Raw genomic sequence first — 115,343 nt, 5'->3', positions numbered from 1 at the left:
ACTGCCGTTGGAGCTGCACGAATAATCATGGGAATTGTTCTCTCCAATCTATAGCAGATTCTCTGGACTTAAATCCAATCAAAATAAGAAAACTGCTCATCACGACAGGTGTGTACTTCCCAAGTACAGCAGCCAAATTATTCTGCTGTTCAAGCAAAGGTAAACGAACTTTTACATTAGTAACCTGATAGAAACAAAAGAGTGACAAACACATCAGAAAGCCTTACAATATAGGAAACACAGTTATCTTGGAACTATCAAAACAGTAATTTGGATTATAAATTACAGTATAATTAAAGATTATGGAGAATAATAAACAGCTATGTCGATTAAAGAACGAGAAGAGTTTTTATTTCAAAAATTAAGAGAAAAAGATGCCAGTATTGTAGCCGATGGAGTGATCTGCGAGCAGGAATTTTTAAATGCCAGATATAAGATCGTATATATCTTAAAAGAAGTAAATGGCGGAAAAAGCTGGGATCTGCGGGATTTTGTTTATGAGGGTGGAAGACCACAGACATGGGATAATATTGCACGCTGGACGGAAGGAATTCTGTCCTGGGAAAAAGAATTTCCGTGGTCTGAGATGGAGATAGACAATGAACAGAGACGCTTGAGGGAGTTGAAGAAAATAGCAGCGGTCAATTTGAAGAAAACTTCTGGTGGACATACTTCAAATAATGGTGAAATTTACAGGGCAGCAGTTGATCATCATGACATTATCAAGGAGCAGATTGATTTGTATAAAGCAGACTTTATTATTTGCTGTGGCACGGAGTATGCTTTTATGGATGCATGTTATAAGGACAGAGAGGTTGACTGGAAAATGACTTCAAGGGGAATCTGGTATTTCAGAGATGGCAAATCTGTTGTCATCTCATTTTCGCATCCGGAAGCAAGAGTGAAAGATGCATATTTGTTTTATGCACTGACGGATGCGGTGAAGGAAATCATGCGCTGTGAAGAGTTTGTAGAACAACTATAGGGAGTATAAGAAAAAAGAAAAAGCCTTTTGTGGCGGTTTGGTGTGATAAAAGTGCCGGAAAATACAGCGAAGAAAATGGAGATCAGATGAGAACAGCAAAATGGATTATTTTCGGAATGTTAGTAGCTTTGCTTGCAGGATGTTCTGGAAAGAAAACAGCAGAAACTTCTGCGGATGCAAAAAATGCGGAAAGTACAGATGAGAAAAATACGCTTGATTTTGTAGATGCACACGGAGAGCGTTATACGGTGGAAATCAATGAAGCAGTTGCGAAGAATCCGTATGATAAAGCATTTTTTGTAAAAAATGAAAATAAGATCAGCTATGAGGATAAGAAATATACTTCAAGGCTGGGCGTAGATGTATCTGTTTTTCAGGGAGATATTGACTGGGAGCAGGTGAAAGCAGCAGGCTATGAGTTCGCAATTTTGCGGATCGGATATCGTGGCTATGGTGAAGAAGGTACGTTAAATGCAGACGAGAAGTTTGAACAGAATATGGAAAATGCCCGAAAAGCTGGAATAGATGTGGGCGTTTATTTTTTCTCGCAGGCGGTAAATGAAGAAGAGGCAAAGGAAGAGGCTGATTTTGTTCTGGAACATTTGAAAGGGCAGGAGCTTCAGATGCCGGTTGTGTATGATCCAGAGCATATTCTGGAAGACGAAGCACGGACGGATGGTGTAACGGGAGAACAATTTACCCAAAATGCGAAGGTATTTTGTAAAGAAATAGAAAAAGCCGGTTATGATGCCATGATTTACAGCAATATGCTGTGGGAAGCGTATGAACTGGATCTGGAAAAGCTGTTGGATTATCCGGTCTGGTATGCAGATTATGAAGAACTTCCGCAGACGCCGTATAGGTTCAGTATGTGGCAGTATTCCAGTACAGGAAGCGTGGCGGGGATTGAAGGAAATGTGGATCTGAATATCCAATTGCTTAAAAAATAAAAAATCTATAGTTGTAATCTTGTGGTCGGCGAAAAAATATAGTATAATTGAAAAAAAGAACATATGTTCTCTTGAAAAATGTAAGGAGGTGCCGCGAATGCCGGAGCAGACACGCAGTTATGTAGCAATTGATCTGAAATCTTTTTATGCTTCGGTGGAGTGCAAGGAACGGAATTTGGATCCGCTTACGACGAATCTGGTTGTAGCCGATCCGGAGAGGACAACGAAGACGATCTGTCTTGCTGTTTCTCCTGCGCTGAAAGCATATGGGATTCCGGGAAGGGCAAGACTTTTTGAGGTTGTCCGGAAGGTGAAGGAGATCAACGGCGAGCGAAAGCGGAAAAATGGAGGACATGAATTTACCGGGCAATCCTGTGACACCGGGGAATTAAAGGCAGACCGAAGCTTTGCACTGGATTATATCACGGCGGTTCCGAGGATGGCACTCTATATGAAGTACAGCACCCGGATTTATGACATTTACCTGAAGTATGTTGCACCGGAAGACATACATGTCTATTCAATCGATGAGGTTTTTATGGATGTTACCGATTATCTGCATACTTACCGGCTGACACCGGAAGAACTTGCAGGAAAGATAATGCGGGAAATCTATGAGCAGACCGGGATTACGGCGACAGCTGGAATTGGTACGAATTTGTATCTGGCGAAGATTGCGATGGATATTATGGCAAAGCATAGCGAACCGGATGAGAATGGTTTCCGGTTTGCAAGTCTGGATGAGATGAGTTATCGCAGATCTTTGTGGAATCACAGACCGCTTACGGATTTTTGGCGTGTGGGAAGAGGCTATGCGAAAAAGCTGGAACAATGTGGACTGTATACCATGGGAGATATTGCCAGATGTTCGGTTGGAAAAGAGAATGAATTTTATAACGAAGAGCTTTTGTATAAAATGTTCGGTGTGAATGCAGAACTTCTGATCGATCATGCATGGGGGTGGGAACCGTGTACGATTGTGGATGTAAAAGCGTATCAGCCGGAGCATAACAGTGTTGGCGCAGGCCAGGTACTACATTGCCCGTATGATGCCCAAAAGGCGAAAATTGTGGTTAAAGAGATGCTGGACCTTTTGACACTTGATCTTGTAGAAAAGCATCTGGTTACGGATCAGATCGTGCTGACTGTCGGATATGATATCGAGAATCTGACAAGTGGAAAAGGTTATACAGGGGAGGTGACAGTGGACCGGTATGGAAGAAAGATTCCAAAGCATGCACATGGAACAGCGAATCTACGAGAGTATACAGCTTCTGCGAGAATGATAACGGATGCAGTGATGGAACTGTATGACCGGATTGTGAATCCGCATTTGATGGTGCGGCGGATTTCGATGGCAGCGAATCACGTATTGGATGAAAAGAAAGCGGCAGATAAGACAGAATTCCGGCAACTGGATCTGTTTACTGATTTTACCGAAGACAATGAAAAGAAGCAGCAGGATGAGAAGCTTGAACGGGAGAAGAAGATGCAGGAGGCAGTGCTTTCGATTAAGAAGAAGTATGGGAAGAATGCAATTCTGAAGGGACTTAATTTTCAGGAAGGAGCCACTACCAAAGCGCGGAATGAGCAGATCGGAGGACATAAGGCATGACAGGATATGAGGATATCATTCATTTAGCGCATCATGTATCGGTCAGACATCCGCAGATGTCAAGGGAGGACAGAGCGGCGCAGTTTGCCCCGTTTGCAGCGCTGACCGGACATAAAGATGCAATCAGGGAGACCGAAAGACTGACCGAGCGGAAACGCAGACTCAGTGAGGATTGCAGACAGATACTGGATCTGTATTTACGGGAAGTATGCCAGAGTCAGGCACCACGGGAAGTGGATTTTGAATATTTTGTACCGGATCAGAAAAAAGAAGGTGGCTCTTACAAGAAGAAGTCCGGATGTATCCGGAGGATTGACACCTATCTGAATGAAATCGTATTACAGAGTGGAGACCGGATTCCGCTTGATGAAATCGTAGACATTGATGGAGTGATTGCCGCGGCTGATGAAGTGTGATAGAATAAATTTTATAATTTCATGGACAAATGCCCATAAATTCAGAAAAGATACAGAAAACCAGGCAGGGAGAATGGAAAGAATGAAACCAGTTTACGAAAGATTCATCGAAAATCCGGATTTTACGAAACCGGATTTTGTCGAATTGATAAAATGCGCAGAAGATCCGGAGGCAGTCCGGAGACTGAAAGAGGAAGCAGTCCGTATCCGGGAGATTTATTATGGGAAAAAGGTATTTACCAGAGGGCTGATCGAATATACCAATTATTGTAAGAATGACTGCTATTACTGCGGAATCCGTAAGAGTAATACGAATGCAAAGCGCTACCGTCTGACAGAGGATGAGATCATGGCATGCTGTGAGAATGGGTATGAGCTTGGATTCCGGACGTTTGTGCTACAGGGCGGAGAAGATGCTTATTATACGGATGACCGGATGGTGGCGATTATTAAAAAAATCAAGGAAGCATATCCGGAATGTGCACTGACTTTGTCTATCGGAGAGAAGTCTTATGAGAGTTACAAGAGATTCCGGGAAGCCGGAGCGGATCGTTACCTGCTTCGTCATGAGACGGCGAATGAAGAGCATTACCGGAAGCTACATCCGGAGAAAATGAGTCTCGCAGTCCGGAAGAATTGTCTGTATGATCTGAAGAAGCTTGGTTATCAGGTGGGGGCTGGCATGATGGTTGGTTCACCTTATCAGACGACAGAAGATCTGGCAGAAGACCTGGTATTCTTGAAAGAATTGCAGCCGGAGATGGTGGGAATCGGACCGTTTATCCCACATCATGATACGCAGTTTGCAAAAGAACCGGCAGGAAGTGTGGAGATGACACTGTTTTTGCTCGCTGTGATCCGAATCCTGCTGCCGAAGGTACTTCTTCCGGCAACGACAGCACTTGGGACGATGGATCCGCTTGGAAGAGAGAAAGGGCTGCAGGCAGGAGCCAATGTCGTGATGCCGAACCTTTCTCCGGTGAAGAACCGGAAGCAGTATGAGCTGTATGACAACAAGATCTGTACCGGTGAAGAGGCAGCAGAATGTCGCGGATGTATGGGGAGACGAGTAGCAAGTGTTGGATATGAGCTGGTGACAGAGCGTGGGGATGCAGTGTAGAATCGAACGGATTTTCTGTAAAAAATCACTAAAATCCTGTTTCTGATTTTGAACAGATATTACAAAGAAGAAAATTTATTTTGAATAATTAAAAGGAATTCGGAGAAAGAAAACATTTTTCGATACATTTCGGTGGATTTCGCAAGCTGTCAAACCGGTATTTTCAGTAGCAAAAGAATCTCCCTTTTTACCACTAGGAAAGTACACCGCAGATATGCTACTATATAGAAGTCGACAATACTTATACGCGTAAGAACAGGAGGAACTTGATTTAGCCGTTTCTAATAAAAGACCGCAAGCCTTTCTTGTAACATGCGGTATCAGAAATAGAATATTTTATTTTGAAGCATATGGAAATTGTATATAGATAACCATATATACAAAACGGACATCGGGGAATGGAACTGTAAAAGGTTTCGTTCCCCGGTGTTTTGTTGGAGAATGAAAAGTATCGTTTGAATTTATGGGTGAATTTTTGTTTCAGGCTTCTGTTTCAGGCTTCTGAATTTTATCCCTACCGAAATTTACAGTTTTATGGTATGATGAAAAAGTATGTAATCATTGCAGAAAAAGTCGTTTATGATAAAAATATGAGGATTACATGAAAGAGGAAGCTAGCCTGGAAAAGATCTTGTTTCCGATTCCAGATTTTGGGAGGAATATAATTTGAGTAAGAAAAATGAGTATCAGGGACATTTGATCCGTGAGGTTTACCCGGATTCAATTGCCGAGGCGATGGAGATCGAGCCGGGAGATGTCCTTCTACGAATAAACAACCAGAAAATAGAGGACGTTTTTGATTATCGTTACATGATCAAGGATGAGTATGTAGAAGTGCTGATCCGCAAGCCGGACGGGGAAGAATGGCTTCTGGAGATCGAGAAAGAGTATGATGATGACCTTGGCGTAGAATTTGAAAATGGTCTGATGAGCGACTACCGTTCCTGCAGCAACAAGTGTATTTTCTGTTTTATCGACCAGATGCCGCCGGGAATGCGTGAGACCTTGTATTTTAAAGATGATGATTCCCGTCTGTCTTTCCTGCAGGGCAATTATATTACCCTGACGAATATGAAGCAGAAAGATGTGGATCGTATTATCGAGATGCAGCTTGCGCCGATCAATATTTCTGTGCAGACAACGAACCCGGAGCTGCGCTGCAAGATGCTCCACAATCGTTTCGCCGGAGAAAAGCTGAAATTCCTGGATGATCTGTATGCCGGACATGTGGAGATGAATGGGCAGATCGTACTGTGCAAGGGAGTTAATGATAAGGATGAGCTGAAGCGTTCTATCGAAGATCTGATGAAGTATCTGCCGTTTATGCGGAGTGTGTCAGTGGTTCCGGCAGGACTTTCCAAATACAGGGAGGGACTTTATCCACTGGAGCTTTTTGATAAAGAAGAAGCGGAAGAGGTCATTGATCTGATCGAGAGCTATCAGAAGAAGGCGTATGACGAGTTTGGACTTCATTTTATCCATGCAAGTGACGAGTGGTATATCCTTGCAGAGCGGGATTTCCCAGAGGAAGGACGCTATGACGGATATATCCAGCTGGAAAATGGTGTTGGTATGATGCGGCTTCTACGGGATGAATTTTACCATGCCTTTGAAGAGCTTCAGGAAAGTGAAGAATATCCAAAGTTAAAAGAAGGGATCGCACGGACATTTACCATTGCGACTGCAAAGCTTGCGTATCCGACAATTCAGGAATTTGCAGACAGGATCACGGAAGCATTTCCAAAAGTAAAGATCACGGTTGTCTGCATCCGTAATGATTTCTTTGGTGAGACGATCACCGTATCCGGTCTGATTACCGGACAGGATCTGGTGGCACAGTTAAAAGAGAGAAAAGAAGCAGGAGAGGATCTGGGAGATACTCTGCAGATTCCGATCAATATGCTGCGAAGCGGAGAAGAGGTCTTTCTGGATGATCTGACGGTGCAGGACGTGGAAGCGGCACTTGGCATGACGGTGAAGGCAGTGGAGTCCGGTGGTAAGGATTTTCTTGACGCGGCACTGAATTTGGATTATCATACAGAACGAAACAATGAGAATTTTGTATACATCAAAGCATACGACAGAGAGGATGAGTAACTTGAAATTTTCAAAACAGATGTCAGAATCAATTAAACTTGGTGTGATCCTTGCGATTGCCGGTGGATTTATGGATGCCTATTCCTATATGTGCAGAGGAAAAGTATTTGCCAATGCACAAACCGGAAATATTCTGCTTCTTGGAATCAATATTTCAGAGAGAAACTGGCATATGGCACTCCACTATCTGGTTCCGGTGCTGGCATTTGCCATTGGAATCGCCCTTGCGGATCTGGTGAAAATACGGACGAAAGATCTGACACTTCTGCACTGGAGACAGATTTCGGTATTCTGTGAGGCAGTGATCCTACTGAGTGTCAGCTTTATCCCACAGGATTTTAATCTGGTGGCGAATGCACTCACATCCCTTGCGTGTGGGATTCAGGTGGAAAGCTTCCGCAAAATCCATGGAAACGGAATTGCAACCACCATGTGCATCGGAAACTTACGAAGTGCGACCCAGCATATGTGCAGTTATGCGAACACGAAGGATAAAGAGTATATCAAGAAAGGACTTTTGTACTATGGAATCATCTTCTTCTTTGTGATCGGTGCAGTTATCGGAAATGCCTGTGTGGAAATGTTTGCTGAAAAGGCACTTCTGATCGCTTCTGCAATTCTGGCAGTTGCTTTTGTGATGATGTTTGTTGATGGAGAAAAAGAACAATGCAAATAAAGCAGATCGCGTATATAAGATCTGATTTTGTGGAGAAATTCGGGATTCCGCGACAGAGTAATCTTGCGGATACCCGGGCAGAAATCCATTTTCTGCCGGAATATCAGAATGCGGATGCACTGCGGGAAATCGAGGCGTATGATTATCTGTGGCTGATCTGGGAATTTTCGGAATCTATCCGGGATACCTGGAGCCCGACGGTACGTCCACCGCGGCTTGGTGGTAACAGACGGGTGGGAGTTTTTGCCACCCGTTCTCCATTTCGCCCGAATCCGATCGGACTTTCTTCAGTAAAGCTTATTGGGGTGGAATTCCGGGAAAAAGAAGGCCCGGTGCTGATCGTGGAAGGTGCGGATCTTCTGGATATGACGCCGATCTACGATATCAAGCCCTACCTTCCATACGTGGATAGCCACCCGGAGGCAAAAGGCGGTTTCGCGGAAGAAAAGAAAGATTATAAATTGGATGTGAATTTCCCGGAAATGTATTTGGAACAGATTCCGGCTGAAAAAAGAGCAGCACTGATTCAGATCCTGGAGCAGGATCCGAGACCTTCTTATCAAAAGGATCCAGTCCGGATTTACGGCATGTCTTACGCGGGAATGGAAATTCATTTCCGAGTAGACAAAGAAACACTTTATGTGACGGAGGTAGAAAGGTCATGAAAATCTATCTGGCGCCAATGGAGGGCATTACAGGTGAGGTATACCGCAGGGCGTATCACACCTTTTTTGAACCAATGGATAAATATTTTACACCATTTTTAAATCCAAACCCGAAAGGCAAATTCAGCAGACAGGAATGGAATGAGATCCTTCCGGAAAATAATGAGGGCATGTATACCGTTCCGCAGATCCTGACCAACCGCGCCGAGGATTTCATCCGCCTGGCCCGGCAGTTGAAAGAATTCGGATATGAAGAAGTCAATCTGAATCTCGGCTGCCCCTCCAAAACAGTTGTCAACCGGAAAAGGGGATCCGGTTTTTTGTTTTATCCCGATGAACTGAATCATTTCCTTGCCGAAGTTTTCGATCAACTCGATATGAAAATCTCTATCAAAACAAGAAGCGGTAAATATGATCAGGAAGAGTTCGAAGAGCTTCTGGATATCTATAACCAATATCCTCTGGAAGAACTGATCCTTCACCCAAGAGTCCAGCAGGATTACTACAAAAACAAACCCGACTGGACCACTTTTGCCTACGCCTGCCGGAACAGCAAAAATCCTCTGGTCTATAATGGAGACATTTTTTGTGCGGAAGACTACAAAATTTTCCAGGAGAAATTTCCCGAAGCAGAATGCATCATGCTCGGAAGAGGAATTCTGATGAACCCATTTCTTCCGGCAGTTATAAAAGGGAAATCTACATTTGACACCAAGAAGATTGCTACATTCTGCGATCATCTTCTTGATGCCTATATCGAAAAATCTCCGGAAGAAAAAAACGCAGTAGTCAAAATGAAAGAACTCTGGTGGTATCTTGGCAAAAACTTTAAAAACAACGAAGAATATCTGACGCAAATCCGCAAAAGCCAGACCATCCGGGAATACCGGATGGCGGTTGAATGTTTATTGAAAGAGTGCCCATATGAATAAAGCGTATCTTCAAGAAACACCTTCCACCTGGAACAACGGTCAAGCGCCCCTTCCCCAGTTTTATCAATTTCTCGTACTGTGGAAAAAGAGTAAATTTTAGTCGAGTGTCTAAGTCCCAAAAAGAATGGGACAGGACTCTTTTTGGGACGCATCTTGCGACAAAACCCCCCTATTTTCTAGTAAAATTGCATAAAACCACAGGCGTTAGCTTTGACTAAGATTCACAAAAATCTGAAAAACATTAGAATTTAAACTAATTTTCTGATAAAATAAAGAAGTAGAGATTCGGCAAGTTTAAGAAAGAAGGAAGAAAATGTACGAAGTAGGAGATTTGATTGTTTATGGCCGGACAGGAATTTGTGAAGTGACTGAAATTACGACGCTGAAAATGGATGGAGTGCCGAAGGACAAACTGTATTATATTCTGAGACCGGTACGTGAAAAGCGTGGAAAAGTATTTACACCGGTAGACAATGAAAAAATTGTCATGCGAAGAGTCATTTCCAAAGAAGAAGCAGAAGAATTGATCCGTGAGATTCCACAGATCGAAGGACTCTGGATTGGAAGCGAGAAGCAGAGAGAGGAAAAGTACAAGGAATGCATGAAAAGCTGCAAATGTGCAGAATGGGTGCGGATCATCAAGACCCTTTATCAGCGGAAGATGTCCCGCCTGAAGCAGGGAAAGAAGATCACGGCGACTGACGAGCGCTATCTGAGGATGGCAGAAGGCAACCTGTATTCGGAGCTTTCCATAGCACTTGGGATTCCGGAGAGCGGAATGGAAGCCTATATCACGAATCAAATAAATGAGACAGAGGAAACAGAGGAACCGGTACTTTGCTGATGCAAGGAACCGGTTCTTCCGGGTATAATGGATGTGAAAAAAATGGTGGTAGCAGCGAAAAAGGGTGATTTTACAGAACATTTGCCACTTCCTGTTTTTTGTGAAAAATGGGTTCTTCAAATAGAGAGCATTCTATGCTATACTGTTTTAGATAAGACAAAAAATGAGGTGTAATCATGGATAAAGAATTAGAACTTGTGGAGCATAAAGCTTCAATCCTGATAGATGCGTTACCATATATCAGAGACTTTAATCAGAAGACAGTAGTTATCGAGTACGGATGTGCCGAGTGGCTCAGCGGAGTGGAAGAGCAGAGACTGATGCAGGATATCGTTCTTTTAAAGAGCGTTGGTATGCGTCCGATCGTGGTACATGATACCCGTATGGGACTGGACAAATTCCGTGAAAATAAGCGGATTGCCAAGCTTCTTGAACTCTGTGGAGTTAAGGCAATCGGTATCTGCGGCGTGGATACAGAGACGATTGGTCTGATGCTGGACAATGATTATATTCCGGTCATCGTGCCAAATGATATCGACAACGAAAGCGAATATATTGATCCAAGAGAGACTGCACTTGAGATTGCAGAGAAGATGCAGGCGGACAAGCTGGTTTATCTGTCAAAATATCCTGGAATCTACAAAGACGAAGAGAGAAAAGATATTTATTATAAGATTACCGTCCCGGAAGTAGAAAAACTGCGCAAAGAACGTAATTTCCCGAAAGAATTTGACGAGATCATCGGCTATGGTCTTCAGGCATCAAAAAATGGTGTCAACCGTGTACATATTCTGGACGGAAGAATCCGTCACGTTCTTCTGATCGAATTCTTCAGTGTAAACGGAGCCGGAACGATCTTCATTGAAACAGAAGCAAAATTATATCTTCACGAACTTGGCAAATAGGAGACGGCTCGATGAAGAAAATGACAGGAAAGAATACACTGATGCTCTTTTTGACCGCATTTATCTGGGGAACAGCTTTTGTAGCACAGAGCGTGGGGATGGATTATATCGGGCCCTTTACATTTACCTGTGTACGCTCTTTGATCGGTGGGATTTTTCTGATTCCATGTATCTGTTTCCTGGACAAATGGCGTGCGAAAAATGACGGAGCAGAAAGACAGAAAAAAACAGATAGGAAAGAAGAAAAAAAGAATGTCATCCTGGGTGGAATCTGTTGTGGACTGGCACTTTGTGTGGCAAGTAACCTGCAGCAGATCGGAATACAGTACACAACGGTAGGAAAAGCCGGATTTATTACAGCACTTTATATCGTGCTTGTGCCGATCTTTGGAATTTTTCTGAAAAAGAAAGCCGGAGTGAGAATCTGGATAAGCGTGGCAATTTCTGTCGCAGGCTTGTATTTGCTGTGTATTACCGATAAGCTGGTACTTGCAAAAGGAGACATTCTGGTACTGCTATGTGCGGTTGTATTTACCATCCACATTCTGGTGATCGATTATTTTTCACCAAAAGCAGACGGTGTGCGGATCGCCTGCACCCAGTTCTTTATAACCGGAGTTTTGTCGGCAATTCCAATGTTTTTATTTGAAACACCACGGCTGTCAGATATTTTCGCAGCAGCAGTACCGGTACTTTATGCCGGAGTTCTCTCAAGTGGTGTAGCCTATACCCTCCAGATCGTGGCACAAAAAGATGCCGATCCAACCGTGGCATCCCTGATCCTCAGTCTGGAGTCCGTATTCTCTGTCCTCGGAGGCTGGGTGATATTAGGTCAGAAACTAAGTATCCGAGAAATAGCAGGATGCATTCTGATGTTCAGCGCCATCATCCTCGCCCAGTTGCCAGAAAATAAAGAAGCATAGCTCTTCAATTGTTGAAATTGCGGAAAGCATACAACATTGTGGTGTCAAAGCAAAACCGCTCAGTGAGTCAAAGCTACCGCTTTCCGTTTGTTACATTGAACAAATGCCAAAACATATAAATCAGGGAAAAACCAGCAGAATGTACAAATGATCTTGTTTCAATTCCAATTGTTGTGCAATGGAGAGAAGACTCAAAAATCATTGAAGCCATTGCTGAAAATGATTTTTGCTTTCAGAGGCTTCACGGAATGGTTTGCACAACGGAAGTGAAACAAGATTATTTGTACATTCTGCGTCAATTCCTCCAATTCTACAAAATTTTGCGCTGCCCACCCTCAATGTAATAAACTTAGAACTTCCATTTTAAACCTAGGTATGCTATACTAAATCCAGGTATGCGAAAGTATCTTAAAAACCAAGAGACAGGAGCAAAGACAGATGAAAAGAGTTCTTTTAAAATTAAGCGGAGAAGCACTTGCAGGAGACAAAAAGACAGGTTTTGATGAGGCAACATGCATTGGCGTTGCAAAGCAGGTAAAGCAGATCGTAGATCAGGGAATCCAGGTTGCAATCGTAACCGGAGGTGGTAATTTCTGGAGAGGAAGAACCAGTGAGACAATCGACCGTACCAAAGCTGACCAGATTGGAATGCTTGCAACGGTGATGAACTGCATCTATGTATCCGATATTTTCAGACATGTAGGCATGAAGACAGAGGTTTTCACTCCATTTGTCTGTGGAGCATTCACTTCCCTGTTTTCAAAAGATGCAGCAGTGGAAGCACTGAACGAAGGAAAAGTAATCTTTTTCGCAGGTGGCACAGGACATCCGTATTTTTCAACAGATACAGGAGCTGTTCTCCGTGCAATTGAGATTGAAGCAGATGCAATGCTTCTTGCAAAAGCAATTGACGGAATCTATGACAGCGATCCGAAGGTGAATCCGGAAGCGAAGAAGTATGATGAGATTTCTATTCAGGAAATCATCGATAAGAAGCTTATGGCAGTAGATCTGACCGCATCGATCATGTGCCTTGAGAATAAGATGCCGATGCTGGTATTCGGACTGAACGAAGAGAACAGTATCGTAGAAACAATGAGCGGTAATTTCAACGGAACAAAGGTGACTGTATAAGCAGCACCCATTAAGGGAGGATAACATATGAACGAAAAATTAAAAATATACGATGAAAAGATGCAGAAAACCATCCATGCACTGGATACAGAGCTTGCTTCTATCCGTGCAGGACGTGCAAACCCGAATATTCTGAACAAATTAACGGTAGAATATTATGGAACACCGACACCGATCCAGCAGGTAGCGAACATTTCTGTTCCGGAAGCACGTATGATTCAGATCCAGCCATGGGAAAAGAAGATCATCAAAGATATTGAGAAAGCAATCCTGATGTCTGATATCGGAATCAATCCAACAAACGATGGTACTGTTATCCGTCTGGTATTCCCGGAACTGACAGAGGAACGAAGAAAAGAACTGGTGAAAGATGTTAAGAAAAAAGGAGAAGCATCCAAGGTTGCAGTCCGTAACATCCGCCGTGATGGAAATGATGCATTCAAGAAGCTGAAAGGCACAGACGTTTCAGAGGATGAAATTCAGGATCTTGAAGATCAGATCCAGAAGCTGACTGACAAATACATCAAGGAAGTTGATGCAGCAGTCGATGCAAAGTCAAAAGAAGTTATGACAGTATAAGAAGGAAAGATAAGGGGCGGCGAGATGTTTGGCGCCTCTTTTCCTTTTTTATATCAGCAAATTTAGTATCAATCAAGAGAGGATTAAAAGATGAATGTACCGCAGCATATAGCCATTATCCTTGACGGTAACGGACGATGGGCGAAAGCAAAAGGGATGCCGAGAAACTACGGGCATGTGCAGGGCAGCAAGAATGTGGAAAAGATCTGTGAGGCTGCTTATAAGATGGGTGTCAAATATCTGACGGTCTATGCGTTTTCCACAGAGAACTGGAGTCGACCGAAGAGTGAAGTGGATGCACTGATGAAGCTTCTTCGTAACTATATGAAAACCTGTCTGAAGACGGCGGAAAAGAACCGGATGCGTGTCCGTGTGATCGGAGATAAGACAGGTCTGGATGAAGATATCCGTACCAGAATTAAGGAACTGGAAGAGGCATCAAAAAATAATGACGGACTGAATTTCCAGATTGCGATCAATTATGGAAGCAGAGATGAGATGATCCGTGCCATGCGAAAAATGACAAAAGACTGTGCAGATGGCAGATTTGCACCGGAAGAGATTACAGAAGAACTGTTTGAAGGATATCTGGATACACATGGGATTCCGGATCCGGATCTTCTGATCCGTACCAGCGGAGAACTCAGACTTTCCAATTATTTGTTATGGCAGCTTGCTTATGCAGAATTTTATTTTACAGATGTTCCGTGGCCGGATTTTTCAAAAGAAGAATTAGAAAAAGCAATTGAGCAATATAATAGCAGAGACAGAAGATACGGCGGAATCAAGGAGGACGAAGAAAATGTTTAAGACAAGATTACTCAGCGGAATTGTACTGGTTATCATTGCATTTGCAACGATCTTCCTTGGTGGGGATGTATTGTTTGCAACACTTCTGATCATCAGTCTGATCGGAGTTTCCGAGCTTTACAAGGTTGTAAAGATTGAGAAAGCACCACTCGGAATCGTAGGCTATATAGGTGTAGTTGCATATTATTTTCTGATCCGTGCACAGAAAAAAGAAGATTTGATGATGTTTGCAATCATTTTGCTGATCCTTGTAATGGCAGTTTATGTATTTGCCTTTCCGAAATATGTGTCTGAACAGGTAATGACTGCGTACTTTGGCGTATTTTATGTGGCGATTATGTTATCCTATATTTATCAGACACGTCTGTTGAAAGACGGACTTTTCCTCGTGGGACTTGTATTTTTATGTTCCTGGGGATGTGATACCTGTGCGTACTGTGTGGGTGTACTGATCGGAAAGCATAAGATGGCACCGAAGCTCAGCCCGAAGAAATCCATAGAGGGCGGAATCGGTGGACTTGCAGGCGCAGCACTTCTCGGCGCGCTTTACGCTCTTGCAATCAATAAATGGGGTGGTGCTTTGGCAGGAGTCGGCGAATATGCGCTGATCTGTTTTGTTGGTGGAATCATTTCCATGATCGGGGATCTTGCAGCATCTGCGATCAAGAGAAATCATGAGATCAAGGATTACGGAAAACTGATTCCGGGACACGGTGGAATCCTGGACCGTTTCGACAGTGTGATCTTCACGGCTCCGGTGATTTATTATCTGGCAGTTGCACTGATGTAATCTGACAGGAGGTTTCAAATGAAAAAAATAGCAATATTAGGTTCAACAGGTTCGATCGGAACCCAGACACTTGAGGTGATCCGTGAGAACAAAGATATCGAAGTGACAGGGCTTGCGGCAGGGACAAATGTGGATCTTCTGGAAAAACAGATCCGGGAATTCCAGCCAAAACTTGTGGCAATGTGGACAGAAGAGAAGGCAAAGGAACTGAAAAGCCGGATCCGGGATCTGGATGTAAAGGTTGTTTCCGGAATGGATGGACTTCTGGAGATTGCCACGATGGAGGAAAGTGAGATCCTTGTAACGGCGATCGTGGGTATGATCGGCATCCGTCCGACAATTGCAGCGATCAAAGCCGGAAAGGATATTGCCCTTGCAAATAAAGAGACACTGGTTACGGCAGGGCATATCATTATGCCGCTTGCAAAGGAATGTGGTGTGAAGATCCTTCCGGTGGACAGTGAACACAGTGCCATTTTCCAGTCTCTGCAGGGAAGCCATGGAAAGAATGAACTGAAGAAGATCCTGCTTACGGCATCCGGTGGTCCGTTCCGTGGAAAGAAGCAGGAGGATCTTCTGAATATCCGTGTGGAAGATGCTTTAAAGCATCCGAACTGGGCGATGGGACGTAAGATTACGATCGATTCTTCGACCATGGTCAATAAAGGACTGGAAGTGATGGAAGCCAGATGGCTTTTTAATGTGGATATTGATGATGTGCAGGTGGTTGTACAGCCGCAGAGTGTGATCCATTCTATGGTAGAGTATGTGGACGGAGCCGTGATCGCACAGCTTGGTACTCCGGATATGAAGCTGCCGATCCAGTATGCACTTTATTATCCGGAAAGAAGATTTCTTCCGGGAGAACGTGTGGATTTCTGGAGTATCGGACACCTTGATTTTGAAAAGCCGGATATGGATACCTTCTACGGGCTTGCACTTGCTTACGAGGCAGGGCGATGCGGTGGAACACTTCCAACGGTATTTAACGCAGCAAATGAACTTGCAGTCAGCCAGTTCCTGAACCGGGAGATTAAATATCTGGAAATTACAGAGATTATCGAAGACTGCATGAAAGCACATAAGACAATTGCGAATCCGACTGTGGAACAGATTCTGGACACAGAGCAGGAAACGTATGACAGAATCAGAAGCAGGAGGTAGCAAATGGGAATCGTACTGGCGATTTTACTTTTTGGATTCATCGTTTTTTTTCATGAACTGGGACATTTTCTTCTGGCGAGGATTAATGGAATCAATGTGTATGAATTCTGGATCGGAATGGGGCCGACACTGGCACACAAAAAGATCGGAAATACAGACTACTGTCTGAAAATACTGCCGATCGGCGGTGCGTGTGTGATGGGGGAAGATGAGAAAGAGGATCTATCAGAGGGAAGCTTCAACAGCAAATCGCCGTGGCGCAGGATCTCGGTCATTGCCGCAGGTCCGGTATTTAACTTTATTCTTGCCTTTATTGGTGCATTCATTATTATCTGCTTTGTCGGTGTAGACAAACCGGTCATAGGAACGGTAAATGCAGGAACGCCTGCAGCTGAGGCAGGGCTTCAGGCAGGGGATGAGATTGTAAAGATCAATGATAAGAACATCCATATTTTCAAGGATATTTCTACTTACAATCAGTTTCATCAGGGACAGACGATGAAGATTGTATACAAAAGAAATGGCGAAAAGAATACGGTTTCCGTTACCCCGGAGAAGAATGACAGTGGATATTATCTGATTGGAATTACGAGCAGCAATTATGTTAAGACCAATGTATTTGAGACTGCCGCATACAGTGCGTATAATGTTAAATACTGGATCAATCTGACGATTGACAGTTTGAAACAGCTTGTGACAGGACGGATCGGAGTGGATCAGTTATCTGGACCGGTGGGCGTTGTGAGCGCGGTGGATACCACGTATAAGGAAAGCAAATCTGGTGGAGCACTGTTGATTTTCCTGAATCTTCTGCAGATGACGATCCTGCTTTCTGCGAACCTTGGAGTGATGAATTTACTTCCGCTTCCGGCATTGGATGGAGGCCGTCTAGTATTTCTGATCGTGGAAGTGATCCGCGGAAAGCGGGTGCCTCCGGAAAAAGAAGGGTATGTACATCTGGCAGGAATGGCACTTCTTCTTTGCCTGATGGTATTTGTGATGTATAATGATATCCGGAGAATCTTCTTTTAGTGATATTGGAAAATTTTACGAAGCACTTCGATTGGCTGCAATTGAGGTGCTTTGTGTTAGGTGCATCAGTGGATGCATATTTTGATGGAAATTATTTTACAGAAAGAAGGATGGAAAGATATGCGTGAGCAGCTTACAGAAAGTGATGTAAAGAAAATTGAAGAGGAAATCCAGCATCGCAAGCATGTGATCCGTAAGGAAGCCATTGAAGCGGTCAAGGAAGCGCGTGCGCAGGGAGACTTAAGTGAGAACTTTGAATACCATGCAGCAAAAAAATATAAGAACCAGAATGAAAGCCGGATCCGGTATCTGGAAAGAATGCTGAAAAATGCGGAGATTGTATCCGATACTTCCGAAGAAGGTGTTGCCGGAATCAATAACCGTGTGACCGTATATTTTCCGGAGGATGACGAGGAAGAAACCTATAAGCTGGTTACTTCGATTCGTGGGAATTCAATTCATAATTATATCAGTACCGAATCTCCGATCGGAAAGGCAATCTTCGGGCATAAAGCAGGAGAGACTGTGAAGGTGAAGGTTAGCGATGATTATTCGTATGAGCTTGTGATACGGAAGATTGAAGATACGACGGATGATGAGGAGGATAAGATCCGGGCGTTTTAGTTTGAAGGTGGGAGCAGAGTATGTGAGCAAGGGAGCAGAAATTTCCCAAAAGCAATGTCAATGAGAAGAATAAAAACGGATCATGAGATTCCAGGCTCCATACAAAATCCCAGCCCCTGATATAGTCGCAAGGATATAGACCAGAATTGCAGAATTATTTCCGTAGAGTTCACCGATTTTCACAAAGAAAATCTGTTCCATCCGGTAATCTGGATTAATGTAGAAAAGATTAATTTCACCAAAGGGATCCAGAATGTGGTTCAGATATTCTGCGATGAGAGCAAACAGAATATAGAGCAAAGTGATGCGGGAAAAAGAAGGCAGCAGACGGCGTGAAGAAGCGTCAGTCGGCTGTCTTTTAATATTTTTTGAACAGGAAAGAGGAGTCATTGGTACAGATTTCTGTACCAGAAATATACCGGACAGGATTCCTGTGACAATTAGTAAAATATGCCAGAGATAGGAGTGAACTGTCAGGATCAGAAGCGGATAATGCATTCCACTGGTATCGAAAAAAACGGCAATTCCACCGAGAAGATTATAGGTGGAAAGGAAGCCGAGGATGGTATTTCTGGCAGGTTCTGTGTGAAAAAATGGGTAGAGAACCAGCAGATACATCGGGAGGCTGCAGAGCTGGAATGGGAAGTACCACAGGTTGTAGTGCCCATTATTCATGACGAAGGTCAGGAGTAATTGTTTCAGGATTTCGCTGGTAAGCAGAAAAATGCCGATGAAGAATAAAACTTTTTCTATACAGTGTAGTGAAAATTTTTTTATCATATGGGCTCCTCAAAATTTTGTTTTATAGGTGTAGTATACGCTGCAATAAAGTTTGTTACAAGATTTTATGGGGAATTTGACCAGTTATTCATAGAAAAGTCCTGAAAAAATATAGAAAAATACCATGATAAAACATAGTTAGAATTGACTGACCTATAGGCGTGGAGATATAATTAAAAATAATGATGCAGACGGAGTGGAAGATTCCTATCTGAATGCTGAATGGAGATAATTTTATACAAGAGACTTTGACGGCAAGGTAGATCCGAGCGGGAAACAGTTGGTGATATACGAAGATGTATAGTGGGACTCGTCTACCGTTTTGGGAGGCGGGTTTTTTGTGTATACGATAAATTGCCTGCTTGGTTATAGAAAGGAAAAAGGATTATGTTAAAGGTTGCAATTTATGGAAAGGGCGGTATTGGAAAGTCTACGATTACGTCCAACCTGGCGGCAGCATTTGCGGCGATGGGAAAGAAAGTAATCCAGATTGGATGTGATCCGAAGGCAGATTCTACGATCAATCTGCTTGGCGGCGAGCCGCTCAGACCAGTGATGAATTATATGAGAGAAGAGGATGAAGAACCGGAGGAGCTTTCAGATATTGCAAAAGAAGGCTATGGTGGTGTGCTCTGCATTGAAACAGGTGGACCGACACCGGGACTTGGATGCGCGGGGCGCGGGATTATTGCCACATTCCAGCTGTTAGAAGATTTGCAGTTATTTGAAACATATAAGCCGGATGTTGTACTTTATGACGTTCTTGGTGACGTGGTATGCGGTGGCTTTGCAGCACCGATCCGGGAAGGGTACGCCGAAAAGGTTCTGATCGTAACTTCCGGAGAAAAGATGGCACTTTATGCAGCAAATAATATTTCAAGTGCGGTGAGGAATTTTGAGGACAGAAGCTATGCCAGAGTTTTCGGTATTGTACTGAACCACAGGAATGTGGAAAATGAGACGGAAAAAGTACAGGCATTTTCCGAAAAAAGCGGGATCCCGATCGTCGGGGAAATCCCGAGAAGTGATGAGATCATCCGCTATGAGGATCAGGGAATGACGGTGATCGAAGGGGACAAAGATTCCGCGATCAGTAAGAGATTTTTTGATCTGGCAGAGTTATTACTGAAGAGTGAGGAATAGAAGGTATGGCAAAAGAAGCATATTATTGTACCGTAAAAGAATTAAATAAACTGGGAAGAGATGCGATTCCGGCACAGCTCCGGTCGAATACACACCTGATCTACAGCTCACCGGCAACGCTTGCATTTAACTCACCGGGAGCAGAAGGATTCGGAGTAAAAAGAGCGGGACTTGCTGTGCCGGATTCGATCATGCTGATCGTGGCACCGGGCTGCTGTGGACGAAATACTTCGCTTATCAGTTCCATGAGGGAATATGATAACCGTTTTTTCTATCTGATGATGGACGAGACCGATATCGTAACGGGACGTCATTTGAAAAAGATTCCGAAGGCAGTAGAAGAAATCTGCAATTGCTGTGAAAAGAGACCGTCCGTTGTGATGATCTGTATTACCTGTGTAGATGCTCTTCTTGGGACGGACATGGAGCGTGTGTGCAGAAAAGCGGAGGAAAGAGCCGGACTTCCGGTTCGACCATGCTACATGTACGCGCTGACAAGAGAAGGAAGAAAGCCGCCGATGGTGCATGTACGTCAGTCTTTATATTCCCTTCTGGAGCCAAAGAAGAAAAAAGGAAATGTGGTGAACCTGCTTGGATTTTTCTCGCCGCTGATCGATGAGTGTGAGCTGTATGATCTTTTGCACAGCGCAGGAGTTAAGACCATCCATGAAATCTCCAGATGCAAGGACTATGAGGAATATCAGACCATGTCTGAGGCAAATTTTAATCTGGTACTTCACCCGGAAGCCAGATTTGCGGCAGAGGATTTTCATAACCGTCTGCAGATTCCGTTTATTGAACTCAGGAGACTCTACCAGACAGACAAGATCGCCAGCCAGTATCAGGCATTTGGGAAAGTGCTTGGGGTGACATTTTCTGATGAAGTTTATCGTGAAAAAGCGGAAGAAACCGTGGCGAAATTCAAAGAGAAACGGCCGGATGCAAGCTTTGCGATCGGGGAATGCATGAACGGAGATCCATTTGAAATGGCACTTGCGATGATCAAATATGGATTTAAGGTGCCGGAAATCTATGGAACACTGACAGCAGAGAACTTTATTTACCTGAACCAGTTATCCCAGCTCAGCCCGGAGACGAAGGTATTTTCCAATATGGAACCGACCATGCTGTACTACGATCCGGAAAAGAGCGGCGTGAATATGACCATTGGAAAGGATGCGGGATACTATCATCCGGATCAGCCGAATGTGATCTGGAATCAGGACAGACAGCCTTATGGTTATGCAGGTGTGACACGGTTGTTTGAAACCCTTTTGGAGGTGTAGTATGAGAGGACTTAGAAAATATCTGACACCATTTGCACCGGATCAGTCGGGCGCAGTGTCTGTGTTATATGAACTTGGCGGAATCATCGTCATCTGCGACGCGGGAGGATGCACAGGAAATGTCTGCGGTTTTGATGAGCCGAGATGGTTTGAACGGAAAAGTGCAGTATTCAGCGCAGGACTTCGTGATATGGATGCAATCCTTGGAAGAGATGACCGTCTGGTCGCAAAGCTGGTCGATGCAGCTGATAAGATTGATGCGAATTTTGCGGCGATTGTCGGCACTCCGGTTCCGGCTGTGATCGGAACGGATTACCAGGCACTGAAAAGAATGTGTGAAAAAAAGACCGACCTTCCGATTCTTGCCATTGATACCGACGGAATGGAGCTTTACGATAAAGGGGAAGAAAAAGCGTATCTTGCATTATTTACTGCATTTGCAAAGGAAAAATATGAGGTATGCAAAGAAAAAGTCGGTATCCTTGGAATGACGCCACAGGATGTAAGCGATCTGAAAGCAGCAGATAAAGTAAGAGAGGAACTGAAAAAAGAAGGAAAAGAAGCCATTTGCTATGGAATGGGCGATGGGCTTGAGGCAGTAGAAAGGGCATCGGAAGTTGGCAAAAATATTGTTGTATCTGCGGCAGCACTGGAAGTAGCCAAATATTTGGAAAAGACCTTTGGTACGCCGTATGAGATCGGTTATCCGGCAGCAGATGAGTTGGTTCCGAATCTGGACTATCAGGGAAAGAAGATCCTTGTGGTACACCAGCAGGTGATGGCGGAAGCAATCCGGCAGGAAATTCTTAAAAGAGAGAATTCGGCAGAGGTGCAGACAGCAACCTGGTTTATGAGGAAAAAAGAGCTTGCCTGTCCGCAGGATGTGTCGTTGCGTGAGGAAGATGATTATATCGATCTTGTGAAAAATGGTGGATTTGATATCATTTTCGCAGATGCATGTATGGAAAAAATGGTTCCGGATTTTCAGGGAATCTTCGTAAATACAAGACATTTTGCAGTGTCAGGGAGACTGTGTGAATAGATGAAAAATGAAGTGACAAAACAGATCCGCGTCTATGGGATCGTGCAAGGCGTAGGATTTCGTCCGACTGTGAGCAGGCATGCGGCTACGCATCAGATCCGGGGCAGCGTGTCCAATAAAGGTCCGTATGTGGAAATCTTTGCGCAGGGACCGGAAGAGGCAGTGGATGGATTTATCTCGGATATTGAGAATAAGCCGCCGAAGCGGGCAGCAATTTTGAAAATGAATATTGAGCCGGTAGCAGAAGCAGAAGACTTTCCGGAGTTTGCGATCATTGAAAGTGAAAAGACGAAAGGTGAGATTTTTGTCTCACCGGATATTGCAATTTGTGATGAATGCAAGGAAGAAATGTTTGATCCGAAGAACCGTAGATATCTGCATCCATTTATCAACTGTACCTGCTGTGGACCAAGACTTACGATCCTGGATGCCCTTCCGTATGACCGGGAGCGCACCAGCATGAAAGAATTTCCGATGTGTCCGGATTGCGCAAAAGAATATTATGATCCGGCAACCCGGAGATACGATGCACAGCCAGTCTGTTGTAACGAGTGTGGTCCGGAGGTCTACCTGATCGGCAGAGAAGAACGCGGAAGAGACGCAATCATTTACACCAGACGGACCATTGCAGAAGGCGGAATTGTGGCGATTAAGGGGATTGGAGGTTTCCACCTGTGCTGCGATGCGACTAATGAAGAGGCGGTGAAGCGCCTCAGAGAACTGAAAAAACGTCCGGCGAAACCATTTGCAGTTATGGCAAAAGATCTGGAATCTGTGAAAAGAGAATGCCTGGTCAGTGAAGAACAGGAAAAAATTCTGACCGGACATCAAAAACCAATCCTGCTTCTGGACAAAAAAGAAGATGGTGAAGAAACACTTTGCGAAAGTATTGCGCCTGGTAATCCAAAGGTTGGAGTAATGTTGCCGTATGCACCGGTACAGCTTCTGCTCTTTACCTATGATGATGGAATCCGGATGCCGTCTTTTTTGGTTATGACCAGTGGAAATACATCCGGTGCACCGATCTGCAGGGAGGACAAAGAAGCGATTCAGGAGCTTTCCCGTCTGTGCGACTGTATGCTTTCCCACAACCGGAAAATCCGGATCCGTGCCGATGATTCAGTGATGGATTTTTATAAAAATGAGCCATATATGATCCGCAGATCCAGAGGCTATGCGCCACTTCCGACCATGGTTCAGATGTCGTGGAAAGGGCAGGTACTTGCCACTGGAGGAGAACTGAAAAATACATTCTGTATCGGTGTGGACGGCAGATTTTACCCATCCCCTTATGTGGGAGATCTGGAAGATCTGCGCACCGTGGAAGCTTTAAAAGAAACAATCGGTAGAATGGAAACACTTCTGGAGATAGAACCAAAGGTTGTGGCATGCGATCTGCATCCGAAATACAATGCGACAGTTGTTGCGGAAGAACTTGGACTCCCGGTTCTGAAGATACAGCACCATTTTGCACATATTCTGTCCTGTATGGCAGAAAATGACTGCGAAGATCCGGTGATCGGCGTTTCCTTTGACGGAACCGGCTATGGAACGGATGGGACCATCTGGGGTGGAGAAATTCTTCGTTGTGATTACAATGGATTTGAAAGACTTGGCAGCATTAAGCCATTCTGGCAGGTAGGTGGAGATCTTTCTGCAAAAGAAGGCTGGCGAATTGCCGGTTCTCTTCTCTATGAAGAATTGCAGGATAAAGAAAAAACGGTCGAATGGATGAAGAAACTGGAGCTTTGCACCGAACCGGAGGCAAAAGTACTGGTGACAATGACCGGACGACACCTGAATGCTGTTCGATCTACCAGTGCCGGCCGTCTCTTTGATGGAGTCAGTGCTATCCTCGGAATCCGGAAAAAATCCACTTTCGAGGGAGAAGCATCTACGGCATTAGAGTTCGCAGCAGAAGCTTACGAAAAAACAATGCAGCATCCATACGAACCCCTCATGCTTAAGCCATTTACAGAAACGGCAGAAGACCGCCTGATTCTAAATACCGGCGAATTAGTCAAAAACCTCGCAAAAAAACGTCTCGCTGGGGAAGGCACCGGACAACTTGCATACGAGTTCCACCAGGAACTTGCAAGACAGATCATATCCGCAGCCCTTACAGCAAGTCATCAGACCGGAATCCGGAAAGTTGCTCTAAGCGGCGGAGTTTTCCAGAACCGCTTACTACTACGGCTGGTAGAAGAAGGTCTGGTTAAGCAAGGTCTCATCACCCTGCACCATCACCTCATTCCACCAAATGACGGAGGATTGTCACTTGGTCAGGCAGCCTACGCAATGGCATATTTACAGAAGCATGAGATAAAATAAAACCAGACTTTATGGATTTAGAAAATTAAAATCAGACATAAAAAATTTTAAACAAAGTTAATCTAAAGCTATTAGAACTTACAAATAAAAGAGGAAAAGGAGGAATTACCCACATGTGTGTTGGATTATCAGCAAAAGTTGTAAAAATCAGTAACGGAACCGCCGTCGTTGACGCAGGCGGTGCAAAAAGAGAGGTTTCATCCAAGCTCCTGGAGAATCTGGAACCAGGTGATTACGTCATGGTCCACGCCGGAGTTGCGATCGCAAAGATCACCGATGAAGATGAAAGCGAGACCGATCAGCTTATGGAGGAACTGCTGTAATGGAAAAACAAAAGAAACGAACAGCCAGAGAGATCATAGAAAATTATGACGAACCGGCAGTGCGGATCATGGAAGTATGCGGAACCCATACCCATGAAATTTTCCGTCTGGGGATCCGAAAACTTTTGCCAAAGCAGGTAGAACTGATCTCAGGACCGGGATGCCCGGTCTGCGTAACACCGGTCAGCTTTATTGATGAAGCAATTTATCTGGCGTTGGAGAAGCAGGTGACGATCTGCACATTTGGTGATCTGGTCCGCGTACCGGGAAGTCAGATGAGCCTTGCCGGAGCAAGAGAAAAAGGAGCAAAGATCCATATCGTTTATTCACCGGCAGATGCGGAAAAATATGCGAAAGATCATCCGGAAGAACAGGTGACATTTTTATCCGTTGGGTTTGAGACAACGACACCTGCAGGATGCCTTTCGGTTAAACAGGCAAAGGAAGATGGAATTTCCAATTATTCTCTTCTGGTTGCCAATAAGACGATGCCGGGAGCCTACGAGGCACTCAAAGGCAGTGCGGATGTATTTTTATATCCGGGACACGTCAATGCAATCACGGGGACCGAACTTTGTGAGGAACTGGTAAAAGAAGGAGTCAGCGGTGTGGTAGCAGGATTTACGGCAAAAGAACTGCTTACAGCACTTGCGGTCGCACTGGTACGCTTCCAGGAAGGAAAGCCGTTCTTCGTAAACTGCTATCCGAGAGTTGTCACCAGAGAAGGAAGCCGTGAGGCACAGAGGCTGGTGAATGAACTGATGGAAGGATGCGACAGCGAGTGGAGAGGTCTTGGAATCATTCCGGGATCCGGTATGCAGCTGAGAGAAGAATGGGAAGCATACGATGCCAGAAAGAAATACAATATGCCAAAGATCGAAGGAAAAGCAAATCCGGCATGCCGCTGCGGAGATGTACTGCAGGGAAAATGCAAACCGTCCGACTGCAAGGTGTTTGGCAAGGTATGTACACCGCAGCACCCGGTAGGAGCCTGCATGGTATCCGGCGAGGGCGCATGCTCGGCTTACTATATGTATGATACCAGGGGATAAAAGTCAGAAGTCTGACGCAAGCTTGCTTGCAGGAAGACTTCTGACCTTTATCCCCGCCAAAACATGAGTAAGTAGCCATTTTGCGAAGAAAAATGAGCGGATTACGAATGTATTGAGGATTGTGAGAGCACGTAAGTGCGGAACAATCCGGTATCAGGGAAACGAAGGAACGGAACACCGGAACAATCCGGTATCATATATACGGAAACGATTAGGAGAGAAGGAAGTTAAAAATGGAAAATAAAATGGACAACCAGACAGTAACTATGGCACACGGAGCCGGCGGAAAGCAGACTTCAGAGCTGATCGATAAAGTATTTGCAGCACATTTTGCCAATCCGGATCTGACTGCGAATGATGCGGCAGTTCTTACACCACCAGTCGGAAAGATGGCAGTATCTACGGATGGATTTATTGTATCTCCGGCATTCTTCCCAGGAGGAAATATCGGAAAGCTTTCCATCTGCGGAACAGTTAATGACCTTGCATGTATGGGAGCAAAACCACTTTATCTGACTTGTGCATTTGTAATTGAAGAAGGATTTCCGATGGAAAAACTGGAAGAGATTGCAGCAGCAATGGAGAAAACGGCAAAAGAAGCCGGTGTCCGTATTGTATCCGGAGATACCAAGGTAGCAGGAAAGGGACAGGTAGACGGTGTATTTATCACAACAACCGGAATGGGACAGATCGAGGACGGCGTAAAAGTCGGAGGAGAACTGGCACAGCCGGGAGACGCGATCATTGTGACCGGAGATGTGGGACGCCATGGTTGTACGATCCTTCTTGCAAGAGAAGACTTCGGAATCGAAGCGGATGTGACCAGTGACTGTGCACCACTATGGCATACTGTGGAAGAAGTGATAAATGCAACACATGATCTGCATGTCATCCGTGATGCGACAAGAGGTGGAGTTGGAACAGTACTTTATGAGATTGCGGGACAGAGTAATGTTGGAATCCGTCTGAATGCTGAAAAAGTTCCGGTTGCACCGGAAGTGAAGGGAGTCTGCGGAATGCTTGGACTGGAGCCACTTTACCTTGCATGTGAAGGAAGAATGGTCATTATGGCACCAAAAACAGAGGCAGAAAAGATTGTAGAAGTACTGCACAAATGTCCGTATTCACAGAATGCGGCAATTATCGGAGAAGTAACTGCAGAGCAGCCGGGGAAAGTAGTCATGACTACAGAAATCGGAACGCAGGCACTTCTTCCACAGCCGGGCGGAGAATTGCTGCCACGTATCTGCTAAACAATCTGAAATGCGGAATCGGTGACATTTCAAAAAAGGAAGGAGACTTTTCATGGACACCAGAGTAGCAGTCATTTCAATTATTGTGGAGAATCCTGCCGCGATTGAGGAACTGAACCATTACCTGCATGAAGCAGGAGAGTATATCATTGGAAGAATGGGAATTCCGTACCGGGAGAAGGGAATTAATATCATCAGCATCGCCATTGATGCACCGCAAGATATGATCAGTGCTTTGTCAGGGAAGATCGGGCGTCTGAATGGGGTATCCACAAAAACGGCGTACTCGAACGTCATTACGAAAGCGGAGGAGAAAGCGGAATGAAAAAGATAGCAGTGTACGGAAAAGGCGGGATCGGAAAATCCACAACTGTATCCAATCTTGCGGTGGCACTTGCCGAAAAAGGATACAAGGTCATGCAGATCGGCTGTGATCCGAAGGCGGATTCGACCATCCAGCTCCGACACGGAAAGGAGATTCCAACCGTACTGGAAATGTTCCAACAGAAGAAACAGAATCTAAAACTGGAAGATATGGTTACGGTTGGCTATGCAGGTGTGGTCTGTGTAGAAGCAGGTGGACCGACACCGGGACTTGGATGTGCAGGACGCGGGATTATCACCGCCCTTGAGAAGCTGGAAGAAACCGGTGCTTATGAGACCTACCAGCCGGATATCGTGTTATACGATGTACTTGGTGATGTAGTCTGCGGTGGCTTTTCCATGCCAATGCGAAAAGGCTATGCGGATCAGGTATTCATCATCACATCTGGTGAAAATATGGCGATCCATGCCGGGGCCAATATTGCAATGGCAGTAGAGAATTTCAGGAACCGGGGATATGCTTCCCTTGGCGGTATTATTTTAAATAAAAGAGAGGTTCCGAGAGAGGAAGAAAAGGTGCGGGAGCTTGCAGAGGATTTTCACACGCAGATCATTGGACGGCTTGATCGGAGCGAACTTGTGATGGAAGCAGAAGAAGCCGGCAAGGTTCTGCTGGAATACGCACCGGATTCGCAGATGGCAGAGGAATACCGGAAGCTGGCAGATCAGATCCTTGCAGTGTGCGGAGAGGAGAGACCATGTTAAAACGGGTAGGACATCCGGTGGATGAAAAAGGCGCGGCAGTAGCCATCAAGGATGCCACATTTCCGGTTCCATTTGCACCGGGGCTTGAATTTAACTCGCCGGTCCACGGCAACTGGAACATCGTACATACCGGAATGCTGATGCCGGAGGCAAGACAGATCTATGTCTGTGCAGATAACTGCATGCGAGGTGTGGTGCTGACAGCGGCGGAAATGAATGCGGCTGACCGGTTTTCCTTTGTGATCGTAAAAGAAGAGAATCTGTTAAATGGAAATCTGGAGGACATCACCATCGAAGGCGTGACGGATGTGCTGAATAAGTTGGAAGAAAAACCGAAAGCAGTTCTTTTATTTACCGTCTGTCTGCATCATTTTCTGGGATGCGATCTGGAACGGGTGTATCAGGAACTGGAAGAGAGGTTCCCAAAGATTACATTTATCCGCTGTTATATGGATCCGATCATGCAGAAGCATGGACCGACACCAGATCAGAAGCTGAGAAAAGCGATTTATGAACCACTTCCAAAGCGAAAAGCAGATGAAAAAGCCGTGAGTTTTCTCGGCAGTGATTTCGTACTGGAAAAAAATGCAGATCTGAAACGAATCGTCCGGGCACATCAGGGAATCTTCCGAGAACTGCCGGGATGTAAAAGCTGGGAAGACTATCTGGCACTTTCCGAAGGGAAACTTTTTATATCTTCTTATCCACCATCTAAGTATGGTGCGGAAGCGCTTTCAGAGCGTCTGAAACGACCATACCTGTATCTGCCGGGCAGCTTTGATTATGAAGAAATCACAGCACAGCTGGAAAATTTTTGCCAGACAATGGGCTATGGAAAGCTGGAGGAAACGATTTCGGTAGAAGAGGAAATTGCTGCCTGTGAAAAGGCACTGGAAAAGGCGCATGAGGTGATCGGAGACACTGCGGTTGCCATTGATTATCTGTACCATCCGCGTCCACTCGGACTTGCAAAGCTTCTGCTTACTCATGGCTTCCGGGTAATACGGATCTATCTGGATTCCATCAGTCCGGAAGAAAAAGCAGAATTTGAGTGGCTGAAGGAGCATGCACCGGATCTGCAGTTGATTGCAACGATCCAGGTGAAAATGCGTGTGCTTCCGAGAACATCGGATGAAAAAATACTGGCGATCGGACAGAAGGCGGCATGGTTTACAGGAAGTCCGTATTTTGTCAATATGGTACAGGGCGGCGGCCTTTACGGATTTGACGGGATCCGCAGGACGGCAGAGCTTATGGTCGAAGCATTTACCGAAGAAAAAGACACGGAAGATCTGGTTGTGCGAAAAGGATGGGGGTGTGAAAGCTGTATATGAGACAATCTTATCGAATCATACCAATTTACACATCGGATGTATCCGGTGTGTGTTCTGCACTTTATGAGCTTGGCGGCATGACAGTCATGCACGACCCGTCCGGATGCAATTCGACCTATAACACTCACGATGAGATCCGCTGGTACGATCAGGACAGTCTGATCTATATTTCCGGTCTGACAGAAATTGATGCGATCATGGGAAATGATGAAAAATTTCTGGATGATATCAAAGAGGCAGCAAGGGAGCTGCATCCGAAATTTATTGCCCTTGCAGGATCCCCAATTCCGTATATGAATGGAACCGATTTTCCGGCACTGGCACAGGTACTGGAAGAAGAAACCGGGATTCCTGCATTTGCAGTACCGACGAACGGAATGCATGATTATGTGTATGGGGCAGGAATTGCATTAGAGGAGATCGCGAAAAGATTTACCGGGGAAAAGACAGGACGGATTCAGACACGCACCGTCAATCTGCTTGGTGTGACACCACTGGACTTTGGACCGGTATCTCATGTAGAGGTGCTGAAAGAGAACCTGAAAGCCTGTGGATGGAAGGTGCTGTCTACCTGGGCAATGGGAGATGAACTGGATGCATTTTTGCAGGCAGGAGAAGCAGAGGTGAATCTGGTGGTATCTTCGGTCGGGCTTCGTGCGGCGAAAGTACTGGAAGAAAAGTTCGGAACCCCGTATGTGGTTGGAACGCCGATTGGCTCTTATACAGAGCGGATTGCGAAAGCACTGGAAGAAAAAGAGCAGATGCCATATCTGAAGAATCGGATGCAGGGTGAAATTGAAGAAATCATGGAGCAGAAGGGAAACAGAAATCCGGCATCGGGAGAAGAAATAAAGAAGCCTGAAGCGGCAGGCAGACAAAAGAAAGTGACTCTGATCGGAGAACCGGTGACCATGGAATCTCTGGCAGCAGGGATCGAACAGAAATATGGCTGTCCGGTGGAAGTTCTCTGCCCGCTGGAAAAAACAGAAGGTCTGCTTTGCAGACAGGACAGATGGATCTGTGGGGAAGAAGAGATGGAAGAAGCATTGAAAGATGCAGAAATCATTGTAGCGGATTCATTGTATCAGCCAATCTGTCCGAAGCATTGTATGTTTTATGAATTGCCGCATATTGCATTTTCCGGAAGAATTTATCTGAAAAGGCTTCCGGTGCTGGGACAACTGATTTAGATGCGGTAAAAATGGATCAAATTCTCACAAAAGAGATTGATCCATTTTTTGTTTCCGTTTTTTCTATAACAGGAAATTGCATTTCCTGTTATTAAAAGGTCTCCGGCAGGTTTCAAAATATTGTCATGATCAATTTTGTGACAGAAAAATTAAATAAAGCATTAAAAACAGTATCTTTTTTGCGAAAGAACTGATATAATTTATAACAAATCATTTAATTATGAGAGGATGTTTGTGGTTTTAGAAATCATATTATGGATAATAAGGTTCTTTTTCGGAGCTGGCATCTTCAGCTTCTTACATATTGTCATCGATAAATTAACATACGGGAAAAGCGCAATATGTGCAAAGAGCAAGAGGATTGCAAGATATTTCTTAGTGGAATTAACAGGTGGAGTATCCATGACCGGTTGTGCGATTGTATATGGTTGCGGGAAAATGGGTGTGATTTCACTAAGAGGCGCAGTTTTTTTTATATATTTGGGAATACTGTTTGTGATTGCCTTGGTTGACTGGCATATACAGATGATTTATGATCGATTTCATATTATGATCTTGATACTTGCGGTTTTGGACTTTATGCTTTATCCGGAGATGGGAATTGCTACAAGACTGACCGGTATGGGAATCATATCAGTGCCGATGCTGGTGCTGGCACTTGCAATTCCAGGGGCTTTCGGAGGCGGAGATATCAAGCTGATGTCGGTAAGCGGATTGCTTATTGGTGGCGCGTCAATGATATGTGCAATGTGTATTGGGATTATAACAGGAGGTGCTTATGTGACACTGATGCTGGTACGAAAGAGGCTGAATAAAACAGATCAGTTTGCGTTTGGACCATTTCTTGTGTTTGGACTTGCAACTGCAATTTTTCTGGGAGATAAGATGGCAGTGTGGTATCTGCAGTTTGGGGCGGTATAGGCAGAAAATGATTTGCGTGTGGAATTGTGCAGATCAAGTATGGACGGATAAGGGCTGGTATGATAGTATAAATGCGGAAAATTTGTATATTTCGAAAAATATATCATAGGAGTAGACAATTATCGTGGGAGCTTTAAATATAAAAAAAGGTACAAAAATGAACCGACCCCCAGAAGTTAGACCCAAAAATCTAACTATTGGAGGTCGGTTTTCTTATGGCAAAATATAACTTTGAGCTTAAGAAAAAAATTGTTCTAGAGCATCTAAGTTTAGGTGTTGGTTCAAAAGCACTAGCAAAAAAATATAATGTTAAAAGTGCTAGACAGATTCGACAATGGATTCATAATTATAATGAGTTTGGTGAGGAAGGCTTAAAAAGAAGTAGACAGAAGGGCGTGTGAAAAAAATAAACTCAAAAATGAGAATCTATGGTATAATAAAAAATTGTTCGGCAGTTATGCTGACGCGATTATATCTGCCGGAATGGCAAAAAATATTATAAGAGAGAATGATTATGAAAAAGATACATACTGCAGTTACTCTTATAATTATCTTCTTTATGGTAGCTGCATTATATATTTGCGGGAGATATGAGAATGCTCCCGACAGAATTTTTACAGGAAAAGTAAGTGCCCCGGAAGGTGAGTGGACGATTGATGCTTCCGACGGTGTTACGAAGGCGGAGATCACAAATCTTAAATTGCAAAGAATTATTAATGGATGTGTAGCATATTGCGTTTTCAGCATTATAGCACTCGTTTTATTTTATTATGGAAATGTAGTGAGCTATTCCTATCTCTGTTGCAATGGGATATGTCTGGACAGATGCAGAGGAAAAGAATCTGCCGGAGCTGATCCATTGTGCTGACGAGAAGATGTATAAAGACAAAAAGAGGATAAAAGAAAATACACCTTCTGCATAAATGATAGGTTGGAAATGATAGAAATGCGCAATATATGATTACGAGGTGACGTATGAAATTACTGGTGACCGGAAATATCGGATATATTACAACAGAATTTATCGAGGAGGCTTTCCCTGAGTGTCAGATCCTTCTTCTTGGAGAGACTGAACAAAAGTCAAATCGCAATAAGAGCTTATCGGTATACCCGATGCCGAAGACGGAGGAAGAATTCAAAGACATTTTCAAGACATATGAATTTGAGGGAGTGATTTATTTTTCTAATTATCTTACATTTCATGGGACGATGGAGGGTGAGATTGAGACTTTACGCAAGCTATTACATTACTATAAGGGGAATCTGAATTCCAGGCTTCTGTATATTACAGGACCGGATAGTTTATATGAAGATACAACAGGAAAGACGCTGATGGTCCGCTCGGCAGAAGAGTTCTGCAGGCAATACGGCGAGCTGCATCAGATCGCTGTCAAGATTCTGCGTGCGCCGTATCTTTATTCCGGTACTTATGAGGAGGATTATTTTTTCAAGCTGTTCTCAACTGTGATCAATAAGAAGCAGATTACATTTGAAGAAGCACCGGCACAGGAGATGCATTTTCTTGCTTTGAGTGATCTTGGGGATTTATTATACAAGATTTTTGATAACTGGGGAGAGGGGAGCGCCTGTCTTCAGGTTCCGCAGGTATTTCATTTTACTTTTCAACAGTTCGGGGAGAGACTGGCACAGATGTTTCCGGCTGCAAACATTACCTATTTGTCAGATGTGCTGATCCGGGATGGGATATCTGATGACCACGTTCTGAGAAATGAATACGGTTGGTTTCCGAAGATTTCTCTTTTGGAGGATCTCACAGAAATTTATGAGGATTATTGTGAGAAAACGAACCATAAGACACGGAAGATCGATGTAGTAAAAACTTTTTTGAAAGTACATGATAAAATCGTGAAAATCGCGGAATTGCTGCTCACATTTTTTGTTTTTGAAGCATTGAACCGGGTGGCGGGAAATCAGGTGCAGTTTCAGATGATCGATCTGAGGCTTGTTTACATCGTGCTGTTCAGCAGTCTGTACGGTATTAATTACGGGCTTGCTGCAGCGGGGCTGGAAACACTTTCATTGCTGGCAGCATATACGAAAACCGGGATCGGCTGGACGACACTTTTCTACGAACCTTCGAACTGGATTCCGTTTATCTTCTATTTTGCAGTCGGCGCGATCTGTGGTTACATCCGACTGAAAAACAGCGATAATATTCAATTCATGAAAGAGGAGAATAAACTGATCCTGGATAAATTTCTGTTTATGAGAGAAATGTATCAGGAGACGCTTTCTGATAAACGGCAGTACAAGAAGCAGATTCTGGGAAGCCGTGACAGCTTTGGTAAGATTTTTGATATTACGAAAAAACTGGATATCATTCTTCCGCAGGAGCTTTTTATTGAAACTCTGCATGTGATGGAATCAGTTCTTGAGAATCATACATTTGCGATTTATTCAGTTGGAAAGAATCAGAGCTATGGACGTCTTGAGATCGCATCCCAGGGAATGACAGATGTGTTGAAAAAATCCATTTGTCTGGATGATTATCTGGAAGCGAAAGAGACGATTGTGTCCGGAAAGGTGTGGGTAAACCGGAATTTCCTGGACGGCTATCCGATGTATATGAACGGGATTCACAAGGATGGAGAGCTCGTGATGCTGATTTTCATTCAGGAAGTGGGAAATGAACAGCTTTCCCTCTATTATCTGAATCTGTTCCAGATTCTCTGCGGTCTGGTAGAAACAGCACTTTTGCGCGCACTGGAATATCAGGAGGCAATCAAGAACAGGCAGTACGTGCAGGGTACACGTATATTGAAGCAGGAGTATTTTGAAGAACGGCTGTATTCCTTCCATTCTATGAGGGAGGAGAATCGGGCATCCTATGTGCTTTTGAAGCTGGAGTATCCGAAGATGACACTGGAAGAGGCAGACACAGCGCTACAGGCTTCGGTCCGTGAAAATGATGTCAGGGGGATTTCTGAAAAAGGAGAGATCTTCCTCATTCTTTCACAGACGGACAGAAGTTCCTTGCCGATCATTCTTGCAAGACTGGAAAATAACGGCTTCGTCTGTCATGAGATCGATACCGTGGAGAATGCAAATACAGGAGAAAAATTATGATTCAGACAGTGCTTGGAGTATTCCTGATCCTGTTACATATTGTCTGCTGTGTGCTGGTCTGGCTGGGGATAAAGACACATCTGCTGAAGGTGAAAAAATATCTGATGGCACTTGTGATCTTCGTCCCTTTCTGGGGAACAGTGTGCGTGCTGCTTTTGCATTTGCAAATGCTGACCAGAAGAGACAATAGGATAGAACCGGGAGTGGAAAAGCTTCGTGTAAATGAAGAGATTTATAAAAATATTTTTCAGGCAGTTTCGGATACGGACAAAAAGATCGTTCCGTTAGAGGAAGCACTTTTGATTAACGAACCGAGAGTGCGCCGTGAACTGATCATGGATGTGTTAAATGATGATCCGGAAGAATATATGGATCTTCTGAAACAGGCCCGCATGAATGAAGATGTAGAGGTTGTCCATTATGCGATCACAGCCATGGTTGAACTTTCCAAGGAATATGATTTTCGTTTGCAGAAGATGGAGAAGCTGTATGCGGAATCACCGGACGATCCGGAGATCCTGGAGCAGTACTGTGATTTTATGGAAGAGTATCTGAATCAGGGGATTCTGGAAGCCCAGATGGAGAGAGAACAGAGGGAACGTTATATCCGTCTTTTAAGACAAAAGCTGAAGGTGAAAACGACGCTTTCCACATGTGTGCGTCTGTTCCAAAATCTGATGAAAACAGGAGATTATGTTCAGGTGGAAGAGATTCTAGGGCTGATGGATCAGAAATGGCATCGGAAAGAGGAGTTCTGGATTTTGAAGATCCGGTATCTGGCAGAACGAAAAAAGGGAGCGGAGTTGCAGCAGTGTTTAAGACAGATGAAAGAGGAGCAGATCTATCTGTCGTCTAAGAGTAAGGAGGTATTGGCTTTTTGGCTGGATTAAAATCATTGAAAACATTTCCGTTTAAAAGTATGCTGGTGATCCTGGGTGTATTTCTGATGATCGCGATCGTCCTTTTTGCTGAACGAAGTGGAATTCAATATACTGAAAAAAACAGAAAAGTCGCATATATCAGTCAGGAAGAAGTGGTTACGGAACAGATGGCTGCGAAATCACTGCCGAAGACCTGTCTGGTACTTCGTAACAGTGAAGATGAGGCGAGTGTGGCTGCATGGGAGCAGTTTCAACAAATTTTTAAAGATATGAAGGTTGGAACAGATGTGGTAGACCTGCAGAGTGCATCCTCTATTCCAGATTATCATGCTTATGAAACGGTTGTTGTATTACTGAGCGATGTAAGTCCGTTGAAAGAGAATCTTATGGAACTGTGTGATTGGGTGTCAGAGGGTGGGAATGTACTTTTTGCCCTGACACTTCAGAAAACAGCGTATTCATCAGTGATTGAGCAGAAGCTTGGAATCATTTCTTCCGGATATGACAATATACTTGTAGACAGTATTTATTTTGAACCGGAATTTATGCTTGGCGGCGGACAGGCTTATGCAATCACGGATCCGTATGACTCTGCCTGGGCAGTGCAGCTGAGTGAGAATGCGAAGGTTTATGCGCATGTCAATGAAAAAAACGGTCAGCCTGTCATTTGGGAGAACCAATATGGAAAAGGGAAGTTTGTAGTAGACAACTTTGGACTGTATGAGAAAGCGGTGCGTGGATTCTATGCGGCTTCCTACAGTCTCCTTACTGATGTGGGGGTTTATCCGGTGATCAATGGATCAGCATTTTATCTGGATGACTTTCCGTCACCGGTTCCGGAGGGAGATGGTACTTATGTGAAGCGGGACTATGGAATGAGCATTAGTGATTTCTATATGGATGTGTGGTGGCCGGATATGCAGGAGCTTGCATCTAATCACAACGTTCGCTATACCGGTGTGATTATTGAAAATTATGAGGATGCGACGGATGGAACGATTAAGAAACAGAAGGATACCAGACGTTTTCAGTATTTTGGAAATATGCTGCTTCATCAAGGTGGAGAACTCGGGTATCATGGATACAATCATCAGCCGTTGAGTCTTTCAAATGTGGATTATGGTGACGTGCTTCCGTATGATACATGGAAAAATGAGGCGGCCATGAAAAAGGCTGTAAAAGAATTGATCCATTTTGGAGAGGATACATTTCCCAGTGTATCAATGTCAGTCTATGTACCGCCGTCCAATGTATTATCAGCAGAAGGAAGGGAGATGCTCGCGAAAGATTTCCCGGAGATCCGGACGATCGCCAGTAATTATTTCACCGGTGAGTTTGCGTATGTGCAGGAATTTGAAGTTGCAAAGGATGGGATTGTAGAACAGCCGCGTATCATCTCCGGTGCAATTATCGATAATTATATGAAGATGGCGGCACTGTCGGAATTAAATATGCATTTTGTGAACAGTCATTTTATTCATCCGGATGATCTTCTGGACGAAGACCGCGGTGCGGCGCTTGGCTGGGAAAAGATGAAGGGCAACCTCGCTGATTATATGGACTGGCTGGTGGATTCGGCACCGTCCTTGAGACAACTCACCGGTTCAGAACTATCCGGTGCGATCCAGCGTTATGGAGCGGTTACATTCACAAAGACAGTGACAGAGCGGTCTATAGAATTGGAGCTTAAAAACTTCTATGATGAAGCATATTTTATGGTGAGGATCAATGAAGGAACACCAGGTGAAGTTTCAGGAGGAAAACTTACACATCTGACAGGAAATCTCTATCTGCTTCAGGCAAAGGAACCAACAGTAACTATTGAGAAATTAGAAGATTGAAATACAAAGCGGTAACACGCGACAGATAAGGAGTTAATTGTGAGAATCTGTCTCATATTGGAGGGGTGTTATCCCTACATATTTGGAGGTGTATCCACCTGGATGCACCAGTATATCAATGAAATGAAAGAGCATGAGTTTGTTTTGTGGGTGATTGGGGCAAATGCGAAGGATAAAGGGAAATTTGTCTACGAGCTTCCGAAAAATGTTGTAGAAGTTCACGAGGTCTTTCTGGATGACGCTTTGCGGCTGAAGGATTCTGGAAAAATGCTTCATGCCTTTACAGAGGAAGAGACGAACAGCCTGAAAGAGCTGATGCTGTGTAGACGCCCGAATTGGGAAATCTTGTTTCGGCTCTATCATGACCAGAAGCTGAATCCTATGTCTTTTTTAAGAAGTGAGAAATTCCTGAATATATTGACGGAGTGCTGTATAAAAGATTATCCATATACTCCGTTTGCGGATGCATTTCACACAATGCGTTCTATGCTGCTTCCGGTCCTTTATCTAATGGGAAGTGAAGTGCCCAAGGCAGATGTCTATCATGCAATCTGTACAGGATATGGCGGACTTCTTGCATGCCTGGGCGGGTATGTTTATAGGAAGAAAGTGCTGCTGACAGAGCATGGAATATACACAAGAGAGCGTGAAGAAGAGATCATTCGTGCAAAATGGGTACAGCCGGCATTTAAAAAGCAGTGGATTTCTTTCTTCTATATGCTGTCGGATATTATTTATACGAGAGCGTTTCTAGTCTCAGCATTATTTACCAATGCCATGCATGCACAGATCCAGATGGGATGTGACAAGGAGAAATGTCGTGTCGTTGAGAACGGAATCAACTATGAAAGGCTTTCCCCTATTCCATTGAAAGAGGAAGACGGATGGGTTGACATCGGTGCGATCGTGCGTCTGGCACCGATCAAGGATATCAAGACGATGATCTATGCGTTTTATGAGCTTTGCACGACAAGAGAACATGTGCGTCTCCACATTATGGGAGGCGTCGATGATGAGGAGTATGCGCAGGAGTGTTATGCGCTGGTCGATCAGCTTCATCTGGAAAATGTGATCTTTACAGGACGAGTGGATATCATCTCTTATATGGAGAAGCTGGATTTTACAATTTTGACGAGTATATCGGAAGGACAGCCGCTGTCTGTTTTAGAATCATTTGCTGCAAGGCGGCCTTGTGTGACTACAGATGTAGGATGCTGCAGGGAGCTTCTGAATGGTAACGAGGAGGATCGATACGGAAAAGCAGGATATTGTGTTCCACCGATGTATCGAGAGGGGCTTGCGCAGGCAATGGATCAGATGTGCGCTTCCAGAGCTCGGAGACTCCGCATGGGGGCGAATGCACAGAAACGAGTGAAAGCATATTATCGAAAAGAAGAAATGCTTGAAAAGTACCGGAAGATGTATCAGGAGGTGGAAGAGGCAGATGGCCGGAATCGGATTTGAGTTAAAAAAATTATTCCAGAAGCGCGGACTTGCAGCGACGGCAAAAGCGTATGGGTATGCAGGAGTGATCTGTACAGGTCCGATGCTGCTCGGTATCGTGCTGTTGGTAGGAATCGCTTTTATCTGCGATCATACCGGTGCGACGAGACATAACCGGGAACTTCTGAACTGTATGATTACTTACACACTTCTCGCTTCGTTGACCGTGACCAGTTTTTTCTCTATGGTCGTGACGAGATATATTGCGGACATGCTGTATGAAGAACGCTACGAGGCGGTGCTTTCTTCTTTCTGGGGTTCAACAGCGATCCTGCTTGTAGTCGGCGGAATCATGTATGGGATTTTTCTTCTGTTTTCAGGAATCAATCTGATCGATCAGTTTTTGTGCCTGGAGTTTTTCGGAGAATTGATCGTCACCTGGAATGCGATGAGTTATCTGACAGCGATCAAGGATTACAAAGGGATTCTTATTTCATTTATTACAGCGGTAGCGGTATCATTGTTGGTCGGATTCCTATTGATCCTGATTGGGATTCCACATGTAGAGGCGTTGATGATCGCAGTTACGATCGGTTATGGAATCATGCTGCTTTGGGATGTGACGCTGTTGTACCGTTATTTTCCGCAGAGAGAGATCAGTGCATTTTTCTTTTTACGCTGGGTGGATCAGTTCCTTCCGCTTGCGTTTACAGGCTTGTTCACGAACATCGGACTATTTGCACATCTTGTTATCATGTGGTGCGGACCGATCCGTGTACATGTTCAGGGATTATTTTATGGTGCACCGTATCATGATGTACCTGCGATGATCGCCTATTTGACGATTCTTATTACAACCGTTAATTTCGTTGTATCTGTGGAAGTGAATTTCTATCCGAAATATCGGAATTATTATAGTTTGTTTAATGACAAGGGAGAAATCAAGGATATCCTGCAGGCGGGAAAAGAGATGAGAAAGGTTTTAAACATGGAGCTGAAATATACGGCGTTAAAGCAGCTACTTACAACGGCACTGGCGATTTCGATCGGACAGCTGCTTCTGACATATCTTCCGCTTGGATTTAATGATCTTATGGAAGGATATTTTAGGACACTCTGCGTCGGCTATGGACTCTATGCAATTGCTAACACAATGATGTTGATCTTACTTTATTTTACAGATTACAAGGGAGCATTATTTGCAACAGGAATGTTCGCCGCGTGTACGACGACATTTACCTGTGTGTCTTTATTCTTCCCACAGGTGTATTATGGGTTTGGATTTTTACTGGGAAGTGCAGTGTTCTTTTTGATCTGTACACTGCGTCTTGGATATTTTATAAAAAAACTTCCGTATTATATTTTGAGCGTACAGCCGATTGTGGCAGAGGATAAAACAGGTTTCTTCACACGGCTTGGATGCTTTTTGGAAGAGAAAATAGAGAGGGGAGATAAGCTTGAAAAAATATAGATTACTTGCGTTGGGATGTGCCCTTTTATTAGGAATGTCCTGTTGCCTGACGGGATGTACCACCCCGGAGAAAACAGGGGATACTTCAAAGAAACAGACAGAACAACAGGAAGAGATAAAAAAGGCAGAGACACAGGATATCAACGACGTTCACCTCAGGGATAAGGATAGTCTCTATGAAAATGATGACGAGACAAGTGTTGTGACGATGTATCTCACCGTTTCCCGTGGAAATTCTTCAGAGGGAACGGCTCATACCTGGAAGGAGATTAACAGTTATTCGGCCTATGATTATGACAAGATGGGAGTAGAACGTTACCAGACAGCGGCGCTTCTTCAGGTTGGTGATGAGTCAGGTCCGCAGAGCGGGGAGGTTGGATATGGTGAAAATGTGCCGAATGCTACCGTGCAGATCAGAGGACAGACATCGAGCCGTAATTCGCAGAAAAACTATAAGATTGAGCTGAAGAAGAATAAGGGAACCTGGCGTGGACAGCGCACGATCAATCTGAATAAACATCAGACAGATGGAATGCGTTTCCGTAATAAGCTGTCCTACGATCTTCTGAAAGGGATACCGCAGCTGATGTCACTTAGAACCCAGTTTGTACATTTATATGTAAGAGATCTTACCGAGGGGGACAGCTCAGAATTCCAGGACTATGGATTGTACACACAGGTGGAACAGCTCAACAAGACAGGAATGAAGAACCATGGAATGGATTCGAAGGGACAGTTGTACAAAATTAATTCGTTTGAGTTTTTCCGCTATGAAGATGTAATAAAAAAAGAAGACGATCCGACCTATGACCAGAAAGCCTTTGAAAAGCTCCTGGAGATCAAAGGAGATTCAGATCATACGAAACTGATTCAAATGCTGACAGATCTGAATGATACTTCTCAACCGATTGAGGATATCCTGGATCAATATTTTGACAGAGAGAATCTGACGTACTGGATGGCGTATCAGATACTGACCGGAAATGTGGATACACAGAATCGTAATACATATTTATATAGTCCACAGAATTCAAATATATGGTATCTGATCGCGTGGGATAATGATACCTCTTTCATGAGAACCGAATATAACATTAAAAACCGTTCCGATCAAGGCAGTTGGGAATGTGGAGTCAGTAATTACTGGGGAAATGTTCTCTTTCAAAGATGTCTGCAGTCGGAGGATTTCCGTGAGGAACTTGACGCGGCGATCCAGGATCTGAGATCCTATCTCAGTGTGGATCGGATCAGTAGTATGATAGAGGAATATCGTACAGTTACTCAGAAGTATTTAAATCAGATGCCGGACCAGATGTATGCACCGTTGACTGAAGCGAAGTATGAAACAATTGCATCGGCAATCCCTTCAGAGGTAGAACAAAATTATGAACTTTATAAGGAGAGCCTGGAAAAGCCAATGCCGTTTTTTATCGGAAAACCGGTAATCGAGAGAAATATTTTGAAGTTCAACTGGGACGCATCGTATGACTTTGATGCAGAGACGGTCACTTACACAGTTGAACTGGCAAAAGATTATAAGTTTAATGAGATTGTATTTCGTAAGAATAATATTCAAATTCCGGAAGCGGAGACTACAGTTCCGGCAGATGGTCAGTATTTTGTGCGTGTCCGTGCGACAAATACATCTGGACAGACGCAGGATGCTTTTGATTATTATATAACAGACGCTGGAAAGAATTATGGTATGAAATGTTTCTACATTACAGGCGGCCAAAATGTTGAGGAAGATATTTATGAGGAATGATTTATCAAAAGAACGCTTCCGTAATGAATGGAAATATCTGATCAGTACCAGTGAGAAAGAATTGCTGGAGCTGAGGATGAAGCATTTGCTGAAAAAGGATCCAAATGCAAAGGGAAATGGTTATATGATCCGCAGCCTCTATTTTGAAGATTATTTCAACAGCGCTTATGCGGAAAAGGAATCTGGTGTCCTGATGCGAAAAAAATACAGGATTCGTATTTATGATTGTAGTGACCGTTCGATCAAGCTGGAGCGGAAGAAGAAATTCGGAAGTTATATTTATAAAGAAAGTGCTCCTCTGACAAAGGAAGAATTCTATAAGATCCTTGATGGAGATTATAAATTTTTGTTAAGCAGTCCGTATCCGTTGTGCAGAGAATTTTATGTGGAATGTGTCAGCAATCTCATGCGTCCACGCACGATCGTTGACTATGACCGTGTACCGTGGATCATGGATGAGGGGACAGTCAGGATTACATTTGACAGTGATGTGAGGGCAGCGGTCGGAAGTTATGACATCTTTGATCCGTCCCTTCCGACACTTCCGGTGCTTGAACCGGGGAAACTGGTTATGGAAGTGAAATTCACAGAGATGCTTCCACAGATCGTGCGTGACTTGCTTCCGCCAAATGCACAAGAATTCACAGCAGTATCAAAATATGTACTCTGTTATGAAAAATCGCAGTATTTATATGGATTTGAATATTGGAATGAAACACAGGAGAGAAAACTATTATGAGTATACAAGATATGATTAAGAAGTCGGTGCTGGAATCCGGCGTATTTGACAGCTTTAATGCACCGAAGATGGCAATTTCGCTGATCGTGGCGTTGCTTCTCGGAGCAGTGATCTATATGGTTTACAGCAAGTTTTATGTAGGGGTGATCTTCTCTCGGAGCTTTGCAGTTACGTTGGTCGGCATGACACTTCTCACTTGCATGGTTACTCTGGCAATCAGTACGAATATCGTGATTTCCCTTGGTATGGTCGGTGCATTGTCTATCGTACGTTTCCGTACGGCGGTGAAGGATCCGATGGATCTGCTCTATCTTTTCTGGGCGATCACGACAGGTATCACGACTGGAGCGGGAATGTATCCGTTGGCACTGATTGCAGCAGCGGTTATGATCATTATGATTTATCTGTTTTATCATAAGCAGCAGAAAGGCAGAATCTATATCGCCGTGATCCATTATCAGGGAGATGAAGCCGGTGATGAGATCATCCGCAGCTTTGGCAGAATGAAATACTTCATAAAGTCAAAGACGATGCGTGGGGAGAAAACAGAGATGGCAGTTGAGGTATTCTGTCGGCAGAATGATCTCGATTTCACAGAGAAGATCCGGAAGATCACAAATGTAGAAGATATTACATTGATCCAGTATAATGGAGAGTATCACGGATAAAATGAAAAGACTATAACTGGTTGATTCATTAAGATGATATGCTACCCTCATATAGGACAATGAAATATAAAAGTCCTATATGGGGGTATTTTCATGTTCAGAAAGAGTAAGATAGAACCAGTAGAAAAAGTAAAAATAGTCGAACGCTACCTTGCAGGAGAAATTGGCATACGGCAAGCAGGAAAAGAATTGGGAGTTGATCATCATAGTATTCGAAATTGGATTTCTATTTATCAGTATGATGGACCAACTGGATTACTCAATCAACCGAAAAACAAATCTTATTCAAAAGATTTAAAAATATCTGCTATAAATGATTATCTTAACGGAGAAGGATCTCTTCAGGATATTTGCACAAAATACGGAATTCGTTCACACAGACAGCTTTCCGATTGGATTAAGGTGTATAATTCTGGTGGAATATTAAAAACATCCACTGGAGGTGCTTACATGAAAAAAGCAAAGAACACTACACTTGATGAGAGATTAAAAATAGTAACAGATTGTCTTGCAAATGATAAGAATTATGGTGCAATGGCACTCAAATATGATTGTTCCTATCAACAAGTTCGCAATTGGGTAATACGATACGAAAAGATGGGTCAAGCGGGTCTGGAAGACAGACGTGGACGTCGTATAGCTTCTCTTCCAAGCAGAACACCTGAAGAAGAGCTACGTGACAAGATAGCTGAACTGGAAAGAAGAAATCTAGACTTACAAATGGAGAATGATCTGTTAAAAAAGTCAGAGAACTGGAAAGGAGGGGCCGCTATCTTTAATCCATCGGTTAGCCGAATATGAAGCCATCCAAAAACTAATTAGATGGACATAAAGGAATTCATGTGAATGATAAACGAGTACTTCGTATTTGTAGGAAATACGATATAAAATCAAATATTAAATGGAAACCTAAGAGTTGTACCAGAGGAGACAGAAATCCTGATCACATAGCAAAAAACTATTTACACCGTGAATTTCACGCCGAAAAACCGAATGAAAAGTGGCTTACAGATGTTTCTGAATTTAAATACTACAACGGAATAGAAGTTCATAAAGTTTATCTGAGTGCTATTTTAGATTTATATGATAGAAGGATTGTTTCCTTTAAAATCAGCGATCATAATGATAATCCATTAGTTATGGACACGTTTGATGAGGCTGTTCGTCAGGAGCCAGATGCACACCCATTAGTTCATTCTGATCGAGGCTTTCAATATACAAGCGCACAGTTTTATACTAGATTAAAAAAACATCATATGAAGCAGAGTATGTCTAGAGTTGCCCACTGTATTGATAATGGACCAATGGAAGGGTTTTGGGGAATTCTAAAACGAGAAATGCATTATAAACAGTGTTTTAATGACAGAAGCTCTTTGATTACTGCGATAGCTAATTACATAGATTACTACAACAACCAACGACTTCAAAGAAAACTGCATGTAATGACACCAATGAAATATCATGAGCAATATACAAAAGCAGCATAAAATATCGCCAGCCATAGCATGGCTGACGATACAAAAATTTATTATTTTTTATTGTCCTCTTGACAGGGAGCATACCAGAAATGATCTGAAAAGTATGGTTCCTTTTTGAAAAAGCGAGGGAGAAAGAAGAGACTTTCCCTGTGAAGTTTCTGATAAATATCAGGAAATCTTACACCGGCAAAGATACCACTTCTCGATCAGTCCGATCAGAGCATAGAGCAGCATGGCGATCACGCAGAGGATGCAGATGCTCATCAGCAGCCAGTCGAGCTTGAAGACCTGACTGCCGTAGATGATCATATAGCCAAGTCCTTCCCTGCCGCCGATAAATTCTCCGATGATCACGCCCACCAGACAGAGCCCGATATTGACCTTCATGGTGCTGATGATCGCCGGAATGCAGCTTGGGATCACGACTTTGGAGAGGGCGTGGAGCCGGTTCCCGTGGAGGGTGTAGATCAGCATGATCTTATCCGGGTCGACTTCGGAAAATTCAGAATAAAGATTCAGGATGCTCCCGAAGATTGCAACAGACATTCCGGCAATGATGATGGTTGTGCGGTTTGCGCCGAGCCAGACAATGAGAAGCGGAGCAAGTGCAGATTTTGGCAGACTGTTCAGGACGACCAGATAAGGCTCCAGGATTTCCGAAAGCTTCCGGAAGAGCCAGAGAAGGACGGTGACAAAAAGGCTGAAGAAGATTACCAGAACAAAACTGACCAGAGTTTCGTAAAGGGTTACTCCGATATGGCGGAAAATACTGCCGTCACCGGTCATTTCCAGAAAACACAGGGCAATCCGGGAGGGGCTGCTGAAGATGAAGGAGTCGATGAGTCCTGTATTTGCGGCAAATTCCCAGAGGAAGAGAAAGGCAAGCAGGATGGAGACTCTGGAAACGGCAACGATCCGTTTATGTCGGCGCCGCATATTCAGGTAATGCAGCTGGTTTTTTGAAAGTTCATTCATCCGGGTTCAGCTCCTTCCAGATTAGATTGAAATAAGTCTTAAATTCCGGGGCATTGCGGCGGGCAAGCGGGGAAAGTCCCGGATCAGAAAAGGAAACATTGACCGTTTGCCCGATGGTTGCCGGACGGCTTGTGAGAACAAGGATCCGGTCAGCAAGACTGATCGCTTCAGCAAGGTCATGGGTGACAAGGATCGCTGTTTTTTTCTCTTTTTTGATAATCTGCCCGATATCATCACTGACATTTAATCGGGTCTGATAATCCAAGGCAGAAAAGGGTTCATCCAAAAGCATGATATCCGGCTTCAGGACCAGCGTGCGGATCAGCGCGACTCTCTGGCGCATTCCTCCGGAAAGTTCGGATGGTTTTGCATTTGCAAAGGCATTCAGGCCGTATTGTGTAAGAAGGGCTCTTGCCAGTGCGAGGGAACGGGCAGTCAGTGCATGCTGGATCTCGAGACCGAGAAGAACGTTCTGATAGATGGTACGCCACTCAAGAAGTTCATCCTTTTGCAGCATATATCCGATGCCGGAAGTATTGTCCGGATGATAGCTGCCGTTTATTTTGATGAGACCTTTTTCCGGGGTGAGAAGACCTGCAATCAGGTGGAGCAGTGTAGATTTTCCGCACCCGGAGGGACCGACCAGAGCAATAAATTCCCCTTCGCGGACCGAAAAGGTGATGTCTTTCAGGGCGTAGGTTTCTCCTTCCAGTGTATGGTAAGCATAATGAACGTTTTTCAGTTCCAGTGCATATTGCATGATAATCCTCCAGATACAGAAACGATCATAAGTCTTTTACTTACAGTTTATGAGAAATAAAAAAAAGCGTGTGTGCATCTGGCTGGAATGGAGCGGAAAAAGAAAAACAGAGCAGAAAAGATATTGTGCGAAGAGAACAGCTGCATTATAATAAGAAACAAATCTGCAATATGAGGAGAGATGAACAGATGCAGAAAAAGAATTACCAGAAAGAACTGGATAAAAAGATAGAACAGATCGTATCGGAAAAGAAGGTTCCACGTCTGTTCCTTCACAGCTGTTGTGCACCATGCAGCAGTTATGTGCTGGAATATCTGTCAGAATATTTTGAGATTACGGTGTTTTATTACAATCCGAATATTTTTCCGGAATCTGAATTTGAAAAACGGATCCACGAACAGGAGAAGCTGATCCGTGAGCTTCCGGCGAAACATACGATCCATTTTCAGGCGGGAAATTATGACAGTGAAAAATTTTACGAGATGGCGAAGGGACTGGAGATGATTCCGGAAGGTGGAGAGCGGTGCTTCAGGTGTTATGAGCTCAGACTCCGGGAAGCTGCGAGATTTGCAAAAGAAGGCAGATATGATTATTTCACCACAACCCTTTCCATCAGTCCGCTGAAAAATGCACAGAAGCTGAATGAGATTGGTGAGCGGCTTGCCGGGGAATATGGAGTGGCTTATCTGGTTTCGGATTTTAAAAAGAGAAATGGATATAAGCGTTCAACCGAGCTGTCAAAGATTTACGGACTTTACCGCCAGGACTATTGTGGCTGTATTTATTCCAAAAATCAGAGAGAACGGGAAAAGAAACTTCGGGAGGAAGAGGAAAGTTCTGTGAAAAGTTAAGAGGGGAACTTTACAGAATCCGACATTCTATGGTACACTAAAGCACAGAATTACGTTGAAGAAAAGAGGGAAAGCTATGGCACAGTTATGGGGAGGACGTTTTACGAAAGAAACCGACAAACTGGTTTATAATTTCAATGCGTCCATTTCATTTGATAAACGATTTTATGAGCAGGATATCCAGGGCAGCAAGGCGCATGTTATGATGCTTGCAAAGCAGGGGATCCTGACAGACGATGAGAAGCAGCAGATTCTGGACGGACTGGAAAGCATCCGCAGGGATGTAGAGAGCGGAAAGCTTGAGATTACAGAGGAATACGAAGATATCCACAGTTTTGTAGAGGCAAATCTGATCGACCGGATCGGGGATGCAGGAAAGAAGCTGCATACCGGAAGAAGCCGTAATGACCAGGTTGCACTGGATATGAAGCTTTATACAAGAAGTGAGATCACCGCACTGCAGGGACTGGTTGTGGATATGCTCCGCGAACTTCTTGCGATCATGAAGGACAACACCGAGACGATCATGCCTGGATTTACCCATCTGCAGAAAGCGCAGCCGATCACACTGGCACACCATATGGGTGCTTATTTTGAAATGTTCAAAAGAGACCATATGCGTCTGAAAGATATTTACAAAAGAATGAATACCTGTCCGCTTGGATCCGGAGCACTTGCAGGAACTACTTATGATCTGGACAGAGCATACACCGCAGAGCTTCTCGGATTTGACGGACCGACACTGAACAGTATGGATTCGGTATCGGACCGTGATTATCTGATCGAGCTGATGAGTGCTCTATCTACGATTATGATGCATTTAAGCCGCTTCTCAGAAGAAGTGATCATCTGGAATTCCAATGAATACCAGTTTGTCGATATCGATGACAGCTACAGCACCGGAAGCAGTATCATGCCACAGAAGAAGAATCCGGATATTGCGGAACTTGTTCGTGGAAAGACAGGACGTGTATACGGTGCACTGACTTCGATCCTGACTACAATGAAAGGAATTCCGCTTGCTTACAATAAAGATATGCAGGAGGACAAAGAGCTGGTATTTGATGCCATCGATACCGTGAAAGGATGCCTGGCTTTATTTACCGGAATGCTCGCAACCATGAAGTTCAACAAAGAACGTATGCTGGAAAGCTGCAGACACGGATTTACCAATGCAACAGATGCAGCTGACTATCTGGTAAATCACGGGGTACCGTTCCGTGATGCACATGGAATCGTAGGAAAGCTGGTACTTTATTGCATCGATAAGAAGGTTGCGTTAGATGATATGTCACTGGAAGAATATAAGGAGATCTCTCCGGTATTTGAAGAAGATATTTATGATGCAATCAGCATGGAGACCTGTGTCAATAAGAGAAATACGATCGGTGCACCTGGACCGGAAGCTATGAAAAAGGTGATCGCGCTTCACGAAGCATATCTGGAAGAGTGCTAATCGTTATAAGGAAAATGAGCATTGCTGGTCACAGGTACTGGGAACAGTAACATGAGCGTTAATAAGTAGACATAGTTTTTCAATTGTCAGGGTTGAAAAATGTCGGAAAATGCGCTATGATATACAAATCGCGCGTACAAATGTGCGCATTAAAAAGACAAAACAGGAAATGAGGACATAAAAATGGATCAGAAATTAAGAGTAGGTATTCTTGGTGCAACAGGAATGGTAGGACAGAGATTTATCTCTCTGCTGGAAAATCATCCGTGGTTTGAGGTAGTAACACTGGCTGCAAGCCCGCGTTCCGCAGGGAAGACATATGAAGAAGCAGTCGGAGACCGCTGGAAAATGGACACTCCGATGCCGGAAGCAGTCAAGAAGATCGTTGTACATAATGTCAACGAAGTAGAAGAAGTTGCAAAGACAGTTGACTTTGTATTCAGTGCAGTTGATATGTCAAAAGATGAGATTCGTGCGATCGAGGAAGCATACGCAAAGACAGAGACACCGGTTGTATCTAATAACAGTGCCCACAGATGGACACCGGATGTACCGATGGTAATCCCGGAAGTAAACCCAGAACATTTTGCAGTCATCGAAGACCAGAAAAAGCGTCTTGGAACTACAAGAGGATTTATCGCAGTAAAACCAAACTGTTCGATCCAGAGCTATGCGCCTTGCCTTGCAGCATGGAAAGAATTCGGACCAAAAGAACTGGTTGTTACAACCTACCAGGCAATTTCAGGTGCAGGAAAGACCTTTAAAGACTGGCCGGAAATGGTAGAAAATATCATTCCATTCATTGGTGGAGAAGAAGAAAAGAGCGAGCAGGAACCGCTTCGTGTTCTTGGCAGAGTTGAAAATGGACAGATCGTAAAAGCAGATTCTCCGAAGATCACATGCCAGTGTGTACGTGTACCGGTTCTTAACGGACATACCGCTGCCGTATTTATCAATTTTGAAAAGAAACCAACCAAAGAGCAGCTGATCGAAAAACTGGAAAGTTTCAAAGGCTTCCCGCAGGAAGCAGAGCTTCCGAGTGCACCGAAGCAGTTCATCCGCTATATGACAGAAGACAACCGTCCGCAGGTGAAACTGGATGTAGATTATGAGAACGGAATGGGAATTTCTATCGGACGACTCAGAGAAGATTCCCTTTACGATTATAAATTTATCGGACTTTCCCACAATACAGTCCGCGGTGCGGCAGGAGGAGCTGTTCTCTGTGCTGAGACACTGACTGCAAAAGGCTTTATCACAAAGAAATAGCTTTTGCAGGAAAGTTTAAAAGAAGTTAACTTTTCTTTCTTCTGATTCAGTGGTAGAATGAAATTATACCAGTGTAAAGGAAGAGTGAAGGTGGGCTAATATGAAAAAAGAAATGCAGAACTATACACAGAACAGAGAACTGTCCTGGCTGAAGTTCAATCAGAGGGTACTGGAGGAAGCAAAGGATTCTTCAGTACCCCTTCTTGAAAGAATGAAGTTTGTATCCATTTTTACAAGCAACCTGGATGAATTTTTTATGATCCGCGTAGGAAGCCTGTATGATATGTCGCTTACGGATAACAGCACGATCGACAGCCGTTCGGGGATGAATCCGAAAGAGCAGCTGGATGCAATCTTTGCGGCTGTAGCACCATTGTATAAAGAGCGGGACAAGACTTACTCGGAAATCAAGAAGCTGCTGAATCCATACGGTGTCTGTGGACTATCGATAAAAGAGCTGGAGCAGCAGGAAAAGAAGTATGTGAAAAAGTACTTCAAAGACCAGATCCTACCGATCCTGTCTCCACAGATCGTGGATGCCAATCATCCATTCCCACATCTGCTCAATAAGGAACTGTATGTGATCGCAAGTCTGAAGCAGAATGGAACTTCCATGATTGGAATCGTACCGGTTCCACAGTTTGTGTCAGACATTTTATATCTTCCGGGCCATGATATCCGTTATATTCGTATGGAAAAGGTGATCATGGAATATCTGGATGTGGTGTTCGACAAATACGAGGTATCGAACAAGAATTATATCTGCGTGACAAGGAATGCAGATGTGTCGCCGGACGATGAGGCACTGGAGATCAATGATGATTTCCGCCTGCTGATGCAGGAAACCCTTCACAAGCGCCGCAGAATGGCAGTGGTCCGCATGGAGACAGCGGAGCCGCTGGATAAGGAACTGGAAAAGTATTTCTGTGACAAATTTAAGATCACACCGGCACAGATCTACCGGACCAAGATGCCGATGAAGCTGGATTATATTTTTTCGATTATGGATAAGGTTCCGGCATCGCTGAAACGTTCTCTGATCGACGAACCGTTTACTCCGCAGCCGTCCCGCTATCTGACGGATGGAAAAGTGATTCCGCAGGTAAAGAAAAAAGATATACTTCTTTCTTATCCGTATGAGAGTATGGATCCGTTTCTGCGTATGATCAAGGAAGCGGCTTATGATCCGACCGTTCTTACGATCAGGATCACAATCTACCGTCTGGCAAAGAAGGCACGGCTGGTAGAGTACTTATGTGCAGCGGCCGAGAACGGCAAAGAGGTTACGGTTTTGATCGAGCTGAGAGCCAGATTCGATGAACAGAACAATATTGACTGGTCCGAACGTCTGGAAGAGGCAGGATGCCGTGTGATTTATGGATTTGAAGGTTATAAGGTGCATTCCAAGATCTGTCTGATCACTTACCGGAACCGCAACAATATCGAGTACATTACGCAGGTGGGAACCGGAAACTACAATGAAAAGACAGCGACGATGTATACGGATGTGTCGCTGATCACAGCGGATAAGGGAATCGGAGAGGATGCAGCCGTCTTCTTCAAGAATATGTCCATTGGCAATCTCAATGGAAGCTATCAGCACATTATTGTTTCACCGACCAGTCTGAAACCAAAGGTGCTTTCACTGATGGACGAGGAGATCAAAAAGGGAACGAACGGACGGATCATCATGAAGATGAATTCTGTGACGGATGTAGATTTTATCCAGAAGGTTTCCGAGGCATCGAATGCAGGGGTGAAGGTGGATCTGATCGTCCGTGGGATCTGCTGTATTCTTCCGGGAGTCAAAGGGTACACAGAGAATCTCCGTGTGACCAGTATTGTCGGACGTTATCTTGAGCATCCGCGTATTTTCCTTTTTGGAACCGGAGCGGATCAGAAAATCTATATCGGTTCCGCAGATATGATGACGCGTAATACGGAAAAACGCGTGGAAGTGGCATGTCCGGTTTACGATGAAACTATCAGGAAACAGCTGACACATATGCTGAAGATCATGCTTGCGGACAATGTAAAAGCGCGGGAATTAAAGAGTGACGGCAAATACTACATGAAAGAAAAAGGAACTTCAAAAGTCAATTCCCAGGAATATTTTATGCGTGAAGCAATCACCGTCAGACATCCGGAAGGACGGACAAAACAAAGCTTCGTTGATAAAATCCGGAAGATTTTTCGAAGAAAATAATTTGTTTTATGTTCTGAATATGATATGATAAAAAAGTGGAGCTGGTATCAGCTTCACTTTTTAAACGCTGTGAGAGTTGCTATAGCGTGAAAATACAGGAGTACAAAATTATTATATGGGTAAATCGGTATATATTGCAGAAAAGCCGAGTGTGGCACAGGAATTTGCCAAGGCACTGCATTTGAATTTGAAAAGAAAAGACGGATATCTGGAATCAGATGAGGCGATCGTAACCTGGTGTGTTGGTCATCTTGTCACGATGAGTTATCCGGAAGTATATGATGAAAAGTATAAGAGATGGTCTTTGCAGACACTGCCATTCATTCCGCAGGAATTTCTCTATGAGGTGATACCGGGAGTAAAGAAGCAGTTTGAGATCGTAAAAGGAATACTGACCAGGAAGGACGTAGACCGGATTTATGTCTGTACCGACTCGGGAAGAGAAGGAGAATACATTTACCGTCTGGTGGAACAGATGGCAGGCGTAAAAGGGAAAGAACGCCGGCGTGTGTGGATCGATTCCCAGACGGAGGAAGAGATCCTCAGAGGAATCCGTGAGGCGAAGGATCTGTCAGAATACGATAATCTGTCAGCTTCGGCTTATCTCCGTGCGAAGGAAGATTATCTGATGGGAATCAACTTTTCCAGACTTCTGACACTCAAATATGGAAACAGCATTTCAAATTATCTTGGGAATAAATACACGGTTGTATCTGTCGGACGTGTGATGACCTGTGTCCTTGGAATGGTCGTAAGGCGGGAACGGGAGATCCGTGAATTTGTTAAAACGCCGTTCTATCGTGTGATCGAATCGGTAAATGTAGACGGACATACTTTTACCGGTGAGTGGCGTGCAGTGAAAGGTTCGGCTTATTTTGAGTCTCCAAAGCTCTACAAAGAGAATGGATTTAAAGAGAAAGAGGAGGCCAAAAAGCTGATCGCTGTTTTGAAAGAGGGAACATCCCCTCTTACCTGCCGGATTGTATCCATCGAAAAGAAAAAAGAGAAAAAGAATCCGCCACTTCTGTTTAACCTTGCAGAACTTCAGAACGAATGCTCCAAACGGTTCAAGATCAGTCCGGATGAAACGCTCCGCATTGTGCAGGAGCTTTACGAGAAGAAGCTTGTCACCTATCCGAGAACAGACGCCAGAGTGCTTTCGACGGCAGTATCAAAGGAGATCACAAAGAACCTGAACGGGCTGAGTAAATATCAGATGACTGCACCATATATGCAGGATATTCTGCATTACGGAGCATATAAAAATTTGGCAAAGACGCGTTATGTCAATGACAAGCAGATCACGGATCATTATGCAATCATCCCGACAGGACAGGGACTTTCAGCATTGAATTCGGTATCTGCAACGGCTCATCGTGTGTATGATGTGATCGTCCGGAGGTTTCTGAGTATCTTCTATCCTCCGGCAGTTTATCAGAAAGTGGCGTTGGTAACACAGATCGGAAAAGAACAGTTTTTCTCCAACTTCCGTGTACTTGCGGAAGAAGGATATCTGAAGGTGGCAGGGGTCCCTGCCCCAAAGAAAAATGCAAATGGAAATGACGCGGAAGGAGATGGAAGTGATAACAATGTGGATCTGGATGCCGCATTTTTTGCATCCATCCAGAAGTTAAAAAAAGGTGATATCCTGGATGTGAAATCACTGGATATCAAAGAGGGAGAAACTTCACCGCCGAAGAGATACAATTCCGGTTCCATGATCCTTGCGATGGAAAATGCAGGTCAGCTGATCGAGGATGAGGAACTTCGTGCGCAGATCAAAGGAAGCGGGATCGGAACCAGTGCGACCAGGGCGGAGATCCTGAAAAAGCTCTTCAATATCAAATATCTGGCACTGAATAAAAAGACGCAGGTGATCACACCGACGCTTCTTGGAGAAATGATTTATGATGTGGTGTTGAATTCTATCCGTTCACTTCTGAATCCGGAGCTGACGGCAAGCTGGGAAAAGGGGCTTAACTATGTGGCAGAGGGAGAAATTACATCGGATGAATATATGACAAAACTGGACCATTTTATTGTCAGCAGAACCAACGGGGTACTGGGACTGAATAACCAGTATCAGTTAAGAAGCTGCTATGACAGAGCAGCAGTATTTTATAAAAAAGAAACCAAAGGCAGAGTATTGAAAGGAAAGAAAGAATGAAAAAAATGACGGTTAAAGAAATGTATACGCTGGAAGAGACAATCGCAAAGGATTTGTTTGAAGGAGTGACCTACCCGTGGGAAGTACTTCCGAAAATCAGCAGTTTTATCCTGGAACTGGGTGCGTCTCTTCCGGAAGAAGAGTATGAAAAACGTGGAGAAAATGTGTGGGTTGCCAGATCCGCAAAGGTTGCACCGACTGCATTTATCGGCGGTCCGGCGATCATCGGGAAGGACGCAGAGGTAAGACACTGTGCGTTTATCCGCGGAAATGCGATCGTAGGAGAAGGGGCAGTTGTCGGAAATTCTACCGAGCTGAAAAATGTGGTCCTCTTCAATAAAGTACAGGTTCCACATTATAATTATGTGGGGGATTCAATCCTTGGATACAAGTCACATATGGGAGCAGGTTCTATCACATCTAATGTGAAATCCGATAAAAAACTGGTGGTTGTAAAGACGCCGGAAGGAAATATCGAGACCGGTATGAAAAAGTTCGGCGCGATGCTGGGTGACCATGTAGAAGTTGGATGTGGAACCATTCTGAACCCGGGAAGTGTAGTAGGACCGCATACCAATATTTATCCACTTTCTTCGGTTAGAGGATTTGTGCCGGGAGGAAGTATTTACAAATGTGCAGGTGAAGTGGTTGAAATGAGACAGGAGTAATGACGGATGAAGCTTACAATACTTGGAACGGGAAATGCAACAGTAACGGAATGTTATAATACATGTTTTGCCCTCTCGGATGGAAACAGGCATTTTCTGGTAGATACCGGCGGCGGAAACCGTATTTTAAAGGTGTTAAAAGACACCGGGATCCAGCTGGAAGACATTCACGATATTTTTATTACCCATGAACATATCGATCATCTTCTGGGCGTGATCTGGCTGATACGGATGATCGGGCAGAAGAAGATCGGCCAGGGGAAATATGAGGGGAATCTGCGGATCTACTGCCATGAAGAACTGGCAAGATCAATCCGCATGATCGCAGAACTTACGATCCAGAAAAAGGTGACGAAATATTTTGATGACCGGATTCTTTTTGTGCCGGTGCATCACGGAGAGACAAAGGAAATCCTTGGCTGTCCGGTCACCTTTTTCGATATTTTTTCCACGAAGGCAAAGCAGTTCGGATTTACGATGCTGCTTCCGAACGGAGTGAAGTTTACCTGCTGCGGTGACGAACCGTACAATGAGAAAGATTATGAATTTGTGAAAGGCAGTGACTGGCTGACCCATGAGGCGTTCTGCCTGTATGGAGAAGCAGATAAGTTCAAGCCTTATGAAAAGCACCACAGTACTGTGAAAGAAGCATGTCAGCTTGCCGAGGAGCTTCAGATTCCGCATCTGATCCTGTATCATACGGAAGAGATGCATCTTAAGGAGAGGAAAGAGCTTTATACGCGGGAAGGACGGGAGTACTATCACGGGAAGTTGTTTGTACCGGATGATCTTGAGGTGTTTGAGCTTTAGATTGCAGGACGGGTGGTCTGCGGGAAAATAGAAGACGGACGCGCTTTTAATAAAATAAACCGGACAGATTTAGTTGTGCAGGGCATTCCGATGAGCCTCCGAATGCGAAAATTATGTCAGCAATGGCTTCCGAGAAGAAGTGTTCTGGTTGTGGGGGAAGGGGGAGATGTGGTATGATGGGAGAGTCAGAAGCTTTGGGGATCTGGGCGAGAAAGGTTTTCGGGAGGGGTTCGGTTTCTTCTCCGGGGAAGGTGAGACGTGTGGATCTGATTTAAAAATGTAGTTGACAAACCAGAACATATGTACTAATATAGAACCAGAACAAACATTCGTTCGATGGAGAGCGTGGGCGAAGAATCTGGGATAAGGAGATTAATGATGGCGAATAATACAATGAATGATGAGAATAAAAAGAAAGCATTAGACGCAGCAATTGCAAAGCTTGAGAAAGATTTTGGTAAGGGAGCAGTTATGAAGCTGGGTGATCCGGCGGCACAGGTGCATGTTGAGACGGTTCCGACCGGTTCTCTGAGCCTGGATCTGGCACTTGGTGTTGGCGGCGTTCCGAAAGGACGTATTATTGAAATTTATGGACCTGAATCAAGTGGTAAGACGACAGTTGCATTACATATGATCGCAGAAGTACAGAAAAGAGGCGGCATTGCGGGATTTATCGATGCAGAGCATGCACTGGATCCGGTATATGCGAAGAATATCGGTGTAGATATTGATGAACTTTACATTTCACAGCCAGACAGCGGAGATCAGGCATTGGAGATCACTGAGACAATGGTACGTTCCGGTGCGATTGACATTATCGTAGTCGATTCTGTTGCAGCACTTGTTCCGAAGCAGGAGATTGAGGGTGATATGGGTGATACACATGTAGGTCTGCAGGCAAGACTGATGTCACAGGCACTCAGAAAACTGACACCGGTTATCAGTAAATCAAACTGTGTTGTAATCTTTATCAACCAGCTGCGTGAGAAGGTTGGCGTTATGTTCGGTAATCCGGAGACAACAACGGGTGGACGGGCACTGAAGTTCTATTCATCTGTCCGTATGGATGTCCGCAGAACTGAGACTCTGAAGCAGGGCGGAGAGATGGTTGGTAACCATGTCCGCGTGAAGATCGTGAAGAATAAAATTGCACCTCCGTTCAAGGAAGCAGAATTTGATATCATGTTCGGAAAAGGAATTTCCAGAGAAGGAGATATCCTGGATCTTGCGACGAAGATTGATCTGGTCAATAAGAGTGGTGCATGGTATGCATACAACGGAGAAAAGATCGGTCAGGGACGTGAGAATGCAAAGTCTTATCTGACAGCACATCCGGAGATTATGGAAGAGATTGAAGAAAAAGTCCGTGCGCATTACGGAATCGGTGCAGAAGGGCAGGAAGCAGAAGAACCGGCACAGGCTGCTCCGGCAGATGCTGAAGAAGTGATGGATGAGGAAGAATAAAACATATGATGAGAATTACCCGAATCGAGCCAGTTACAAAGACAAAGTATCGGGTATCTGTTGATGAGCAGTTCGCCTTTGTGGTTTACAAAGGCGAACTGTCCCGTTTTCACCTGAAAGAAGAGTGTGAATTGACAGAGGATACTTATGCAAAGATCAAAGAAGTCCTTTTGAAGCGGGCAAAGCTTCGTGCGATGCACCTGCTGAATGACATGGCAAGAACTGAATCCCAGCTCAGAGATAAATTAAAGCTGGGCGGCTATCCATCGGAGATCACCGAGGCGGCGATTGCCTATGTGAAATCATTTGGATATATCAATGATGACGCCTACATTCGGAACTTTATAGACAGCAGGAAAGATAAAAAGAGCAGACGGGAGATTTATGCCCTTCTGAGACAGAAGGGCGTGGATATGAACCGGGCAGAAGAGATCATGGAAGAGATGTATGAAGAGCATTCCGATCAGGAAGCAATCCGGGAGCTTCTTCGCAAAAAACACTGGGACTTTGCCTGTACAGATCCGAAAGAAAAGCAGAAAATATATGGATATTTGGTGCGGAAAGGATTTCGTTACGAAGATATCCGTCAAGTAATACAAGTTTGCGATTGGAATGCTTGACATATTTGTGAAAACAGTATAGAATTTAAGTGTTGTATTTGTACAATGAAAACTAAATAAGGAGGTGCTCCTGTGCTGATACCTATAATTATTGCTGTAGTTGTTACGCTTATAGTAGTAATGCCGGTTACTTATTTTGTTACTGTTTCCAAGTTGAAGAACGATGCAAATTCTAAAATTGGGAACGCTGATGTAAAAGCAAGAGAAATTATTGATGATGCTTTGAAGACAGCAGAGACAAAGAAGAAGGAAGCACTTTTGGAAGTAAAGGAAGAGTCCATCAAGACAAAGAATGAACTTGAAAAAGAGACTAAGGAACGCAGAGCTGAACTTCAGCGTTATGAAAAGCGTGTACTTTCAAAAGAAGAATCTCTGGATAAGAGATCTGCGGCAATTGAGCAGAGAGAGACTGCATTTACTGCAAAAGAGACAGCGATGAAGCAGCGGGAGGCTGAAGTTGAAGAACTCAGCCAGAAAAGAGTACAGGAACTAGAAAGAATCTCAGGACTTACCTCCGAACAGGCAAAGGATTATCTATTAAAAACTGTTGAAGAAGATGTGAAACATGACACTGCCAAGATGGTGAAAGAGCTTGAAACACGTGCAAAGGAAGAGGCTGACAAGAAGGCGAAAGAGTATGTTGTCACCGCAATCCAGAGATGTGCGGCAGATCATGTGGCTGAAACTACGATCTCGGTAGTTCAGCTTCCAAGTGACGAGATGAAGGGTAGAATTATCGGACGAGAGGGACGGAATATCCGTACTCTTGAGACACTGACAGGAGTAGAGCTTATTATTGATGATACTCCGGAGGCAGTTGTTCTTTCCGGATTTGATCCAATCCGAAGAGAAGTGGCAAGAATTGCACTGGAGCGTTTGATCGTAGATGGACGAATCCATCCTGCAAGAATCGAAGAGATGGTTGAAAAAGCGCAGAAAGAAGTAGAGACTATGATGCGCGAAGAAGGAGAGGCAGCAGCACTTGAAGTTGGTGTACACGGCATCCATCCAGAACTGATTCGTCTTCTTGGACGTATGAAGTTCAGAACGAGCTACGGTCAGAATGCACTGAAGCATTCAATCGAGGTTGCTCAGCTATCCGGATTGCTTGCGGGCGAGATCGGACTGGATGTCCGTATCGCAAAGCGTGCAGGTCTTTTACATGACATCGGTAAATCGATCGATCACGATGTAGAAGGTTCACATGTTCAGATTGGTGTAGACCTTTGTAGAAAATACAAAGAGTCGCCGCTTATTATCAACGCGGTAGAAGCACATCATGGTGATGTAGAACCACAGTCTCTGATTGCAGGCGTTGTTCAGGCAGCAGATGCGATTTCGGCTGCAAGACCAGGTGCAAGAAGAGAAACCTTGGAGACATACACAAACAGATTAAAACAGTTAGAAGATATTACCAACCAGTTTAAAGGGGTTGAGAAGTCATTTGCTATTCAGGCGGGTAGAGAGATTCGCGTAATGGTAGTTCCAGAACAAGTATCTGATGATGATATGGTATTGCTGGCAAGAGATATTTCAAAACAGATTGAATATGAATTGGAATATCCAGGTCAGATTAAAGTAAATGTAATCCGGGAATCCCGTGTTACAGATTATGCTAAATAACACGATAATCAGAAAACGACAGCCGTCCAAAAGATTCAATCTTTTGGATGGCTGTATTTAATTTACGCGAGCAACGAGCCAAAGTCCGTGCTTGCACGAGACCTTGGCGACTGCCGCGATAACTTGAGAAACTCGCGGAGCGTGTTTCTAATAGTTGTGTGAAAAGGAAGTGGAAAACGGATGAAAAAAGAAATCAAACGTGTAAAAAGAGAAAGGGTATATCAGGGAACAATTGTTGATGTATACAAAGATTATATGGAGTTTTCCAATGGAAATCATGAGGTGTGGGACTATATCCACCACAAAGGGGCTGCTGCTGTGATACCTGTGATGGATGACGGCAGACTCCTGATGGTAAGACAGTACCGGAATGCACTGGATCGCTTTACACTGGAGCTTCCGGCAGGAGGGCTGGACCAAGCAGATGAACCGGGACGAGACTGTTCGGCAAGAGAATTGGAAGAAGAGACCGGATATCACAGTGATGATCTGGAATGGCTGATCACGCTTCGAACAACTGTAGCACTTTGCAACGAAAAAATCGAAGTTTATGTGGCACGAAACCTGATCCGTACCCATCAGCATCTGGATGAGAATGAATTTGTGAATGTAGAGGCACATACGGTTGAAGAATTGAAGCAGATGATCTTTGAAGGAAAGATTGAAGATTCCAAGACTGTAGCCGCTATCCTTGCCTATGATGCAAAGTATAACAGATAAAGTGAACGCATAATTGACAACTCCGGACATATAATGAACTATGTGAAATTATTGGAGGCCGGAATGTGGAATTTTATCGGAAGAAATATCAGCTGCCCATGCTATATCTGATCGGTTTTGGAATGGGTATCTTATATGCTAATTTTATTGCGAAAAATTATGTTACGATGACTGGAATTTTCCATGAATATTTTCTAAATCAGTATACACAGGTGAAAATCATAAATGAAGATTACCTGTGGTACCTGCTCAGATGGAGAGTGATGCCTCTGGCGTTAGCGGTCTGTGTGGCAAATCTGGGATTTCGCAGACTGACAGCAGCTGGAATCCTCCTTTGGACAGGCTTTGCAGCAGGGATACTGTCTGTGGCGGCAGTTTTAAGGATGGGACTTTGCGGAATGCTGCTGTGTATTGCCGGTATTTTCCCGCAATATATTTTTTATGTACCGGCATATCTTCTATTGATCCGGTATTATTATCGTTATCCGCAAAGTGAATGGAATGGAACAAAAACAGGATTTACTGTTATGATGATCGTGGCGGGAATTTTGTCTGAGGTATATTTAAACCCTGGGATTGTCCGCTGGTTTGTGAAGGTTCTTACATAGCAAGAATGTGTTCAGCCACATTTTAGCGTCAGGTGATAGAAAATGACAGAAAGTCCTCTTACTGAACAATTCGGTAAAGAGGACTTTCTGCCGTTTTTTATCGCCCTTGTTTTATCAGGAGAAACATGCAGCAGCCAAATGTAAGAAGCTGGCTTGCAAGCAGTGCCCACAGATAGCCAAGAATCCCGAACTGCGGAATCAGAAAAAGAACACCACAGATTCGTACTGCCAGGGTGAACAGATTGATCAGAAAAGTTTTTCCGGCAAGATCCAAACCATTTAACACACTGATCAGTGCGGTGTTACTATAGAGAAAAGGACAGATAAATGCTAGTGTTAAGATATAATTTCCGGCTTCTGGTGTATGAAAGATCCGTCTGCTGATAAAGCCGGATGCGGTAAAGAAAAATAGCAGGCAGGCAAAACCAAGAAACAGGCAGAAAAAAATAACTTTCCGTAAAAGCTGCGGAAGAGCATGCTTTTTCTGAGCATCCGGCATACTGGCAACTTCGGGGAGGAGCATTGTGGAGATGGAATTGGTGAGGGCAGATGGAAATAAAATGCAGGGAAGGGCAATTCCGGTCAAAATTCCGTAGGTGCTAAGAGAAGCGGAGATACTCATTCCATACTTTTGCAGGGCAAGAGGAATAGAAATTGCTTCCAGACTCTGAAAAAGATTCAGAAGGACTCTGCTTGCGGTCAGTGGAAGGGCAGAAAAAAGCAGGGGAGGAACAGCAGAAAGAGTCGGCTCCCGGTGTGGGGAGAAAGGTTGCCCGGCAGTTCTGAGCTTATGGATGCAAAGAAAAGCGGCTGCAATTTCACCACCGACAATTCCGAGGACAGCAATTGCGACAGATGGTGTAAAAGCGGTATGAGCATCGGCTGTATAGAGGAAGATAACAAAAAAGATCCGGACCAGCTGTTCAAATAATTGGGAGAGGGCAGGAAGCCGGATCTGCTTGAGCCCCAGAAAGTAACCACAGCTGCAACTGTGCAGAGCTGCAAATGGAAGTGCATATGCTATCAGGAAGATGAGAGAGGCGCATCGGGGATCACCAAGTATGACTGTGGTGAGGAAAACAGCATTTTTCTGCAGCAGAAAAAGACAGCAGATGGAAAGAAAAAGAGAACAAAGCAGTGCTGCTTTCAGGTAAGAATAAGCTTTTGCAGACTGCTTTTTTGCAGAAGAGGCGGCAACCAGGCGCGCCAGAGCCGTCTCGATCCCTGCTGAAGTTGCAGCATAAGCAAGTGTGTAGACAGGGAAAATCAGCTGATACAGACCGATTTCTTCTGCAGGGAAAGATCTGCTGAGAAAAATACGGTAAAAAAATCCCATTACACGGGTGAGAATGCCGACTACAGTAAGGATAAAAGTTCCTTTCAGGAGAAAATGTTTTTGTGACATAGCGGCTCCAAAGGCATTTTTGTTTTAAAATATATGCAAGAAAGAGCCTTGACAGAACATAACAGAGGTGATATCCTCAATTTGCAAGAAATCCTAGTAAAACAGTGGGATATAAAAATAAAGAGAAGGTGATGGATTGAAGATCTCAACGAAGGGTCGTTATGGTTTACGCGCCTTTATCGATCTTGCGTGTTATGGCGCAGAAGAACCGGTTTCCATCAGCAGTATATCAGCCAGGCAGGAGATATCGGAACGATATCTGGAACAGCTCATGGCGAAGCTGAAAAAGGCAGGTCTTGTCAAGAGTATCCGTGGAGCGGGAGGAGGATATCGGCTGGCAAAGGATGCGGCGGAAGTTTCTGTTGGTGATGTACTCAGAGCACTTGAAGGAGACCTTGAACCTGCGACTTGTGCAGCACTTCATTCGGAAGACAGCTGCGAGATCCAGGGCAGCTGTATCACGAAATATGTCTGGAAGAAAGTCAATGAAAGCATGGCACAGACGGTAGACAGTATTATGATAAATACCCTTGTGGAAATGAATAAAGAAATAAAGAAAGAAGGACAAAAAGATGAGTAAATTAATTTATTTGGATAACGCAGCAACAACAAAAACTGCACCAGAAGTTCTGGAAGCAATGCTGCCATATTTTACAGAGCAGTATGGCAATCCTTCTGCGATCTACAGCTTCGCATCCCATAACAAAGATGTTGTGGCAGAACAGAGAGAAAGAATCGCAAACGCACTCGGTGCAAAGAGCAACGAAATTTATTTTACAGCCGGCGGATCAGAGTCTGACAACTGGGCACTCAAAGCAACCGCTGAGGCTTATCAGAATAAAGGAAAACATATTATCACAACCAAGATCGAACATCATGCGATCCTGCATACAGCAGCTTATTTGGAAGAGCGTGGGTTTGAAGTGACTTATCTTGATGTGGATGAATACGGAAAAGTAAATCCGGCAGATGTGGAAGCAGCAATCCGCCCGGATACCATCCTGATCTCTGTAATGTATGCAAACAACGAGATCGGTACAATTGAACCGATCAAAGAAATCGGTGAGATCGCCCACAAACATGGTATCCTGTTCCACACAGACGCCGTACAGGCTTTCGGACAGGTCCCGATCAATGTAGATGAATGTCATATTGATATGTTAAGTGCCAGCGGACACAAGCTGAACGGACCAAAAGGAATCGGATTCCTCTATATCAGAAAAGGCGTGAAGATCCGTTCCTTCGTTCATGGTGGGGCACAGGAAAGAAAACGTCGTGCAGGTACAGAAAATGTTCCGGGTATTGTTGGAATCGGTACAGCAACAAAACGTGCTATCGCTACGATGGAAGAACGTACAGCAAAAGAGCGTGAGATGAGAGATTATCTGATCAAACGTGTGATGGAAGAAATCCCGTACACCAAGCTGAACGGACATCCGACAGACCGTCTGCCAAATAACGCAAACTTCTGTTTCCGTTTCATTGAGGGCGAATCTATGCTGATCCGTCTTGATATGGCAGGAATTTGTGGATCTAGTGGATCTGCATGTACATCCGGATCTCTTGATCCATCCCATGTACTTCTTGCAATCGGACTGCCGCACGAGATTGCGCATGGATCTCTGCGCCTGACTCTGAATGAAGAGATCACAAAAGAAGACATTGATTATGTAGTAGATCAGCTTAAGACAATCGTAAGCGATTTACGCGGAATGTCACCGCTTTATGAAGATTTTGCAAAAAAACAGAATAAATAATACGATAGAAAATACAGCTTTAGGAGGAATTTACAATGTATACAGAGAAAGTAATGGATCATTTTCAGCATCCACGTAATATGGGAGAAATCGAGAACGCAAGCGGAGTGGGTACTGTTGGTAACGCCAAATGTGGTGATATCATGAGAATCTACCTTGATATTGATGATAACGGAATTATTAATGATGTAAAATTTAAGACATTCGGATGTGGTGCGGCTGTTGCAACAAGCAGTATGGCGACAGAACTTGTAAAGGGAAAACATATTTCAGAAGCAATGCAGGTAACAAACAAAGCCGTTATGGAAGCACTTGACGGACTGCCGCCTGTTAAAGTACACTGTTCTTTACTGGCAGAGGAGGCAATCCATGCAGCGCTGTGGGATTATGCAGAGAAGCACGGGATCAAGATCGAAGGACTCCAGAAGCCGAAGAACGATATCAGTGAAGGTGAAGAAGCAGAAGAGGAAGAGTATTAGAATTTTCTGCAGGAGAAAAGAGAATGGCAAAAAAGAAAGTGGTAGTCGGAATGTCAGGTGGTGTCGACTCATCGGTAGCGGCATATCTTCTGAAAGAACAGGGATATGATGTGATTGGTGTGACGATGCAGATCTGGCAGGACGAAGAATCGAAAATACAGGAAGAAAACGGCGGATGCTGTGGACTCAGCGCGGTAGATGATGCCAGAAAAGTTGCGGCACAGATCGGCATTCCGTATTATGTGATGAATTTCAAGAAGGATTTTCAGGAGAAGGTAATCGATTATTTTGTGGATGAATATTTGCATGGCCGGACACCAAATCCGTGCATTGCGTGTAACCGTTATGTAAAATGGGAATCTCTTCTTACGCGGAGCATGGAGATCGGAGCAGACTATATTGCAACAGGTCACTATGCGAGAGTAGAACAGTTGCCGAACGGACGCTATGCGATCCGGCATTCGGCAACCTGGTCAAAAGACCAGACCTATGCGCTTTATAATCTTACCCAGGATCAGCTGAGAAGAACGCTGATGCCTGTCGGTGAATATGAAAAAGACCAGATCCGCAAGATCGCAAAAGAGATTGGATTGCAGATTGCGAACAAACCGGACAGTCAGGATATCTGTTTTGTATCCGATGACGATTATGCATCTTTTATTGAAGAAGAAAGTAACCAGAAAATCCCGGAAGGTAATTTTGTAACACCGGACGGAAAGATCCTGGGACGGCATAAAGGAATCATCCACTATACGATCGGACAGAGAAAAGGACTTGGACTTTCTCTTGGGTATCAGGCATTCGTGCTTGAGATCCGTCCGGATACGAATGAAGTTGTGATAGGGACGAATGAAGATCTGATGACGACGCGGGTCCGTGCAAATAAGCTGAACTTTATGACGGTAGAGAATCTGGAAGGTGAGATGCGCGTATTTGCCAAAATCAGATACAACCATAAAGGGGACTGGTGCACAGTCCGCAAAACGGGAGAAGATGAGATAGAGTGCATCTTTGAGACACCGCAGAGAGCGGTTACACCGGGGCAGGCACTGGTACTGTATGATGGAGATTATGTACTTGGAGGCGGAACAATTCTGGGATAGCTCAGAATTGTTCTGTTTTTTGGTATATTGGGACCGTACTGCAATCCAACAAATGATTTGCGGGAAAGCCGGGTGGATTTACACATGAAGAATGACAAGGAGGGGAAATTATGAGAGCGGACTGTCATATGCACACTTATTTTTCCGGAGATTCAGAGGCAAAACCGGAAGATATGGTTCTTGCAGCAATCGATAAAGGACTGGAAGCAATCTGTTTTACGGATCATGAAGATATTGATTATTTTTGTGATGATATTGAATTTGTGTTTGATCCGGAAACCTATTTTAAAGAGCTTGGAGCACTGAAGGAAAAGTATAAAGAGAAGCTGGATATCCGGATCGGTGTGGAGTTTGGACTTCAGCCACACCTTGCGAAGAAAGCAAAAGCATTTACCGCGGCAAATCCGTATGATTTTGTGATCGGATCTATGCATGTGGTTGGTGGGAAGGATCCTTATTATCCTGAGTTCTTTGAGGGAATTTCGGATGAAGAGGCCTACCGGATGGCACTTCAGGAGACAATAGCCGATATCAGGGCTGTAGCGGATTTTGATGTGCTCGGACATCTGGATTATGTGGTACGCTATGGAAAACATCGGGAACAGGAATATTCTTACGGCAGATTTGCGGATGAAATAGATGAAATCCTGCGGTATCTTATTGAACACGGGAAAGGGCTGGAAGTCAATACGGCAGGACTGAAGTATGGCCTTCCTTTTGCACACCCGCATCCGGATGTGTTAAAAAGATACAAAAAGCTGGGGGGAGAGATCATCACCGTCGGCGCAGATGCACATAAACCAGAGCATGTAGGGTATGATTTTAACATAGTTGACAATATTCTCGAAGCATGTGGTTTTAAATATTATGCAGAATTCATAAAAAGGGCCCCGGTTTTCAGAAAAATAAAGTGAAAAAAGGGGATTGAATTTTTGTTCTGAATTTAGTACAATAAATTACAGTTGATAAATCTTAAACAATGATAAGATTTATCAAGAAAAATGTAACTGTTATATACAGTAATACAATTTATCTTTAGGAGGACTAAATCATGGCAGTAAAAGTAGCAATCAATGGATTTGGACGTATTGGACGTCTTGCATTCAGACAGATGTTTGGAGCAGAGGGATTTGAGATCGTAGCAATCAACGACCTTACATCTCCTAAGATGCTGGCTCACTTATTAAAATATGATTCAACACAGGGAAAATATGAATTAGCTGATAAAGTATCTGCTGGAGAAGACTCCATCACAGTAGACGGAAAAGAAATCAAAATCTACGCTAAAGCTAATGCAGCTGAACTTCCATGGGGAGAAATCGGAGTAGATGTAGTTCTTGAATGTACAGGATTCTACACATCTAAAGCAAAAGCTCAGGCACATATCGATGCAGGTGCTAAACACGTTATCATTTCTGCACCGGCAGGAAATGACCTTCCTACAATCGTTTACAATGTAAACCATACACAGCTTACAAAAGATGACGCAATCATTTCTGCAGCTTCTTGTACAACAAACTGTCTTGCACCAATGGCTAAGGCTCTTAATGATCTTGTACCGATCAAATCTGGTATCATGTGCACAATCCATGCTTACACAGGTGATCAGATGACTCTTGACGGACCACAGAGAAAAGGTGATCTGAGAAGATCTCGTGCAGCAGCAGTAAACATCGTTCCTAACAGCACAGGAGCAGCTAAAGCAATCGGACTTGTTATTCCGGAACTTAACGGAAAACTTATCGGATCTGCACAGCGTGTACCAACCCCTACAGGATCTACAACAATCCTTACAGCTGTAGTTGAAGGTGAAGTTACTGTAGAACAGATCAACGCAGCTATGAAAGCAGCTTCTAACGAATCATTCGGATACAACGAAGATCAGATCGTTTCTAGCGATATCGTAGGAATGAGATTTGGTTCTCTCTTCGATTCTACTCAGACAATGGTACTTCCGCTTGACAACGGAACAACAGAAGTACAGGTTGTTTCTTGGTATGACAACGAAAACTCTTACACAAGCCAGATGGTAAGAACAATCAAACACTTCGGAACATTACTTTAATCCGTAACGTTTGTTTGGACAGGCTGAATTGATTCTTACTGGAATATTCCAGAGATAGGCTCAAGCAAGGGTCCGGTCTACATGGACCGGACCCTTTTATTTAACAGGAAATTCTGATGGAGCTTCCTGTTAAATAAAGGGCACTATGTGCTCAAAATGCGTATTCGTGCGAAAACGTAGATTGCCGCAAGCGACTGCGCTCAGCACGGGGATATGCCCGGGCACATCCCATTTAAACGAAATGTAAACAGGAGGCAGGATTATGCTTAACAAAAAATCTGTAGATGATATCAATGTAAAAGGGAAAAAAGTCCTTGTAAGATGCGATTTTAACGTACCTCTGATCGATGGAAAGATCACAGACGAGAACCGTCTTGTTGCAGCACTTCCTACAATCAAGAAACTGATCGCTGACGGAGGAAAAGTAATCCTCTGCTCACATCTTGGTAAACCGAAGGGAGAACCGAAACCGGAGCTTTCTCTTGCACCGGTTGCAGTAAGACTTTCAGAACTTCTCGGACAGGAAGTAAAATTCGCAGCAGATCCTGAAGTAGTAGGACCAAATGCAAAAGCAGCAGTTGAAGCTATGAAAGATGGAGAGGTAATCCTTCTTGAAAATACACGTTACAGAGCAGAAGAAACAAAGAACGGAGATGAATTCTCTAAGGAACTCGCTTCTCTTTGTGATGTATTCGTAAACGATGCATTCGGAACAGCTCATCGTGCACACTGCTCTAACGTTGGTGTTACCAAATATGTTGATACAGCAGTTGTAGGATATCTTATGCAGAAAGAAATCGATTTCCTTGGAAATGCAGTAAACAATCCGGAAAGACCGTTCGTTGCAATCCTTGGTGGAGCTAAAGTTTCAAGCAAGATTTCTGTAATCGAAAACCTGATCGATAAAGTAGACACTCTGATCATTGGTGGAGGTATGTCTTATACATTCAGCAAAGCACAGGGCGGAACCGTTGGAAAATCTCTTCTTGAAGAAGATTACTGTGAATATGCACTGAACATGATTCAGAAAGCTAAAGACAAAGGCGTAAAACTCCTTCTTCCGGTAGACAACGTAATTGCAGATGATTTTTCAAATGATGCAAATATCAAAGTTGTTAAAGCTGGCGAAATTCCGGAAGGATGGGAAGGACTTGACATCGGACCAGAGACAATCAAGATCTATGCTGACGCTGTAAAAGATGCAAAGACAGTTGTATGGAACGGACCTATGGGTGCATTCGAGATGCCGAACTTTGCAAAAGGAACAGAAGAAGTCGCAAAAGCACTTGCTGAGACAGATGCAGTAACAATCATCGGTGGTGGTGATTCGGCAGCAGCAGTTAACCAGCTCGGATACGGCGACAAGATGACTCACATCTCTACAGGTGGCGGAGCTTCCCTTGAATTCCTTGAAGGTAAGGAACTGCCAGGTGTAGCAGCTGCTAACGATAAATAAGCAGCGTCTGTAATTAAGATAAAATAAGGGAGATTATTGCAATGGCAAGAAAGAAAATTATTGCAGGTAACTGGAAAATGAATATGACACCTTCAGAGGCAGTAGAGCTTGTGAATACACTCAAATCTCTGGTTGTGACAGAAGAGGCTGACGTGGTATTCTGCGTACCGGCAATCGATATCATTCCGGTTGTAGAAGCTGCAAAAGGAAGCAACATCCAGGTTGGAGCAGAGAATATGTACTTTGAAGAAAAAGGTGCATACACAGGAGAAATCTCTCCGAACATGCTTACAGATGCTGGTGTTAAATATGTTGTTCTCGGACACTCTGAAAGAAGAGAATACTTCGCAGAGACAAACGAGACTGTGAACAAAAAGATGCTGAAAGCATTTGAACACGGACTTACACCGATCATGTGCTGTGGAGAAACTCTTGAACAGCGTGAACAGGGTGTGACAATGGACTTCATCCGTCAGCAGGTTAAAGTTGGATTCCAGAATGTAACAGCAGATCAGGCTAAGACAGCAGTTATCGCTTATGAGCCAATCTGGGCAATCGGAACCGGTAAGACAGCTACAACAGAGCAGGCTCAGGAGGTTTGCAAAGCTATCCGTGAATGTATCGCTGAAGTTTATGATGAAGCTACAGCAGAAGCAATCCGTATTCAGTACGGCGGATCTGTAAATGCAGCTACAGCACCGGAATTATTCGCTCAGCCGGATATCGATGGTGGACTTGTAGGTGGTGCTTCTTTAAAACCAGATTTTGGTAAGATTGTAAACTGGAAATAGTCAATTATACCAAGGCGCAGGCAGAAATGCCTGCGTTTTTCAGCTGTCAAAGTTTTAACAAGTGCTTGCAAGCATATGTAAAATCATGTACAATATTTAACTGAAAGAGAAATCAAACGCTTTAAGACAAAATGAAGGAGTGTAAGACGATGAGTAAAAAACCAACAGTTTTGATGATCTTAGACGGTTACGGTCTGAGAGATGAAAAGAAAGGCAACGGTATTGCAGAGGCAAACACACCGGTTATGGATAAATTAATGGCTGAATATCCGTTTGTAAAAGGAAATGCAAGCGGACTTGCTGTAGGACTTCCGGATGGTCAGATGGGTAACTCGGAAGTAGGTCATATGAATATGGGTGCAGGACGTATTATTTACCAGGAGCTCACCAAGATCACAAAAGCAATCGATGATGGCGATTTCTTTGAAAATAAGGCACTTCTTGCAGCCTGTGAAAATGCGAAGAAGAACGGTACAGCTCTTCATCTGATGGGACTGGTATCTGATGGTGGTGTACACAGTCACATTACACATATTTATGGAATTTTGGAACTTGCAAAGAGACAGGGGCTGGACAAAGTATATGTTCACTGCTTCCTTGACGGACGTGATACACCTCCGGCATCTGGAAAAGAATATGTTGAACAGTTAGAAGCAAAGATGAAAGAAATCGGTGTAGGTGAAGTTGCAAGTGTTTCCGGACGTTACTATGCAATGGACCGTGACAACCGTTGGGACCGTGTAGAAAAAGCATACGCAGCACTTACACGCGGCGAAGGTGACACAGCAGCATCAGCAACAGAAGGAATCCAGGCTTCTTACGACAAAGAAGTAACTGACGAATTCGTAGTACCATTTGTAGTGACAAAAAACGGTACACCGGTTGCAACTGTAAAAGACGGAGATTCTGTGATCTTCTTTAATTTCCGCCCGGATCGAGCAAGAGAAATCACCAGAACATTCTGTGCGGATGATTTTGACGGATTTGACAGAGGAGAACGTATCAAGACAACTTATGTATGTTTTACAGAGTATGATGAGACAATTCCAAATAAAATGGTTACATTTGTAAAAGAAGGCATCACGAATACATTTGGCGAATTTCTTGCAGCAAACAACATGACACAGGCAAGAATCGCCGAGACAGAGAAATATGCACATGTTACCTTCTTCTTTAATGGTGGAGTAGAAGAACCGAACAAGGGAGAGGACAGAATCCTTGTCAAATCGCCTAAGGTTGCAACTTACGATCTGAAGCCGGAGATGAGTGCATATGAAGTATGTGACAAGCTTGTAGATGCAATCAAAGCGGATAAGTACGACGTAATCGTAATTAACTTTGCAAACCCGGATATGGTTGGCCATACCGGTGTAGAAGCAGCAGTGATCAAAGCAATTGAAGCTGTTGATGAATGTGTAGGGAAAGCAGTTGATGCAGTGAAAGAAGTTGGTGGACAGATGTTTATCTGCGCTGACCACGGAAATGCAGAACAGCTGATCGATGAAGAGACAGGAGAACCATTTACCGCTCATACAACGAACCCGGTTCCGTTCATTCTTGTAAATGCAGATCCTGCATATAAGCTTCGTGAAGGCGGATGCCTTGCAGACATCGCTCCGACGCTGATCGAGCTGATGGGAATGCAGCAGCCAGCAGATATGACTGGAAAATCATTATTAGTAAAATAGTAAATATATTTGCCCGGAATCATGAAAATGGTTCCGGGTGTTTTGTTGTCAGAAGAGCAAAACATACTGCAGGAGAAAAGAAAATATGCTGCATATAAATCTGATCTACTCTTTTTGAAAAGCATCGAAATGGAAAAATGCATGAAATGAAAAACAAAAATTCAAAAAAACATATTTAAATCAACAAAAATCACGATATGTCATATTTATATGCAAGAATTGGTTGACGAAAAATCATTTTTCCTATATACTTACTACTTGTAGTGAGTTTTGATGTTGTCAAAACAGCTGAAAGAAATTGCAGATGGCAGATTTCGGAAGTATAAAGTACGGCAAGAAACACACAATGATTAGTTGATGATTATGGGAGGTTTTCAAGATGACTGCATATAGAGATATGAGTAGAGAAGAACTGCTTGAATTAAAGAGCAGACTGGAAAAAGAATTTGAAGATGTTAAAGGAAAAGGTCTGAAACTGGATATGTCCAGAGGTAAACCGTCCAAAGCACAGCTTGATCTTTCTATGGGGATGATGGATGTACTTAAGAGTACATCAGATCTTGTCTGCGAAGAAGGAGTAGATTGCCGTAACTATGGAGTGATCGATGGAATCAAAGAAGCAAAACAGCTTCTTTCTGATATGATGGAAGTACCGAAGGACAATATTATCATCTTTGGTAACTCCAGCCTGAACGTAATGTATGATACTGTTGCAAGAGCGATGACACATGGTATCATGGGAAGCACCCCTTGGGCAAAGCTTGACAAGATAAAATTCCTGTGCCCGGTACCTGGATATGACAGACATTTTGCAATCACCGAACATTTTGGAATTGAGATGATCAATATTCCAATGACGTCGGATGGACCGGATATGGATCTGGTAGAGCAGTATGTGGAGAATGATCCGGCTGTAAAAGGTATCTGGTGTGTACCGAAATATTCTAACCCACAGGGAATCACTTATTCTGATGAAACCGTACACCGTTTTGCAAAATTAAATCCAGCGGCAGAAGATTTCCGTATTTTCTGGGATAATGCATATGGAATCCATCATTTGTATGAGGATAAACAGGATTATCTGATCGAGATTTTGATGGAATGTAAAAAAGAAGGACATCCGAACATGGTTTACAAATTCGGTTCTACTTCCAAGATCAGCTTCCCGGGTTCTGGTATTGCAGCAATTGCAGCATCCGATGAAAACCTTGCGGAAATCCGCAAGATGATGTCCGTACAGACCATCGGTCATGATAAATTAAACCAGCTCAGACATGCGCGTTTCTTCGGTGATATCCATGGAATGGTTCAGCATATGAAGAAACATGCAGATATCTTAAGACCGAAATTTGACACCGTATTAAGTGTACTGGAAAGTGAGCTTGGCGGACTTGAGATTGGTTCCTGGATAGCACCGCGAGGAGGATACTTTATTTCCTTCGATGCGTTGGATGGATGTGCCAAAGCAATCGTAGCCAAAGCAAAAGAAGCCGGACTGATCATGACAAAAGCGGGAGCAACCTTCCCATACGGAAAGGATCCAAAAGACAGTAATATCCGAATTGCACCGTCCTTCCCGACACCAGAAGAACTGGAAGTTGCAGCACAGGTATTCGTACTCAGCGTAAAACTGGTAAGTATTGATAAAATTCTTGGCGAAAAAGTAGAAGTCGAAGAAGCTTAATATATGTGAGAAAACAGTGGATTTTCCAGAAGGAGAATTCACTGTTTTTTGATGTAAAGGTTGTGGTGGCCGATTGTACAAAAGAAAGTCCTCCAATTCCATTGCGCAAACCATTCCGATGAGCCTCTTAGGGCGGGAAGCGTGTTCAGCAAAGGCTTCCACGCTTCCTGAGTCTCATCTACATTGCGCAAAAAGTGAATTGGAGGACTTTCTTTTGTAAAATCGACCGTTTAACTGTACTGGTAAAAATGACGGTGCTGAATTCGGAGAGAAAAAACTGTAAAGAAAGATGAAGCTTCGATGAAAGATGTGCTTTTTCGATAGTGAGAGAGGGAATTTTATCAATGGGGGAACCTGTGGGAGTGTGTTGAAGAGGGGAGAGTTTAGAATGATATAGGAAAACTATGACATGGGGATAACGGGAAAAGAAAATGCGATTTATGAAGTGATTTGAGAGTCGGATATTACACTAATCTTCCCTTCCGACTGCAATTCCCTAAATCCTAGTTCGCACCATCCAAAAAAATTTTGCATATGTAAAAAAAGTTACCAATACACAGACCAGAGGAATCAAAAATACTCCCCAGTGCAACTGAATGCGTGGGGAGTATTTTTGATTCCTCTGGTCGTTCCATTAGAACCTATATTTTACATATCTAAAATTTCTACATCTTCTTCTGCGCAGTCGAAAGCATCAGTTTGATGCGGTTCAGCTGGTTTACTTCGCTTGCTCCCGGATCATAATCGATTGCAACGATGTTGGATTCCGGATGACGGCGGCGCAGTTCTTTAATAACACCTTTTCCGACTACGTGGTTTGGCAGACAGGCGAAAGGCTGTGTGCAGACAATGTTTGGTGCACCGCTGTGGATCAGCTCCAGCATTTCTCCGGTAAGGAACCATCCTTCACCGGTCTGGTTTCCAAGAGAAACAATTTCTTTTGCCATCGAAGCCAGGTGTTCAATATGTGATGGTGGATCGAAGCGTTTACTTGCTTTTAATGCATCAACGGCAGGCTTGCGGAACCATTCCAGAGCCTTGATTCCGAGATTACCCATGCGGGCGGTTGATTTCTTCATGCCGAGATGTTCTGCTTTAAAGTTTGTATTGTAGAAGCAGTAGAGCAGGAAGTCGGTCAGATCCGGAACCACGGCTTCGGCACCTTCCTGTTCAAGAAGATCTACCAGGTAGTTATTGGCAGCTGGAAGGAATTTAACAAGGATTTCTCCGACAACTCCGACACGTGGCTTTTTGACATCTTTTAATGGAAGAGAATCAAAATCTTCTACGATCTGGCGGCAGAGACGCTTAAACTCGTGTCTGCTTGGATAGCCTTTCTTGATAAATTCGATAACTGTCTTTTCCCATTTCTTATGCATGGTATTGGCAGAGCCTGGAACAGCTTCATATGGGCGGACACGGTACAGGCAGCGCATGAAGAGATCACCAAATATCAGACCATACACACCTTTCAGTACAAGTGGAAGGGTGATCTTGAATCCAGGATTGCTTTCAAGCCCGCTTAAGTTGATTGAAATAACAGGGATGTGTCCGTAACCGGCTTTTTTAAGAGCACGGCGGATAAATCCGATATAGTTGGAAGCACGGCATCCGCCACCGGTCTGCGAAATAATGACAGCCAGGTGGTCGGTGTCATATTTGCCGGAAAGGATAGCCTCCATGATCTGTCCAACTACCATCAGAGACGGGTAGCAGGCATCATTGTTTACATATTTAAGGCCCATGTCAACTGCATGCTTGTTATCATTTTTCAGTACTTCCAGTTTGTAGCCTGCTTCCTGGAAGGCTGGCTCAATCAGTGAAAAGTGGATCGGTGACATCTGCGGACACAAAATGGTATAGGTTTCCTTCATCTCCTTTGTAAAAGGAATTTTTTCGATATTTGCCGGACGAATGGTGCGCTCCATATGCTTCTGCTCGCGGACGCGGATGGCGGCGAGAAGAGAACGGATACGGATACGTGCAGCACCCAGGTTATTAACCTCATCAATCTTAAGAGAGGTATAAATCTTGTCGGAACCGGTCAGAATATCTGCAACAGCATCGGTTGTTACGGCATCAAGACCGCATCCGAAAGAGTTCAGCTGGATCAGATCCAGATCATCTCTTGTCTTTACAAAATTGGCTGCTGCGTACAGTCGGGAATGATACATCCACTGATCCATAACAATCAGCGGACGTTCTACCGGATTCAGATGGGAGATGGAATCTTCCGTCAGAACGGCAAGTCCGTAGGAGGTGATCATCTCCGGGATACCGTGGTTGACCTCCGGATCGTAATGGTATGGACGACCGGCAAGTACAATGCCGCGGGTTCCTGTCTTTTCCATGTAAGCGAGTGTTTCTTCACCCTTTTTGCGGATGTCCTGACGGCATGCAGCAAGTTCTTCCCATGCAGCATGAGCGGCATTTTTGATTTCTTCTGCTGGAAGATTCTTTGCAGAAGTAAATTCACGGACCAGTCCGTCTGTGATTGTCTTTTCGCTTGTGAGGGCGAGGAATGGATTCATGAAATCTACTTCACCGTGTACGATCGGATCCATATTGTTCTTGATGTTCTCCGCGTATGAGGTGACGATCGGGCAATTATAATGATTGTCGGCATCGGCAAATTCACCACGTTCGTATGGTATACAAGGGTAGAAGATAAAGTCTGCACCCTGGTTGATCAGCCACTGTACATGTCCGTGCGCCAGCTTTGCCGGATAACACTCGGATTCGCTCGGAATAGATTCAATACCAAGTTCATAAATCTTATGTGTAGAAGCAGGAGAGAGTAACACATGATATCCCAGTTTTGTGAAGAAAGTAAACCAGAACGGATAGTTCTCATACATGTTGAGAACTCTTGGAATACCAACCGTTCCACGTTTTGCTTCGGATGGATCTAATGGCGTGTAACCAAAATAACGTTCATTTTTATAAGCGAAAAGGTTTGGCACATCACTCTTTGCTTTCTCTTTTCCAAGACCGCGCTCGCAACGGTTTCCGGAAATAAAACGACGTCCGCCACTGAATCTGTTGATGGTCAGACGACAGTTGTTGGTACAGCCGTTACATTTTGCCATTGAGGTTGTATAGGTAAGTTCATTGATTTCATCAATGGAAAGCATGGTTGTATTTTTGCATTCTTTGAAACCATAGCGTTCTCTTGCAATCAGCGCAGCCCCAAAAGCACCCATGATTCCTGCAATATCCGGACGGATTGCCTGACATCCGGCGATGGTCTCAAAGCTTCTGAGTACGGCATCATTGTAGAATGTACCACCCTGTACAACAATTTTTTTACCAAGCTCAGATGCATCGGATACCTTGATAACCTTGAAAAGAGCATTTTTGATAACCGAATAAGCAAGTCCGGCTGAAATATCGGATACTTCAGCACCTTCTTTTTGCGCCTGTTTTACCTTTGAGTTCATAAATACGGTACAACGGGTACCGAGGTCAATCGGATGTTTCGCAAAAAGTGCTTCATGCGCAAAATCCTCTACGGTGTAGTTCAGGGATTTGGCAAAAGTCTCGATAAAGGAACCGCATCCGGAAGAACATGCTTCGTTGAGCTGTACGCTGTCTACAGTCTGATTCTTGATCTTGATACACTTCATATCCTGACCACCGATATCGAGGATACAGTCTACATCCGGTTCGAAGAAAGAAGCGGCGTAATAGTGAGATACGGTTTCAACTTCGCCTTCATCCAGAAGAAGTGCGGCTTTAATGAGCGCTTCTCCGTAACCGGTTGAGCAGGAGTGAACGATCTGTACGCCTTCCGGAAGCTGGCTGTAAATATCCTTGATCGCACCGATGGTCGTACCAAGAGGATCACCGTCATTGCCATGGTAGAAGGAGTACAAAAGAGTACCGTCTTCTCCGACCAGAGCGGCTTTCGTGGTGGTAGAACCGGCATCGATTCCAAGGTAGGCATTACCGCGGTAGCTGGCAAGATCACCAACCGGCACCTGATGCTTTGCATGGCGGTTCTTAAATTCATTGTAATCTGCTTCACTGGAAAAGAGCGGCTGCATACGTTCAACTTCAAAGTCCATTTCAATATGGGCATCCAGCTTTTTCTGCATCTCACCAAGAGAGGTGACTACATCCTTTTTAGAGTTCAGCGCAGAGCCGACGGCTGCAAAAAGATGGGAATACTTTGGTGCGATAATGTGTTCGTCATCCAGCTTGAGAGTACGGATAAACGCTTCTCTCAGTTCAGAGAGGAAATGAAGCGGTCCACCGAGGAAAGCAACATGTCCGCGGATTGGTTTTCCGCAGGCAAGACCACTGATGGTCTGGTTGACGACTGCCTGGAAAATAGAAGCAGACAGGTCTTCTTTGGTAGCACCGTCATTGATCAGCGGCTGGATATCTGTCTTGGCAAATACGCCGCAGCGGGCTGCAATCGTATAAAGTGCTTTGTAATTTTTGGCATATTCGTTCAGACCGGTTGCATCTGTCTGGAGAAGGGATGCCATCTGGTCGATGAAAGATCCGGTACCTCCGGCGCAGATTCCGTTCATACGCTGCTCAATATTTCCATTTTCAAAATAGATGATCTTGGCATCTTCGCCGCCCAGCTCGATCGCTACATCGGTCTGTGGTGCATAATCCTGAAGAGCGGTGGAAACGGCAACAACCTCCTGGACAAAAGGTACGCCAAGATGCTTTGCCAGAGTAAGACCACCTGATCCGGTAATCATTGGAGATACCTTGATCTGACCGAGCTTGTAGATAGCACGACCAAGCAGATCAGAAAGGGTTTCCTGAATATTGGCGAAGTGACGCTCGTAATCAGAAAACAGAACATCATTATTACTGTCCAGAACTGCGATTTTAACAGTTGTAGAACCGATGTCAATCCCCAGGGTATGTAATTCTGTCTGATTCATGATTTAACTACTCCTTATTACAATTAAAAAATTTGTCTGTGTTATTACCTATTAAATGTAGTTTGCAGAGAACTACAGTATCTTACATTATACGACAGAACCAACGAAAATACAAACAGAAGTTGTGTATGGCATTGTAGAAAAAAGTGCCTGGAAGTGAACAAAAGATGTAAATTATGTGAAAAGAGAGTAAAGAGGTGGAATGGAATTGACAAAGTAAAAAGCAGACGATAAAATAACATACGTGGAAGGAGATTTTGAATGAAGAACTGGTTAGATAAAATGGAGCGCAGGTTCGGGCGCTATGCAATTAGAAATCTTACGATGTATCTGCTTGCAGGCTATGCGATCGGATATCTTTTGAGTTTTACGATGCCACAGCTTCTTACTTATTTTACACTGGAACCGGCACTGATTTTGAAAGGGCAGGTGTGGCGACTTCTAAGCTGGGTGATCATCCCGCCGAATGACAATATTATTTTTGTTATCTTTATGATGCTGTTATACTATTCCCTTGGTAATACGCTGGAAAGCTACTGGGGGGCATTTCGTTACAATGTTTACATTTTTTCAGGAATATTATTTACAGTTATTGGAGCCTTTATTGTGAATGGACTGATCGGAGGCATTACCGGATTTGGAAGCCTTTACAGTACTTACTATATCAATATGTCCATTTTCCTTGCATGTGCATCCATCATGCCGGATTATCAGCTTTTGCTTTACGGCATTATCCCGATCAAGATGAAGTGGCTTGCAATTCTGGATGTGGTTCTGCTTGCGGTAGACGCAGTGCAGGGCGGTCTGATCATACGGATCGTGATCATCGCATCCCTTTTGAACTTTATTATTTTCTTTTTCTGCAACCGGAATCTGCGTGGACACAGTCCGAAACAGGCTGCCCGCAGAAAGAAATTCCAGAAGCAGATAAGCCGTCCGCAGAATCAGTATGCAGGCGGTGCAAAGCACAGATGTGCAGTGTGCGGTCGTACGGAACTTGACGATCCGACATTGGAGTTCCGTTATTGTTCAAAGTGTAACGGGAATTATGAATATTGCCAGGACCATCTTTTCACACACGAACATGTGAAGTAGAGTTCTAACATAGAATCAAATTGAATAATAAGAGGAGGAAACAATGAAAAAAACCAAGATTGTTTGTACAATGGGACCAAACACCAACGACAGAGAAATGATGAGAAAGCTGATCCAGAATGGAATGAATGTGGCACGTTTCAATTTCTCACATGGTGATCATGAAGAACAGAAGTTCAGAATGGATATGCTCAAAGAGCTTCGTGAAGAGGAACATACAAACACTGCAATCCTTCTGGATACAAAGGGACCGGAAATTCGTACAGGAATCCTGAAAGACGGAAAGAAGATTACTTTAAAAGAAGGAGAAACCTTCACTCTGACAACAGAAGATATCGTAGGAGATAATAAGAGAGTATCTATCACATATAAGGGACTGGTACAGGATATTTATAAAGGCTGTACCATTCTGATCGACGATGGCCTGATCGGACTTCGTGTAGAGAGCAAGACAGAGACAGAGATTGTCTGTTCTGTAGTAAATGGTGGAGAACTTGGTGAAAAAAAAGGTGTTAACGTACCGAACGTAGCCATTCGTCTTCCGGCTATTACAGAAAAAGATAAGGATGATATCCGTTTCGGTGTAGAGCAGGATATTGACTTTATCGCAGCATCATTTGTAAGAAATGCAGAGTGTGTACTTGAGATCAAGGCATACTTAAAAGAACTCGGCGCTCCGTATATTCCAATCATTGCAAAGGTAGAGAACGCAGAAGGTATTGAGAATATTGATGAGATCATCCGTGCGGCTGATGGTATCATGGTGGCACGTGGAGATCTTGGTGTAGAGATTCCGGCAGAGGAAGTGCCGCATCTCCAGAAAATGATCATCCAGAAATGTAATGACAACTTTAAGACGGTTATCACTGCAACACAGATGCTGGATTCTATGATGCGTAATCCGCGTCCGACAAGAGCGGAAGTGACGGACGTTGCCAATGCGGTATACGACGGAACAGATGCAGTTATGCTTTCCGGAGAGACAGCACAGGGAAAATATCCTCTGGAAGCACTCCAGATGATGGTTCATATTGTAGAGACGACAGAGGAACATCTGGATTATGATTCTATTCTTGTTAAAGCCGGCGATCATCTGAAATCAGGTGTGTCCAGTGCGATCGGATATGCTTCTGTTCTTGCGGCAGCGAACCTGAATGCAAGATGCATCATCACTCCATCTGTATCCGGTGCAACAACAAGGGTTGTATCCAACCTTCGTCCGAGACAGGAAATCCTTGGAATTACACCGAACGAACGTACCCTTCGCCGGATGTCGATCTACTGGGGAGTAAGAGCACTGAAGTCCTTGGAATTCCATACAACAGATGATATCTGCAGCGGGGCAATTGATCTTGCACAGGCAAAGAAATGTGTGGACAGTGGAGATATTGTGGTCCTGACAGCTGGTATTCCTTCACCGAGCGTACAGCGTGAAAAGGGTTCTGTAAGTAATATGATGCGTATTGCAACCATCGACTAAACGAAAGAGAGATGAACAGGATGAAAAAAGAACCATTCGTAACAAAGACACAGTTAGATGAAATCGTAAAAGAATATCCGACTCCGTTTCATCTTTATGATGAGAAAGGGATCCGAGAAAATGTAAAAGCACTCAAAGAAGCATTTGCATGGAACAAAGGATATAAAGAATATTTTGCAGTAAAGGCAACTCCAAACCCATATATCCTCAATATTTTAAAAGAATATGGATGCGGATGTGACTGCTCTTCCTATACAGAGCTTTTAATGTCTGAGTCTGTCGGACAGGTTGGAGAAAATATTATGTTTTCTTCCAATGATACACCGGCAGAGGAATTTGCACTTGCTGATAAGCTCGGCGCGATCATCAACCTGGACGATATTACACACATTGATTTTCTGGAAAAGACGATCGGAAAGATTCCGGAGACAATCAGCTGCCGTTATAATCCGGGTGGACTTTTCAAAATTTCCAACAGCATTATGGATAATCCGGGAGATGCCAAATACGGTATGACAACTGAACAGATTTTTGAGGCATTCAAGATCCTGAAGTCCAAAGGCGCAAAAGAGTTCGGTATCCATGCATTCCTTGCAAGTAATACTGTAACTAATGAATATTATCCGACACTTGCACGTACTTTGTTTGAAGTAGCAGTTAAGCTTCAGAAGGAGACCGGTGTACATATCAAGTTCATCAACCTTTCCGGTGGTGTGGGAATCCCTTACAAACCGGACCAGGAACCGAACGATATCAAGGTGATCGGTGAAGGTGTAAGAAAAGTGTACGAAGAGGTTCTTGTTCCGGCTGGAATGGGCGATGTGGCAATTTACACAGAGCTTGGCCGTTTTATGCTTGGACCTTATGGATGCCTTGTGACAAAAGCAATCCATGAAAAGCATACGCACAAAGAGTACATCGGTGTAGATGCATGTGCTGCAAACCTGATGCGTCCGGCTATGTATGGTGCCTACCATCACATCACTGTCGTGGGTAAAGAAAATGAACCATGCGATCATACTTACGATGTGACTGGTTCTCTGTGCGAGAATAATGATAAATTTGCAATCGACCGTCAGCTTCCGAAGATTGACATGGGAGATCTGCTTGTGATCCATGATACCGGAGCACATGGATTCTCTATGGGATATAATTACAACGGACGTCTTCGTTCCGCAGAAGTTCTTCTGAAAGAGGACGGAGGTACACAGCTGATCCGCAGAGCAGAGACTCCGATGGATTACTTTGCAACTTTCGACTGCTTCCCGGTTTATGAGGAACTTAAGAAGAATACGGAAGAAGCGGATAAGCTCGGAAAATAGAATTATAAGGTGAGATAGAAAATGCCCCTGGATTTGATCCAGGGGCAAAAATTTATACAAAAAAATCTGACGTAATATTTCAAATTTAATGGAAAAGATGTTGGGGTCAAGAGGATTTCTGACCTTTTGACCCTGGTATTATGGAAAACATTTTAATACAAAATAAAAAGCACATCACTTGAAATTCTTCCATATGCCGTTGAGCTTGCCCTTTATACCGAAATGCGTGTAGGTGAACTTTCAGGATTGATGTGGAACGACATTGACGAAGTCAACAAAAAAGGTAATCAAAAAGGTAATCAAAAGTAACCAAACACTCTGAATGTAAAAATCCCTGAAACCCTTGGTTTATAAGGGCTTCAGGGATGTTGGATAACTGCCGGCAGCGGGACTTGAACCCGCACGCGGTCACCCGCAACAGATTTTGAGTCTGCCTCGTCTGCCATTCCGACATGCCGGCTTAACTAAAGATTCAATAAGAACCGAAAATAATGATAGCATATTTGCTATTGGTTCGCAAGTATTTTTTGAAAATATATTTCTTAAGATCCTGTTCATATAATATTTGTAAATGGATTTATTTAGGAATATTGAAAATATATCAAAAAAATGTCATAATGAGATGTTGTATATTTGAACGAATAGATAGAAAAGATAGAAGTAAGTGATGAGACTTACAGAGAGGCAGTTGATTATGAGCAAAATCGTATTGATAGACGGACACAGTATTCTGAACAGGGCGTTTTTCGGACTTCCGGATCTGACAAATGCGGAAGGACTCCATACGAATGCAATATATGGATTCTTAAATATTATGTTCAAGATCCTGGAGGAGGAAAAGCCGGAGTATCTGACCGTTGCATTTGATGTGCATGCGCCGACTTTCCGCCATAAGATGTTTGAGGCGTATAAGGGGACGAGAAAGCCGATGGCAGAAGAACTCAGACAGCAGGTACCGTTGATGAAGGAAGTTCTGCATGCTATGGGAATCCGGACGATCGAGCAGGAAGGGCTGGAGGCAGATGACCTTCTTGGAACGCTGTCCAAAAGATGCGAGCGAATGGGGATGGAAGTGGTCATTATTTCCGGAGACAGAGATCTTCTCCAGCTTGCTACAGACCATGTTGAGATCCGGATTCCGAAGACAAAACGGACCGGAACTGAGATCGAGAATTATTATGCAGTGGACGTAAAAGAAAAATACCAGGTGACACCGACAGAATTTATCGATGTGAAAGCATTGATGGGAGATACTTCAGATAATATCCCAGGGGTGCCGGGAGTCGGAGAAAAGACGGCGACCAAGATTATTGTAGAATACGGATCTATTGAAAATGCCTACAAGCATGCATCCGAACTGAAGCCGCCGAGAGCATCGAAAAATCTGGTGGAATACTGGGATCAGGCACAAATGAGTAAGGTGCTGGCGACAATCGATGTAGACGCGGATTTTGCTTATGAACTGGAAGAGGCGAAGCTTGGAAATCTTTATACAGAGGAAGCTTATGTCTATTTCCAGAGACTGCAGTTCAAGAATCTGCTGAATCGTTTTGATGTGCAGAGTGAGAATTCGATTGAAGATGCATTTGTGATCGCTGTGGGAAAAGAAGAAATTCAGAAAATCTTTGCGGAGGCAGAAAAAGCGCAGACGGTGGGAGCCGTTCTTTACAAAGACACCAGAAATGTACTTCCGCTGTTTGCAGGAAATGCTGAGATAGGTGGAATTGGAATTTCGTTTGGAAAAGAGAAGATCTACTGTATTCCGGCAGGAAATGGATACAGCATGGAGGAACTTCTGGAGGCACTTGTACATGTGGCAAAGCATGCCGGACGGTTTGTGGTGTTTGATCTGAAGTCATCCCTGCCTTATCTGAAAGGATTAGAAGGAGCAGCAGAGGAGAAGTGCTTTGACAGTATTGTAGCAGCTTACCTCCTGAATCCGTTGAAAAATGATTATGGATTTGAAGATGTGGCACAGGAGCATCTTGGATTGATGATCGATCCGAAGACAGAACTGGAAAAAATGGTCTGTTATGAAGCCTATGCTGCATTTGCGTCATCGGAAGTTTTGGAAGAAAAGCTGAAAAAAGAGGAAATGTGGAAGCTTTTTACAGAAATAGAGATGCCGCTTGTATTTACTCTGTTCCACATGGAGCAGAATGGGGTGCGTGTAGAAGCAGAAGAACTGAAAAGCTATGGAGAACAGCTTGGCGGAAAAATCGTACAGTTGGAAAAGGAAATTTATGAGCTTGCCGGGGAAGAATTTAATATCAATTCACCAAAGCAGCTGGGCGTGGTCCTTTTTGAACATCTGTCCCTCCCAAATGGAAAGAAGACGAAAACAGGATATTCGACGGCAGCAGACGTACTGGATAAGCTGGCACCGGATTATCCGATCGTGGCAAAAATCCTGGAATATCGTCAGCTTGCCAAGCTGAAATCGACTTATGCAGATGGGCTTGCCGTGTTTATTCATGAAGATGATCACCGGATCCATGGAAAATTCAATCAGACAGTCACAGCGACCGGACGTATCAGCAGTACAGAGCCAAACCTGCAGAATATCCCGGCGAGGGTAGAACTTGGACGGCTGATCCGTAAAGTATTTGTGCCGGAAGAGGGATATGTGTTTGTAGATGCTGATTATTCGCAGATAGAACTGCGTGTGCTGGCACATTGCTCCGGAGATGCAGCACTGATCGAAGCATACCGGGAGGCAAAGGACATTCACCGGATCACAGCTTCTCAGGTGTTTCATACTCCGTTTGATGAAGTGACCGATCTGCAGAGGCGAAATGCAAAAGCAGTCAACTTTGGTATTGTTTATGGGATCAGTTCTTTTGGACTGAGCCAGGATTTAAGTATTACGAGAAAAGAAGCGGCCGAATATATTGACCGTTATTTTGAAACCTATCCGGGCATCAAGAAATTTTTGGATGATGCAGTTGCTCATGCAAAAGAACAGGGATATGTTGTGACCTTATTTGGCAGAAGAAGACCGGTTCCGGAGCTGTCTTCCAGCAATTTTATGCAGAGACAATTCGGGGAACGTGTGGCAATGAATTCTCCGATCCAGGGAACGGCTGCAGATATCATGAAAATCGCAATGATCGCTGTGGACAAAGAGCTTCGCATGAGAAACATGAAATCCAGGCTGGTTCTGCAGGTACACGACGAACTTCTGATCGAGACATGGAAGGAAGAGGAAGAGGAAGTGCGGGAGATCCTGAAAGAAGGCATGATGCATGCGGCAGATCTTTCCGTTCCGCTTGAAATTGACATGCATAGTGGAAAAAATTGGTATGAGGCAAAATAGAAGGAAACAGATATGAGAAAAATAGGAATAACAGGAGGTATTGGTTCCGGGAAGAGCAAAGTACTCGACTTTTTAAGTGTAGTGTGCGGTGCGGTGATCTGCCAGTCAGATCTGGTGGCACATCAGGTACAGCTTCCGGGAGAAAAATGTTATCAGAAGGTCGTGGAGACGTTTGGGAAAGAAATTTTAAATCCGGACGGAACGATTGACCGGAAAATTCTCGGCAGAATTGTGTTTGATCAGCCAGAGAAACTGCAAAAGCTTAATGCGATCGTGCATCCGGCGGTCAATGAAAAGATCCGGGAGGAAATGCAGAAGGCGCAGGAAGAGGGAAAAGAGCTTTTTATTCTGGAAGCCGCACTCCTTACGGAACCGGTATATCGTGAGATGTTGGATGAGATCTGGTATATTCATGTGCCACAGGAGATTCGGATGGAGCGACTGAGAAGTTCACGCGGATATTCAGATGAAAAAATGTATGCGGTGTTTGCAAATCAGCCGTCGGAAGAGACATTTACAGCGGTTTCGGATCTTGTGATCGAAAATGGCGGAACCTTTGAAGAAACGGAAAAACAGATAGACTTGGCACTGGGAAGAGGCTAAGAACAGGGAGAAGAAACAAGATGAGATTATGCAGCATTGCCAGTGGCAGCAGCGGAAACTGTATTTATGTGGGGAGCGATCACACGCATCTGCTTGTAGATACAGGAATCAGCAAAAAACGAATTGAGGAAGGCTTAAAGGAACTTGAAATAAAAGGGGAAGAGCTGGATGGAATCCTGATCACCCATGAACATGCAGATCATATTCAGGGACTTGGTGTATTCAGCAGAAAATATGAGATCCCGATCTATGGAACACCGGGAACGATTCGGGGAATCCGTGATTATAAAAATCTCGGGAAAATGCCGGAAGGACTTTACCATGAAATCCAGATAGATAAAGAATTTAAGCTGGGAGATATTGATGTGCATCCATTTGCTATTTCCCATGATGCAAATGAACCGAGCGGCTACCGCTTTGAGCAGGATGGAAAGAAGATCGCGGTAGCAACGGATCTTGGAAAATATGATGAATATACGGTAGAGAACCTGAAGGATTTAAACGCGGTTCTGTTGGAATCTAACCATGATATACATATGCTGGAAGTCGGTCCTTATCCGTACTACCTGAAGCAGAGAGTTCTTGGGGACAGAGGACATTTATCAAATGAATTGTCAGGACGGCTTCTTTGTGATATACTACACAATAACTTGCAGAGTGTATTGCTGGGGCATTTGAGCAAGGAGAATAATTACGAAGAACTTGCGTATGAGACTGTCAGGCTGGAGGTCACTTTGGGGCAGAACCCGTATAAGGGGGATGAGATACCAATCGCAGTTGCAAAAAGGGATCAGGTGTCTGCAGTGATCGAGGTTTAGAAAAAGAAAGTATGCAGGATTGGATTCAGGAGGACAGGCAGAATGAAGAAATGCATTATTACAGTAGTCGGTAAAGATTCGGTAGGAATTATTGCAAAAGTATGTACATACCTGGCAGAGACCAATATCAATATTTTAAATATTTCCCAGGCGATCGTGGATGGGTATTTTAATATGATGGCGGTTGCAGATGTGGAAAATTCAAAAAAAGAACTGGATATCGTAGCGGTAGAACTTCGTGATATCGGCTTACAGATCGGTGTCAATATTCATTGTCAGAGAGAAGAGATTTTTGAAAAAATGCACAGAGTGTAAGGAGAACCGCTATGATTAATTTTTACGAAGTAGTAGAAACAAACCAGATGATCGAAGAAGAAAATCTGGATGTAAGAACAATCACATTGGGTATCAGTCTGATGGACTGTATTGACTCAGATCTGGACAGACTGAATGAAAAGATATATAAAAAAATCACAACACTTGCAAAGGATCTTGTATCGACAGGAGAGAAGATCGAAAGTGAATTTGGAATTCCGATCGTTAATAAGCGGATTTCCATTACACCGGTTGCACTTGTTGGCGGTTCAGCCTGCAAAAAAACAGAGGATTTTGTGACGATCGCAGAGACACTGGATAAAGCAGCAAAGGAAGTCGGTGTAAACTTTATCGGAGGATACTCTGCAATCGTATCCAAGGGAATGACAAAGAGCGATGAACTCCTGATCCGTTCCATTCCGATGGCAATGGCAAAGACAGAGCGTGTGTGCAGTTCGGTCAATGTAGGTTCGACAAAGACTGGTATTGATATGGATGCAGTCCGTCTTTGCGGCGAGATTGTAAAAGAGACAGCAGAGGCGACAAAGGACAAGGATTCGATTGGCTGTGCAAAATTTGTAGTTTTATGTAATGCACCGGATGATAACCCGTTTATGGCAGGGGCTTTTTTAGGTGTTACCGAAGGAGATGCCGTGATCAATGTCGGTGTCAGCGGACCTGGTGTTGTAAAAAGAGCGATTGAAAAATGTCGTGGCGAGGGTTTTCAGGAACTTTGTGATACGATCAAGAAGACCGCATTTAAGGTGACAAGGGTTGGTCAGCTTGTAGCCGGAGAAGCTTCCAAAAGGCTTGGTATTCCGTTCGGAATCATTGACCTGTCACTTGCACCGACACCGGCTGTTGGCGATTCAGTAGCGGAGATTCTGGAAGAAATCGGACTTGAGAGAGTTGGCGCACCAGGAACAACAGCAGCACTTGCTATGCTGAACGATCAGGTGAAAAAAGGTGGCGTTATGGCGTCTTCCTATGTAGGAGGTTTAAGCGGAGCTTTTATTCCGGTCAGTGAGGATAAAGGAATGATCGATGCAGTCAATGCCGGATCTCTTTGTATAGAAAAGCTGGAGGCGATGACTTGTGTCTGCTCGGTAGGACTTGATATGATCGCTATTCCGGGTAAGACGAAAGCTACTACGATTTCCGGGATCATTGCGGATGAGATGGCGATCGGAATGGTCAATCAGAAGACAACGGCGGTTCGTGTGATACCTGTAGTTGGAAAGGATGTTGGAGATATGGCAGAGTTTGGTGGCCTTTTGGGATATGCGCCGATCATGCCGGTCAATGAATTTGACTGCAGTGCATTTGTGAATCGAAAGGGAAGAATTCCTGCACCGATACATAGTTTTAAAAATTAGAAAGAGGTAAAGAGAGCATGGGGAAAGTTGCGATTGTAACAGATAGTAACAGTGGAATTACACAGGCAGAAGGAAAGAAGATGGGAATTTACGTACTTCCGATGCCATTCTATATCAATGAGGAGTTGTTTTACGAGGATATCACACTCACGCAGGAGGAGTTTTATGAAAAACTGGCAGGAGATGCAGATATTAAGACTTCCCAACCGGCTCCCGGAGATGTAATGGATATGTGGGACAAGGCGCTGGAGGAATATGATGAGGTTGTGCATATTCCGATGTCAGCCGGTCTTAGCAGTTCATGTGAGACTGCAATCATGCTTTCCCAGGACTATGATGGAAAAGTACAGGTCGTAAATAATCACCGGATTTCTGTTACGCAGCGAAGATCGGTGGAAGAGGCGAAAAAGCTTGCAGATGCTGGAAAGAGCGCGGCAGAAATTAAAGAACTGTTAGAAGCGATCCAGTGGGACAGTGATATCTATATTACAGTAGATACTTTAAAATACCTGAAGAAAGGCGGCAGACTTACACCGGCAGCTGCAGCGATTGGAACGGTTCTGAACCTGAAGCCAGTTCTCCGTCTTAAAGGAGAAAAGCTGGATGCGTTTGCGAAGTCAAGAGGATGGAAGAGTGCAAAGAAGACGATGATCAAGACAATTAATGAGATTCGTACTTCAGAATTCGGAGATTGTGATGGAAAAAAAGATCTGTATCTGGATGCAGCTTACACAGGAGACCGCAAGGAGGCACAGGAATGGCTGGATGAGCTTCATGAAGCATTTCCGGAGTTTGAAATCCGGATGGATCCACTGTCGTTGAGTGTGGCATGCCATATCGGACCTGGAGCCAGGGCGGTGACTCTTACCAAAATTCTTCATGTGAACTAAATGAGAAAGAGACTTTTTGCACAAACATGCGTAGTAGTGGTGTGCAAAAAGTCTCTTTTTGACAAAGGGGAAGGGTTAAATAATTTGCAACTGCTTCTGGTATTCATTTGTAAAAGGTGTGCCAAATTTCTCGGTAATTATGGATTCATACAGGTCTGATGCGAAAATGTCCAGGTTCAGGAGGACCTGGGTGGCGGAGGTGAGATCTCTGGCATCTGCGAGCTTTGTGATCAGAGGGATGGTGGCATACTCTTTGATCTCTTTAAGAATTTGAGTATCTTTTTTTTGAAAACCGAGTACGCGGGCATAAAGGGCGGATGTGGATGACCGCTCTTTTTTTGCTTTGCCGGAAATGTTGCCGGAATCTTCTACAAAACAGAAAGGAGGCTCATGTCGGAAGGTGTCCTTTTCTATGCCGAGCAGGATGTGCAGCAGGGCGCGGCTGATCCGGGTGTAGGTAAGCTCTCTGGTTTTCAGAAGATCGCAGAAGGAACTCCAGGTAGCAAAATCATTTCTCTGATTGATGATCCGGTTGGCGAGGTCTTTGCTGACATCAAGGTAATCGGTCAGAGAGGAAGCACTCTCACAGAGCAGTCGATACTTTAGCAGGAGCGAAAAATCATCCTGGGTAACCGGAAGTGAGGACTGGTAATTCTTTCGCAGCAGATCTGAAGAAGCGGGCGGAAGTTGTCCTGCGACGGATGAAAAAGCATCTTCTGGTAAAGATGGATTCAGAATTCGGTTGCGGATCGCAGTTGCGGAACTGAAGGTTTCGCAGAGGTCAGTATCATTGTAGCCGGATCCCTTGCGGGGAATCGCGAAAGGCTGGATCGGACTTTTGAAATACCAGAGCGCTTTTAAGTATTCAATCCCAAGAGTATTGTTTGGTGAAGACAGGATTTCGGCAAGGGACGGATCCTTTGTATAGACACTTAGGGCAGTCTGGCGTGCCTGCGGAAACGGTCGGCCTTTTCGCAGCTCATCCTGCAGGAGCTGCCGGTAGACTTCTGGCTCTTCGGAAAGAATCCGGGCAAGCCGATTGAGTTTTTTGATATCGCCACACTCACTGCCAAAGCAGAGATAGGAAATACAGCCAAGACTGTTAAAAATAGAAACGGCACCTCTTGCAAACAACTCTGCACTGCCACAGGAAAAAAGGACCGGGAGCTCCAGAATGAGTGATGCACCGCCAAGAAGGGCAGCTTTTGCCCGCAAATGCTTTGGTGCGATAGCAGGGGCGCCACGCTGGACGAAGTCACCACTCATAAGGACAACTGCCGCATCTGCCCCCGTTTTTTGAAGTGCCTGGTCTATATGATACTGATGTCCGTTGTGGAACGGATTATATTCTGCGATGATACCGACGATTTTCATACTTTTAACTAAAATCTCCTTTGTGTTGTTTGTGAAAAGATTATACTATAAAAAGAGTTTTTGTGCAAAAAACATTGTACTGGAAAATATTACGTGAAAAAAATAACATTACTTGTATACAATGTGTGCAAGGAGTATAATTAAGAATAGAGTGTGAGTTCTAATAAAGAAAATTCTAGTACCAGAAGGGAGAAACATCAATGAATGTATTAGTAATCAACTGCGGAAGTTCATCACTGAAGTTCCAGCTCATCAACTCAGAATCGGAGGCGGTTCTCGCAAAAGGTCTTTGCGAAAGAATCGGTATTGACGGAAGACTTACCTATCAGCCGGCAGGTGGAGAGAAGAATGTATCTGAAAAGGCTATGCCTACACATACAGAAGCAATCCAGTTCGTAATCGACGCGCTGACAGATGCAGATACAGGTGTTGTTAAGAGCCTTGACGAAATCGGAGCAGTCGGACATCGTGTTGTTCACGGCGGAGAAAAGTTTGCAAAATCTGTAGTTGTAACACCGGAAGTAAAAGCTGCGATCGCAGAGTGCAATGACCTTGCACCACTTCACAACCCGGCAAACTTAATCGGAATCGAAGCTTGTGAAAGTCTGATGCCGGGCACACCACAGGTTGTTGTATTTGATACTGCTTTTCATCAGACAATGCCTGAGAAAGCTTATATGTATGGACTTCCATATGAATATTATGAAAAATACAAAGTAAGACGTTACGGATTCCACGGAACAAGCCACAGCTTCGTATCTAAGAGAGTAGCTGAGATTGTTGGAAAACCATACAACGCAACAAAGACGATCGTATGCCATCTTGGTAATGGAGCATCTGTTTCAGCAGTGCTTAACGGAGAATCAGTAGATACCTCTATGGGACTTACTCCGTTGGAAGGTCTTGTAATGGGAACACGTTCCGGAGATATTGATCCGGCGATCATGGAATTCATTGCTAAGAAAGAAAACCTTGACATTGCAGGAATTATGAATGTCCTGAACAAGAAATCAGGTGTGGAAGGTGTATCCGGTGTATCCAGCGACTTCCGTGATCTTGAGGCAGCAGCAAAAGCAGGCAACAAGCGTGCAGAACTTGCAATCGACGTATTTGCATACAGAGTAGCAAAATATGTTGGTGCTTACACAGCAGCAATGAACGGTGTTGATAATATCGTATTTACAGCAGGTATCGGTGAGAACTGTGCACTTGTAAGAACAAAAGTCTGCAGCTATCTTGGATATCTTGGAATTACAATCGATGAAGAAGCAAATGGAAAACGTGGAGAAGAGATCGTAATCTCTACACCAGATTCCAAAGTGAAAGTTCTTGTAGTTCCGACAAACGAAGAACTTGCAATTGCAAGAGAGACAGTTGCACTTGTATAACAGAAGAAATTAGAAAAAACCTTAAAATCTGTAAATCATCCTTGACAAAAAGAATTTACATGGTATAATAGTTTAGGTGTGAACAGGAGAAAGAATTATGTTAATTGACCTGTCCGAAGTCTTATCTGAACCGCATAAGTCCATTGACGAAGTGGTCGGCACTGAGATGAAAGAAGTGAAGGTGAACGGAAGCAGATTTCCGGTAAGCCGGACACAGCCTGTGCATATTCATGTCGAGTATGCCGGCGAAAAAAAACTTCATATCAGTTGTGAGACAAGTCTTACGGTAATCATTCCGTGTGACAGATGTCTTACAGATGTACCGACAGATTTCACGCTTTCCTTTGAAAAGCAGGTGAATACAGCTCTGGCAGACGGAGAAGATGATGGCGAATCCGATGAAGCGAATTACATTGACGGATATCATCTTGATGTGGAGCAGCTGCTCTATAACGAGATTTTAGTAGGGTGGCCGATGAAAGTTCTATGTAGCGAAGACTGTAAAGGGATTTGCAGTGTATGTGGTCAGAACTTGAATGAGGGAAGCTGCGACTGCGAAGACACCAGTCTTGACCCTAGAATGTCAGTTATCCGCGATCTTTACAAGAATTTTAAGGAGGTGTAACCTATGTCAATTTGTCCAAAGAATAAATCTTCTAAAGCAAGAAGAGACAAGAGAAGAGCAAACTGGAAAATGAGCGCACCGAATCTGGTGAAATGCAGCAAATGTGGAGAACTTATGATGCCACACAGAGTTTGCAAAGCTTGTGGATCTTACAACAAGAGAGAAATCGTTACTGTAGAAAACTAATTAAAAAAGGCTATAGTACAGGAGTTAGGCGTATTGCTTAACTCCTTTTCTTTTTCCTAATTTTCCTAAATCTGCTAAATATTATTGATTTTTACGGTCATGTCTAGTAGAATTGGTTTAGTAATGCTGGGAGGTAACAGTATGAAAGAAATAACAAAAGTTGTTGTCGATGCAATGGGCGGAGACAACGCACCGCATGAGATCATCAAAGGTGCGGTCGAGGCGGTCGGGAAGTCAGATGCGATCCATGTGATCCTGGTCGGAAAAGAAGATGTCATCAATCAGGAACTTTCCGGGTACACATATAATAAAGAACAGATTTCGGTTGTTCATACATCGGAAGTAATTGAGACAGCAGAACCGCCGGTTATGGCGATCCGCAGAAAGAAAGACTCATCCATTGTGGTAGGTCTTAAGATGGTGAAGGATAAAGAAGCTGACGCTTTTGTTTCAGCAGGAAGTTCCGGTGCGGTTCTTGCCGGGGGACAGCTTCTGGTTGGACGTATCAAAGGGGTGGAAAGACCACCGCTTGCACCGCTGATCCCGACAGAAAAAGGATTCTCCATTTTGATCGACTGTGGGGCGAATGTAGATGCAAGACCTTCACATCTGGTGCAGTTTGCCAAGATGGGTTCGATCTATATGGAACATATTATGGGAGTCAAGAATCCGAAGGTTGCGATCGTCAATATCGGAGCTGAGGAAGAAAAGGGTAATGCCCTGGTTAAGGAGACTTTTCCTATGCTGAAAGAATGTAAGGATATTAACTTTATCGGAAGCATCGAAGCGAGAGAAATCCCTCACGGACAGGCAGATGTTATCGTCTGTGAAGCATTTACCGGCAACGTGATCCTGAAACTCTATGAAGGAGTAGCATCGGTTCTTGTAAGCAAGATCAAAGGTGGTATGAAGCAGAATCTCCGCGGCATGATCGGTGGACTTCTGGTTAAGCCGGTGCTGAAAAAGACTATGAAGGATTTTGACGCAAGTGAGTACGGTGGAGCACCACTGCTTGGACTCACCGGTCTGGTAGTAAAGACACACGGCAGTTCCAAGGCAAAAGAAGTCTGCAATTCAATTTTGCAGTGCGTAACCTTCAAAGAAGAAGGAATCAATGAAAAGATCAAAGAATGTATTCAGGCGGAAGAAAAATCCGCACAGGAATAAGCTCAGAAAGGATTAAGAATTATGGAATTTGAAAAACTGAAAGACATTATTGTTGATGTGATGGGATGTAACCCGGATGAAATTACGATGGACACTACATTTGTAGATGATCTGGGAGCTGATTCGCTTGATATTTTCCAGATTATTATGGGAATTGAAGATGCATTTGATATCGAAATTGAAAATGAAGATGCAGAAAAGATCGCAACAGTAGGTGATGCTGTAGAACAGATCAAGAACGCTGTTAACTAAGGAAAATGATTACAGGGGACATCCCCATTTTTGGGGAGTGTCCTTTTTTAAAATTGGAGGAGCAATCATGAGCAGAAATGTAAAGGAACTGGAAGAAAAAATCGGCTACAATTTCAAGGACAGCCATTTGCTCAGACATGCTGTGACGCACAGCTCTTATGTGAATGAAAAGCATATGAAGAAGGCAGACTGTAATGAACGTCTGGAATTCCTTGGAGATGCTGTCCTGGAACTGATTTCAAGCGAATATCTTTTTTTCGAGAACCAGACAATGCCGGAAGGAGAACTGACTAAGTTAAGAGCAAGCATGGTATGCGAGAAGGCACTTGCATTTTGTGCGCGGGATCTGGAACTTGGAAGTTATCTGCTGCTTGGGAAAGGTGAGGACGCGACCGGTGGAAGATTCAGAGAGTCTATTACCTCGGATGCATTGGAAGCACTGATTGGTGCGATTTATCTGGATGGTGGTTTTGCTAATGCGAAAGAGTTTATTTTAAAATATATTTTAAACGACCTGGAAGGGAAACGGCTCTTTTATGATAGCAAGACTATCCTGCAGGAAATGGTACAGGGCGGTCAGGAAAAAGGAATTGTCTACCAGCTGGTAGGAGAAGAGGGACCGGACCACAATAAATCCTTCCGTGTAGAGGTTGTGATCGGCGGAGAAGCCTTTGGATGTGGTATCGGAAGGACCAAAAAGGCTGCCGAACAGGAAGCGGCTTATCAGGCAATCCTGAAGCTGAAAGAAGGAAAGGTACAGTAGGTGAGGCATGTATTTAAAAAGTATTGAAGTACAGGGATTTAAGTCTTTTGCAAATAAGATTGTCTTTGAATTTCATAACGGGATCACCGGAATCGTCGGACCGAACGGAAGTGGGAAAAGTAACGTGGCGGATGCCGTCCGCTGGGTACTCGGAGAGCAGAAGGTGAAGCAGCTCCGTGGAGGTACGATGCAGGATGTTATTTTTTCCGGTACGGAAAACCGGAAACCCCTCAGCTACGCATCGGTTGCGATCACACTGGATAATTCAGATCACAAACTCCCGGTGGAGTTTGAAGAGGTTAAAGTCACAAGAAAGTTGTACCGTTCGGGGGAAAGTGAATACCTGATCAACGGCAGTGTCTGCAGGCTCAAAGATATCAATGAGATGTTTTATGATACAGGTATTGGAAAAGAAGGATATTCGATCATCGGACAGGGACAGATTGACAAGATCCTGAGCGGTAAGCCGGAAGAGAGACGAGAGCTTTTTGATGAGGCGGCCGGGATTGTCAAATTTAAGCGCCGTAAGGCGTTATCTCTTCGCAAACTGGAAGAAGAGCAGAGCAATCTGGTCCGTGTCAATGATATTTTGGGAGAGTTGGAAAAGCAGTTTGGTCCGCTTCAGAAACAGTCGGAGACAGCGAAGGAATATCTGAAAAAGAGAGAAGAACTGAAGCATTATGACATCAATATGTTCCTGGTGGAGATGAAACGTCTGAAGGGGCAGATCCGGGAAAACGATGAGAAGCTGAAGATTGCGCAGAATGAACTCACTGAAGCCGGTAAAAAGCATGAAGATATGAAGGCACAGTATGAGAAGATCGAGCAGGAAGTAGATGAGATCGACGCCGGAATCGAGCATGCAAAAAGTCAGAGAAATGAGACAACACTTCTGAAGCAGCAGTTGGAAAACCAGATCGAGCTTTTAAAAGAGCAGATCAACAGTGTCCGTATGAATGATGAACACTATGAAAAACGCGCAAACGATATTCAGGCAGAGCTTGCAAACCGTGAAAGGCAGAAATCCGAACTGGAAGAAGAAAAAGCAGAGATCGACAGACATCTTGCAGCAGCATCTGAGAGACAAAAGCAGGCAGGAGAGGAGCTGACTGCCCTGCAGAGCCGGATTGCAGAGATGACAGTGGAGATTGAAAAGAATCAGAACGATATCCGTGAGCTTCTGAATAACCGTGCATCCACGAAGGCAAAGCTGCAGCATTATGAAACGACGCTTGAACAGATCAAGGTACGCCGGGCACTGCTTTACAAACGTCTGGTAGAAGCGGAGAGTGATGTACAGAGGCAACAGGAACTTGCCGCGCAGTATACGGAAGAACTGAAGGCAGTATCAGGGAAGATCACGGATTCTGTAGAACAGATCAAAAACTATGAAACAGAGATTGCCGGACTGCAAAAAGAGATCGGACAGGCAAATGAAAACCTGCGAAACAGGCAGAATGCTTATCACAGGGAGTACTCTCGTCTGGAGTCTCTGAGGAACCTTACGGAGCGTTACGATGGTTATGGGAACAGTATCCGTCGTGTGATGGAGCAGAAAAGCCGTGAGCCGAAAATCCTGGGGGTTGTGGCTGATCTGATCAAAGTAGATAAAAAATATGAGACTGCGGTGGAGATCGCACTTGGAGGCAGTATCCAGAATATTGTTACTGCAGACGAAGAGACTGCAAAAAAAATGATTGGTTATCTGAAGCAGAACCGGTATGGCCGTGCAACTTTCCTTCCATTGACAGCGATTCATGGGGGACAGGGATTTGCCAGGGCAGAAGCCCTTCGCGAGCCGGGTGTGATCGGCACGGCGGACAAGCTGGTAACGGTAGAAGATAAATTTACATCTCTTGCAGAGCATCTTCTTGGAAGAACTCTTGTGGCAGACAACATTGATACTGGGATCCGTCTGGCAAGAAAGTATCGTCAGTCTCTGCGTATCGTTACGCTGGAAGGAGATCTGATCAATCCTGGCGGAGCAATGAGTGGTGGAGCATTTAAGAATTCCAGTAATCTGCTCAGCAGAAGACGTGAGATTGAAGAACTGGAAAAGACGGTTGCGCGTCTGAAAACAGAACTCCAGAAATCGGAAGCAGAAGTTGCGGCCGCAAAGGAGAAGCGGACGGCGCTGTATGCAAAGGTGGAAGAAATCCAGCAGGAGTTGCAGAATGACTATGTGGTTCAAAATACTGCGAAGATGAATCTGGACCAGGTAAAAAGCCGTCAAAATGTGACCAGAGAAAATTCAGAAGGAATTTATGCGGAGCGCAAGAAACTGGAAGAACAGGTTCATGAGATCGAGGAAAACGAAGAATCGATCAAAATGGAGCTGGAGACCAGCCAGCAACTGGAGGACGAGCTGACACGCCAGATGGAAAGCTCACAGAAGTGGCTGGAAAAAGAGCGTGAGGCAGAAGCGGCAGAAGTGCGCAAAAATGAAAATATTCACCTCAGTTTTGCTGCATTGGAGCAGAAAAAAGATTTTATCGAGGAGAATTTTGTCCGTATCCGGGAAGAGATGGGAAAATTCCAGGAAGAGCTTGCCACTTTAAATGCAAGCAAAGGAGAGAATCACGGTGAAATAGAGCAAAAGGAAGTACAGATTACCGAGATCCGGCAGACGATAGAGAATTCAAAGGAATTATTTGAGGAAATTAACAAAGAGATCGAAGAATCGCAGAAAAAGCGGGAAGAACTGAATCAGAAGCATAAGGCATTCCTGAAAAAGCGAGAAGATCTGGCAGCTCATATGGCAGAACTTGATAAAGAATCCTTCCGGCTTACCAGCAAGAAAGAAGGCTACGAGGAAGCTTTGGAAAAGCAGATCAATTATATGTGGGAAGAGTACGAACTGACGTATAATCATGCACTGGAAATCCGGGATGAGAGTCTGACAGATCCTGCCGAGATGCGAAGGCGGATCCAGGAATTAAAGACGGAGATCCGGAAACTTGGATCGGTGAACGTCAATGCGATCGAAGATTTTAAAAATCTTTCCGAGCGGTATGAATTTATGAAAACGCAGCATGATGATCTGGTAGAGGCAGAAGCAACGCTCAAGAAGATCATTGAAGAGCTGGACGAGGCGATGCGCAAGCAGTTTACTGAGCAGTTTGCGAAGATCAGCCAGGAGTTTAATCAGGTGTTTAAACAACTGTTCGGTGGTGGAAAAGGAACTCTGGAACTGATGGATGATGAGGATGTGCTGGAAGCCGGAATCCGGATCATTGCGCAGCCGCCGGGTAAAAAACTTCAGAATATGATGCAGCTTTCCGGTGGAGAAAAGGCGTTGACGGCGATTTCGCTGCTGTTTGCAATCCAGAATCTGAAACCTTCCCCGTTTTGTCTGCTGGATGAAATCGAGGCGGCACTGGATGATTCTAATGTCACGCGATTTGCACAGTATTTGCACAAGCTGACGAAAAATACACAGTTTATCGTCATTACACACCGTCGTGGTACGATGACAGCGGCAGACCGGCTGTATGGGATCACTATGCAGGAAAAAGGGGTATCAACGCTGGTATCTGTGGATCTTCTGGAAGATGAGCTTACAAAGTAGTGGATAGGAGGATATGATGGCAGAAGAAAAAATGGGATTTTTTAAGCGTCTGGTAGCAGGACTTAACAAGACGCGCGATAATATCGTGTCTGGAATGGACAGTATTTTTCATGGATTTTCAAAGATAGATGAGGACTTTTATGAGGAACTGGAAGAGGTTCTGATCATGGGAGATCTGGGGGTAAAAGCAACTTACGCGATTCTTGATGATCTTCGTAAAAAAGTAAAAGAACAGCATATCAAAGAGCCGATTGAGTGCAGACAGCTCCTGATCGACAGTATCAAAGAACAGATGGATGTAGGCGAGACAGCTTATGAATTTGAAAACCAGACTTCTGTTGTTCTGGTGATCGGAGTAAATGGAGTCGGAAAGACGACTACTATCGGAAAACTTGCCGGTAAGATGAGAGGTCAGGGCAAGAAAGTTGTGCTTGCTGCAGCAGATACTTTCCGTGCAGCTGCGGGCGATCAATTAAAGGAATGGGCACATCGTTCGGATGCAGATCTGATCGGCGGACAGGAAGGTGCAGATCCGGCAGCCATCGTTTATGATGCGGTAGCGGCTGCAAAAGCGAGAAAGGCAGATATCCTTCTGGTGGATACAGCTGGAAGACTTCACAATAAAAAGAACCTGATGGAGGAACTGAAGAAGATTAACCGTGTGCTGGAAAGAGAATATCCGGAAGCATACAGGGAAACTTTGGTCGTTCTGGATGCAACGACCGGACAGAATGCACTTTCACAGGCAAAGGAATTCAGTGATGTTGCGGATATTACAGGAATTATCCTGACTAAGATGGATGGAACGGCCAAAGGTGGAATTGCAGTTGCAATTCAGGCAGAGCTTGGAATTCCTGTTAAATATATAGGTGTCGGTGAGACAATCGATGATCTGCAGAAATTCGATTCCGACGAATTTGTACAGGCATTATTTACAACAGAAGAAAAGAAGGAAGAAGGAGAAGAATAATAATATGCTGACATTGGAAAAATTTGAAGAAGCAAGCGAGATCGTAAAACGTGTGACACGTCCGACAAAGCTTATCTACAGTGAGTATCTCAGTAGCCAGACCGGGGGAAAGGTCTATTTGAAACCGGAAAATATGCAGTACACAGGTGCATACAAATTAAGAGGAGCTTATTACAAGATCAGCACACTTTCTGAGGAAGATCGTGCAAAAGGTCTGATCACAGCTTCAGCAGGAAACCATGCGCAGGGTGTGGCATATGCGGCAAAAGCGTTTGGATGTAAGGCGACGATTGTTATGCCAACTGTCACTCCGCTGATCAAGGTAAACCGTACCAAGAGCTATGGCGCCGAGGTTGTTTTACACGGAGATGTCTATGACGATGCCTGTGCAAAGGCCTATGAGCTTGCAGAAGAGTACGGATATACTTTTGTACATCCGTTCGATGATCTGGATGTAGCTACCGGACAGGGAACGATTGCAATGGAAATTGTCCAGGAACTCCCGACCGTTGATTATATCCTTGCACCGATCGGGGGCGGCGGACTGATCACAGGTGTATCTACACTTGCGAAAATGCTGAATCCAAAGATCAAAGTGATTGGTGTGGAACCGGCAGAAGCAGCAAGTATGACTGCTGCAATCGAAGCAGGACATACCGTAACACTTCCAAGTGCCAACACGATCGCAGATGGTACAGCAGTAAAAAAAGTCGGGGAACAGAACCTTCCATACGTCATGGAAAATGTAGACCAGATCGTAACTGTAGAAGACGATGAACTGGTCGGAGCATTCCTTGATATGGTGGAAAACCATAAAATGGTAGTAGAAAACTCCGGTCTTCTTTCCGTTGCAGCTTTAAAACAGCTGGATCTGAAAGGTAAGAAAGTAGTATCTATCTTAAGCGGCGGGAACATGGATGTTATTACCATGTCTTCAGTTGTACAGCACGGACTGATCCAGAGAGACCGTATCTTCTCTGTATCGGTACTTCTTCCGGATAAACCGGGTGAACTGGTAAAAGTGGCACAGACGATTGCAGAAGAGCAGGGAAATGTGATCAAACTGGAACATAATCAGTTTGTAAGTATTAACCGGAATGCGGCTGTGGAGCTTCGTGTGACACTGGAAGCATTTGGAACCGATCATAAGAACCGGATCATTGCGGCATTGGAGGCAGCCGGGTTCAGACCGAAGCTGATCAGTGCGAAGTTATATTAGAATGTTTAAGAGGACAGTCTTATCCCCTGGTGAGGGATGAGGCTGTCTTTTTTTGAAAATAAGGTTGTTAGGTCGGGCGAGAAAAAGAATCTCTTCCAATCCAGGTTGTGCAAACCATTCCGATGAACCTCCGAAGGCGAAAATTATGTCAGCAGAGGTTTCTATAATTTTTGAGTTTCATCTCCATTGCACAAAATAGGATTGGAAGAGATTCTTTTTCTCGCCCGGCCAATGAACGGTATTGGTGAAAAGGGCAGGACTGCTTCATAGTTAGGGAGAGGGGATAGAGACTGCAAATGTGATTGGGTGCTTATTAAAGACGGGAGATATAGATGAAAAAATATGGAAATTTAACCAATTAGCACTTTAATTGAATGAAATACTGGGCTAAAGTCACGAAATGAGGAAAATGGGGTTGACATCGAAGGTATAGTTGTATACAATAATACAAAAATACAAAAATACAGGTCAGGGAGTGACGGTTATGGAAAATAGGAAGGTTTATCTGGATAAGCATACAAATTTATTGCAACTTGAGGAGCATATGTACCCGTTGGTAGACGTGGACACACCGAATGTGTTCCGGAACCTGTTTCATTATGATGAGATTCCTAAGATTGCGTTTAATGATCGTATTGTACCGCACAGTATGCCGGATGAGATCTGGATCACTGATACGACATTCAGGGATGGACAGCAGTCGAGAGCACCCTATTCAACGGATCAGATTGTAACCATTTTCGATTATATGCACAGGCTTGGAGGTTCGCAGGGGAAGATTCGTCAGAGTGAATTTTTCTTATACAGCAAGAAAGACCGTGATGCCGTATATAAATGTATGGAAAGAGGTTATAAGTTCCCGGAGGTCACAAGCTGGATCCGTGCAAATAAAAAGGATTTTGAGCTGGTAAAAGATCTGGGAATGAAGGAAACCGGAATTCTGGTAAGCTGTTCGGATTATCATATTTTTTATAAACTGAAGATGACAAGACGAGAGGCGATGGAACATTATCTGTCAGTTGTACGTGAATGTCTGGAGACCGGTGTCAGTCCAAGATGTCATCTGGAAGATATTACCAGATCGGATATTTATGGATTTGTCATTCCATTCTGTCTGGAACTGATGCATCTGATGGAAGAATATCAGATTCCGGTGAAGATCCGTGTCTGTGATACAATGGGATACGGAGTCAACTATCCGGGGGCTGTGATTCCTCGTTCCATTCCGGGTATCATTTACGGACTCAGAGTACATGCAGGTGTACCGAGTGAACTGATCGAATTCCACGGACATAATGATTTTTACAAGGCAGTCAACAATTCAACAACGGCCTGGCTTTATGGAGCATGTGGTGTGAACTGTTCCTTGTTTGGAATCGGTGAACGTACCGGCAATACGCCGCTGGAAGCGATGATTTTTGAATATGCGCAGCTTCGCGGAACGCTGGATGGTATGGATACAACGGTGATTACTGAACTGGCAGAATATTATGAAAAAGAGATTGGATATCAGATTCCGCCGCGTACCCCGTTTGTCGGAAAGAATTTCAATGTAACCCGTGCGGGGATCCATGCAGACGGACTGTTAAAGAACGAAGAAATCTACAATGTGTTTGATACCGGCAAGTTTCTGAACCGTCCACCGCTGGTTGCTGTGTCAAATACTTCCGGTCTTGCAGGCATTGCACATTGGATAAATACATATTATCACCTGAAAAATGAGAAACAGGTAGACAAGAATTCCATTTTAGTTGTAGAATTGAAGAAGTGGGTTGACGCGGAATATGAATCCGGCCGTGTGACCGTACTCACAGATCAGGAACTAATCCGGGAGATTGAGAGAATCTGTGACGAAAAGGGGATTACAATCTAACGAAATTCAGGAGAGAGATAAAATGGAAGAGTATTCATTGAGAAGTCAGGTTTTTCAGACCATCAGAGATGACATTCTGAAAGGTAAGTATGAAGAAAATGACGAACTCAGGGAAGCAACATTGGGGAAGGAACTTGGAGTTAGCCGTACACCGGTAAGAGAGGCACTTAGACAGCTGGAACTGGAGGGACTGGTGAACATCATCCCAAATAAAGGAGCTTATGTTACCGGTATTTCCGATAAGGATGTACATGATATTTATATGATTCGTTCCATGCTGGAAGGATTATGCGTCCGTTGGGCAACAGAACATATTACACAGGAGCAGCTGGAAGAACTAGATGAGATCATTCTTTTATCCGAGTATCATATGGATAAAGGACATTCCGATCAGCTGACAGAGCTGGATGGAAGATTCCATCAGATTCTGTATGAGGCATCACAGAGCAGGATTCTGGATCATGTGCTTTCAGATTTTCACAAATATGTACAGCTTGCAAGAAGGACTTCCGTTAAGACAGAAGAGCGTGCGATCAAGTCGATTGGTGAGCATAACGAGATCCTGAATGCCATCAAGGCGAAGGATGCGGAAAAAGCCGGCAATCTGGCAACGATCCATATTATGCATGTTATGGAGAACCTGCATATCGAAGAAAAATAGCCAAAAAGGAGACGAAGTTATGAGTAAAATTCAGATGACGACACCGATTGTTGAGATGGACGGAGATGAGATGACCAGAATTCTCTGGAAGATGATAAAAGATGATCTTCTTCTGCCGTATATCGATCTTAAGACAGATTATTATGATCTTGGATTGGAACACCGCAATGAGACAGATGACCAAGTTACAGTTGATTCGGCTAATGCAACAAAGAAGTACAAAGTAGCAGTCAAATGTGCGACCATTACACCGAATGCGGCAAGAGTAAAAGAATATGAACTCAAAGAGATGTGGAAGAGTCCGAACGGAACAATCCGTGCGATTCTGGATGGAACGGTATTTCGTGCTCCAATCGTGGTAAAAGGAATTGAACCATGTGTAAAGAACTGGAAGAAGCCGATCACGATTGCCCGTCATGCTTATGGGGATGTATATAAAGGAACCGAGATGAAGATTCCGGGACCTGGAAAGGCAGAGCTGGTCTACACGGCACCTGACGGAACAGAGACAAGAGAGCTGATCCATAATTTCGATGGAGCAGGTATTATCCAGGGAATGCACAATATCAATGCATCGATTGAAAGTTTTGCAAGAAGCTGTTTTAGTTATGCACTGGATACAAAGCAGGATCTTTGGTTTGCAACAAAAGATACCATTTCCAAAAAATATGACCATACTTTCAAAGATATCTTTCAGGAGATCTTTGATGCGGAGTATAAGAACCTTTTTGATGAAGCGGGAATTGAATATTTCTACACACTGATCGATGATGCGGTAGCCCGTGTAATGAAGTCAGAGGGTGGTTATATCTGGGCATGTAAGAATTATGACGGGGATGTGATGAGTGATATGGTTTCCTCAGCATTTGGTTCACTTGCCATGATGACATCTGTACTGGTATCACCGGAAGGCTTTTATGAATATGAAGCAGCACATGGAACAGTGCAGCGTCATTATTATAAACACCTGAAAGGGGAAGAGACTTCAACAAACTCTGTTGCAACAATTTTTGCATGGACAGGAGCTTTGCGCAAGAGAGGAGAACTGGATGGGAACCAGGAACTGATGGATTTTGCAGACCGTTTGGAAAAAGCAACGATTGATACGATTGAAGAGGGTTATATGACAAAGGATCTGGCAATGATCACAACTCTTCCGGAGGTACATGTACTGAACAGTGAAGGGTTTATTAAAGCGATTGCAGAAAGATTATAAAAAGAGCAGGGAATGCATGAAGGGCGTATCTCTGACAGGAAAATGGGAAGAACTGGCTTATTCAGCCAGTTCTTCCCATTTTTCATAGAGTTCTTCGAGTTCTGCTTCGTTTGCTGCTTTTTCTTTTGCCAGTTCCTGGCATTTAACAGAATTCGTATAGACTTCTTCCTGCATCATCAGTTCATCGATTTTGCCATTACGTGTTTCCAGAACACCGATACGTTCTTCTGTTTTCTTCAGGTCGTTCTGCCTTTTACGGAGACGTGCCTGTTCTTCTTTCTGTTCCTGCCAGCTTAGTTTGGATTCGGAAACCTGCGCCGGTGCATCTTCGGAAGCAGCTGTGGAAACAGCCGGGGTCAGAAGATCTTTTTTCTCCAGATAATAATCATAGTTGCCGATATAATTTACAAAGGTATTGCCGGTCAGTTCCAGAATACGGGTGGCAGTCTGGTTGATGAAATAACGGTCGTGGGATACATAAAGTATCGTACCGGTATAATCGTTCAGAGCCCGCTCAAGAATTTCCTTGGAAGTGATGTCCAGATGATTGGTCGGCTCATCGAGGATCAGAAAATTTGCATTGGAGAGCATCAGCTTTGCCAGAGATACACGTCCCCTTTCACCACCACTTAAATCACCGATCAGCTTGAAAACATCATCTCCGGTAAAAAGAAAAGCCGCAAGCATGTTCCGGATCTGTGTGTTGGTAAGTGTCGGATAATCATCGGAAATTTCTTCAAAGATCGTCTTATCCATATGAAGGACGTGGTGTTCCTGATCGTAGTAACCAATCTCCACATTGGCACCCAGTGTAAAGGAACCGCTGTCTGCCTGGATCACATTGTTCAGAATCTTGAGAAGCGTAGTTTTTCCGGTTCCGTTGTCGCCAATGATGGCTATATGTTCCCCGCGCTTGATCTCGAAACTGATATCGGTGAAAAGTGTCTGTGGCGGAAAGGCTTTGCTTAATCCTTTGACAGAAAGGACATCATTGCCACTGACACGGGAAGGCTCCAGCTTCAGATGGATGTCAGTGTTGATCTCCATCGGTTTGTCTACAAGTGTCATCTTGTCCAACATTTTTTCCCGACTTTCGGCACGCTTGATGGATTTCTCACGGTTAAATGAACGGAGCTTTTCGATCACGGCTTCTTGATGTTTGATCTCACGCTGCTGATTCAAGTATTCTTTTAATCTGGCTTCTCTGAGCTGTTCTTTTTTGACAGCAAAATCAGAATAATTACCCATATAAGTATGAAGCTGTCCCTGCTCGACTTCAATCACCTTTGTAACCACACGGTTCAGGAAATAGCGGTCGTGGGATACGATAAGAACAGCACCCGGATAATTCAGAAGATAGGTTTCCAGCCATGCGATGGAGTTCATATCCAGGTGGTTTGTTGGTTCATCCAGAAGCAGGACGTCAGGCTTGGTAAGAAGGAGTTTGCCAAGAGATACACGGGTCTTCTGACCACCGGATAAAGAATCTACGGGTTTAGTAAATTCTTCTTCTGTAAATCCGAGACCTTTTAGAACGCCGGTAAGCTCACTTTTATAGGCGTAACCGTCTGCGTGTTCAAATGCAGAAGTCAGTCTCTGATAAGTGGCAAGACGTGCTTCAAGAGCATCTCCGGAAAGAGACGGAAGCTCGATCTCGATTGTACGGATCTGCTTTTCCATCTCAATGACTTCGGCTTTTGCCGTGCGGACTTCTTCGTAAATGGTATTGCCGCTTTCCATCTCCTGATGCTGTGCAAGGTAGCCGAGAGTTTTGCCTTTGGTAAGAACAACCGTCCCTGCATCGGGAGAAAGCTGTCCTACGATCATCTTGAGGATCGTGGATTTGCCGGCTCCGTTAATACCTACAAGGGCAGCTTTTTCATGGTTCTCTATATGAAAGGATCCGTCTTTTACGATGACCTGATCCCCAAAACTTTTTGACAGATTATGACATGCCAGTATCATTTTTATATCCTCCTGTTAAAGTGGCAATTATGTTACTGCTCACAGTAACATAATTATAGCTGAAATACGACAAAAAACAACTATAAAATTTGACTTTTTCACTGGATTCTTATATAATTAAAAATAATGAGTCAAAAAATAGGAAGGTGGAAGTGAAAGTGGCATCAAGAGAAATATCTCAGGCAGTAATAAGGAGACTTCCGCGGTATTATCGTTATTTAGGGGAACTACTGGAGAGCGGAGTCGAACGGATATCATCCAATGAATTAAGTAAAAGAATGAAAGTAACTGCTTCACAGATCCGTCAGGATCTGAATAATTTTGGTGGATTTGGACAGCAGGGATATGGCTATAATGTAAAGTATCTTTATACAGAGATAGGTAAGATCCTTGGACTGAACGAGAAACATAAATTCGTTATCATTGGAGCAGGAAATCTTGGACAGGCACTGGCGAACTATGCAGCATTTGAAAATCGGGGATTTGTTTTAAAAGGGCTGTTTGACGTAAACCCAAGGCTTGCCGGATTGACGATCCGTGGAGTTGAGATCCGTATGATGGATGAATTGAAGGATTTTGTGAAAGAAAACGATATTGAGATCGGGGTTCTTACGATTCCGAAGACAAAAGCAGTAGAGGTTGCCAATCTCCTGGTAGATAATGGAGTTAAGGCTATCTGGAATTTTGCGCATACAGATCTGAATCTGCCGGATAATATTATTGTGGAGAATGTTCATTTGTCTGAAAGTCTGATGAGATTATCTTATAATATCACCAGATACAATGAAGAACATGAAGGAAAGTAGGCAAAGCAGACCAGAAGGCAGAGGTGCAGGAAAGTTTTTTCCTGCACCTTTTTGAAAATTAAATGTATGGGAGACCGGATATGAAAGAAATACTGACAGCAGATCAGATGAGAAGATCGGATCAGAGAATGATACAGAAGATGCAAGTCCCGTCCCTTGTCCTGATGGAACGGGCGGCACTTCAGTGTGTGGCTGCGATGAAAGCAGAAGACATAGATTTGTCGAAAGCATTGGTCGTGTGTGGAAGTGGCAATAACGGTGGTGACGGATTCGCAATTGCAAGGATGCTCGTAGAAGAAGGAAATCATCCAGATGTAGTATTGGTCGGAAATTATGACCATCGTAGTGAAGAAACAAAAATACAGATGAAAATTCTGGAAAATCTGGGAATATCTGTAGGAAACAGTTTGCCACAGAAAGAATATAGTGTTATTATAGATGCCGTATTCGGTATTGGCCTATCCCGTGAAATAAAAGGCAGATACGCAGAGGTGATTGATCAGATGAATCGGATGACTGCCTGTAAGGTGGCAGTCGACACTCCTTCAGGGATCCGTTCGGATGATGGAAAAGTGCTTGGAACGGCATTTAAAGCAGATCTTACAGTGACCTTTGCGTTTCAGAAGATGGGACAGATCCTATATCCGGGATGTGAGTATACAGGAAAGCTTGTTACAGCACCGATCGGAATTACCAGACCGGAGTTTTTTGCGGAAGAAGAAATCTGCATGGCACTTGAAAAATCCGATGTGCCGGCAATGCTGCCGCAAAGGAAACCGGATTCTAATAAAGGGACTTATGGAAAGGTTCTGATGATTACCGGAAGCAAAGGAATGTCCGGTGCAGCATATTTAAGTGCCAGGGCAGCATATCTTTTGGGAGCAGGTCTTGTCCGGATTTATACGGAGGAAAGTAACCGGGCAATCTTACAGGAACTTTTACCGGAGGCGGTAATGACGACCTATTCTCTGGATGAGACAGAATCATTTGAAGAACTTCCGGATTTGCTGGAATGGGCGGATGTGCTCTGTATTGGATGCGGACTCGGTATGGGACCGCATTCGGAGGAATTACTGAAAAAGGTGCTTGAGAATAATAAAACCCCGGCTGTTATTGATGCGGACGGACTGAACCTTCTGGCAAAGACCGGTGAGTGGGGGATCGAACAGATTCGGATGAATCCTTCCGGATATGTACTTACTCCACATATGAAAGAAATGTCCAGATTGACCGGATACAGCGTACAGGAATTAAAAGACAACAGAAGAGAGCTATTAAGGAAATATACAGAAAAAGTCCATGCTGTCTGTGTACTGAAAGACAGCAGGACACTTGTGAAAGCGCCAGAGGGAAGGCTTATGATCAATACCACCGGTAATGCGGCAATGGCAAAGGCCGGATCGGGAGATGTGCTTGCAGGAATGATCACCGGACTTATGGCACAGCATATGAGACCGGATGATGCCGCTGTGCTTGGCGTTTATCTGCATGGTCTGTGCGGAGATCATGCCAGAAAAGAACTTGGCTCTTACAGTGTGCTTGCGGGTGATCTCTTGAAAATGCTCGGCAGAACACTTAAGGAATTGGAGGATATGACAGAATGAAGAAATACAGCAGGCTGCGTGCGGTGATCGATCTGGATGCGGTGATGTATAACATGGAAATGATGCATGCAAATATAGAAAAAGGAACCAAGATGGTCGTGGTCATCAAGACAGATGGTTATGGTCATGGAGCGGTGCCGATTTCAAGAATGCTGGAAGATGTGGACTATGTCTGGGGCTATGCGGTCGCAACTCTGGATGAAGGTGTTGTACTCAGAAAAGCCGGCATTCAGAAGCCGATTCTTTGCCTGGGATGTATTTTCCCGGACCAGCTGGAAGAGATGATCCGTCATGAGATCCGCATGACAACTTACAGCTATGAGCTTGCGAAGCTTGCGGATGAGACCGCATATCGTATGGGGAAGAAGGCATATCTGCACATTAAGATCGATACTGGAATGTCAAGACTTGGTTTTCCGGTAGCGAAAGAAAGTGTAGAGGAGATCCTTAAGATCGGCAGGCTTGTTTATACGGATTGCGAAGGAATGTTTACCCATTTTTCAAAGGCAGATGAGGCGGATAAGACCACGACACTGGAACAGATCCGTGCTTTTCTGTGGATGAAAGAACATCTTGCAGCAGAAGGTATGGAATTTACTTATTATCATTGTGCAAACAGTGCAAGTATCATTGATATGCCAAAGCTTGGAATGAATCTGGAGAGAGCCGGGATTTCTACCTATGGACTGTATCCGTCAGATGAAGTCAATAAGGAGGCAGTTCCGCTCCGGCCGGCAATGGAGCTGATCGCGCACGTGACTTATGTGAAATGGATTGAAAAGGGTACGGAAGTCAGCTACGGAGGCACCTTTGTTGCCCCGAAAAGGATGCAGATCGCCACAATCCCGACGGGATATGGAGACGGATACCCACGAAGTCTTTCCAACAAAGGATATGTTCTGATCCATGGTCAGAAGGCACCGATCCTTGGCAGAGTCTGTATGGATCAGTTTATGGTAGATGTGACCGGAATTCCGGATGTGAAATTTGGTGACAGGGCAACACTGGTCGGCCACGATGGGGATGCTTATCTTTCAATAGATGAGCTTGCCGGTCTGAGCGGCAGATTTAACTATGAATTTATCTGTGATATCAATAAACGTGTTCCGAGGGAATATCTGCGTGACGGAAAAGTTGTAGAGCAGGTCGATTATTTCTAAAATGCGGGAATGCACTTCGAAAGAGATATGAATACAGCAGGAGAAAGCTGGCAATAATGAAAGTATCTTGATAAGCGGAGTGTGAAAGAAGTGCAGATCAGGCGTGGAGATATTTATTATGCGGATTTAAGTCCGGTAGTCGGTTCGGAGCAGGGCGGTGTGCGTCCGGTTCTTGTCATCCAGAATGATGTCGGGAACCGGCACAGTCCGACCGTTATCTGTGCCGCGATCACTTCAAGGATGAATAAAGCGAAGCTGCCGACACATGTGGAAATCGATGCAAAAAGGTACAGAATCGTCAAGGATTCTGTTGTCCTTCTGGAGCAGATTCGGACTATCGATAAACAGAGACTGAAGGATTACGTGTGCCGGGTAGACAAAGAGCTTATGAGAAAAGTCGATGAAGCGCTGTGCGTCAGCCTGATGCTTCATACATAAAAGAGGAGAAGTATGGAAAGCAATGGAAACGGAAGGTAATTTACTTCAGAAAATGAAAAATGTATTTTCTGACAATGAAGATAAAGAGAAAATTGCAGAAGAAATCATTGAAAAAGTACTGGAAGGCTATGAAAAAGGTGTTCTGACAAGACGTGAGATGAAGATGATCACCAACATTTTTGAATATATGGATTCGGATGCAAAAGATATCATGACGCACCGGAAAAATATCGTAGCACTGGATGGAGAGGAATCTCTGGAAAAAGCACTTACCTTTATGCTGGAGGAGAACAAATCCAGATTCCCGGTTTATGAAGAAGATATTGACAACATTGTGGGGATTCTTCATATCCGGGATGCGATGCAGAGCTACCTGGACGGTCCGGCAAGGAAAAAACCGGTGCATGATCTGAAGGATGCCATCCGTCCGGCAGGATTTATCCCGGAAACAAAGGCGATTGACAAACTGTTTCAACAGATGCAGCAGGACAAGAGCCATATGGTGATCGTGCTGGATGAGTATGGACAGACATCAGGGATCGTTACGATGGAAGATATTGTAGAAGAAATCGTTGGAAATATCCAGGATGAGTATGATGAGGAAGAAGAGCTGATCATCAAACAGGCAGATGGTACATATATCGTGGATGGTATGACACAGCTGGAGGATCTGGAAGAGCTTCTGGGAATCAGTTTCAACGAAGAAGATTACGATACGATCAATGGTTATCTGATCGACTGCCTGGACAGAATTCCTTCGGAAGATGAAGAATGTCAGGTGGAATTCGGAGGCTATCTGTTCCATGTATTGTCAGTTGATAATAATACAATACGCAAAGTCCTTGTCAGTAGGACAAAAAAGTGATAAAATAGTACAATTGAGAATAGTAAAAATACTGAAGAGAGGTAAAAAGTAATGTCAGGACATTCAAAATTTGCGAATATCAAGCATAAAAAAGAAAAAAACGACGCAGCAAAAGGAAAAGTATTCACGAAGATCGGTCGTGAAATCGCTGTAGCAGTCAAAGAAGGAGGCGGAGCTGATCCGGCTAACAACAGCAGACTCCGTGATGCGATTGCAAAGGCAAAAGCAAATAATATGCCAAATGACAATATTGACAGAAGTATCAAAAAAGCAGCCGGAGACGGAGATGCTAACAACTACGAACACATCGTATACGAAGGATACGGACCGAACGGAACTGCAATCATCGTTGATGCACTTACTGATAACCGTAACCGTACTGCTTCTAATGTAAGAAGCGCTTTCACAAAGGGAAAAGGAAATATCGGAACCAGTGGATGTGTTTCTTTCATGTTTGATCAGAAAGGACAGATCATTGTCGATAAAGAAGAATGTGAACTGGATGCAGATGATCTGATGATGCAGGCACTGGATGCAGGAGCAGAAGATTTTTCGGAAGAAGAGGACAGCTTTGAAATTCTTACAGATCCGAATGATTTCAGTGAGGTTCGTCTTGCTCTGGAAGAAGCGGGTATTCCGATGGCAAGCGCAGAAGTTACAATGATTCCACAGACATGGGTAACTTTGGACAACGAAGAAGATATCAAGAACATTCAGAAGACGCTTGATCTTCTTGAAGATGATGATGATGTACAGGAAGTATATCATAACTGGGAAGAAGCATAGGATCGATTCCGGGAGGAACCTGAATGAATCAGAGTATACAGAATGGACTGAATGACCTGTTTGACCAGATTATTCCGATTTCCAGAGATTTCAATAAAAAGACTTATGCGGATTCGTTTAAAAATGCATACGAGAAGTATAAGCCGCTTTTTGCTGAGATTGCACAGGAATGCGAGAATTCGGAAGACAGACAGGAAGAGATTGAAGAGATTGCTGCTGTTCTGCCGGATAGAATGCGGGAAGTACTGGATCAGGAAAGTTCAAAAAGAAAAAAAGAAAATGTACTTATGAAATATAATCTGGGCATGGTTACATATGTGATCCCGATGTTCCGTTATGGCAGAATGGATGCTTGTGAAGAGATTGTAGACTGCATGATTGAACGCTGGAATGATCATGATCTGGAACTAAAGATCAGTAAATCGGAATTCGAGCAGATCCAGGGAGGCTTCAAATCACGTCTCTGCTATATTACTACAGCCGTATGTGCAAGTCTTGGCAAACCGGATGACTGTTACGAACTGAATCTGATGAGAAGATACAGAGATGAATATCTGGTGAATCAGAAAGGCGGCGAAGAAATTGTTGCCGAGTATTACGATATTGCTCCAACAATCGTAAACCGGATCAACCGGATGGAAAATTCAGAAGATGTATATGCAGATATCTGGAGCCGTTATCTTCACCCATGTGTTTCCATGATCGAATCCGATAATCTGGAGGCATGCCGCAAGATTTATACGGATATGGTATATAGCCTGCGCAGGAAATATTTATTTTCATAATGTTTAAATCAAAGAGAATGTGCCGAGTCGCATTCTCTTTTGCATATACAGTGAATCAGGTACAGATTTGTGTCAGTACAAGAATCTGCGATTCATTTCTGTGGCGAAAATCCTGCATATTTTCATAAGCATTGTCCATACTAAGCTAAAAAGAACGGAGGAATGCGGCAATGAAAATACAGGAAGAAACGGATGTAAAAGAATACCAGATACGCAAGAAAAAGAGCAGGGAACAGACTGTAGAAAATATGAAAAATAAAGAAAAGGCAGTCAGAGAGACGGAGCCGGAAACCACAAAGGAAGAAGATGAACATGTTAAAGAAATGGGAATGCTTTCGCTTGACCGACGTCGGAATCATCAGATCGAGCTACTCACGATCATCGGCGAAGTAGAAGGGCATGAGACGGTTTCCGGCAGTACAAAGGCAACCAAGTATGAGCACCTGCTTCCAAAGCTGGCACAGATTGAGAACAGTGTTCAGACTGATGGTGTGCTGATTCTCTTAAATACACTGGGCGGAGATGTGGAGGCGGGACTTGCGATTGCGGAAATGATCGCGTCTTTAAGTAAACCGACAGTATCTCTGGTACTTGGAGGGTGTCATTCTATCGGTGGCCCTCTTGCCGTGTCGGCAGATTATTCTTTTATTGTTCCAAGTGGGACGATGATCATTCACCCGGTGCGGACAAGCGGAATGTTCATCGGTGTGGCACAAAGCCTGCGGAATATTGAAAAGACGCAGGACCGGATCACCGGATTCCTTGCAGAGCATTCCGGAATGTCACAGGAGCGGATTGAAGAACTGATGCTGGATTCCACACAGCTTGTCAAAGATGTGGGGACAATGCTGGAAGGAAAACGTGCAGTGGAGGAAGGACTCATTGACGAAGTTGGCGGAATAAGAGATGCATTAAATAAATTGCATGAAATGATTGATGAAAAAATGGAAAATACTGATAAAAATTATGAGATGACATAAGGCGAAGAGGATGCTATAATAAAATAGTATGTACAAGTATACACTTTTGATGACTGATTCCGGATACTATATCTGGGGAGAGAGGAGAAGGAATCGGTCATTTGATTACAAGATAAAGAGTATAAATACAAGGGGGAAGTTTGATGGCTTCAAAGACAACCGGAACAAAGAAAAATGCAAAGCAGAGCACGGCGAAAAAGCGGCAGCCTACGAAGAAGACAAGTGCAAAGTCTGCAAAATCTGCGAAGACAACCAGAAAGAATACCACATCAAAAGCTGTGCCGCAGGAAGAATCATTTCTTGCAACGGAGATTCTGATCTGGGTGACACTTGCGGTAGGGATTCTGCTCACAATCAGCAATTTCGGACTTGCAGGTGCATTTGGAAGAAAGATTGCAGCACTGCAGCAGGGAATGATGGGTTGGATGGCGTATGTATTTCCACTGCTTTTATTTTGTGGAGTCGCGTTTGTGGTTTCCAATAAAGGAAACAGGATCGCATATATTAAGACTGTTGCAGGCGTTGTATTACTGGTTCAGTGCTGTGTGCTCTTTGAACTGATCGATG

At 44.0% G+C, this 115,343-nt stretch carries 104 protein-coding genes and 1 tRNA gene (2 of these 105 running past the window's edge); 97 read left to right on the top strand and 8 right to left on the bottom strand.

Translation table 11 applies throughout. The features are described from left to right. The 21 genes from PGQ33_RS01375 to greA all read left to right on the top strand — a co-directional run. On the top strand, positions 1-25 hold the final stretch of the coding sequence (locus PGQ33_RS01375) for a hypothetical protein (protein ID WP_270205103.1). The gene continues 215 nt to the left of window position 1, outside the view; only the last 25 of its 240 coding nucleotides appear in the window; its start codon lies beyond the left edge, outside the window; the stop codon is at positions 23-25. 297 nt (positions 26-322) lie between these two features. Then, positions 323-985 carry a hypothetical protein gene (locus PGQ33_RS01370; protein WP_270205102.1) on the top strand — a complete coding sequence of 221 codons (663 nt, stop codon included), beginning with the start codon at positions 323-325 and terminating at the stop codon, positions 983-985. Between the two features lie 29 nt (positions 986-1,014). Further along, positions 1,015-1,935, top strand: coding sequence for a glycoside hydrolase family 25 protein (locus PGQ33_RS01365; protein ID WP_270205101.1), 921 nt, complete (start codon positions 1,015-1,017; stop codon positions 1,933-1,935). Positions 1,936-2,032: 97 nt separating this feature from the next. Next, positions 2,033-3,550, top strand: coding sequence for a Y-family DNA polymerase (locus PGQ33_RS01360; RefSeq protein WP_117834520.1), 1,518 nt, complete (start codon positions 2,033-2,035; stop codon positions 3,548-3,550). Continuing rightward, positions 3,547-3,966 (top strand): hypothetical protein, encoded by a 420-nt coding sequence (locus tag PGQ33_RS01355; RefSeq protein ID WP_270205100.1) that lies wholly within the window; start codon positions 3,547-3,549, stop codon positions 3,964-3,966. Before PGQ33_RS01360 ends, PGQ33_RS01355 begins: the two co-directional genes overlap by 4 nt. Before the next feature lie 73 nt (positions 3,967-4,039). Continuing rightward, on the top strand, positions 4,040-5,086 hold the full coding sequence (gene hydE / locus PGQ33_RS01350) for a [FeFe] hydrogenase H-cluster radical SAM maturase HydE (RefSeq protein WP_008372385.1): 1,047 nt from the start codon (positions 4,040-4,042) through the stop codon (positions 5,084-5,086). A 666-nt stretch (positions 5,087-5,752) separates the two neighbouring features. Beyond that, the gene (locus PGQ33_RS01345) at positions 5,753-7,183 is read left to right on the top strand and encodes a DUF512 domain-containing protein (protein ID WP_173686306.1); all 1,431 of its coding nucleotides are present in this window, start codon (positions 5,753-5,755) and stop codon (positions 7,181-7,183) included. Position 7,184: 1 nt separating this feature from the next. Beyond that, positions 7,185-7,859, top strand: a complete 675-nt coding sequence (locus PGQ33_RS01340) for a YoaK family protein (RefSeq protein WP_022220568.1) — start codon at positions 7,185-7,187, stop codon at positions 7,857-7,859. Next, complete coding sequence (gene tsaA / locus PGQ33_RS01335; RefSeq protein ID WP_175306051.1) at positions 7,850-8,524, top strand: tRNA (N6-threonylcarbamoyladenosine(37)-N6)-methyltransferase TrmO; 675 nt, start codon at positions 7,850-7,852, stop codon at positions 8,522-8,524. The genes PGQ33_RS01340 and tsaA overlap by 10 nt, the downstream gene beginning before the upstream one ends. After that, on the top strand, positions 8,521-9,456 hold the full coding sequence (locus PGQ33_RS01330) for a tRNA dihydrouridine synthase (RefSeq protein WP_270205099.1): 936 nt from the start codon (positions 8,521-8,523) through the stop codon (positions 9,454-9,456). The genes tsaA and PGQ33_RS01330 overlap by 4 nt, the downstream gene beginning before the upstream one ends. A 313-nt stretch (positions 9,457-9,769) precedes the next feature. Then, on the top strand, positions 9,770-10,300 hold the full coding sequence (locus PGQ33_RS01325) for a CarD family transcriptional regulator (RefSeq protein WP_055248256.1): 531 nt from the start codon (positions 9,770-9,772) through the stop codon (positions 10,298-10,300). A 42-nt stretch (positions 10,301-10,342) separates the two neighbouring features. Continuing rightward, complete coding sequence (locus PGQ33_RS01320) at positions 10,343-10,474, top strand: hypothetical protein (protein ID WP_264472215.1); 132 nt, start codon at positions 10,343-10,345, stop codon at positions 10,472-10,474. 2 nt (positions 10,475-10,476) lie between these two features. Further along, a complete protein-coding gene (locus tag PGQ33_RS01315) occupies positions 10,477-11,205 on the top strand; it encodes an amino acid kinase family protein (protein ID WP_195250031.1) in 729 nt (242 codons plus the stop codon). A gap of 11 nt (positions 11,206-11,216) precedes the next feature. Then, positions 11,217-12,128, top strand: coding sequence for a DMT family transporter (locus tag PGQ33_RS01310; RefSeq protein WP_270205098.1), 912 nt, complete (start codon positions 11,217-11,219; stop codon positions 12,126-12,128). Positions 12,129-12,566: 438 nt separating this feature from the next. Continuing rightward, entirely contained in the window at positions 12,567-13,262 is a 696-nt protein-coding gene (gene pyrH, locus PGQ33_RS01305; RefSeq protein WP_022220574.1) for a UMP kinase, read from the top strand. Between the two features lie 27 nt (positions 13,263-13,289). After that, positions 13,290-13,841: a ribosome recycling factor gene (gene frr / locus PGQ33_RS01300; protein ID WP_008372365.1), complete on the top strand. Its 552-nt coding sequence runs from the start codon at positions 13,290-13,292 to the stop codon at positions 13,839-13,841. Between the two features lie 90 nt (positions 13,842-13,931). After that, entirely contained in the window at positions 13,932-14,651 is a 720-nt protein-coding gene (locus PGQ33_RS01295; protein WP_270205097.1) for an isoprenyl transferase, read from the top strand. Further along, positions 14,644-15,441, top strand: coding sequence for a phosphatidate cytidylyltransferase (locus PGQ33_RS01290; protein WP_270205096.1), 798 nt, complete (start codon positions 14,644-14,646; stop codon positions 15,439-15,441). The genes PGQ33_RS01295 and PGQ33_RS01290 overlap by 8 nt, the downstream gene beginning before the upstream one ends. Before the next feature lie 18 nt (positions 15,442-15,459). Then, complete coding sequence (dxr, locus tag PGQ33_RS01285) at positions 15,460-16,605, top strand: 1-deoxy-D-xylulose-5-phosphate reductoisomerase (RefSeq protein ID WP_022220576.1); 1,146 nt, start codon at positions 15,460-15,462, stop codon at positions 16,603-16,605. A 3-nt stretch (positions 16,606-16,608) separates the two neighbouring features. Beyond that, positions 16,609-17,637 carry an RIP metalloprotease RseP gene (gene rseP / locus PGQ33_RS01280; RefSeq protein WP_055248262.1) on the top strand — a complete coding sequence of 343 codons (1,029 nt, stop codon included), beginning with the start codon at positions 16,609-16,611 and terminating at the stop codon, positions 17,635-17,637. A 120-nt stretch (positions 17,638-17,757) separates the two neighbouring features. Next, entirely contained in the window at positions 17,758-18,261 is a 504-nt protein-coding gene (gene greA, locus PGQ33_RS01275) for a transcription elongation factor GreA (RefSeq protein ID WP_008372359.1), read from the top strand. Between the two features lie 57 nt (positions 18,262-18,318). Here greA and PGQ33_RS01270 read toward each other — a convergent pair whose 3' ends face one another. Then, positions 18,319-19,041, bottom strand: a complete 723-nt coding sequence (locus tag PGQ33_RS01270) for a hypothetical protein (protein ID WP_195488133.1) — start codon at positions 19,039-19,041, stop codon at positions 18,319-18,321. A gap of 387 nt (positions 19,042-19,428) precedes the next feature. Here PGQ33_RS01270 and PGQ33_RS01265 point away from each other — a divergent pair, with 387 nt between their 5' ends. The 24 genes from PGQ33_RS01265 to PGQ33_RS01150 all read left to right on the top strand — a co-directional run bounded on the left by PGQ33_RS01265 (position 19,429) and on the right by PGQ33_RS01150 (position 45,387). Beyond that, positions 19,429-20,184: a nucleotide-binding protein gene (locus tag PGQ33_RS01265; RefSeq protein WP_022220578.1), complete on the top strand. Its 756-nt coding sequence runs from the start codon at positions 19,429-19,431 to the stop codon at positions 20,182-20,184. Positions 20,185-20,189: 5 nt separating this feature from the next. Continuing rightward, entirely contained in the window at positions 20,190-21,470 is a 1,281-nt protein-coding gene (locus PGQ33_RS01260) for a nitrogenase component 1 (RefSeq protein WP_008372356.1), read from the top strand. A 1-nt stretch (position 21,471) separates the two neighbouring features. Continuing rightward, the gene (locus PGQ33_RS01255; protein ID WP_270205095.1) at positions 21,472-22,512 is read left to right on the top strand and encodes a nitrogenase component 1; all 1,041 of its coding nucleotides are present in this window, start codon (positions 21,472-21,474) and stop codon (positions 22,510-22,512) included. Then, entirely contained in the window at positions 22,513-24,843 is a 2,331-nt protein-coding gene (gene hypF, locus PGQ33_RS01250; protein ID WP_270205094.1) for a carbamoyltransferase HypF, read from the top strand. A 113-nt stretch (positions 24,844-24,956) separates the two neighbouring features. Then, on the top strand, positions 24,957-25,166 hold the full coding sequence (locus PGQ33_RS01245) for a HypC/HybG/HupF family hydrogenase formation chaperone (RefSeq protein ID WP_022220582.1): 210 nt from the start codon (positions 24,957-24,959) through the stop codon (positions 25,164-25,166). After that, positions 25,166-26,218 carry a hydrogenase formation protein HypD gene (gene hypD, locus PGQ33_RS01240; protein WP_270205093.1) on the top strand — a complete coding sequence of 351 codons (1,053 nt, stop codon included), beginning with the start codon at positions 25,166-25,168 and terminating at the stop codon, positions 26,216-26,218. The genes PGQ33_RS01245 and hypD overlap by 1 nt, the downstream gene beginning before the upstream one ends. Before the next feature lie 233 nt (positions 26,219-26,451). Beyond that, entirely contained in the window at positions 26,452-27,471 is a 1,020-nt protein-coding gene (gene hypE / locus PGQ33_RS01235) for a hydrogenase expression/formation protein HypE (protein WP_270205092.1), read from the top strand. Positions 27,472-27,523: 52 nt separating this feature from the next. Continuing rightward, positions 27,524-27,796, top strand: a complete 273-nt coding sequence (locus PGQ33_RS01230) for a TM1266 family iron-only hydrogenase system putative regulator (RefSeq protein ID WP_008372338.1) — start codon at positions 27,524-27,526, stop codon at positions 27,794-27,796. Then, positions 27,793-28,560: a nucleotide-binding protein gene (locus PGQ33_RS01225; protein WP_055248272.1), complete on the top strand. Its 768-nt coding sequence runs from the start codon at positions 27,793-27,795 to the stop codon at positions 28,558-28,560. The genes PGQ33_RS01230 and PGQ33_RS01225 overlap by 4 nt, the downstream gene beginning before the upstream one ends. Then, positions 28,554-29,894, top strand: coding sequence for a nitrogenase component 1 (locus PGQ33_RS01220; RefSeq protein WP_195502011.1), 1,341 nt, complete (start codon positions 28,554-28,556; stop codon positions 29,892-29,894). Before PGQ33_RS01225 ends, PGQ33_RS01220 begins: the two co-directional genes overlap by 7 nt. Continuing rightward, positions 29,891-31,084 (top strand): nitrogenase component 1, encoded by a 1,194-nt coding sequence (locus tag PGQ33_RS01215; RefSeq protein ID WP_195502010.1) that lies wholly within the window; start codon positions 29,891-29,893, stop codon positions 31,082-31,084. Before PGQ33_RS01220 ends, PGQ33_RS01215 begins: the two co-directional genes overlap by 4 nt. A gap of 378 nt (positions 31,085-31,462) precedes the next feature. Continuing rightward, a complete protein-coding gene (locus tag PGQ33_RS01210) occupies positions 31,463-32,005 on the top strand; it encodes a prepilin peptidase (protein ID WP_270205091.1) in 543 nt (180 codons plus the stop codon). Between the two features lie 215 nt (positions 32,006-32,220). After that, on the top strand, positions 32,221-32,406 hold the full coding sequence (locus PGQ33_RS01205; protein ID WP_195502008.1) for a helix-turn-helix domain-containing protein: 186 nt from the start codon (positions 32,221-32,223) through the stop codon (positions 32,404-32,406). 113 nt (positions 32,407-32,519) lie between these two features. Beyond that, complete coding sequence (locus PGQ33_RS01200) at positions 32,520-32,873, top strand: hypothetical protein (RefSeq protein ID WP_195502007.1); 354 nt, start codon at positions 32,520-32,522, stop codon at positions 32,871-32,873. Between the two features lie 107 nt (positions 32,874-32,980). Further along, positions 32,981-35,092 carry an NAD(P)-dependent oxidoreductase gene (locus PGQ33_RS01195; protein WP_270205090.1) on the top strand — a complete coding sequence of 704 codons (2,112 nt, stop codon included), beginning with the start codon at positions 32,981-32,983 and terminating at the stop codon, positions 35,090-35,092. After that, entirely contained in the window at positions 35,089-35,982 is an 894-nt protein-coding gene (locus tag PGQ33_RS01190) for a hypothetical protein (protein ID WP_270205089.1), read from the top strand. The genes PGQ33_RS01195 and PGQ33_RS01190 overlap by 4 nt, the downstream gene beginning before the upstream one ends. After that, a complete protein-coding gene (locus PGQ33_RS01185) occupies positions 35,970-37,814 on the top strand; it encodes a DUF2194 domain-containing protein (RefSeq protein ID WP_270205088.1) in 1,845 nt (614 codons plus the stop codon). Before PGQ33_RS01190 ends, PGQ33_RS01185 begins: the two co-directional genes overlap by 13 nt. Before the next feature lie 39 nt (positions 37,815-37,853). After that, on the top strand, positions 37,854-39,278 hold the full coding sequence (gene pelF / locus PGQ33_RS01180; RefSeq protein ID WP_330663197.1) for a GT4 family glycosyltransferase PelF: 1,425 nt from the start codon (positions 37,854-37,856) through the stop codon (positions 39,276-39,278). Next, positions 39,259-40,728, top strand: a complete 1,470-nt coding sequence (gene pelG / locus PGQ33_RS01175; RefSeq protein ID WP_270205087.1) for an exopolysaccharide Pel transporter PelG — start codon at positions 39,259-39,261, stop codon at positions 40,726-40,728. The genes pelF and pelG overlap by 20 nt, the downstream gene beginning before the upstream one ends. Further along, positions 40,715-42,493 carry a CotH kinase family protein gene (locus tag PGQ33_RS01170; RefSeq protein ID WP_270205086.1) on the top strand — a complete coding sequence of 593 codons (1,779 nt, stop codon included), beginning with the start codon at positions 40,715-40,717 and terminating at the stop codon, positions 42,491-42,493. The genes pelG and PGQ33_RS01170 overlap by 14 nt, the downstream gene beginning before the upstream one ends. After that, positions 42,483-43,232 carry a polyphosphate polymerase domain-containing protein gene (locus tag PGQ33_RS01165; protein WP_195502002.1) on the top strand — a complete coding sequence of 250 codons (750 nt, stop codon included), beginning with the start codon at positions 42,483-42,485 and terminating at the stop codon, positions 43,230-43,232. Before PGQ33_RS01170 ends, PGQ33_RS01165 begins: the two co-directional genes overlap by 11 nt. Then, complete coding sequence (locus tag PGQ33_RS01160) at positions 43,229-43,900, top strand: DUF4956 domain-containing protein (protein ID WP_055282628.1); 672 nt, start codon at positions 43,229-43,231, stop codon at positions 43,898-43,900. The genes PGQ33_RS01165 and PGQ33_RS01160 overlap by 4 nt, the downstream gene beginning before the upstream one ends. A 93-nt stretch (positions 43,901-43,993) precedes the next feature. Then, positions 43,994-44,701 carry a helix-turn-helix domain-containing protein gene (locus PGQ33_RS01155; protein ID WP_270205085.1) on the top strand — a complete coding sequence of 236 codons (708 nt, stop codon included), beginning with the start codon at positions 43,994-43,996 and terminating at the stop codon, positions 44,699-44,701. A 35-nt stretch (positions 44,702-44,736) separates the two neighbouring features. After that, positions 44,737-45,387 (top strand): IS3 family transposase, encoded by a 651-nt coding sequence (locus PGQ33_RS01150; protein WP_330663212.1) that lies wholly within the window; start codon positions 44,737-44,739, stop codon positions 45,385-45,387. Between the two features lie 159 nt (positions 45,388-45,546). Here PGQ33_RS01150 and PGQ33_RS01145 read toward each other — a convergent pair whose 3' ends face one another. Both PGQ33_RS01145 and PGQ33_RS01140 read right to left on the bottom strand, forming a co-directional pair. Beyond that, positions 45,547-46,353: an ABC transporter permease gene (locus tag PGQ33_RS01145; RefSeq protein WP_022220124.1), complete on the bottom strand. Its 807-nt coding sequence runs from the start codon at positions 46,351-46,353 to the stop codon at positions 45,547-45,549. Beyond that, positions 46,346-47,113 carry an ABC transporter ATP-binding protein gene (locus tag PGQ33_RS01140; RefSeq protein ID WP_270205083.1) on the bottom strand — a complete coding sequence of 256 codons (768 nt, stop codon included), beginning with the start codon at positions 47,111-47,113 and terminating at the stop codon, positions 46,346-46,348. Before PGQ33_RS01140 ends, PGQ33_RS01145 begins: the two co-directional genes overlap by 8 nt. Positions 47,114-47,301: 188 nt before the next feature. On the opposite strand from PGQ33_RS01140, the gene PGQ33_RS01135 reads away from it, so the two are divergent. From PGQ33_RS01135 to PGQ33_RS01080, 12 genes are all read left to right on the top strand, one after another. Next, positions 47,302-47,964 (top strand): epoxyqueuosine reductase QueH, encoded by a 663-nt coding sequence (locus tag PGQ33_RS01135; RefSeq protein ID WP_055248342.1) that lies wholly within the window; start codon positions 47,302-47,304, stop codon positions 47,962-47,964. Between the two features lie 76 nt (positions 47,965-48,040). Further along, positions 48,041-49,420: an argininosuccinate lyase gene (gene argH / locus PGQ33_RS01130; protein WP_270205082.1), complete on the top strand. Its 1,380-nt coding sequence runs from the start codon at positions 48,041-48,043 to the stop codon at positions 49,418-49,420. A gap of 183 nt (positions 49,421-49,603) precedes the next feature. Further along, a complete protein-coding gene (gene asd / locus PGQ33_RS01125) occupies positions 49,604-50,689 on the top strand; it encodes an aspartate-semialdehyde dehydrogenase (RefSeq protein ID WP_008372310.1) in 1,086 nt (361 codons plus the stop codon). 100 nt (positions 50,690-50,789) lie between these two features. Next, complete coding sequence (gene ppk1 / locus PGQ33_RS01120) at positions 50,790-52,895, top strand: polyphosphate kinase 1 (protein WP_055248284.1); 2,106 nt, start codon at positions 50,790-50,792, stop codon at positions 52,893-52,895. A 115-nt stretch (positions 52,896-53,010) separates the two neighbouring features. After that, positions 53,011-55,062 (top strand): DNA topoisomerase, encoded by a 2,052-nt coding sequence (locus PGQ33_RS01115; RefSeq protein WP_270205081.1) that lies wholly within the window; start codon positions 53,011-53,013, stop codon positions 55,060-55,062. Continuing rightward, complete coding sequence (locus PGQ33_RS01110; RefSeq protein WP_270205080.1) at positions 55,059-55,730, top strand: acyltransferase; 672 nt, start codon at positions 55,059-55,061, stop codon at positions 55,728-55,730. The genes PGQ33_RS01115 and PGQ33_RS01110 overlap by 4 nt, the downstream gene beginning before the upstream one ends. A gap of 6 nt (positions 55,731-55,736) precedes the next feature. Then, the gene (locus PGQ33_RS01105; protein WP_055156598.1) at positions 55,737-56,540 is read left to right on the top strand and encodes an MBL fold metallo-hydrolase; all 804 of its coding nucleotides are present in this window, start codon (positions 55,737-55,739) and stop codon (positions 56,538-56,540) included. Between the two features lie 393 nt (positions 56,541-56,933). After that, positions 56,934-58,004: a recombinase RecA gene (recA, locus tag PGQ33_RS01100; protein ID WP_044999002.1), complete on the top strand. Its 1,071-nt coding sequence runs from the start codon at positions 56,934-56,936 to the stop codon at positions 58,002-58,004. 8 nt (positions 58,005-58,012) lie between these two features. Next, entirely contained in the window at positions 58,013-58,624 is a 612-nt protein-coding gene (locus PGQ33_RS01095; protein ID WP_055156726.1) for a regulatory protein RecX, read from the top strand. A gap of 72 nt (positions 58,625-58,696) precedes the next feature. Continuing rightward, on the top strand, positions 58,697-60,247 hold the full coding sequence (gene rny / locus PGQ33_RS01090) for a ribonuclease Y (RefSeq protein WP_008372294.1): 1,551 nt from the start codon (positions 58,697-58,699) through the stop codon (positions 60,245-60,247). Between the two features lie 180 nt (positions 60,248-60,427). Beyond that, positions 60,428-60,967, top strand: a complete 540-nt coding sequence (locus tag PGQ33_RS01085) for an NUDIX hydrolase (RefSeq protein WP_008372292.1) — start codon at positions 60,428-60,430, stop codon at positions 60,965-60,967. A gap of 65 nt (positions 60,968-61,032) precedes the next feature. Next, on the top strand, positions 61,033-61,575 hold the full coding sequence (locus tag PGQ33_RS01080) for a stage II sporulation protein M (RefSeq protein WP_243002775.1): 543 nt from the start codon (positions 61,033-61,035) through the stop codon (positions 61,573-61,575). 97 nt (positions 61,576-61,672) lie between these two features. On the opposite strand, the gene PGQ33_RS01075 is transcribed toward PGQ33_RS01080, so the two are convergent. Beyond that, a complete protein-coding gene (locus PGQ33_RS01075; protein WP_270205079.1) occupies positions 61,673-62,980 on the bottom strand; it encodes an oligosaccharide flippase family protein in 1,308 nt (435 codons plus the stop codon). A 136-nt stretch (positions 62,981-63,116) separates the two neighbouring features. Here PGQ33_RS01075 and PGQ33_RS01070 point away from each other — a divergent pair, with 136 nt between their 5' ends. The 10 genes from PGQ33_RS01070 to PGQ33_RS01025 all read left to right on the top strand — a co-directional run bounded on the left by PGQ33_RS01070 (position 63,117) and on the right by PGQ33_RS01025 (position 74,003). Further along, a complete protein-coding gene (locus tag PGQ33_RS01070; RefSeq protein ID WP_055260503.1) occupies positions 63,117-63,560 on the top strand; it encodes an RrF2 family transcriptional regulator in 444 nt (147 codons plus the stop codon). Further along, entirely contained in the window at positions 63,553-64,737 is a 1,185-nt protein-coding gene (gene nifS / locus PGQ33_RS01065; protein ID WP_022220116.1) for a cysteine desulfurase NifS, read from the top strand. Before PGQ33_RS01070 ends, nifS begins: the two co-directional genes overlap by 8 nt. A gap of 35 nt (positions 64,738-64,772) precedes the next feature. Continuing rightward, complete coding sequence (gene nifU / locus PGQ33_RS01060; protein ID WP_008372281.1) at positions 64,773-65,216, top strand: Fe-S cluster assembly scaffold protein NifU; 444 nt, start codon at positions 64,773-64,775, stop codon at positions 65,214-65,216. Between the two features lie 23 nt (positions 65,217-65,239). Next, positions 65,240-66,319 carry a tRNA 2-thiouridine(34) synthase MnmA gene (gene mnmA / locus PGQ33_RS01055; protein ID WP_270205078.1) on the top strand — a complete coding sequence of 360 codons (1,080 nt, stop codon included), beginning with the start codon at positions 65,240-65,242 and terminating at the stop codon, positions 66,317-66,319. A 110-nt stretch (positions 66,320-66,429) separates the two neighbouring features. Further along, positions 66,430-67,233, top strand: coding sequence for a histidinol-phosphatase HisJ family protein (locus tag PGQ33_RS01050; RefSeq protein ID WP_055296685.1), 804 nt, complete (start codon positions 66,430-66,432; stop codon positions 67,231-67,233). Between the two features lie 137 nt (positions 67,234-67,370). After that, positions 67,371-68,384, top strand: a complete 1,014-nt coding sequence (gene gap, locus PGQ33_RS01045) for a type I glyceraldehyde-3-phosphate dehydrogenase (RefSeq protein WP_008372277.1) — start codon at positions 67,371-67,373, stop codon at positions 68,382-68,384. A gap of 262 nt (positions 68,385-68,646) precedes the next feature. Continuing rightward, on the top strand, positions 68,647-69,840 hold the full coding sequence (locus tag PGQ33_RS01040; protein ID WP_022220114.1) for a phosphoglycerate kinase: 1,194 nt from the start codon (positions 68,647-68,649) through the stop codon (positions 69,838-69,840). Between the two features lie 41 nt (positions 69,841-69,881). Further along, positions 69,882-70,631, top strand: coding sequence for a triose-phosphate isomerase (gene tpiA / locus PGQ33_RS01035; RefSeq protein WP_008372272.1), 750 nt, complete (start codon positions 69,882-69,884; stop codon positions 70,629-70,631). A 149-nt stretch (positions 70,632-70,780) separates the two neighbouring features. After that, entirely contained in the window at positions 70,781-72,319 is a 1,539-nt protein-coding gene (gene gpmI / locus PGQ33_RS01030) for a 2,3-bisphosphoglycerate-independent phosphoglycerate mutase (protein WP_270205077.1), read from the top strand. 379 nt (positions 72,320-72,698) lie between these two features. Further along, positions 72,699-74,003 carry an aminotransferase gene (locus tag PGQ33_RS01025; RefSeq protein ID WP_055248298.1) on the top strand — a complete coding sequence of 435 codons (1,305 nt, stop codon included), beginning with the start codon at positions 72,699-72,701 and terminating at the stop codon, positions 74,001-74,003. A gap of 665 nt (positions 74,004-74,668) precedes the next feature. On the opposite strand, the gene PGQ33_RS01020 is transcribed toward PGQ33_RS01025, so the two are convergent. Beyond that, entirely contained in the window at positions 74,669-78,910 is a 4,242-nt protein-coding gene (locus PGQ33_RS01020) for a 2-hydroxyacyl-CoA dehydratase (RefSeq protein WP_195368136.1), read from the bottom strand. 261 nt (positions 78,911-79,171) lie between these two features. Here PGQ33_RS01020 and PGQ33_RS01015 point away from each other — a divergent pair, with 261 nt between their 5' ends. Genes PGQ33_RS01015 through PGQ33_RS01005 form a run of 3 tightly spaced genes read left to right on the top strand, consistent with a single transcriptional unit; the run spans position 79,172 to position 82,807 of the window. Beyond that, the gene (locus PGQ33_RS01015; protein ID WP_008372258.1) at positions 79,172-80,005 is read left to right on the top strand and encodes a membrane protein; all 834 of its coding nucleotides are present in this window, start codon (positions 79,172-79,174) and stop codon (positions 80,003-80,005) included. A 43-nt stretch (positions 80,006-80,048) separates the two neighbouring features. Next, positions 80,049-81,485, top strand: coding sequence for a pyruvate kinase (gene pyk, locus PGQ33_RS01010; RefSeq protein ID WP_270205076.1), 1,437 nt, complete (start codon positions 80,049-80,051; stop codon positions 81,483-81,485). A 20-nt stretch (positions 81,486-81,505) separates the two neighbouring features. After that, complete coding sequence (locus tag PGQ33_RS01005; protein WP_117823898.1) at positions 81,506-82,807, top strand: diaminopimelate decarboxylase; 1,302 nt, start codon at positions 81,506-81,508, stop codon at positions 82,805-82,807. A 377-nt stretch (positions 82,808-83,184) separates the two neighbouring features. Here PGQ33_RS01005 and PGQ33_RS01000 read toward each other — a convergent pair. Continuing rightward, positions 83,185-83,267, bottom strand: a tRNA-Leu gene (locus PGQ33_RS01000). A gap of 231 nt (positions 83,268-83,498) precedes the next feature. Here PGQ33_RS01000 and polA point away from each other — a divergent pair. The 6 genes from polA to PGQ33_RS00970 are packed head-to-tail and all read left to right on the top strand — an operon-like array spanning position 83,499 to position 90,125. After that, positions 83,499-86,123: a DNA polymerase I gene (gene polA, locus PGQ33_RS00995; RefSeq protein WP_211133787.1), complete on the top strand. Its 2,625-nt coding sequence runs from the start codon at positions 83,499-83,501 to the stop codon at positions 86,121-86,123. A gap of 12 nt (positions 86,124-86,135) precedes the next feature. Next, positions 86,136-86,726 (top strand): dephospho-CoA kinase, encoded by a 591-nt coding sequence (gene coaE / locus PGQ33_RS00990; RefSeq protein WP_008372230.1) that lies wholly within the window; start codon positions 86,136-86,138, stop codon positions 86,724-86,726. A gap of 20 nt (positions 86,727-86,746) precedes the next feature. Beyond that, positions 86,747-87,544: an MBL fold metallo-hydrolase gene (locus tag PGQ33_RS00985; RefSeq protein WP_270205075.1), complete on the top strand. Its 798-nt coding sequence runs from the start codon at positions 86,747-86,749 to the stop codon at positions 87,542-87,544. 42 nt (positions 87,545-87,586) lie between these two features. Continuing rightward, the gene (locus PGQ33_RS00980; RefSeq protein WP_117556694.1) at positions 87,587-87,859 is read left to right on the top strand and encodes an ACT domain-containing protein; all 273 of its coding nucleotides are present in this window, start codon (positions 87,587-87,589) and stop codon (positions 87,857-87,859) included. Positions 87,860-87,870: 11 nt separating this feature from the next. After that, entirely contained in the window at positions 87,871-89,235 is a 1,365-nt protein-coding gene (locus tag PGQ33_RS00975) for a PFL family protein (RefSeq protein WP_117556696.1), read from the top strand. 17 nt (positions 89,236-89,252) lie between these two features. After that, positions 89,253-90,125 (top strand): DegV family protein, encoded by an 873-nt coding sequence (locus PGQ33_RS00970; protein WP_008372222.1) that lies wholly within the window; start codon positions 89,253-89,255, stop codon positions 90,123-90,125. A gap of 75 nt (positions 90,126-90,200) precedes the next feature. On the opposite strand, the gene PGQ33_RS00965 is transcribed toward PGQ33_RS00970, so the two are convergent. After that, complete coding sequence (locus PGQ33_RS00965) at positions 90,201-91,499, bottom strand: tRNA(Met) cytidine acetate ligase (RefSeq protein ID WP_270205074.1); 1,299 nt, start codon at positions 91,497-91,499, stop codon at positions 90,201-90,203. Between the two features lie 200 nt (positions 91,500-91,699). Here PGQ33_RS00965 and PGQ33_RS00960 point away from each other — a divergent pair, with 200 nt between their 5' ends. The 12 genes from PGQ33_RS00960 to PGQ33_RS00905 all read left to right on the top strand — a co-directional run bounded on the left by PGQ33_RS00960 (position 91,700) and on the right by PGQ33_RS00905 (position 105,387). Continuing rightward, positions 91,700-92,887, top strand: a complete 1,188-nt coding sequence (locus PGQ33_RS00960) for an acetate kinase (RefSeq protein WP_008372212.1) — start codon at positions 91,700-91,702, stop codon at positions 92,885-92,887. 97 nt (positions 92,888-92,984) lie between these two features. Further along, entirely contained in the window at positions 92,985-93,512 is a 528-nt protein-coding gene (locus PGQ33_RS00955) for a YceD family protein (protein WP_055156626.1), read from the top strand. Positions 93,513-93,515: 3 nt separating this feature from the next. Beyond that, positions 93,516-93,698 (top strand): 50S ribosomal protein L32, encoded by a 183-nt coding sequence (gene rpmF, locus PGQ33_RS00950; RefSeq protein WP_008372209.1) that lies wholly within the window; start codon positions 93,516-93,518, stop codon positions 93,696-93,698. Positions 93,699-93,839: 141 nt separating this feature from the next. Continuing rightward, positions 93,840-94,865 carry a phosphate acyltransferase PlsX gene (plsX, locus tag PGQ33_RS00945; protein WP_022219879.1) on the top strand — a complete coding sequence of 342 codons (1,026 nt, stop codon included), beginning with the start codon at positions 93,840-93,842 and terminating at the stop codon, positions 94,863-94,865. Positions 94,866-94,886: 21 nt separating this feature from the next. Then, entirely contained in the window at positions 94,887-95,117 is a 231-nt protein-coding gene (acpP, locus tag PGQ33_RS00940; protein ID WP_008372189.1) for an acyl carrier protein, read from the top strand. 67 nt (positions 95,118-95,184) lie between these two features. After that, the gene (gene rnc / locus PGQ33_RS00935; RefSeq protein WP_022219880.1) at positions 95,185-95,880 is read left to right on the top strand and encodes a ribonuclease III; all 696 of its coding nucleotides are present in this window, start codon (positions 95,185-95,187) and stop codon (positions 95,878-95,880) included. A 7-nt stretch (positions 95,881-95,887) separates the two neighbouring features. Next, the gene (gene smc, locus PGQ33_RS00930; RefSeq protein WP_270205073.1) at positions 95,888-99,448 is read left to right on the top strand and encodes a chromosome segregation protein SMC; all 3,561 of its coding nucleotides are present in this window, start codon (positions 95,888-95,890) and stop codon (positions 99,446-99,448) included. A gap of 16 nt (positions 99,449-99,464) precedes the next feature. Continuing rightward, positions 99,465-100,418 (top strand): signal recognition particle-docking protein FtsY, encoded by a 954-nt coding sequence (gene ftsY / locus PGQ33_RS00925; protein ID WP_022219882.1) that lies wholly within the window; start codon positions 99,465-99,467, stop codon positions 100,416-100,418. Positions 100,419-100,422: 4 nt separating this feature from the next. Next, positions 100,423-101,637, top strand: coding sequence for a threonine ammonia-lyase (ilvA, locus tag PGQ33_RS00920; RefSeq protein WP_008372180.1), 1,215 nt, complete (start codon positions 100,423-100,425; stop codon positions 101,635-101,637). Positions 101,638-102,121: 484 nt separating this feature from the next. Continuing rightward, positions 102,122-103,510, top strand: coding sequence for a 2-isopropylmalate synthase (locus PGQ33_RS00915; RefSeq protein WP_118217800.1), 1,389 nt, complete (start codon positions 102,122-102,124; stop codon positions 103,508-103,510). Positions 103,511-103,532: 22 nt separating this feature from the next. Then, a complete protein-coding gene (locus tag PGQ33_RS00910) occupies positions 103,533-104,171 on the top strand; it encodes a GntR family transcriptional regulator (RefSeq protein WP_055248874.1) in 639 nt (212 codons plus the stop codon). Between the two features lie 19 nt (positions 104,172-104,190). Further along, positions 104,191-105,387, top strand: coding sequence for an NADP-dependent isocitrate dehydrogenase (locus PGQ33_RS00905; protein WP_022219885.1), 1,197 nt, complete (start codon positions 104,191-104,193; stop codon positions 105,385-105,387). Between the two features lie 57 nt (positions 105,388-105,444). Here the strand turns inward: PGQ33_RS00905 and abc-f are convergent, their stop codons facing one another. Further along, a complete protein-coding gene (abc-f, locus tag PGQ33_RS00900) occupies positions 105,445-107,352 on the bottom strand; it encodes a ribosomal protection-like ABC-F family protein (protein ID WP_270205072.1) in 1,908 nt (635 codons plus the stop codon). Positions 107,353-107,510: 158 nt separating this feature from the next. On the opposite strand from abc-f, the gene PGQ33_RS00895 reads away from it, so the two are divergent. From PGQ33_RS00895 to PGQ33_RS00855, 9 genes are all read left to right on the top strand, one after another. Beyond that, complete coding sequence (locus PGQ33_RS00895; RefSeq protein WP_022219887.1) at positions 107,511-108,158, top strand: redox-sensing transcriptional repressor Rex; 648 nt, start codon at positions 107,511-107,513, stop codon at positions 108,156-108,158. Between the two features lie 80 nt (positions 108,159-108,238). Continuing rightward, the gene (locus tag PGQ33_RS00890) at positions 108,239-109,762 is read left to right on the top strand and encodes an NAD(P)H-hydrate dehydratase (RefSeq protein WP_270205071.1); all 1,524 of its coding nucleotides are present in this window, start codon (positions 108,239-108,241) and stop codon (positions 109,760-109,762) included. Next, positions 109,759-110,922, top strand: a complete 1,164-nt coding sequence (gene alr / locus PGQ33_RS00885) for an alanine racemase (RefSeq protein WP_195250006.1) — start codon at positions 109,759-109,761, stop codon at positions 110,920-110,922. The genes PGQ33_RS00890 and alr overlap by 4 nt, the downstream gene beginning before the upstream one ends. A gap of 90 nt (positions 110,923-111,012) precedes the next feature. Next, positions 111,013-111,360, top strand: coding sequence for a type II toxin-antitoxin system PemK/MazF family toxin (locus tag PGQ33_RS00880; protein ID WP_022219890.1), 348 nt, complete (start codon positions 111,013-111,015; stop codon positions 111,358-111,360). Between the two features lie 22 nt (positions 111,361-111,382). After that, a complete protein-coding gene (locus PGQ33_RS00875) occupies positions 111,383-112,225 on the top strand; it encodes a hemolysin family protein (RefSeq protein ID WP_022219891.1) in 843 nt (280 codons plus the stop codon). A gap of 51 nt (positions 112,226-112,276) precedes the next feature. Further along, the gene (locus PGQ33_RS00870) at positions 112,277-113,011 is read left to right on the top strand and encodes a YebC/PmpR family DNA-binding transcriptional regulator (protein WP_022219892.1); all 735 of its coding nucleotides are present in this window, start codon (positions 112,277-112,279) and stop codon (positions 113,009-113,011) included. Positions 113,012-113,034: 23 nt separating this feature from the next. Continuing rightward, a complete protein-coding gene (locus PGQ33_RS00865; protein WP_117556718.1) occupies positions 113,035-113,796 on the top strand; it encodes a CFI-box-CTERM domain-containing protein in 762 nt (253 codons plus the stop codon). Between the two features lie 248 nt (positions 113,797-114,044). Then, positions 114,045-114,776 carry a ClpP family protease gene (locus tag PGQ33_RS00860; protein ID WP_118217821.1) on the top strand — a complete coding sequence of 244 codons (732 nt, stop codon included), beginning with the start codon at positions 114,045-114,047 and terminating at the stop codon, positions 114,774-114,776. Between the two features lie 143 nt (positions 114,777-114,919). Next, a protein-coding gene (locus PGQ33_RS00855; protein WP_055260518.1) for an FtsK/SpoIIIE family DNA translocase crosses the window boundary here: on the top strand, positions 114,920-115,343 show its 5' end (the start). The gene runs 2,231 nt beyond the window's last position; only the first 424 of its 2,655 coding nucleotides appear in the window; it begins with the start codon at positions 114,920-114,922; its stop codon lies beyond the right edge, outside the window.

Source organism: Coprococcus sp. AM100_B19A (genome assembly GCF_027662015.1).
Lineage (GTDB): Bacteria > Bacillota > Clostridia > Lachnospirales > Lachnospiraceae > Allocoprococcus > Allocoprococcus comes.
The sequence above is the reverse complement of the archived record's forward strand: the minus strand, read 5'-3'. Positions and strand labels throughout refer to the sequence as shown.

Excerpts from the sequence above, each read along its gene's own strand:
- PGQ33_RS00860 (WP_118217821.1), top strand. The coding sequence starts at position 114,045 with ATGAAAAATAAAGAAAAGGCAGTCAGAGAGACGGAGCCGGAAACCACA.
- PGQ33_RS01040 (WP_022220114.1), top strand. The coding sequence starts at position 68,647 with ATGCTTAACAAAAAATCTGTAGATGATATCAATGTAAAAGGGAAAAAA.
- recA (WP_044999002.1), top strand. The coding sequence starts at position 56,934 with ATGAATGATGAGAATAAAAAGAAAGCATTAGACGCAGCAATTGCAAAG.
- hypF (WP_270205094.1), top strand. The coding sequence starts at position 22,513 with ATGAAAAATGAAGTGACAAAACAGATCCGCGTCTATGGGATCGTGCAA.
- PGQ33_RS01295 (WP_270205097.1), top strand. The coding sequence starts at position 13,932 with ATGAATGTACCGCAGCATATAGCCATTATCCTTGACGGTAACGGACGA.
- PGQ33_RS01085 (WP_008372292.1), top strand. The coding sequence starts at position 60,428 with ATGAAAAAAGAAATCAAACGTGTAAAAAGAGAAAGGGTATATCAGGGA.
- hypD (WP_270205093.1), top strand. The coding sequence starts at position 25,166 with ATGGAAAAACAAAAGAAACGAACAGCCAGAGAGATCATAGAAAATTAT.
- PGQ33_RS01270 (WP_195488133.1), bottom strand. The coding sequence starts at position 19,041 with ATGATAAAAAAATTTTCACTACACTGTATAGAAAAAGTTTTATTCTTC.
- pelG (WP_270205087.1), top strand. The coding sequence starts at position 39,259 with ATGGCCGGAATCGGATTTGAGTTAAAAAAATTATTCCAGAAGCGCGGA.
- PGQ33_RS01225 (WP_055248272.1), top strand. The coding sequence starts at position 27,793 with ATGAAAAAGATAGCAGTGTACGGAAAAGGCGGGATCGGAAAATCCACA.
- PGQ33_RS01165 (WP_195502002.1), top strand. The coding sequence starts at position 42,483 with ATGAGGAATGATTTATCAAAAGAACGCTTCCGTAATGAATGGAAATAT.
- PGQ33_RS01255 (WP_270205095.1), top strand. The coding sequence starts at position 21,472 with ATGAGAGGACTTAGAAAATATCTGACACCATTTGCACCGGATCAGTCG.
- rseP (WP_055248262.1), top strand. The coding sequence starts at position 16,609 with ATGGGAATCGTACTGGCGATTTTACTTTTTGGATTCATCGTTTTTTTT.
- PGQ33_RS00980 (WP_117556694.1), top strand. The coding sequence starts at position 87,587 with ATGAAGAAATGCATTATTACAGTAGTCGGTAAAGATTCGGTAGGAATT.
- frr (WP_008372365.1), top strand. The coding sequence starts at position 13,290 with ATGAACGAAAAATTAAAAATATACGATGAAAAGATGCAGAAAACCATC.
- PGQ33_RS01315 (WP_195250031.1), top strand. The coding sequence starts at position 10,477 with ATGGATAAAGAATTAGAACTTGTGGAGCATAAAGCTTCAATCCTGATA.
- PGQ33_RS00970 (WP_008372222.1), top strand. The coding sequence starts at position 89,253 with ATGGGGAAAGTTGCGATTGTAACAGATAGTAACAGTGGAATTACACAG.
- PGQ33_RS01095 (WP_055156726.1), top strand. The coding sequence starts at position 58,013 with ATGAGAATTACCCGAATCGAGCCAGTTACAAAGACAAAGTATCGGGTA.
- PGQ33_RS01110 (WP_270205080.1), top strand. The coding sequence starts at position 55,059 with ATGAAAAAAATGACGGTTAAAGAAATGTATACGCTGGAAGAGACAATC.
- PGQ33_RS01215 (WP_195502010.1), top strand. The coding sequence starts at position 29,891 with ATGAGACAATCTTATCGAATCATACCAATTTACACATCGGATGTATCC.
- rnc (WP_022219880.1), top strand. The coding sequence starts at position 95,185 with ATGAGCAGAAATGTAAAGGAACTGGAAGAAAAAATCGGCTACAATTTC.
- PGQ33_RS01245 (WP_022220582.1), top strand. The coding sequence starts at position 24,957 with ATGTGTGTTGGATTATCAGCAAAAGTTGTAAAAATCAGTAACGGAACC.
- PGQ33_RS01015 (WP_008372258.1), top strand. The coding sequence starts at position 79,172 with ATGAAGAACTGGTTAGATAAAATGGAGCGCAGGTTCGGGCGCTATGCA.
- hypE (WP_270205092.1), top strand. The coding sequence starts at position 26,452 with ATGGAAAATAAAATGGACAACCAGACAGTAACTATGGCACACGGAGCC.
- PGQ33_RS01050 (WP_055296685.1), top strand. The coding sequence starts at position 66,430 with ATGAGAGCGGACTGTCATATGCACACTTATTTTTCCGGAGATTCAGAG.
- PGQ33_RS00905 (WP_022219885.1), top strand. The coding sequence starts at position 104,191 with ATGAGTAAAATTCAGATGACGACACCGATTGTTGAGATGGACGGAGAT.
- PGQ33_RS01025 (WP_055248298.1), top strand. The coding sequence starts at position 72,699 with ATGACTGCATATAGAGATATGAGTAGAGAAGAACTGCTTGAATTAAAG.
- gpmI (WP_270205077.1), top strand. The coding sequence starts at position 70,781 with ATGAGTAAAAAACCAACAGTTTTGATGATCTTAGACGGTTACGGTCTG.
- ppk1 (WP_055248284.1), top strand. The coding sequence starts at position 50,790 with ATGAAAAAAGAAATGCAGAACTATACACAGAACAGAGAACTGTCCTGG.
- PGQ33_RS00910 (WP_055248874.1), top strand. The coding sequence starts at position 103,533 with ATGGAAGAGTATTCATTGAGAAGTCAGGTTTTTCAGACCATCAGAGAT.
- nifU (WP_008372281.1), top strand. The coding sequence starts at position 64,773 with ATGTATACAGAGAAAGTAATGGATCATTTTCAGCATCCACGTAATATG.
- PGQ33_RS01020 (WP_195368136.1), bottom strand. The coding sequence starts at position 78,910 with ATGAATCAGACAGAATTACATACCCTGGGGATTGACATCGGTTCTACA.
- PGQ33_RS00865 (WP_117556718.1), top strand. The coding sequence starts at position 113,035 with ATGAATCAGAGTATACAGAATGGACTGAATGACCTGTTTGACCAGATT.
- PGQ33_RS01105 (WP_055156598.1), top strand. The coding sequence starts at position 55,737 with ATGAAGCTTACAATACTTGGAACGGGAAATGCAACAGTAACGGAATGT.
- PGQ33_RS01355 (WP_270205100.1), top strand. The coding sequence starts at position 3,547 with ATGACAGGATATGAGGATATCATTCATTTAGCGCATCATGTATCGGTC.
- PGQ33_RS01205 (WP_195502008.1), top strand. The coding sequence starts at position 32,221 with ATGGCAAAATATAACTTTGAGCTTAAGAAAAAAATTGTTCTAGAGCAT.
- PGQ33_RS00965 (WP_270205074.1), bottom strand. The coding sequence starts at position 91,499 with ATGAAAATCGTCGGTATCATCGCAGAATATAATCCGTTCCACAACGGA.
- PGQ33_RS01160 (WP_055282628.1), top strand. The coding sequence starts at position 43,229 with ATGAGTATACAAGATATGATTAAGAAGTCGGTGCTGGAATCCGGCGTA.
- PGQ33_RS01155 (WP_270205085.1), top strand. The coding sequence starts at position 43,994 with ATGTTCAGAAAGAGTAAGATAGAACCAGTAGAAAAAGTAAAAATAGTC.
- acpP (WP_008372189.1), top strand. The coding sequence starts at position 94,887 with ATGGAATTTGAAAAACTGAAAGACATTATTGTTGATGTGATGGGATGT.
- PGQ33_RS01195 (WP_270205090.1), top strand. The coding sequence starts at position 32,981 with ATGAAATTACTGGTGACCGGAAATATCGGATATATTACAACAGAATTT.
- PGQ33_RS01360 (WP_117834520.1), top strand. The coding sequence starts at position 2,033 with ATGCCGGAGCAGACACGCAGTTATGTAGCAATTGATCTGAAATCTTTT.
- PGQ33_RS01140 (WP_270205083.1), bottom strand. The coding sequence starts at position 47,113 with ATGCAATATGCACTGGAACTGAAAAACGTTCATTATGCTTACCATACA.
- PGQ33_RS01320 (WP_264472215.1), top strand. The coding sequence starts at position 10,343 with ATGGTGGTAGCAGCGAAAAAGGGTGATTTTACAGAACATTTGCCACTT.
- PGQ33_RS01200 (WP_195502007.1), top strand. The coding sequence starts at position 32,520 with ATGAAAAAGATACATACTGCAGTTACTCTTATAATTATCTTCTTTATG.
- PGQ33_RS00985 (WP_270205075.1), top strand. The coding sequence starts at position 86,747 with ATGAGATTATGCAGCATTGCCAGTGGCAGCAGCGGAAACTGTATTTAT.
- nifS (WP_022220116.1), top strand. The coding sequence starts at position 63,553 with ATGAGTAAATTAATTTATTTGGATAACGCAGCAACAACAAAAACTGCA.
- PGQ33_RS00915 (WP_118217800.1), top strand. The coding sequence starts at position 102,122 with ATGGAAAATAGGAAGGTTTATCTGGATAAGCATACAAATTTATTGCAA.
- argH (WP_270205082.1), top strand. The coding sequence starts at position 48,041 with ATGGCACAGTTATGGGGAGGACGTTTTACGAAAGAAACCGACAAACTG.
- PGQ33_RS01370 (WP_270205102.1), top strand. The coding sequence starts at position 323 with ATGTCGATTAAAGAACGAGAAGAGTTTTTATTTCAAAAATTAAGAGAA.
- tpiA (WP_008372272.1), top strand. The coding sequence starts at position 69,882 with ATGGCAAGAAAGAAAATTATTGCAGGTAACTGGAAAATGAATATGACA.
- alr (WP_195250006.1), top strand. The coding sequence starts at position 109,759 with ATGAAGAAATACAGCAGGCTGCGTGCGGTGATCGATCTGGATGCGGTG.
- PGQ33_RS01330 (WP_270205099.1), top strand. The coding sequence starts at position 8,521 with ATGAAAATCTATCTGGCGCCAATGGAGGGCATTACAGGTGAGGTATAC.
- PGQ33_RS01145 (WP_022220124.1), bottom strand. The coding sequence starts at position 46,353 with ATGAATGAACTTTCAAAAAACCAGCTGCATTACCTGAATATGCGGCGC.
- PGQ33_RS01230 (WP_008372338.1), top strand. The coding sequence starts at position 27,524 with ATGGACACCAGAGTAGCAGTCATTTCAATTATTGTGGAGAATCCTGCC.
- PGQ33_RS01075 (WP_270205079.1), bottom strand. The coding sequence starts at position 62,980 with ATGTCACAAAAACATTTTCTCCTGAAAGGAACTTTTATCCTTACTGTA.
- PGQ33_RS01290 (WP_270205096.1), top strand. The coding sequence starts at position 14,644 with ATGTTTAAGACAAGATTACTCAGCGGAATTGTACTGGTTATCATTGCA.
- smc (WP_270205073.1), top strand. The coding sequence starts at position 95,888 with ATGTATTTAAAAAGTATTGAAGTACAGGGATTTAAGTCTTTTGCAAAT.
- PGQ33_RS01310 (WP_270205098.1), top strand. The coding sequence starts at position 11,217 with ATGAAGAAAATGACAGGAAAGAATACACTGATGCTCTTTTTGACCGCA.
- PGQ33_RS01220 (WP_195502011.1), top strand. The coding sequence starts at position 28,554 with ATGTTAAAACGGGTAGGACATCCGGTGGATGAAAAAGGCGCGGCAGTA.
- rpmF (WP_008372209.1), top strand. The coding sequence starts at position 93,516 with ATGTCAATTTGTCCAAAGAATAAATCTTCTAAAGCAAGAAGAGACAAG.
- dxr (WP_022220576.1), top strand. The coding sequence starts at position 15,460 with ATGAAAAAAATAGCAATATTAGGTTCAACAGGTTCGATCGGAACCCAG.
- mnmA (WP_270205078.1), top strand. The coding sequence starts at position 65,240 with ATGGCAAAAAAGAAAGTGGTAGTCGGAATGTCAGGTGGTGTCGACTCA.
- hydE (WP_008372385.1), top strand. The coding sequence starts at position 4,040 with ATGGAAAGAATGAAACCAGTTTACGAAAGATTCATCGAAAATCCGGAT.
- pyrH (WP_022220574.1), top strand. The coding sequence starts at position 12,567 with ATGAAAAGAGTTCTTTTAAAATTAAGCGGAGAAGCACTTGCAGGAGAC.
- PGQ33_RS01265 (WP_022220578.1), top strand. The coding sequence starts at position 19,429 with ATGTTAAAGGTTGCAATTTATGGAAAGGGCGGTATTGGAAAGTCTACG.
- PGQ33_RS00890 (WP_270205071.1), top strand. The coding sequence starts at position 108,239 with ATGAAAGAAATACTGACAGCAGATCAGATGAGAAGATCGGATCAGAGA.
- asd (WP_008372310.1), top strand. The coding sequence starts at position 49,604 with ATGGATCAGAAATTAAGAGTAGGTATTCTTGGTGCAACAGGAATGGTA.
- PGQ33_RS01190 (WP_270205089.1), top strand. The coding sequence starts at position 35,089 with ATGATTCAGACAGTGCTTGGAGTATTCCTGATCCTGTTACATATTGTC.
- ftsY (WP_022219882.1), top strand. The coding sequence starts at position 99,465 with ATGGCAGAAGAAAAAATGGGATTTTTTAAGCGTCTGGTAGCAGGACTT.
- abc-f (WP_270205072.1), bottom strand. The coding sequence starts at position 107,352 with ATGATACTGGCATGTCATAATCTGTCAAAAAGTTTTGGGGATCAGGTC.
- PGQ33_RS01005 (WP_117823898.1), top strand. The coding sequence starts at position 81,506 with ATGAAAAAAGAACCATTCGTAACAAAGACACAGTTAGATGAAATCGTA.
- greA (WP_008372359.1), top strand. The coding sequence starts at position 17,758 with ATGCGTGAGCAGCTTACAGAAAGTGATGTAAAGAAAATTGAAGAGGAA.
- PGQ33_RS01325 (WP_055248256.1), top strand. The coding sequence starts at position 9,770 with ATGTACGAAGTAGGAGATTTGATTGTTTATGGCCGGACAGGAATTTGT.
- pyk (WP_270205076.1), top strand. The coding sequence starts at position 80,049 with ATGAAAAAAACCAAGATTGTTTGTACAATGGGACCAAACACCAACGAC.
- PGQ33_RS00975 (WP_117556696.1), top strand. The coding sequence starts at position 87,871 with ATGATTAATTTTTACGAAGTAGTAGAAACAAACCAGATGATCGAAGAA.
- PGQ33_RS01260 (WP_008372356.1), top strand. The coding sequence starts at position 20,190 with ATGGCAAAAGAAGCATATTATTGTACCGTAAAAGAATTAAATAAACTG.
- gap (WP_008372277.1), top strand. The coding sequence starts at position 67,371 with ATGGCAGTAAAAGTAGCAATCAATGGATTTGGACGTATTGGACGTCTT.
- tsaA (WP_175306051.1), top strand. The coding sequence starts at position 7,850 with ATGCAAATAAAGCAGATCGCGTATATAAGATCTGATTTTGTGGAGAAA.
- coaE (WP_008372230.1), top strand. The coding sequence starts at position 86,136 with ATGAGAAAAATAGGAATAACAGGAGGTATTGGTTCCGGGAAGAGCAAA.
- PGQ33_RS00960 (WP_008372212.1), top strand. The coding sequence starts at position 91,700 with ATGAATGTATTAGTAATCAACTGCGGAAGTTCATCACTGAAGTTCCAG.
- PGQ33_RS00875 (WP_022219891.1), top strand. The coding sequence starts at position 111,383 with ATGGAAACGGAAGGTAATTTACTTCAGAAAATGAAAAATGTATTTTCT.
- PGQ33_RS01135 (WP_055248342.1), top strand. The coding sequence starts at position 47,302 with ATGCAGAAAAAGAATTACCAGAAAGAACTGGATAAAAAGATAGAACAG.
- ilvA (WP_008372180.1), top strand. The coding sequence starts at position 100,423 with ATGCTGACATTGGAAAAATTTGAAGAAGCAAGCGAGATCGTAAAACGT.
- PGQ33_RS01115 (WP_270205081.1), top strand. The coding sequence starts at position 53,011 with ATGGGTAAATCGGTATATATTGCAGAAAAGCCGAGTGTGGCACAGGAA.
- plsX (WP_022219879.1), top strand. The coding sequence starts at position 93,840 with ATGAAAGAAATAACAAAAGTTGTTGTCGATGCAATGGGCGGAGACAAC.
- PGQ33_RS00870 (WP_022219892.1), top strand. The coding sequence starts at position 112,277 with ATGTCAGGACATTCAAAATTTGCGAATATCAAGCATAAAAAAGAAAAA.
- PGQ33_RS00955 (WP_055156626.1), top strand. The coding sequence starts at position 92,985 with ATGTTAATTGACCTGTCCGAAGTCTTATCTGAACCGCATAAGTCCATT.